The following is a 115343-nucleotide window of genomic DNA, read 5'->3' as shown; positions in this document are numbered from 1 at the left end:
AAGAGTAGCTTCTGATTATGAAGAAGTTAACATAGATATCAGCAAAGGAAACAATTCAATTTTGCTGTCGGAATCTGTAAACAAAATACTTAAAACCATTCTCTAAACATATGGGGCCTAAAGAATATATTACTACTAAAATGGAACAACTTATTAAAGAGTTCGATACTTTAAAAATAAGTTATAGCTTCCATGAGCTCACTGATACACATTCTGTAGAAGTTATCCCTAATGAGTCTTATCATAACAATAATGAGTTTAAGAATTGGGAGATAGATTTTGTCTATGATTTTATGAATCTTTTCCCGAATGATAGCATTTGTGTTCTTACAGATGATTCTATAATGCCGATTGAAAATATCGAATTTTATTACGAAGGAGAAAACTATAATTGTCATTCAAAGCACATGTCTACAATAGTGGAAAATGAACATGTCTTCGAAAGTAAATTTTACGAAACTTTTGAATCAATCTTTAATACCCATAAACCGCAAATTGAAGGTGAATTCAGTTTTAATCAGCCGCTTATAGATGTCAACAGTCTTCCATCGATATTTAATCAAAACTTTCAAATCCCAAAATTCTTTTCGTCAAATTCTTTTATCTCTGATAAAGAAAAGATTAATTCAGCTGACAATTTCGGCGAATTTAGTGAAGAAAATAACTACTCATTTGCCGCTTAACGCATGTCAGGAAAACCATCATTTCAAATTTCGGATATCCATCTCTTAGAAAGTCATTTCAAAAGAGATAAAGATATTGAATTCAATCATTCTTATAAGAATAATGTTTCTATTGAAACTGGTCACGATTTTGAACAAGTAACAAATAGGCTCAGTATTACAGTTATATTAAATTATTCGGCTGGCTTCAAGGGAAAAAAATACATCACAGCTAAAATAATTATGTTAGGAGTTTTTAGTTGTTCGCCTGATGCCCAACTATCCGTCGACCAATTCTCTAAAGCAAACGGACCAGCAATTATGTTCCCTTTCCTAAGAGAACATTTAGCTTCTATATCTTTAAAATCCGGAGTAAAACCAATAATCTTGCCTGCAATTAATTTCATTAAATTGGTAGCTGAGGATAAAATAAAGAACATTACCAAAAAGTAACTAATACTATTCTCAAATACAGTAAATAAATTCAAATACAGATTCACAGTGCCACCAATCTTATTAAATACCTAACTCAGCCTAAAATAACAACAAACTCAACCTTCCTCTACCACCCAGCTTAACTTATCCCCTTGCTCCATTACCTCGCTTTCCACTTTAGGCTGCCCCACAAAATCTACGATTACACCGTCCTTTACATGCAGGGCGTGAATAATTTTACCCGCATAATAACGCCGGTCGGCAAAGCGGGCAGTACCGTAAAAAATGAAATGCCCATGGCGAAGATCAAGGCTTTATCGCCCTGGTGGTATCTCCCAACCATTCTACACCAGAATTTTTATACGCTTCGTATCTCTTCAGCTTAATTTCCATCATTCTTATTTCTAAGCTGTTTAGTGCTTTGTTCCAAATGTTTTACGAAGTCTTGCTCTGCTTTAGAGAGTTCGTTTTTCAGGCTTTCTTTATAGCTGGTGTATTCTTCTTTGGCTTTGTTTAAAGCTTGTTGGTGGCTAACCGTACCGGCATGGGTTAAAATATCATTACCCGTCATTTTCAAAAAATCGTCAACCCGTTGTAACCAATCTTGCATGTACATGGGTTTGCGGTTTAAGGCCTGTAGTTCGGCTACCTCCAAATAAGCCGTTACCATTCTGTTAAGCACGTTGAGTTCTTGCTCGTTTAAATAATTTTTGGCTACTGCAATTTCTTGTTGGGTAGGCTGTACGCCTTTAAAGTTAGTTAAGCCTAAAAAAGGTTTTGCAGCATCAATTCTACTATAAACCACTTCTGCAGCAGTTTGTCCATGTGCCGCCCAATGCATTTTGTTTTGTATGGTTTTAAAAAAGGTTTGCGAGGTTTCGGTATTCGGGTCGTAATCTATACTCGTAGCATAAACATCCAATACTTTGCGCCAAAATACTTTTTCAGAAGAACGAATGTCTCTAATGCGCGCTAATAACTCATCAAAGTAATCGCCACCCCCTGCTTGTTTCAGCAGTTCATCGTTCATGGTAAAGCCCTTTACCAAATATTCTCGTAACCGGGCTGTTGCCCATTGCCTAAACTTGGTACCCTGCAAGCTTTTTACGCGGTAACCAACAGAAATAATTACATCAAGGTTGTAGTAGTTAAACGGTTTTTGCTGAAATTCGGAATTTCCGAATTTCTGCATAGTGGTGCTTTCTTCCAACTCTTTTTCTTCATAAACGTTTTTAATGTGTTCGTTTATGGTCGATTTTGCCTTTCCAAAAAGTAAGGCCATTTGATCTTGCGTTAGCCAAACGGTTTCATCTTCTAAACGAGTTTGTATCTTGGTTAGCCCGTCTTCAGATTGGTATAAAATTAATTCTGAATTCATATTAAGCAAGGTTTAAAATTTCACGGATTAGACCATCACTTTCATTTTCTAGTGCTAAAATATCGGCAGTTACTTCTTCAATTGCATCAGCATCCTCTTCTTCACCCCGGTAACTTTTAAGTTTTATACTGAAACAGGAATCGATTACATCTTTACCATCTTTGATGTATTTCTGCTCAATGCCCCAACTTTTACCATAAGGTGGATTCGACAAGATAAAACCGAAAATGATATCAAGATACTTTCCACGAACATAAACATCTCGTAAACAATCGTCTGCAATTGACCAGATAAAAGAAACTAATTTATTATGTGCTGCGGTATTCATTGTATGATTTTAAGGTCACAAAATAGCGTTTTTTTAACGATTAAACTTAATCCATTAACTGTTAATATGCGCTAAAATTTATGATTTAAAAAATGAATTTTTTACGGTTTCCCGTACCTCTCTTAAAAAAACAACCTATTATTTTAGTTGTAAAATAAATAATACTATATTACAACCAATTAATATACTTTATTTACTTTTAAAACTACAAACAATGTCTAAAATGAACGACACCGGCCACGCCAAAAACGTTGCCAATTTCGAAACTCTCCTGGCTTACTTAACCGGTTACGGCACCGTGTATAACCCCAGTAATGTAAACATCCAGTTAACCAGTTTAACCGAAAAAGCCACCGCAGCCAAAACCATTAGCGAGCAAGTGCACGATGCTGCCGCCAAAAACAGCAATGCTGTAGCCCTTCGCGATCTGGCTTTTCAGCCTTTAAAAAAGCTGAGTACCCGAATTGTAAATGCGATAAAAGCGAGCGATGTAGCGCAGCAGGTAATTGATAATGCCGTTACCCACAACCGCAAAATTCAGGGCCAAAGGGCATCGGTAAAGTTAACAGAAGAAGAAAAACAGAAACTGGCAGCAAGCGGCACTATTGTTAACCAGGTATCGGCCTCGCAACAAAGTTTCGATAGCCAGCTCGATACCTTCGATAAACAGATTAAACTGTTAGCTACCATCCCCAGCTATGCGCCCAACGAAGTAGAGCTGCAACAGGCCACCCTTACCACTTTGTACAACGATTTATTGCAGAAAAACCGCGATGTGGTAGCCAAAACATCCGAGTTGAGTACCCTTCGCCTTAACCGCAACAAGATTCTATACGATGCTAACACAGGTATAGTTGCACTCGCTTTAGATGCCAAAAACTACAGCAAATCGGTATTTGGTGTGAACACCCCGCAGTACAAGCAAATTTCGGGCATCCCGTTTAAAACGGTAAAAATTTAGCCTATCATGAAAAAAAATCATCCCATCCCAATGTACATCTTAAAACAGCAACTCGGTTGCTGTTTTTATTTAAAAGACATCCTGCAAACTGTTAAACTGCATTTATAATGTTCTTAACTGCAAACTAAAAACAACCTCCCTCTCCTATAAAGTTGTTAACTGCGTTGGTAAAACTATCAATTGCAAGTATAAACCTGCCAACTGCTAATATAAATTTGTTAACGGCGCTTTTAGAACTGTTAACTGCAAGCATAGAACTATCGACTGCAAGTATAATGTTGTTAACTGAAAGTTTAGAACTATTAACTGCAAGTTCAGAACTTTTAGCTGCGCTAACAATGCTGTCATCGGCAAGCATAAACCTACCAACTGCAAGTGTAATGTTGTTAACTGAAAGTTTAGAACTATTAACTGCAAGTTCAGAACTTTTAGCTGCAAACATAAACCTACCAACTGCAAGTATAATGTTGTTAACTGCGCTGATAGAACTGTTAACTGCACCATTAGAACTATCGACCGCACAGCCAAAACATACTCCTGTAGAACGGTCGTTATTGCGAGGAAGAACGAGAGCCTGCCCGACTTTTTCGGGGAAGCAATCTTTAATGTTTGCGATCCTTACCACAAAGATTGCTTCGTCGGCTTTCGCCGGAAAAAGCACGGAAATCTGCGCACCCCCTCTCATTACCCCACAACCCAAGGCAGGATCAAGTGCGAGCGCTGGGACAAGTAAGGGTAAGAGCCTCGATACTGCCGCAATTAAGATTTCCGTAGGTTTTTACAAGAAAGGATGCAAGCCTTGATTTTTGGTTACCTTTTTATCAAGAAAAAGGTAAGAGCCCCTCGGCGGCGGTGAGCCGAGGCAAGCCAGAGCGAAGGGGACTTTATAGCTAGTGAGTAAACACAAACAAGTGCGAAGCACTTACAGATCCTTCGTACCTCAGGATGACAAAAAACAATAAGGTAAGACCGAGCGAAAGCATTAAGATTCCCGCCTGCGCGAGATCCGATAGCTATCGGATGACGGGTTATGTTTATGAAAAGTTCAAAGATCTCTCCGCTACAGTCGAGATGACGATGCCCCCCGACTAAACTAAACCCGATGGAAGTGAGCATGCCGATTTTTCATCGGCAATAAAACGGACAGCGGGACTATCGGAACCGACTAGCACAAAACTGCTTTCCAAAAAAATAACCATATAAGAAATTTAAAGGTCATATAAGCTCAGCGCCTAAGATGTTTTTACATTTCTTATATGGTTAAAAATCAGTTCCTCCCCCCTGCCACAACACGACCGTCGCTCCCCCCTCCAAAGGGGGAAATAGCGAACGTTATAAACTTCGGATAGGTCTCTGACTTTGCAACTCCTTCTCTTTCGGGGAGGTTGGGGGGAGACTTTTTACTGCCAGCCGCCGCCTAACGAACGGTACAAACCAACAACTGCATTTAACTGCTCTGTTTTAATGGTAGTTAACTCCAGTTCGCTCTGCAATAAATTGCCTTGTGCGGTAATTACCTCTAAATAGTTAGCCATACCACTTTTAAACAACAAACTTGCATTTTTTGAGGCCTGTTGTAAAGTCTGCGCTCTTTTTTCAGCAATACTGTATTGTGTTTTTAACTTCTCAACTTTCGTTAACTCATCCGACACTTCGCCAACCGCATTTAATACCGACTGACGGAACTGGATCACCGATTTTTCACGATCGATTTTAGCCAGTGCTAAAGAAGTTTTTAACTGACCTCTTTGAAAAATCGGTTGCGTAATCCCTGCCCCAACCAAGCCAAACAACGATGCCGGTACATTAAACCAATTGCTTGCTTTAAAAGAGTTAATACCTCCGCTCGCGGTAATCACCAACGATGGATATAAACTGGCTTTCGCAACACCAACCTTTGCATTGGCAATAGTAAGCGCCAGTTCAGCACTTTTAATATCAGGCCTGCGGCTTAACATAGATGAAGGAAAACCTGCATTTAATTCTTGCGGAAGAACCATTTTATCCAAACGGCTTTCGCGGTTAATGGTTTTTGGCAAAGTACCGATCAATACACTTAAAGCATTTTCCTGTAAGGTTACATTCTGCTCCAAACGGGGAATCAACTGTGCCGCATTTAACTGTTGCGCCTGGGCCTGCTGAATCGCTAATGAAGTTACCTGACCAGCATCGAACTGTAAATTGATAATCCTAAGCGTACTGTCGTTCAGTTTTAAGTTCTTTTTGGCAATTTCCAACTGTGCATCAAGCATTAACAAATTGTAATACCCTTGCGCAACATTGGCCACCAAACGAGTTTGAACTGCTTTACGTGCCTCTTCTGTCTGCAAAAAACTGGCTAAAGCGCCAGCTTTTTGATTACGGATTTTGCCCCAGATGTCAGCTTCCCAAACCACACCTAGATTAGCATTGTAATCTTCGATGTGTGTTGAGCCTGTAAACTGGTTAAGGCTTAAACCATTTAAACTGTTATCGCTTGGGCGGCTAGAACTTGCCGCCACCTGCAATTTCAATTCAGGTAAATAACCCAATTTCGATTGTTTAAACAATACTTCGGCTGCATCGATATTTTTCAATGCAATCTGCATATCGTAATTTTTAACCAAAGCTGTATCAATTAAATTCTGAACAGTAAGGTCGTTGATAAAACTCTTCAATGGCATACCGCCAACACTCGAAGAATCTTTAGGCAATGAATTTCTGAATAAGCCTGGCGCAATATTGGGCAAGGCTGTATCTTTCGAAACCGAACATCCACTCCAGATTAAAGCAAGGAGCAGGATGGTAATGATATTAAACCGTTTCATAAACTACATGATTATTATTTACAGGTTCTCCATTGTGGTGAACAACCTCATTTCTTGATTTTTTTGATATTTTTTCCTGTAAAGCCTGGAAGATGACGAAGAGTACCGGAATGATAAATAAACCTAAAACTACACCCGATACCATACCACCTGCGGCACCGATACTGATGGAGTGGTTACCCTGTGCCGATGGACCTGTTGCAATACTCATCGGGAATAAACCAAACACAAAGGCAAGTGATGTCATAATGATCGGTCTGATCCTTAATCTCGCTGCTTCTATGGCCGAATCAACCAAACTAAGTCCTGCCTTTCGTCGCTGCACCGCAAACTCCACAATAAGGATGGCGTTTTTAGCCAGCAAACCGATAAGCATAATCAGCGCTACTTGTACATAAATGTTATTTTCGATACCGGTTAAACCCAATACCACAAACACACCGAATATACCTGTAGGGATAGAAAGTATTACCGCCAATGGCAGGATATAACTCTCATACTGTGCTGATAACAAGAAGTAAACAAACACCAAACAAAGCAGGAATATCACTGTAGACTGTCCGCCTGAAGAAATCTCTTCACGTGTTTGTCCCGAGAATTCGTAAGCATAACCGGTTGGCAATTGTTCTCTGGCCGTTTCTTCTATCGCTTTAATCGCATCACCAGAACTGAAGCCTGGTTTAGGGATTGCATTTACCTCGATAGAGTTAAACAGGTTATAACGCGAAGCCGTTTCCGAACCATATACACGGGTTAATTTAACCAGGGTACTGATGGGCACACTTTCACCCGCCTTGTTTTTAACAAACACACGGTCTATACTTGCAGGATCGGTTCTGTCGGCAACATCAGCCTGAACCACTACACGGTAATATTTACCAAAGCGGTTAAAATCTGATGCCTGTGCAGTACCAAAATAAGTCTGCATCGTTTGTAGGATATCTTTTTTGCTTACGCCCAACTGATCGGCTTTTTCATCGTTAACATCCAGTTGTAACTGCGGATAATCTGCTTTATAAGAAGTAAAAGCATAAGCAATAGCCGGTTTCGCCATTAACTTTCCGATAAAGTTATTCGCTACACCACTAAATTTATCCAGCCTGCCGTTTGTTTTATCCTGTAACATCACGTTCATGGCCTCCACATTACTAAAGCCCGGAACCGTAGGGAAACTGAATACAAAGAAAGTACCGGCAGATATGGCCGCCATTTTAGCCCTTACTATATTTTGTATCTCATCGATATTTTTTACCGCTCCTCTTTCGTCGTTTGGTTTTAACAATAAGAAAATCTGACCAGCTGACGGACTGTTTGATGCAGTTAAAAAGTTATAACCAGCCAACGACATCACAAATCTTGCTGATGGCATTGCCCTCAGCTCAGCTTCAGCCTGTTTTAATATTTTATTGGTATTGGCTAATGATGTTCCCGATGGACTGGCAACCGCGATAGCCACAAAACCCTGATCCTCTGTCGGGATAAAGCCTGTTTTTGTTCTACCTACCAGAAAAACAGTAACCAAAACGATTAAGGCAAGGCCGCCCATACTAATCCATTTGTTACGGATAAGCACTTTTAAGCCGCCAACATATCGGTTGGTCATATAATTGAAACCACCGTTAAAGCCTGCATAAAACTTTTCTACAAAACCTTTTTTAGGTGCGTTATGGCCACCTTCGGCATGTTTATTCTTTAAAAATAAGGCCGCAAGAGCAGGGCTTAAGGTTAAGGCGTTAACAGCTGATATAATGATGGCGATAGCCATGGTTAAGGCAAACTGTTTGTAGAAAATACCTGTAGAGCCGGTCATAAAACCAACCGGTAAAAATACCGCCGCCATTACCAGCGTAATGGATATAATTGCCCCGGTAATTTCACTCATCGCCTGGGTAGTTGCCTCCCTCGGACTAAGCGAAGGGTTTTCTTCCATTTTGGCATGCACCGCTTCCACCACCACAATCGCATCATCTACCACAATACCAATGGCCAGTACAAGTGCAAAAAGCGTTAAAAGGTTTACAGAGAAGCCGAACAACTGCATGAAAAAGAAAGTACCGATAATAGCCACCGGAACTGCTATAGCTGGAATTAAGGTAGACCTAAAATCCTGAAGGAAGATAAATACTACAATAAATACAAGTAAAAAAGCTTCTATCAAAGTGTGCTCCACCTGATTGATGGATTCATCAAGATCGGTTTTGGTACGGTAAAACTGATTGTATTTAATACCTGCCGGGAAATCTTTTGAAAGTTTCGCCAATAGTTTATCAATGGCAATCTGGATTTCATTGGCATTAGAGCCTGATAATTGGATTACACCAATGGTAATACCATCGTGTCCGTTTAAACGGTTTACACTACCATAACTGTAGGCACCCAGTTCTACACGGGCCACATCTTTTAAACGTAATATAGAACCATCAGAATTAGAACGGATCGCTATATTTTGATATTCCTCTGGTTTGGTAAGCTTACCTTTATATTTAATAATATATTCAAACGCCTCACTACTTCTTTCTCCAAACCTACCAGGCGCTGCTTCAAGGTTTTTGTCCTGAATGGCCGTGATCACTTCGTTGGGTGTAATTTTATAAGTAGCCAATTGACTTGGGTTTAACCAAATACGCATTGAATAATCTTTAATACCACCAAATACACTGGCAGAACCTACACCCGGGATACGTTTAAGTTCGGGAATGATATTGATCTGCGCATAGTTATTTACAAAAACGGCATCGTATTTTTTTGGATCTTCTGAGTAAATACCAATAGCGCCAATAAAACTATTTTGCTGTTTGGTAGTAGTTATTCCATATTGTACAACCTCTGCAGGTAACTGACTTGTGGCCTGCGAAACCCGGTTTTGCACATTAACAGCTGCCTGATCGGGGTTGGTACCTTGTTGAAAGTAAACTGTAATTGCCAAAGTACCATCGTTACTGGCGCTGGAGGTCATGTATGTCATGTTCTCTACACCATTAATGGCTTCCTCCAATGATGGAGTTACCGAACGTAAAATCGTTTCGGCATTGGCCCCAGGGTACACCGCGGTTACCAATACCGACGGAGGTGCGATATTTGGAAAGCGCTCTAAGGGCAACTTTGTTAAGCCTAGTATACCAACTATTACCAATAAGATGGAAATAACAGTCGAAAGTACAGGCCTGTCTATAAATTTCTGAAACATGACTTTTTAGATTTTAGGTCTTATTAATTTTTTGTTTTTGCAACAGCTACTTTATCTGCTGCTTTTTGAGGCTGGATAACCATGCCCTCCTGTAATTTATCAACACCGCTTAACACAATCTGGTCGCCAACTTTTACCCCGTCTTTAACCAGGTAATTTTCGCCGGCTTTACCAACAATGGTAATGGCTTGTTTTTTCACTTTACTGCTGTCGCCTACGGTAAATACAAATACTTTATCCTGCATTTCTACCGTTGAGGACTGAGGTACCAGAATGGCATCATCATGTTGCAAACCTAAACGGATTTTGCCCGTATTACCTGAACGTAGCACACCGCTGGCATTAGGGAAACTGGCTCTTAAGGTAATGGATCCTGTGTTTTTATCAAACTGGCCATCAATCATATCAATCTTGCCTTTAATTGGGTAAGCAGAGTTATCGGCCAATAAAAGCTCAACCGCTGGTAAATGTTTAATCCGGTCGGCAGGTGTTTTACCTGGGTAGTTTGCATTGAAATTATTGAAGTCGTTTTCAGCAAGGGCGAAATAAACATGTACTTCGTGGATATCTGATAACTGTGTTAAAGCAATCTGATCAGTTGGAGAAACTAAACTTCCTTGTTTTTTAGGAATACGGCCGATGTAACCGCTAACAGTAGCCTTAACATTGGTATAACCTAAGTTGATCTGTGCCGAAGCAACACCGGCTTTAGCTTGTTCGGCATTTGCCTGGGCAATTTTATAGGCCGTTTTAGCCGTTTTTAACTGAAAATCAGAAACTACTTTATTCTGAACAAGTGGTGTTAACTTATCAACTTCCAACTGTGCGTTTAAGATGGCTGCTTCTGCGGCATGTAAACTTGCTTTAGCATTGTTTAAAGCCTCGCGGTAAGGGTTTTCGTTAATTTTGAATAAGGTTTGTCCGGCGGTTACATAAGCGCCTTCGTTAACCAAAACGCTTTGTAAGTAACCACTCACCTGCGGACGGACATCGATATCAACAGCACCCTGAATAGAAGCCGGATATTCAATATACGTAGTTTCTGTGCTTGCACTAATCGCGCTTACAGGTAAAGCTGGCGGCGGTGGTGCAGCTGCAGCCTGATCAGGAGACGACTTACAACTCACCAGAATTATAGATAAAAGAGAAATTGTTAACAATAACTTAATACTATTAAACCGTTTAACAGTGTTAAGTAAAGGGTACAAGCGATGTAGAGATTTCATATGATTTAAATTTAATTGGAATTAGTGTGTATAATAATTTAACAGTGTTAAATTACGTTGTAAAAAAAATTAACTATTAATAGATAATGTAATGCCCTTGATGGCATCTTTTAAAATTTGTTGGTTTAACTCGTCTGTTGTTCTTCCGTTGGGGCGAACCAGATTGATGGAGATTAAACCGTGGATGATAGACCAATAAGTGTAATACTTCATGCAGATATCATCTTCAGAAACGGGTTGCTTCTCGAATAAAGATTCAATTACGTCGCCTAACATACTACCTACGTTTTCGGCTTCGGGCATTGAATTTTTAACGGTACAACAAACCATATCTACACCGTACATCAATTGATAAAATTCTTTATGGGTAAAGGCGAAGTTCCAATAGGAAATCCACATGGCTTCCATTTTATCTTCCGGAGATTCGTGTTTATCCCTGGCCTCACGGATATCTTTCGCTAACATTAAATATCCCCTTCTGGTGAGTTCCAGTAAGATGCCATCTTTGTTAGAAAAGTATTCGTAAATAATTGGTGCAGTATATTCGATCTGGTCGGCAATTTTACGCATACTCAATGCCTGCCAGCCCTCTGTTTGAACAATATTCAAGGCAGCATCCAGAATTTTTGTTCTGGTTTCATCTTTTAAACGTAGAATTCTTTCTTTACTTCCCATGACTTGGAATATACAGTGTAAATAATCTAACACCGTTAAGCAAATGTAGAACCAATTCCAGAATTGACAATCATTCATTTGTCATAAACATTTTATTGATTAGTTTTATAGCTGATAATCAACCGCTAAAGCATTTAAAAGGCTTTTTCAAATAAATTAATTTTCTCAAGAACTTATAAAAATGATTTTTCGCGAAGCAAAAACGACTGACATACCTGCGATACAAATTGTCAGACATACGGTAAAAGAGAACATTTTGTCAGATCCGGCGCTGGTTACTGACAAAGATTGTGAAGAATTTTTAACGCAACGTGGTAAAGGATGGGTTTGCGAAGTAGGTGGAGCAGTAGTTGGGTTCTCCATCGTAGATTTAAAGGAGCATAATATCTGGGCCCTATTCCTTCGTCCAGAATTTGAAGGCAAAGGCATAGGCAAAAAATTGCACCGGTTAATGATGGATTGGTATTTCGATCAAACGCATGAGCCAGTTTGGCTGGGTACATCGCCCAATACCCGAGCCGAAGAATTTTATACCCGCCAGGGCTGGAAAAAAGCAGGCATGGTAAATAAAGGCGAAGTGAAATTTGAAATGAGTTATGAGGATTGGGTGAAACATCGCCTAAATATTGACCACAAAGACACTAAGGGTTCTCCTGACAGATTTCAATAAAAAGGTCGTCATCTCGACTGAAGCGCAGTCCCGAACTTTCGGGAGAGAGATCTATCTAGACAGATTTAGCTTCGCTGAGCACTACGTGGTTCTCGGCTGCGTTGCACTCCGCTCGAAATGACGATCATAGAGGGCAATTTCACCAGCATTAAAAAACCATATAAGACATATAAGCTCAATACCTTATATGTTCTTACATTTCTTATATGGTGAAAACTATAATAAAGGTAAGACCCTGACTTGGAGCGAAGCGGAAAGCTACGCAGTAAAAACAAGTTCAGGTTGACGGCCTGAGAGAATGACCGTCATCTCGACTGGAACGCAGTGAAGCGGAGAGATCTATCTAGTTAGATTTCTCCGCTACGGTCGAAATGACGAACCGACTGAATGTGCCTTTGTGGTCAAAAACTAAGCTTTGAATTTCTTCATGAAATTGCTCACACTTTCTTCCAAATCCCCATCAGCAATGGCTTTAACGAAAGCAGTACCAATAATGGCACCGTTGGCATATGAACAGGCTTTATCAAATGTTTGTTTATCGCTGATCCCAAAACCGATCATTGTTGGGTTCTTCAGATTCAGGTTTTTAATCCTGCTGAAATAAGCTTCGGTAGTATTACCAACCTCGAGATTTTTACCTGTGGTAGCTGACGATGATAACAAATAGATAAATCCATTGGTTAAACCGTCAATTTTATGGATACGTTCTTCAGCAGTTTGAGGGGTGATTAAAAATACGTTGCTCAGGTTATGTTTTTCGAAGCAATCTTTATAAAACTCCTCATATTCTACCATTGGCAGATCGGGAACGATACAGCCATCTACTCCTACTTCTGCACAAGCCTCGCAGAATTTCTCTACACCAAACTGCAAAACAGGATTTACATAACCCATTAACAAAACAGGAATGGTAACAGTCTTACGCAAGTCTTTCAACTGTTCGAAAAGCAGCTTAAGTGTCATGCCCTGATCAAGCGATTGTTTGCTGCTTGCCTGAATTACCGGTCCATCGGCAACAGGATCTGAGTAAGGGAAGCCTATCTCCAGCATGTCAGCACCTGATTTTTCCAGTGCTTCGGCAATTTTAACGGTATCGCCAGTATTTGGATAACCAGCGGTATAATAAATTGATAATATATTTTTCTTCTCCTGGAAGAGTTGTTTAATTCGGTTCATGTTTTTTCTTTTTCCGTCATTGCGAGGCACGAAGCAATCTTAATGCTTTGGGTTAGCCTCCTAGCGAGTGTAGTAGGATTACTTCGTGCCTCGCAATGAAGATTCTTCTACAGATTAAAATATTTAATATAAGTATCCAGATCCTTGTCGCCACGGCCTGAAAGGCAAACCACTACGTTTTCGCCACCTTTAAATTCCATTTTTTCTAAGTAAGCCAATGCGTGTGCACTTTCAATCGCCGGGATAATCCCTTCTAATTGTGTACAAAGCAAGCCTGCATCTAAACTTTCTTCATCAGTGATGGAAACATACTGGCCACGACCGGTTTTAAACAAATGCGCATGTTGTGGGCCAATACCTGGATAATCTAATCCTGCCGACACCGAGTGCGGTTCAACAACTTGTCCATCTGGCGTTTGCATTAAAATGCTTCTACTGCCATGCAAAACACCTTCTTTACCTAAATAAGTGGTTGCAGCAGAAAATCCGCTCGATACACCTTTTCCGGCCGCTTCAACAGCAATCAGTTTAACATTTTCATCGTCCATAAAATGATAGAACATACCCATGGCATTACTTCCACCACCTACACAAGCCAAAACATAATCAGGTTGATCGCTACCTGTTTGCTCCAACAATTGTTTTTTAGTTTCCTCAGAGATAATCGATTGAAAAATCGCCACCATATCAGGGTAAGGGTGTGGACCAACCACCGAACCGATAATATAATGTGTATCTACCGGATTATTGATCCAGTCGCGCATCGCCTCATTAGTGGCATCCTTTAGGGTTTTGCTTCCAGAACTTGCCGGAACAACCTTTGCACCCAACATTTTCATGCGGGCCACGTTAGGTGCCTGGCGCTCGATATCTACCTCGCCCATGTAAATTACACACTCGAGATTACGCAAAGCACATACCGTTGCAGTAGCTACACCATGCTGACCAGCGCCTGTTTCGGCAATAATTCTTTTTTTGCCAAGCTTCTCTGCCAGTAAAATCTGACCGATGGTATTGTTGATCTTATGGGCACCGGTGTGGTTTAAATCTTCTCTTTTTAGAAAAATATTGGCACCATATCGTTCCGAAAATCTTTTAGCCAGATATAAAGGCGAAGGACGGCCAACATAATCTTTTAACAACTGATGAAATTCCTTTTGAAAATCGGCATCATCAATAATCTTTAAATAGTTTTGACGCAATTCTTCTACGTTTGGATAAAGCATTTCGGGGATGTACGCGCCACCAAAATCTCCATAATATCCTTTTTCGTTTACTTTGTATTTCATAATATTTTTATCAAATCCTGTATCCTTAATATATTAAGATTTATATTTTAGTTTTCTGGATATCATCCTTCTACTATTGACAAGCGAATCACAAAGAGACCAATCGTCATCTCGACTGGAGTGCAATCCCGAACGTTCGGGAGAGAGATCTATATTTAACAATGCAGATTTCTCGGCTGCGCTCGAAATGACGATCTATCGCTAGCTAGATCGCAGCATGATACTCTATTTATTCATTTCTTTAATAAATTCTTTAATCTTCTCCGCATCCTTTAAACCTGGCTCAATTTCAAATCTGCTATTGATATCCAGGGCATATAAGCGCTCATCATTTATTTCTTTTATGGCCGGTGCATGTTCTAAATCAATGCCGCCACTTAAAAAGTAGGGTTTGGTGTAAGTATATCGGTCTAAAACAGACCAATTGAATGTTTTACCTGATCCGCCATGTGTTTTAGTTTTGGTATCGAAAAGGAAGTAATCAACCACATTTAAATAAGCTTCCAGATCTGTAAAATCAAAACCCTCATCTATCCCAAAAGCTTTGATTACTTCTAAAGCAGTAAATTCAGATTTTAACGCTTCACAGTAGGCCGGCGATTCACTACCATGTAATTGAACAGCCTTAAGCTTTAATAAGTTTACTTTATCCTTTACTTTTTCAAGGTCTTCATTTACAAACACCCCTACGGTTTTAATCTCTGAGGGGATGTATTTGATCAATTCGGCAGAAACCTCACTAATTAGTCTGGGCGATTTTTCATAAAAAATAAAGCCCAGGTAATCTGGCTGCAGTTCAGCAACTACAGCAATATTTGCCGCCAAGCGCATTCCGCAAACTTTTAACTTTAACATGCCAATAGTTTTTTGAAACTGTTTAACGCTTTTTTGCTGGTTAAAGATTCTTCCGCTTCATAAAAGCAGTCGGCAAAAGATTGTTCAGGTTTTATGGTCTTGATGGCCAGTGCCGAATTGCACAATACTACATTGTTCTGTACATCAGTGGCTTCGCCATTTAATACATCCATAAATATTTTAGCTGATGATTCTACGGTATCGCCACCTTTAATGGCATAGGTATCAACCTTATCAAAACCCATATCCTGAAGGGTTAAAATCTGCTCGCCTTTATTCGAGAAGGTTTTCACATCGCAGGTTAACGAAACCTCGTCGTAACCTTCTAATGCATGTACAATGGTATAATTTTTATCGGTGTCCTGGTATAAATAAGCATATAAACGGGCCAGTTCCAAACTAAAAACGCCTACCATCTGGTATTTCGGCTGACCGGGGTTAACCATTGGACCCAGCATATTGAAAAATGTTTTTACGCCCAGTTCTTTACGGATCGGTGCTACAATTTTCATTGCAGGATTAAACAGTGGAGCATGTAAAAAACAGATCCCTGCGGTATCTAAATTACGCCTTAAAGTATCCTCATTATTGGTAAAAGTATAACCTAAATATTCCATTACGTTAGATGAACCACAGCCCGAAGAAACGCCATAGTTACCATGTTTGGCCACATGATGACCAGCACCTGCCACCACAAATGAGGATAAGGTAGAAATATTGAAAGTATCTTTACCATCACCTCCTGTACCACAAAGATCAATCAGTTCGTAACCGGAAAGATCTACTTTAACGCACATATCCAGCATCGCATCACGAAAACCCTGTAACTCCTGCACGGTGATATTACGCATGGCATAAGCAGTAATAAAAGCGGCAATTTGCGAAGAATTAAATGCTCCTTCCGAAATGGAGATTAAAATGTTCTTTGCCTCTTCCCTGCTAAAACTCTTGTTCTCGAATAAATGGTTTAATATTTTTTTCATGTTTTGTATACCTCTTACCGTCATTCTGAACTTGATTCAGAATCTTTCACTTAGATGCTGAACTAAATTCAGCATGACGATCCTTCAAAAAATTGCATAAAAAAAAGGATTGCTTTTTGGGCAATCCTCTTCGTTGTGTTTAAAATATTTTAAAATATATAACAATAGAATTTGCCTAACGAATTTCGTTATGCCACCACCAATTGTTATTTAAGTTTTTAATTATCATGTTTGTATAAAGCAAATATTGACATAGTTTTTTAATATTCCAAAATCTTTCTAAAAATATATGGCCTTTTTTAAAAGAAAAGTACAGTTTAATGATGATTTCGGTTTCGGATCCAATCCTGTAACCAAAAACCAGCGCATGCTCAACCCCGATGGTTCGGCAAATATCGAGCGTACTGGCTTACCATGGTTTAAATTCGACGATACTTACACCCGCTTGGTTACCATGAGCTGGCCACGTTTTTTCTTTGTCATTCTTGTAGCCTACCTTGTTGTAAATACCATATTCGCAGTTTTATATAATGTAGTGGGTATCGAAAATTTAAATGGTGCCAAAGGCGTAACCCTTCGCGATCAGTTTTTTGATGCATTTTTCTTTTCCGCTCAAACCATTTCTACCGTGGGTTATGGTCATATTTCACCACAGGGTTTCATTACCAGCATTTTGGCCGCTTTCGAAAGTATGCTGGGTTTGTTGGCTTTTGCATTGGCTACAGGTTTATTGTATGGCCGTTTTAGCCGACCTACTTCTAAGGTAAGTTTTAGTAAAAAAATGGTCATTGCACCTTACGAAAAAGGCCATGGTTTAATGTGCCGTTTAGTTAACCTCCGCCGTAACCAGCTCATCGAAGTTGAAGTACAGATGGTAATGTCGTACAATGAAACCGTTGATGGTAAACATGTACGCAGGTTTTATCCTTTGGCATTAGAACGTAGTAAAATTGGTATCCTATCTTTAAACTGGACTTTGGTACACCCTATTACAGAGGAAAGTCCGTTTTTTGAAAAATCGTTAACAGAGTTGCAACAGGCAGAAGTTGAGGTTTTTGTGATCCTTAAAGCTTTTGATGATACCTTTTCACAGACGATCCACACCAGAACCAGTTATCAGGATGAGGAAATCGAAATGGATGCTAAGTTTGATAAAATGTATTACCATAACGAAGAAGGTAAAATGGTGATGGATTATAGTAAATTGGATAAGGTTACACCGACGGCATAAGGCCTAATTTTCATTTTCGATTTTTTGAAAAGCAATGATAGTGATAATCGGTTGCGCGAACATCCCGATTGAAGGATCGGGATGTTCGCTACTACCGGGTTTAGGGCAGTCTGGTCTGTGCTAAATATGACCACCCCGCCTTTCAGGCACCCCTCCAGAGGAGGGGAATTACCCCTCATCGTCTCTATGCGATTTGCATTCCCCTCTTTCAGCGGGGGTGTCCGCAGGACGGGGTGTTTCAGCGACCTGTAAAATCCACGAGCTCCTTGTATAAATCTAAGTAAACTCAGAGTTAAGGGTCTTCGACTCCGCTACCATTGATAAGCTCCAATAGAATGGTCGTCATCTCGACTGTAGCGTAGCGAAATGGAGAGATCTTTGTACTAAGTTATTGAAATCAAATTTAAAAGATTTCTCCACTGCGGTCGAAATGACGATATTTCAAGCCCCTTCACCTGCTTTATCCATCTGTCACTCATATTGATTTTATAAAATAAATTACCCTCAGCCTGACAATTAATTAGCTTAAACAGCTAACTTAACCCCGCAACCTAAACGCTAAACCCTATCCGCTATCCCCATTTACCTTAAACCCTAAGCCTTACACCTTCTACCCTTTTATCAACGGATTCTTTTCTTTAGCAAACAGATCAAAAACCTTTTTGTCTACAAAAGCTGGGAAGAGTTTATTCATCCAAACGGCTAATTTCCCTTGCCCGGTCATGATTAAGGTACGTTTACGTTTTTCGATACCGTCGGCAATAATGCGCGCTACTTCCTCCGATGTCATCATTTTCCCTTCATCCATGCTGGTTTCGCCATGTGCAGCACCATCTTTCGACAAGGCCGTTACGCGGATGTTGGAAGCTGTAAAACCTGGGCAAGCCAAAAGCACATTTACACCTGTTTTTAAAAGTTCGGTGCGTAAAGATTCCATAAAACCATTCATTGCAAATTTAGAGGCCGAATAACCTGTTCTGCCCGGCAAACCACGGTAACCTGCAATTGATGATATACCCACTACGGTTCCTTTGGTTTTTAAAATCTCTGGCAAAGCATATTTGGTGCAATAAACCGTCCCCCAAAAGTTCACATCCATCAGGTTTTTAAGCACCGATAAATCCAGATCGTTAAACAGGGCACGCATGGATAATCCGGCATTATTTACCAGAATATCAATCTTTTGAAAAGATACCAAAGCTTGCTTGATAATCAGTTCGCAATCTGCTTCTTTACTTACATCGGCCTGAACAGCTACAGCTCTAATGTCATATCTTTTCTCCAGATCGGCGGTAATTTCGCATAGGGTTACGTATTGGCGTGCGGCTAAAACCAAATTGGCACCACGTTTAGCAAATTCTTCCGCACAAGCTTTTCCGATTCCGCTCGATGCACCAGTGATGATGATTACTTTATTTTTTAGGTTCATGTGTAGTATCAAGATTTGAGTATCAAGTATCAAGACTGGATACTGCTTTTAGTTTATTTTAAAGTAGTTTGTTGCTTCCGTAACTTTGTCTGTGTTAATAATATCTGCACCTAAGTCATATAGTAACTTCCAGCAAGCCTGATTATCAGGTGCGCCCCAAAAACGAAAGGATTTGCCTAATTTGTGTGCGTTGTTAATCAGTTCTGTCAATTTAGCTTTATCAGCTTCTGAAATTTCACCAATACCTTTCCATTTAGAATAAGTGGCAAAATTATCGCTGATCATGGTTATTTTCTTCAGGTCTTCCGGGCTATAGTTTACATTTGGTAAGCCATCAAAAAACAGGTGAGTATATTTATGAAATGTATTTGCAGCAGGTCGGTTGCCGCTAATCACAACAACGGTATTACTTCCCTGCCTGCCAAAGTATTTCTGGTATTTTTTCAGATTTTTCCGCAACAAGTGATATGTCGAATCCCAGTCACCTTTAACATCGATCATCAATTGGAAAGTATAATATTCCTTTTCAGCCGACAAGGCTTTAATCTGTTTTAAATACAATTGCGCTAATGTATTACCCGCTTTGATTTCTTTTTTACTATGCGCCACCATTAACGAATTGCCAACTACAAAAACATCGGCTTCAATAGAGAAAACGCGATTATTAACCGCATCAATAAAAGGTTTTTCGTGGGTATAATCATTATGGGAGTGGATCTTAACCTGCGCTTTGGCGAATAATCCTGATAAAACCAGGGCTAAGAAAACGAAAAGATGCTTTACCATTATTTCATCATTGCAGTTTCGTAAGGCACGCGGGTTACAATCGATCTACCCAATGTAATTTCATCAGTATATTCCAGCTCACCACCAAAAGCAATCCCTCGTGCAATGGTCGTTACCGGAACATTAAACTCCTTTAATCTTTTGTACAGGTAAAACAATGTGGTATCGCCCTCCATATTCGGACTCAATGCTAAAATTACCTCTTTAATCCCTCCTGCTGCCATTCTGGCTACTAGTCCATCAATAAACAGGTCGGAAGGACCAACGCCGTCCATCGGAGAAATTAAGCCTCCCAAAACATGGTAAACCCCAAAATATTGACCGGTATTTTCAATTGCCATTACATCGCGGGTATCTTCAACCACACAAATGGTTTCTTTATCGCGTTTTGGCGAAGTACAGATCTCACATACCACATAATCGGAAATGTTATGGCAAGTGCTGCAATGTTTAATATGCTGCTTAAGTTTTATAAAAGTATTGCCAAACTGGTTTACCTCCTCCTGCTCTTTGTTTAAAAGATGTAATACCAAACGTAAAGCTGTTTTTTGCCCTACACCAGGAAGTTTCGAGAATTCGTTTACCGCATCTTCGAGCAGCTTGGATGAAAAATTCATATTACAAAAATAGGTAAAATGGTTTGTTAGTTCAATAGTCATTGGTTCATTGGTAAAGTAAATTGGATATTGACAGGTCGAATTTTCATCCCCCTACCCCCTTTAGAAGGGGGACTTGATTTCTCTCTGGACTTCGGACCCCGGACTTCGGACTCTCTACCCGACTTCAGACTCAACAATATTGCTTGATTTGATACTTTTCTTTACATTTATCAGCTTAACACAAAACTATGTCTCCAACCATTCTCTTATGTTTTCTGATCGGTTATTTTTTACTGCTGATTATTATTTCATTCGTAACCTCAAAAAAATCATCTGATAATTCTACTTTCTTTATCGCCAACCGGAATTCTAAATGGTACCTGGTTGCCTTTGGGATGATAGGCACCGCACTTTCGGGCGTTACTTTTATATCCGTGCCAGGAGAGGTTGGCGCACCAAGCGGAAACCAGTTTCAATATTTCCAGTTCGTTCTGGGCAATGCGGTTGGTTTTATCATTATCGCCACAGTTCTGCTTCCACTTTATTACCGGATGAATTTAACATCCATTTATAGCTACATCGAAAAGAGGTTAGGTCATTACAGTTACAAAACGGCAGCATCGATATTTTTATTGAGCCGCACTTTGGGGTCAGCAACAAGACTATACCTCGTAGTGATTGTTTTACAGCGTTTTATATTCGACAATTATGGCGTTCCGTTCTGGTTAACGGTTTTAATTTCGTTGGCACTGATCTGGTCGTACACCTTTAAAGGTGGCTTAAAAACCATTATCATTACCGATACACTGCAAACTTTTTTCCTGGTGCTTTCGGTTTTTCTGACTATTTATTTTATTTGCAACAGTCTTGATTTCAATATTCCACAGGCATTCGAGACCATAAAAACCAGCAGTTACTCGAAAATATTCTTCTTGGATGATTTCCTGACCAACAAATTCTACTTCAGCAAACAGTTTATCGGCGGTATTTTCGTTACCATCGCCATGACGGGCTTAGATCAGGATCTGATGCAGAAAAACCTGAGCATGGGCACCATCAAAGAGGCACAAAAAAACATGTTTACTTTTACAGGAGTATTCGTAATCCTGAATGTTTTCTTTTTGAGTGTAGGCGCCTTGTTATACATTTTTGCAGCGAAAAACGGCATCGATATTCCACTGGATCATATTACCGGGAAACCAAGAACAGATTTATTGTTCCCTGAAATTGCTTTAAACAACCTTGGCGCTGTACCCGCAATTATATTCATGCTGGGCCTAACCGCAGCAACTTTTGCCACTACCGACTCGGCACTTACAGCTTTAACCACATCCTTTTGTGTCGACTTTTTAGGCATGGCCAAGGCCGAAAATGTAAATGCCAAAGACGCCGTAAAAAAGCGCCATACTGTACACGTAGCATTTTCTATTCTGATGTTTTTGGTGATCATCGTTATCAATGCATTGAACAGCTCATCAGTAGTAAGCTTAATTTTTACCATTGCCTCTTATACCTACGGGCCGCTTTTAGGATTATATAGTTTTGGATTATTTGTAAAAAAACGTGGTCTTCACGATAAATTAGTGCCAATAGTTTGCTTATTATCACCTTTTTTATGTTACTTGCTTTCCACGTATTCTACCACTTTATTGGGCGGTTACGTTTTTAGTGTTGAACTGATTTTAATTAACGGTTTAATCACATTTATAGGCTTGTTGTTCATCAGTAAAAAGACTGATGCGCAAACTAGATTTTAATATTAGAATAACAGTATATGACGAGTGAAGAAAAAATTAGAAGCGCTTTTGAAAACAAAGACTGGCAAGAAATTAAAGTAACAGACTCTTGGCAAATTTTTAAAATCATGGCCGAATTTGTAGACGGTTTTGAAAAACTGGCTAAAATTGGCCCATGTGTTACCATTTATGGTTCGGCCCGTACAGCTCAAACACATAGATATTATCAATTGGCAGAGCAGTGCGGTAAATTATTAACCGATCGTGGTTATGGTGTAATCACTGGCGGTGGTCCTGGTATTATGGAGGCCGGTAATAAAGGCGCCCACACCAATGGGGGTAAATCGGTAGGTTTAAACATCGAGTTGCCTTTTGAGCAGTTCCACAATAAATATATCGATCATAATAAATTGCTGGAGTTTGATTATTTCTTTGTGCGCAAAGTAATGTTCATGAAATATAGTCAGGGTTTTGTGGTTTTACCAGGTGGTTTTGGTACCATGGATGAACTTTTTGAAGCTTTAACCTTAATCCAGACCGGAAAAATTGCACGTTTCCCAATCGTATTGGTGGGTGTTGATTATTGGGGTGGATTAATTGATTGGATTAAAGGAACGATGTTGCAGAAGGAACACAATATCCACGAGGAAGATTTAAACCTTTTCAGGTTGGTAGATACCGCAGAAGAAGCTGCAGAGCATATTTTCCGTTTCTACGATAAATATGTACTCAAACCGAATTTTTAGGCTGGTTCAATGGTTCATTTGCCATTGGTCCATTAGTCAGTTCAAGATGGTTAACTGGTTAATTGTTTAAATCGGTTAATTGAAAACTGAAAATTGTAAACTAGCTAATCGGTTAACTGAAAATTGCAAACTGGAAACTGAAAAAGTGCTTACAAACAATAAGCACTTTTTTTATGTCTTCATTTATTGTAACAACTGGAGAAAACTGCTATCTAAAATAAAACGTAATTGAAATGGCGAAATTTATCAATTGGAGAAGTAATTGGTTGAGCGGGGACTTTCAACTCTTTGTAGATGGTATTCAGAAGGGAATGATCTCTTTTGGAAGCTGGAGAAGTGATGCAGAGGGCGTATTTGATGACAAAAATTATTTCTTCTCCAATGTGGGGTTTTGGCAATCGAGAACTAATGTAATCGACCGAAAAACAAATGACCTGGTTGCGGTGATTACTTACGACAGCTGGAAATCAAAAGCCGTAATCAGCTTAAAATCCGGCGAACGGTACGAATGGACATCAACCGGAATATGGAAATCGCAGTTCACAGTAAGCAATTATAACAACGAGCACATCACGTATAACGCAAGCAGCTATAGCGGTGCAATATCGTCGGATACAGACAATGAATTATTGATTGTAGCAGGTTTGTTTATTAAGCATATTTACAACAAACGGGTAGTTACACTTATTGCCTGCTTCATGCCAATCATAGTGATATCAACAATGCGCCATTAGTAGTGAAATTAAATCCTTTTGTGAGATGGAACAGGTATTAAATTGGAGAAAAGGTTTATTTGATAGCAATTATCAGGTATTTAACAACGGACTATTAAAATTTTCGCTGAATTTTAGTTCGTGGAAAAATTCGGCAATAGCCACTACCCAGGCAGGTATTTACCTGTTAAAAAGTGAAGGATTTTCTAAACCTGAAACTAAATTACTGAACAATCAGAATGAGGTTTTAGCCATAATTACTTATGACTGGCTTCGTTTTAAAGCAAAAATTTTATTTGCCTCTGGCGATACTTTTGACTGGAGCTTTCAAAACAGCTGGTTAAGCCGGTGGTCGTTAAACGACCATCAGGATAAACAGATTTTATTCAATGCTTCAAGCGGAAATGGCATGTTACATAGCAATGTAAACGACGATAAACTGATTTTATGCGGGCTTTTTATCAGGGAATACTATTCGAGGCTTCTTGTTGGCTTTATCATTGTAGTATTCTTTCTGTTTAGTTTCAAGAATATTTTTTAGGCTAATTCCGCCATTTTCAAACTTTTCATAGCAAAGCATTCTTTTGAAGCGCTAACACCCGTAATCAATGGGAAGGTTCCGGTCCTGCTGTACATTCCAATCCTTTTGGGAATTATTCCATATAAACAACTGCCAACACCCAAAAGGGATTTCCATTTCCATCAGGGCTATTGTGTGCAGGCAGTCATCAGATATAACCACAAAACGAACAATCTGGTCTTAGCGTCTCGCTAAGACATAGAAAATTAACTTAGCATTACAGAACTATTTTATGTCGTAGCGAGACGCTACGACTAGAGTTAGCATCTATTCTTCAAATAAGACCCTGAAATAAATTCAGGGTGACGTACCAAATAAGAAAGAAGTATTTTATGCCGTAGCGGGACACTACGCCTAGATTTAGCATTTTTTAATTATATAAAAGATCCGTCATCTCGACTGAAGCGCAGTCCCGAACTTTCGGGAGAGAGATCTACATCCCAGGTACTCTCGAGATAGATTTAGCTTCGCTGAGCCTTCGGGTTCTCGACTGCGTTACACTCCGCTCGAAATGACGATTGGATTATCCCAAAATCTCTTTTATTTTTTCGGTTGGCCTGGCAATTACAGCTTTATCTCCTGAGATGATAATCGGTCTTTCAATTAAAATTGGATGTGCAACCATGGCATCAATCCATTCTTCATCAGTCAAGATTTTTCCTTTATAATTTTCAGTAAAAACCTTTTCACCTTTACGGATCAATCCCAATGGTTTAATACCCAGTTTTTGAATAATAGATTGTAGTTCGGATTTGTTTGGTGGAGTTTCCAGATAATAAACCACCTCGAAATCTTTTCCGCTTTTTTCGAGTTCATCTAAAGCACAACGGCTTTTAGTACATCTGTTATTGTGATAAATCGTAATCATTTAGAAATGTTTAAAGTCCGCTTACACCACCGCTAACCACCAGTTTCATGGCATCAGCTGCTGTCATATGCAAATCAGTCACCTTATCTCTTCTTACAATGCAAAGCTGACCTGCAAAAGAATAAGAAAGTGGAAAATATACGGCTACTTCTTCGGGCAGATTGAGTTTATGCAGATCGTTCTGCGTTAAAAATCCGATCTTTTTTAGGCCTCCCTCCACTTCTACCAGCACCGGGTGGTTAAATTTCTTCTCATCACCTACAAAAGCTTCTGTTAAATCTTTTATAGAAGAATAGATAAAATTAAGTAGGGGTAACCGCTGCATAATCCGCTGAAACCAATTGTACATGGGCTCGGTTACCAAATTGGTTACAAAGATACCGGCTAGTAAAATGAGGGCTAAAACCGTCAGCAAACCTAAACCAGGGATATTCCGGCTTTCGCCTGTACTTGGATTTACGCCTAAAATATTGTTTACATTTAACCAACTATCTACAGTTGTAACTGCCCAAACCACAATAAAAATACTTACGGCAATGGGCACAACAATTAATAAACCTTTAATCAAATAGTTTAAAATAGCTTTCCCGACTTTATTCATGGTGCAAAAATAACATTTTTTTAGGTCATTCGTGTGGCACGTTCAATAGTTCATTTGTGCGGCACGTTCAATGGTTCATTAGCCATTGGTTCATTTGTGCAGGGCGCATATTCTAGCAATCGGTTATATTAGATTGGTTAAATAGTTTATCTATCATTGGTTCACTTGTTCAGGCTGTCTATAATAGACAATCCGTTATATAATGATGAATGAGCTACTAAACTAACACAGTTGCCACACTAATGACCAATGAACAACCGAATAAATGAACTTCTAGGCAGTTTGCTACACTAATGACAAATGAACCACTGAACGAATGAACTTATAGGCAATATGCTATACTAATAACCAATGAACAGCTGAACCAATGAACTTATAAGGCAATATGCTACACTAATGACTAATGAACAACTGAACCAATGAACTAAAAACTATTCATAAAAATAAACACGTTTAACCCTTTGCGAGATATTGGTCAGAATTTCATAAGGAATGGTGCCGATATCTTTGGCCAGCTGCATAATGGTGTGCTCCTTATTAAAAACAATAGCTTCATCACCAGGCTTCACATCAATGCCTGTAATATCCAACATGGTCATGTCCATACAAATTGAACCAATTGTTGGTACCAAGTGGCCATTTATAAGCATTTTACCCACTCCATTGCCAAAATACCTGGTATAGCCGTCAGCATAGCCTATTTTTACTGTCGCTATTTTTCCACCATTTGGCATTACTCCCCTCCTGCTATAGCCTACAGTTTCACCCGGAGCTAATGTCTTCACTTGGGTAACCGTAGTTTTAAGCACCATTACGGTTTGCAAACCCCGGTTATTCGGCAATGCAGCGTCGAAACCATACAGGCCTATGCCTAAACGGACCATGTCCATTTGCCCTTCTGGCCAACGCGAAATGCCCGAAGTATTGGATATATGAAGCAATGGCTTGTAACCTAAAATTTCGACCAACTGGTTGGCGATAATTTTAAACCGTGCGATCTGTTGTTGCGTAAATCCATCATGCTCTGCAGCATCGCTTGCCACCAGGTGAGAAAAAATACTTTGAACCTTTACCCTCGCCGAGTCTTTAAGCAGATTGGACAATGGATCGATTTCTGACTGATCAAAGCCCAAACGATGCATGCCACTATCTATTTTAATATGGATCGGATAATCAAAATCATAATCAGACAATACATTTAAAAAACTATTCAGGATTTCTACACTATAAATTTCGGGCTCGAGTTTGTGTTTAATGATGGCTTCGAAAGCCGATTCTTCAGGACTCATCACCATAATCGGCAGAGTGATTCCCGCTTTCCGCAAAGCGATACCTTCATCGGTATAAGCTACCGCCAGATAATCTACCTTATGGAACTGCAATAAATTGGCAATTTCAAAACTTCCGCTTCCGTACGAAAAGGCCTTAACCATAGCCATAATTTTAACACCTGGTTTGATTTTAGATCGATAAAATTGCAGGTTACCAACCATGGCATTCAAGTCGATTTCTAAAACTGTATCGTGTATTTTCTGGGTAAGGAGTTTACTGATCCGACCAAATTCGAACCGTCTGGCCCCTTTTACCAATATCGTTTCGTGGTTAAACTGTAAACCAGGAAAAGCATCGATAAAGGCATTGGTATCGTCGAAAAACTGCGTCTCAAACTTAAAAAGATCAGCATATTTAGAAATATGAATCCCAATTCCAATCAGGCGGTTTACCTTCTTCTGTAAAAGCAATTCGGAAATCTCCGTATATAAATCCAAATCCGCTCTCCCCGTTTCAAATAATTCGGAAAGAATAACGGTTTTCTTTGCGTGCTGATTCTGTTGATTTAAAAAATCCAGGGCAATGGCCAACGAAGAAATATCGGCACTGTAAGAATCGTCGATAATGGAGCATTGGTTAATCCCATTTTTCAGTTCTAAACGCATGCTCACATGACTCAGTTTTTCCAAACGTAAATCGGCCTGCTCTGGCGTATAGCCTAAAGCCAGTAAGGTTGCCCAGCAGATCATTCCATTTTCTATCGAAGCTTTATCTTTAAAAGGCAAAATGCATTCAATTTCCCTATTTTGATAAATGGCCCTGAGGTAGCAGTTGCCTTCGATGGGTTCAACCGCAATAACCTGAAGATCTGCCGCTTGTTTGCTACTCCAGCTAAACTGTTTTTTACCAGGCAGCTCTTTTACGGTTATTTCACTTACATATTCGGGCGAATAAATAAACAGTTCTGATGCTGCAAAGAGTTTCAGTTTCTCTGTTAGTTTTTCCTTTTTAGAACCGAATCCTTCGGCATGTGCTTCGCCGATATTGGTTAAAATTCCGATTTCGGGACGGATAATTTCTGCCAAGTATTGCATCTCGTTAACTGCAGAAATACCAGCTTCAAAAATACCCAGTGTATGATCGGCCTCAATCTGCCATACTGAAAGCGGCACCCCGATCTGCGAATTATAACTTTTTGGGCTTTTAACGATATTAAAATCGGCAGCCAGGAGCTGATACAACCATTCTTTAACAATTGTTTTTCCATTACTCCCCGTAATACCGATGGTTTTTAGATCAAACTGATTCCGGTGTTCGATAGCAAGCTTTTGTAGCGACGCCAAAGCATCATCCACCAGTAAAAAATTGCAGTCGGGGTACTCGTTAATGTATTTCGCTTCGGTAATTACAAAATTCCTGATTTCCTTTGCATAAGCATCTTTAATAAATTCATGCCCATCGCGGTGTGAAGACAGGGCAAAAAACAAAGAATTTTCCGGAACCAAAACCGAACGGCTATCGATCACCAGATATTGAATAATTACCTGTTCATCAACTAATTTGGCATCGGCATTTAAAATTTCGGCTATTTTGGCAATGGTGTATATTGGATTTTGCATGCTATTATATTCAGAAAAATACGGTAATCGCTATTATTTTTACGAATTTCAGTAAATAATTATGAAAAGCGGTAAACAAGAAGCAGTATTATTAGATAAAAAACAAGCGCTGGTAAAAGCCAAGCATTTTTGTGCTTACCAGGAGCGCTCGCAAAAGGAAGTACGGTATAAACTGGTAGAATGGGGTATGCGCGGCGATGAACTGGAAGAAATTATAAGCGAGTTGATTTTAAATAATTTTTTAAATGAAGAAAGGTTTGCAAAAAGTTATGCATCGGGCAAATTCAACATTAAACATTGGGGCCGTGTTAAAATTAAACAGGGTTTAAAATTAAAGGGTGTGCCCGACAAAATTCTGCAAAAGGCAATTTACAGCATCGATGATGATAATTATTTACAAACAATAGAAAAATTGGTCATTAAAAAAGTGGAGAGTTTGAACGAAAATGATCCGTTTAAAAGAAAAAATAAGCTAATGAGTTACCTTCAGGCAAAAGGTTTTGAAACCGATTTAATTTTACTTGTACTGAAAGCCAGCAATTTAAATTAAATATTAAATTTTTAACAAGAAATCTCTTGACAGAAATATAAATCTGCCTATATTTGCATCACCAAAACGAAACAACAATATCAGTTTTGTTCATGCGAAAGTAGCTCAGTTGGTAGAGCACGACCTTGCCAAGGTCGGGGTCGCGAGTTCGAATCTCGTCTTTCGCTCCAAAATGCCTTCCTACCAGAAGGCATTTATTTTAAAGTTAACCAAGCCGATGGAGATCGGTAGCGGCTAATGCTCGGGTGGTGGAACTGGTAGACACGCAGGACTTAAAATCCTGTGCTTTCAAAGGCGTGCGGGTTCGATTCCCGCCCCGAGTACACAAAAAAAAATCGAACAAAAACCTTTCAGAAATGAAAGGTTTTTTAGTTTAACAAGTAAATCTTCCCTTCTATTTATTCGTTTTATTTTTTTTGAAAAAGGTGCATGATTACACCCTCAGAAGTGCGAGGAACCCATAACGTCCGAAATTCATGGCTTTTTTATCCCTTTCGATTGGAAAAGAATTCCTATATCGCCCTAACACGTCACACATGAAAATACCCATTACTAGGTATTCCTGGATAGAATAAATCTTTATAACTTGGTAAAGATCCAAAGACATATACAAACTGAATTTTAATCAGTTTTTTTTGGAGGTACAAACCAAACGCTCAACTATGTACAACAGACTAACGCTAAAAAAACTAGGGACAAAGTCCCTAAAAGCTCCCATTTTCCTTTTTTTTACCCTTTCATTTTTTCTACCCAAGCTTTCTAAAGGCCAGGGGATCGATAGTACAGGGAAATTTGTTCCCTCAAAATCAAACGACCTATACGATCCTAAAATCATGCTGTCTCCACCCACGCCCAAGCGTGATACAGTCGCAGAAAAAGAGACAAAAAAAATATTGCTTGAAAAAGTTGAAAAAACCATATTAAGGCTTGAAGACGACTCAACTTATCTGAAATTTAGTTACGTTAAAATATGGGGGAAGGATTTTTTTGAGACTTATCTCTTTAACCTAAGGCTTCTAAGAGAATATTTAAAGTTAGGTACCCATATCAAACAAGAAGAGTCACTGTTTCTTCCACATATTGATGAAATCAAGGATATCATAAAACCTCACAACTTTACCCTGAAGGAGGGAAAGAAACAAAATGGGACAAAGGAATTTTTACTTTTCAGAAAAGATCTGTTGGCAAAATATCTTTTAGATGAGTACACCAAAGATTATAAAGACGATGAATGGGTTAGAATACAGGAAATCAATGCAGAGTACCTGAGTAATTGGAGGAAGCTTGAAAGCTGGTTTACCTTGACAGGAAAGCTCCATAAAAAGCTTGAAACCATGGAGCAAAATATATTCGATTTTGACTTAACTGATATCTCCGCAATTTCAGAGCAGATCAAGAAAGTAGACCCTAATGGCCTACCACTTACCAAATGGATCAAAACATCTCCTATCGTACAGAACTGGCTTTGGTTCAATGAAGGCGATATCAGGATAAATCCGTTACCATCCACAGTTAAAGACAAAAGATATCCAAATGAGGAGCCGAACCTATTTTTTGGACCAGTTCAAAAAAAACTGCAGGATTCACTTGAAAAGCTTAAGGCTTTTGAAAACTTTGCCGTAACCACAAAGACTTTCAACAAAATTATCCTGCCAATCAAATCAGAGGATAGACCCGATACCCTGATGATCCAATACAATATGGTTGGAGACAGCCTCAAAAGAGTGACAGCAGATACAAACAAATTTAAGGACGGTTACATCAAGGACAAGTTACAGTTGGTTATTCCGGTTTATAATATCCCAGAGAATAAAAGGGTTTTAATGGACACAGACAAAAAAGACCTCATTTATGAGAGTAGGGCTATTACGGAAATTAACGTAATGGCTGAAAAGTTAGGCTTAGTCACGTCGCTTGGACTTTCCAATTCTGCTACTATAACCAAAATTTCAAACCTACTCAATATCCAACCTTTACCTCTTGGCAGAATTAATTTTGATGAGAATAATAATAAGATGAGCCTAAATGCCGATATCGAAACCGTTCTCAAAAAAACTGACAAAGGTTTAAACACGTCCATCTGGACAGGTGTTGGTGGACAGCCCGTTACTGCTGTGCAGATAGGATCTATCCTTGTCCGGCTTACAAACAAGGACCTGAAAGAAGATAAAAAAAGGATCTTGTGGACCAGTCAGTTTGGGAAAGACAATATCGACAGCTTAAAAGATATTTCGCCGCTGTTCGAAAAACTACTTCAAGCATTCGTTGAGGATGACCGATATTTCTTTTTGGACTATAGTTCTATGAATAACATTAAACTGGACATCAACAAAATGATAAACAGGTTCAATGCCTTTAAAAACAAGATCGTGATCAGGCTACAGGAAATCAGCAATCTAAAAACGCTGAATTCAGGTAACAACGAGCTCCTGGTTGCCTACCTGCGCATTAACCAGAGATCACTGCCTCCGGAAATCCTGAAAGAGAAAACCGACACAGCAGCGATGTATTATACAAAGATTTTTGTTCCGGAAATACCAAGCACACCAAAAACACTAACCTATACAATAAACGAGGGAACGGTAGGAACCGCAAAACTAAAGGAGGTTGACAAACTCGAATTTAAACGTGTAAAAACCCAGCTATTTGATCTGAGTGTCGGCATCGGATATACTTTTTCTGATTATAATATCACCTCAAATACTGGTAGTGATCTACCGACAACTGAACTTGGAGATAAGTTTCAGTTCCAGGCCGGACTCCATTGGTACTTCGTAAACAGGCTAAATAAACTTAACGACAGGATATTTAAAAACACAGATGAGCGCTTTTCCTTATATGTTGGCCTCAGTTTAAAAAAAGCACTTGAAAATTACTATACCGGAATTTCTTATGATATAGTGCCTGGCGTTAAACTGATCGTTGGCGCACATTTTTATAAAAACAACAGATTTAAGATCATCAACAATGCAGTAGCGGAAAAGGCATCGGGCATTTCTTATGCAGGACTTTTCACCTCATTAAACCTTGAACCAATTACCATAGGCAAAGCTATAGGACTCTTTAAATAAATCCAAAATGAAAAATCTGATTATTCTTATCGCGCTGCTTTTTTGCCTCTCAGCATGCAAAAAATACAACAAGCTTAAAGACGAAGATCTCTCAAAAGATCCATCATACTTATATGGGAGGCTTTTTCTCACCGACACCGTAAAACAATCGGTTAGATCGCAGGGGCTTGCCGGAAAAACGGTTACAATATCGTACGACGACTCAGCGGATAGGTTAAATTACCTGTTAAGTACTATAACGGATAAGGAAGGCTATTTTAAGTTCAGTCCACTTGCTCCAGGAAAAAAATATAGGATCAGCTATTCTGAAACTATTGATGGGACACTATATACAGCTGATTCTTCCGCTATCGAATTGCCCAATGACAAGCTGGCTCTAAATGCCGGTATCTCAATGACCGGACAGAACGGTATCATTTTTACTGTTTCAGACTCTTTAGGAAATAGGTTAAAGGGTGCGGATGTTTGTATATTCTCAAGTCCCATCCCTTACAACAATACAACATGTGATGGAAGCAGTTATTCTTTAAAATCTGATGTTAACGGACATGCCAGCCAATTAGGGATACAGAGCGGCGCTTATTACTTTCTTTCCAAAATCACAGTAAAAGGGGCCGAATACATCCAGAAAGGCAGTTTTCAGGTATCGAATAAAGTTGAAAAACAATCGTTAAAACTAAAACTGCCTGATACTTCTCCAAGTAATCTGCTTGAAATTATTTTTGTGGACCAATTTGGAAGTGCCGTTCCAAATGGCAAAGTCTGTCTGTTTACCAGTAAAGTACTTTTTGCCAGGGATACCTGCGAAAACAGTAATTATAGTGTATTGACCAATGTTTCTAGCAAGGTCTCTATCCCGAATATGATCCCAGGAAAGTATTATGTACTTGGTGATGTTTCTCTTAAGAATGTTAAATTATTGGCGAAAGACAGTATTACAGTCAGCAACAATAAATCAACGCTTACCCTACGCCTAAAATAAAACCGCAGGTGTTACAAAAAACGAAAGAATATTGCAGCATCCCCTGTCCAAACCGAACAGGGGAACGCTAATCCTGTTCCCAGGACAAATCCCATCTATTCGGTATTTAATCCCTTTATGAAAATAACCAGTTATTAGCGCTCATTCCTATATTTTGCGCCAGCTTTACGAAACATGTCACAGTAGTTTTTATACAAAATAATGATTTGACTACCATTTAAATCATAGCTAATAACGAAGTGTGTGCTGAATTGCTTCTGGAGATGAGCTAACTACAACCACAGCCTCGGCCAGGCCCGGAGCGCTTGCCTTTAACTTTATCGTTCCAGTGCTTTTGGTACTTTTGATGACCACCAGCGCCCGCCCTTTCCATGTCCTACGTGAGTTGGAAATATAGAGATCTTCATCTTTCAGGTTCGCATTGTCTACCCCAATAATCTTCCCTGGCCCCTCAATGTCAAAATTTACCCTGTTTTCAGAATTTGGCTGCAACACACCGTTTTTATCGGTCAGTTCAACAGTTACAAATACCAAGTCTTGTCCATTTGCGCTGATTTCACTGCGATCTGCCCTGAGCTTTATCCTGGCTGTATTTGCCGAGGTTCTGAGTATGGCTTTTTCCACTTCTTTACTATCCTGAACACCAACAGCAAGCAATTCTCCAGCAGCGTAGGGAACGGTAAAAACAGCCTTAAACTCCTGGGCTATGCTGGTTTCCTGCTCTCCTATCATTTTTTTATTAAGGTATAAACGAACCCTAGGATATTTGGAATAAACCTCAACCTGAAGCTGTTTACCCTCATATCCCGGCCATGTCCAGCTTTCCCAGGTTGGCCATACCGACCATAATGTTTCTTTGATTTCTAACGGGGCCGGGGCCGGTTCACGGACGGCCATATAGAGTTTTTCGTTATCGTTATACAACATGCTCCGGTAATGGGAAATGGGTTTCCGCCATCCGGTCAGGTCAATATCGCCGCAGTAAGCGCCATGCCATGGAAAAAAACTATTCTCCCAATGCTCACCGGGTACCTCACCCGAATAATAATAACGGCCTATGCCCGATTCGCCAAGGTAGTCGAGTGCGGTCCAAACAAAGTCTCCGATGATATAGCTATTGTTATTTACAAGTTTCCAATTGGCAAAGGCATCTCTGGGATAGGATTCTGTTTGAACAATGATCCTGGAAGGTACTCTTTGATGATCTGCTATAGCCCTGTGCAACTGATAATTATAGCCAGCAACATCATGCTGCACCATTAATGGATCAAATATTTCCCAATCCTTATCCCAGGTAGTCATTGCTGAAGTTACAGGACGGGTAGAATCAATTTCATGAACAGCGTCTACCAACATTTTTGCGGTATGTACCGCCTGTGGTTCCTTCCGTTCTATGATCTCATTCCCTATACTCCACATAATAATCGAGGGATGATTTCTATCCCTTAGTACCATTGCATTTATGTCTTTTTTCCACCAATCGTCAAAATACATGGCATAGTCATATTTATTCTTGGCGGTTTTCCAACCATCAAATGCTTCATCGATAACCAGCATCCCTAAGCGGTCGCATGCATCCAAAAAGGCTTCAGAAGGGGGATTATGAGCAGTTCTTATGGCATTAAACCCTCCTGCTTTCAACAGTTCGACCCGCCGTTGCTCGGCCCGGTCAAAGGCAGCGGCGCCTAAACAGCCGTTATCATGGTGCACACAGCCGCCATTGAGTTTTAGTGTCTGTCCATTCAGCTGAAAACCATTTTCTGTTGTAAATCTTAATGAACGGATTCCAAAATCTGTCCGGTTGCCATCAATCACCTTTTTATTGGAGATAATATTAATTTGAGCCCGGTATAGGCTAGGTTTTTTTGGCGACCATAAAAGTGGTTTTTCTACCTGTATATCCTGTATTACCTCCTTTTCACTATGCGCGTCTAACCTGACTTGAGTTTGTATTGTACCTGACTTTTTCAGCCCTGGGTCAAGGAGATTGGTCTGAACCGTAACTGTTTTGGGTAGTGCGGTTTCGTTCTTAACCCTTGTTTTAATCTTTACAGTGGCTTTTTTTTCAGCAACTTCAGGCGTAGAAATCCCTACCCCCCAATTGGGAATATGAACCTGCCCCGTTACCACCAGCCACACATGACGGTAGATGCCGGAGCCGCTATACCAACGGCTGTTTTTCTGTTTTGAATTATCTACCCTAACCGCAATTACATTTTGTTTCCCAAAATTAAGGTATCGACTAAGATCGTAGGTAAATGCAGAATACCCGTAAGGATAAGTGCCTAATGATTTTCCATTGATAAAAACTTCTGAATTCATGTAAACTCCCTCAAAGTTTATGGAAATAAGCCTACCCTTCCAATCAGAGGGCACCATAAATTTCTTTCTATACCAGCCTGTTCCCGATGGGAAAAAACCTCCGTCTCCACCAGTTGGATTTTTCGAACTAATCTTCCCTTCAATGCTCCAATCATGTGGCAGATCGAGAGTTCTCCAATTCTGATCATGAAATTCAAAACTGCTTCCGCCCTTAACATCTCCCAGGTTAAATTTCCAATCATGATCAAAGAGTTGTTTACGCTGTACTGCCCGTTGCGCAACTAAAGCCAAAGGCCCAACTGCTATGAATAATATTAAAAGGATCAAAGATTTGAAAAAAGACATGGCCTATATATTTGGTGTTATCAAATATAAAAAACAAACGTTAAAATAACGATTATTATTCAATCACAGTTCGGCTATATCAGTGATGTAGGAAAAGAGTAATATTTTTCTTGGCAAAGAAAAATTTGCAAACAGATGAATTTCTTCAACAACCTGTCTATTGCTAGATTACTCGGCACCCTTAAGCGATGTGCATTTTTTGATTTGTTCATCATTTAGAAAAAAGGAAGCAAATGAACTGGTTTGGCAAACAACACCCTTTCAATCTTTCCAATGAACGAACGATAAAGAAGAAAACAACAAAAAAATGCCGCTTGAGAGCGGCATTTTTTCAATATAGATCCAAACAGGTAAAAATTTCCCGAAGGTTTGTTCTGGGAAAAAACTTACTGATAACCTGGGTTCTGTTTAAATTCGTCCTTATTGGTTACCGCATCTACCTGTGTTCTTGGGATGGGGCGTACCAGGTGAAAATTCTGTATTCCCCCGGCGGCATTTGGATTGTCAGCCTTAACCCTATCAATGAGTTTACCTGTTCGTTTGAGGTCGAACCAGCGTAGCTGTTCACCGGCAAATTCTCTTGCCCTTTCATCAAGGATCAGGTCTAAGGTTATTTGGCTACCGGTAAGCTGCATTTCGGCAACTTTACCTGCCTTAGCTGCCCTGGTACGCACAACATTTAAATAGGTTGCAGCCTGATCGGGATTTCCCAGATTGAATTCTGCTTCGGCGGCAATAAGATAAAGCTCAGCAAAGCGGATTACATAACTGTCCCGTGCACTTTGTGCCTCATTTGCGCTCGTTCTGGTGGGATCATCAAACTTATTTAACGATACATAATGTAACTGATCTTTCACCGTTCCGTTTGCATTATACACCGCATTCCGGTCATATATCTTATAAAGTTTACCCGTTGGTGCATATACCTTTTTTGTGGCAAATATGGCAGTATCTCCTATAGCCATACCAGCAGGCCTCGAAGTACCGTTTGCAAACCATGTTGTTTTAAATGAACCTTCATATCGCGCATCGTTATCTGAATAAAGATCCAGCAGGAACCTTGTAGGCATATACCTGTTAAACGGCCGTCCGTTGGCAATATCCCTGATCATACCTGGCTGGTCGTCGTATTTCATGGCGAAAAGCATATGACCATTATTGCTCCCCCTACTGTGCCCAAGCGGATTTAATATCGGATCGGAAAGGTCGTTCAGGGAAAGATTTACCGCATAGTTTACCGCATATACCACTTCCTTGTTTTTAAGGTTCGACATTTTCCACAGATCGGCATAATTAGGCAGCAAGGTAAAACCATACCCACCATTAATTACAGCAAGTGCCATGGCCTTTGCTTCGGTGTATTTTTTCTGGGTGAGGTACATCCTTGCCAAAAATGCCTGGGCCGCAGGTTTTGTAACCCTTCCATAATCGGTGGTTGTAACCGGAAGCCGTTCGACAGCAAAAAGCAGGTCATCAATAATCTGTTTGTTAAACGTTTCAACAGGCGTCTTATTTGCTGTGGTAATTACGCCCTGGGTTTCTGCAAGCGAAAAATGTACTCCACCCCAGGTCTCCACAATATGCCAATAATAAAACGCCCTTAAAAACCTGAGTTCCGCCTCCCTTATTGGACGTGCAGTAGCGGACAGACCAGCGCCGGAAATTCTGTTTACCCCTGTATTACAAAGGTTCACAGCAGCATAAAGCTGTTGCCATTCTGTGGTAATAGCGCCGTTTGTTCCCTGAAGGTTAATGTACTGGGTAAGGTCGGTTGCCACATCACCGGCACCGCTCATCCAAAGATCTGTTCCCATTTCTGAGAGGCCAAACCCTTCTTCCTTTCCATACCACCAGCGCTGGTAGGAATAGGCCGCGTTTACCAATGTTTCGAATCCTTCCGGGGTGGTAAAAACGCTTTCGGCAGTAATTCCCGAAGGGTTATATTCTTTTAACGATTTCTGGCAGGATGCAGTAAATGTGAGTACACTTAACAACAGCAGTCCTTTAAATATATATTGTTTCATCATGTTTTCCTTTAATTTTCTAAAAAGTTGCATTCAGTCCGAAGGTATATAGTTTGGTCATCGGTGCATTTTCCGATCCTCCCCTTTCAGGGTCATACTCCTTTAAAAATGCCGAGCGGGTGTAGGTGAATGGGTTTCTTGCCGTAGCATATAAACGCAGGCTTTTAACAAAACTCTTCTGGATAACTTCTTTTGGAACGGTATAACCCAGGGTGATGTTGCGCAGCCTTACATAAGACCCATCTACATAACCAAGGGATGAGGAATAAAGCGTTGAGGCCAGGGAAATATTTTTATTGGGACGCGGGTAATCATTGCTCGGGTTTTCTGGGGTCCAGTAGTTGATAACAGTTGTACTATTGGCAACGCCCTGCGGATCATACCTTCTTAAAAAATCTGGATAAATGGTCTGTCCAATTCTGGCAAAAATATAAACATTAAGGTCCCATGATTTATAACTAAAGGTATTTTCAAGCCCTCCGCTCCATTTTGGCCTGTTGGTACCAATAATCTTTCTATCATTGGTTGCATCTATTTTCCCATCGTTATTGAGATCGGCCACGCGTATATCGCCCGGCTTCTGTCCATATTTTGCAGCTTCTGTTTCCTCTCCGGTTTGCCAGATCCCGATTTTCTGATAATCGTAAAAGGCCTGTACAGGTGAGCCTACAAACCAGGAGTTTAGCACATCCGATTGTGCCCCGCCGGCAAGCTCAGTTATCTTTTCTACATTTCTGCTAAAGGTGAGGTTGGTAAACCATTTGAAATCCCTGCCCTCCAGGTTTTTCGAAGAAATGAAAATCTCAATTCCCTTGTTCCTTGTTTTGGCGATATTCTGGGTTACTGTGGTTACACCATCGGTTGGAGGCAAACTTCTGTTAAGAAGCAAGTCGTAAGTTTTAGAATCATAATAGTCGAAAGTTGCCGTAATCCTGTTTTTGAACAATCCAATCTCCAGCCCGAAATCACTTGTTTTGGTCTTTTCCCAGGTTAGATCAACATTTCCGATCCTTGGAGAATAGGTATAGGATGGAACTGATGTTTCATCGTAACCGAAAGCTATCCTTGAAAGGCTGCTCTGGGTAGAATATGCGCCAATATTATCACTTCCTGCAATACCATAGCTGTATTTAACTTTCAGATCGCTGATTACCTTACTATCCTTCAGGAATTGCTCATCACTGATTCTCCACGCAACAGCAGCCGAAGGGAAGAATGCCCATTGATTGGCCTCTGCAAGTTTAGAAGAGCCATCAGTTCGTCCGGTGGCAGTTAATAGATATTTCCCTTTATAGGCATAATTAATCCTGCCGGCATAAGAAATCAGGTTGCTCATGTTATAGGCGGTAGTAACAGCCTGGTTCTGGGTATTGCCCAATGCATAAAAAAGCTGCGATTTGAGCAATTGATTCTCTCCCGATGCAGCGATATTGTCAGACCGGTTAAAAAGCATGCTATTGATCCCTGTAAGGGTAAACGAATGGTCTTTTATCTCTTTGTTATAGGTTACAAAATTTTCAATATTGATTAAATGGCTGTTCGAAGCCGAATATGTGGCCTTTGGAACCGAACCATTCCTGTCAATCGAATACCGGTCGGCAAACGTACCTGTTCTGTCGGTATTCAGGTTTGCGCCCACATTCGACCTGATTACAAGCCCTTTTATTGGTTTTAGTTCCATATAAGCAGATAAGAGCGTACGGTTGATGATCGATTTTCCGGAATATACATCTGGCTGCTCATCTGCAAGGGGATTCACAGAAGTTCCCGCAAGCGGATAGACAATAAAATTGCCCTGAGCGTCGAAAGCATCGCCCAAAGGCGATATTTTGTTGGCCTGGTTTAAGGGATCCCTTCGGTTATCTATCTCGTAATGGGTAAACTGTGCCTGCATTCCCGTTGTGAAATATTTTCCGATGTTCTGATCGAGGTTTAACCGCGCCGAGTAACGTGCCGATCTGTCGTTTTTGAGGATTCCTTTTTCATTTAAATAATCGAGCGAAAAGTAGGCTTTGGTTTTTTCGGTTCCGGCCCTAACACCGAGCTGATAATCCTGTTGGCTACCATCGTGGAGCAATAGATCCTGATAGTTGGTAAACTGGTTATTCTGAACGGCTGCATATTCGGCCGAATTAAAGATTTTGATATCATCGGCAGGGCTGGCCCAGTTTCCTGTGGTACGATAGGCCTGGCGGCGCTGCTCAACAAATTGCTGGCCATCCATTACACCCGGATACCGTGCAACCTGCGAGATCCCGTAATAGGAATTAAGTGATACAACGGCTTGTCCGGAAATCCCTTTTTTAGTGGTTACCAGGATTACACCATTGGCACCTCTCGATCCGTATATTGCAGTAGAGGAAGCATCCTTGAGTATTTCCATCGAAGCAATATCGTTCGCATTTAGATCCTGCAAACTTCCGTACTGCACACCGTCAACAATAATAAGCGGACCGTTTCCTGCTGAAATGGAACGGGTACCCCTGATATTAATATTAACGCCCGATGAGGCTGAGCCGCTGCTTCTGGTAATATCAACACCCGGTACTTTTCCCTGAATAGACTCAAGGGGATTTGCCGAAGGCACTTTAGCAATATCATCCCCCTTAACAGATACAACAGCGCCTGTAAGATCGCGTTTTTTTACTGTTCCATATCCAATAACAACAACATCGTTCAGGGTGGTTTCGTCTGGCGACATCTTGATGCTAATTTGACGCTGTGCGCCTACAGTTACTTCGCGGTTCGCATAACCCACGTAATTAAAAACGAGCACGGCAGCGTTGTCTGGTACACTTATGGTAAATTTCCCATTCCCGTCTGAACTTGTGCCCTGGGTAGTGCCCTTAAGAAGTATACTCACCCCAATAAGGGTTTCACCGGTTTTGGCATCTGATACCTGGCCGGTAACGGTACGGTTCTGCGCTGTAGCAGTAAAAAAAAGAAGACAGCACATAGCCAACGATAGATACAATTTGATCATAATATTTGGTTAGGTTTTCAATAGCACATCAAATCCTAAAATTCGATATACATGTTAATTATTAATTAGATGCAAACAGCACAAAGACCTGAAATCCAGCGCTAAACACCACACTCAACAATCTTACGGAGTTTTAACCAGAGCCTGCAGTAAATTGGGTTATTTATTTGTGCAATCGTTTGCGGAGCTTAATAAAGCTCAAATCAGAAAGGCATGTAGGTTGAAAACGGCACCTGATAAATTTTAAAACTGCAATAATATTATACAAGCTATGCTATATAAAAAATGGCCAAGAATATAATTTTTTATGCTGCCGTTCAATGGAAATCAATCTTTTTTTGATGTATTAATGCTAAAAATCAATAGATACGGCATTACGCAATCGATAACGGGAACGATTGCATAAATATTTATACACAAAAACACTACTTAAACAGATACATCATGTAACTTAACTAATACAACAACCGAATATTAACCAAATGTGCTTAAAAAAAATTCTGTCCTGTTGTAAAAAATTCTAACCAAAAAAAACCAAAAATGAGAAACAAAAATTTATGCCATTATTTAATGGCTATTAGCATCCCTATGCTAATGTTCAGCTGCGAAAAGTCGGCTCAACTGACTGACGAAACTAATAACACATCACTTTCAACCGACCAAACCATTCCGAACCCTGCAACAACCGAAGCTATATGTTATGCCAAAGCCTGGGCATCGCAAAACGGCGGCACTACCGGCGGCGGAGAAGTCAGCGCCACGGTGGTTACAAATTATGTATCGTTAAAGTCGGCAATAGAAAATACAGCAATCAAGGTAATCCAGGTCAACGGCACAATAACAGTACCTTCTGGCGGAAGGATTTCCTTTCAGGACCAGACGGGAAAAACGCTCTTTGGGTCTACTGGTGCAAAGATCGTTTCAGCTGATCAGACCAAGGCCGGCTCCGGGATAATGTATGTAAAAAGATGCAAAAACATCATTATCCGGAACCTGATTTTTGAAGGTCCTGGCGCTTACGATGTTGACGGCTGGGATAATGTTACCTTAGATGCCTCTACCAATGTTTGGGTAGACCACTGTGAATTCAGGGACGGCGTTGACGGAAACTTTGACATTAAGGCTGCTTCCGATTTCATTACAGTTTCCTACTGTAAATTCACCTATCTGAAAGCACCAAGAGCCGGTGGCCCAGGGGGATCAGATGATCATCGCTTTTCTAACCTGATTGGCTCAGGTGATGATGTTACCTCAGACAGGGGACATTTCCGTATTACCTTTGTACGCTGCTGGTGGGCCCAGGGCTGCGTTGCCAGAATGCCAAGGGTAAGGTTTGGCAAGGTGCATCTAGTGAACAACTACTTTAATAGCACGGCAAGTAAAAATTGCATACAGGCCGGTTTCGAATCAAATCTGTTGATCGAGTCAAATGTATTTGAAAATGTTAAGATCCCGATCGATCTGATGAACAACAGCGCAACAGCGGTTCAGGTGAAAAACAATATATTTACAGCTGTCACCGGAAATACTACAGGTAATGGTGTAACGGCTTTCACTCCGCCTTACAGCCTTACTGCGCTCAATGCTTCAACAGTAAAAGCAAATGTTACAGCTTCCAATGGCGCAGGGGCTACACTTTCGGACAATACCTGTACATCTCTATAGTCCATACATCATTTAAGTAAAAACAGGGACTTGACAGTAGCATATACAAACGGTTAATTTAAGTTGATTAATATCCTAAAACAAAACCAAGGATGGATCTTTCACGCTTCCAACCTTGGTTTTATTCATCCCCTCTAATGATAACCAAGGCAGAACCGCTGGTAAAACCATTTGACGATTATTACATTTAATTAAGAATTTTAGAATAAATGCATGGTAAAAGTTGATTTGGAAATAATTTCCAGAATATAGATTAGCGGTTTAATTTATTTAATGTTCTACGTTTTGATCATTTAACCAGATATCTATTAATAACGTATCCTTTAATGCCTTCAAAAACCACATTACTCCATTCGCCTTCTCTCGAAATTTCGCTAAGATAATCGCCTTTTAAAATAACTTTTTTCTTTCTCGAAGTAATAGATGGTCCTGTTCTAAGGTTTAAAGCTGCTTTTGCCCTGTAGAGGTTGACTACGTTTAGCGCAGCTCTTTTTAAATTGACATAACCATTTTTTCGATCGCCAATATTCCATTTGGCCTGCAATTGTTGCCAGGTATAACCAAAATCGAACTGAAAATGTGGTGGATCTTTAAACCTCTTCCAATCACCTCCCCACTCCCAACCGTTGGCCTTAAAAACGGCAACTACTTCTGTCCAATCGGCAATATCATCTTCGTCGAAATCTTTAACCATATTCCACGAAGTTTCCTGACCATCTATAGTCAGGGCAAAATCGACCGCTAAACCATAATTATGTATCGATTGACCTGCCTTTGCATTAGTCACAATATTTCCCATCGGCTTACTTTTCGATTTGCCATCAGGGCTAACCACAGTCCGTCCCAATTTATATAAAGCATCCTGCTCCTCAAACGTGCGCAAAGTAGCAGTTATTCTTACTTGTGCCCTACCCGTTAACTTTAATTCGGCTTTAGAAAAAGTCTCTGTTGCTAAAGCCCTTAAATCAGGGTGTAATAATTGAATTCTGGTTTGGCTTAATTTATCCATATATTAAAGTTTATAAACCTTTTTATTTTGGCACAAGCAACGATTACAAACGCAATCAGAATAGATAATCATTAGGTAACAAACATAAACTTGAAAAGTTCTACATCGGAGAAGGCCTACATCAAGCTCCAGAACAACAAAAAACCTTATAAATCCTAATTTTAAGAAATTTACCGCGCTGATTTTTAGGCATTAAGAATTTCATCCGAAAAATTTATTTTATTTTTTTGCTTTAAAAACTTTAATTCCTATATTTGCAACCCCAAAGGAATACAACACTATGTATTAATTTGCGAAAGTAGCTCAGTTGGTAGAGCACGACCTTGCCAAGGTCGGGGTCGCGAGTTCGAATCTCGTCTTTCGCTCTAAATGCCTTCCTACCAGAAGGCATTTATTTTAAAGTTAACCTACCGAAGGATTTCGGAACAGGCTAATGCTCGGGTGGTGGAACTGGTAGACACGCAGGACTTAAAATCCTGTGCTTTCAAAGGCGTGCGGGTTCGATTCCCGCCCCGAGTACTCAAAAAATCGAACGAAAACCTTTCAGAAATGAAAGGTTTTTTTGTTTTTAGTCATTTTTCTTTTAAGTTGAATTCTTTTGTTTACAGTTTATATGCTACGTTCTGAGAAAATCGGAAATTTCATATTGGGCATACCGAAATATTGGCAAAAGGCTTATTTGGTATAATAAAGGCAAGGTAACTGCAACCAGCGATAAAAACCCATAGGCTGTTGTATGCCAAGAATATTTTCTTAGTCGGGCAAGCTGTACAGAGAGAACTTGAAATCAAGTCGAAAAAGAGCAGTAAATATATCGAAAGGCTAATTGTCGATGGTGGAACTGATGGACACGTCCCAACCTAAAGTCGGGATGCTTTCAAAGGCGTGCGGGTTCGATTCCCGCCCCGAGTACACAAAGGGAAGTCTGATCTGATGATTAGACTTCCCTTTTTATTTCCCCTCAATTCTTTAGGAATCGAGTAAATAAGTTCTGCTGCCTCGTTCAATTTAGCGGCTCGATAAGTTAATCCGTCAAAACGAAGCATTTCACGAAATATCGAATCAAACAACTCTCTTTTCAATACATCGCAAGCTTCGTAAAACGAACTAAGTTGTGAAAGCGCCCCATTGCCTGCGAAAGCATTTTATCTATACTCGAAATGTTGGAGTTTTACAGCCTCACCTCGGTTAGCTTTATTTCGAGACACTTAACCTTACCTTCACATTCTTTCTTGATTTTCTTGTAATCGTCTGATTCCAATTTATCATCAAAAGCGAGTCTCGTGCTTTTGCAAGTTTTCTATTTAAGGCGGCTATTTCCTCATTGATCTCTTTACGTCCAATATAGGTTGTGCCCTTATATTTGTAGTTAATATTCTTATACAATTGTATTTTTTATCATTAAAAAATATTAGATTCGCCATGCAGTTAATGTCTTATTTTACTGCCACTATCGATCTATTTTAAAATCATCACTTTACTAAACTAAATTAAAAGCTATGAAAAATTTATTAAAGTACTTACTACTTTTAAACATTGCATTATTCTCTGTGGCTTGTCGCTCAGATAAGGATGGTCTTTTAGATGAACCACCCATTACGGCACCCACTGAATTCTACAAAAACGCAAACCAACTGGCTGCGACCTATGATCCTTCAAACACTGTAAGCCAGACAATGAGGGATCAGGTTTACGATTTATACAAGAAACAAAAGTGGGGCGACCTGGAAACGCTATTTTTAAACAACAATTTAAACGGAAAATGGCCACCTGCAAACGGGGGGTTCAATACTGTAGATGATACACCAATCACGATGGGACAAAAATACGATAGATACAGTGGTGCGATTGGAACCTACAGCGGAACAGGGGCTCCGACCTTGGGAGGAAGTTTTACAAGTCCAGTCATCAATGGATCCGTGTATACCTTCGGGCAAAGAGCCTTGAATCAACCTGAAAATACTTATGATTTTTATTATGAAATCGAAGTTTTAAATAATTCATTAAATTTCAAAGGCCAAACAGCAGATATTATTCCTTGGTTTAATCAGGTGGGCTATGGTAAGCAGACCATGTGGAAAATCCCGATCGATCCAGCGACTGGCTACCAAAAAACCTGGAATAAATTGGCCCAAGAAGGGTATATTAAAGTAACAATTAAGAAAAACCCGAGTGGAAAATACCCAGGAGCTGTGGGCGTAGTTATTGCACAATAAAATCATTTAGATGTATTCCATTTCAAAAAAAATATTCATTGAAAAACAGGTTTCTGTTGTCAAAAACATGTTCAGTAATGCAGAGATCGGTAACGCAACAGAAGTAAAATTCAGATGTTGTAACTGTGGACATGAAAATATCGTTAAAATAACACCTTATGAATCAGGCTTTCCGATTTTTCAATTGTACAATAACGAAAAAGTTTTAGCTAAAAATGAATTGTTAAAAAACAAAATTGCCTCCGAAACCTCCATAAATTTACTTCACTTTGGAGAATTGACAGTAAATGACTTACCAACATTGTACTTTGGAACAGATTGTCCGTCTTGTCATTCAAAATATATTTGTGTTTTCAGCTATGGTGAAAAACAACCTGGACTGACTTTGCTTACCATTTCCGGCGTATGGAAATATAACGAAATTTAAGCTTGGATATCCCAAAGATTGCCATTTGTTTTTCGGCAAAGTGATTAGCAGGTTCATTTTAAAAGTTTTGGAAAATATTTGTTGAAGCTGCAGTTGCCGACTAAAGCCAATAAATAATCTGCGCAGAACTACCTTTTGATTATAAGGTATCATAATATCGTTTATTAAACTAAACTGCTCCATCTTTCCCCGCAGAAAAAAATCAAAGAGGGTGTCCAAAAAGCTAGGACACCCTTTTTTGTTTAAAAGTTATTTATCCTCATCGCTAAAATGAGGAATCCGGAAAAAGGAGATCAAAAATCTATTTCAATTATTACTGCGATAATATATAATTGGCAAATATCGCCTTATAATTGTCTTGTATCACCCCACTCTGTGCCTACCCTATAGCATATATTTGTACATCAGCTTACCTGTAAAACCTGCATCCCATATAAAATGAACCCGCTAACCGAGCTAATAGCACCAAAGAACCGTAAATATTTAGAAAGCCTGTTGCTAAAACTTCAACCAAACACTTTTGCTATTTGGGGAAAAATGACCGCACAACAAATGGTTGAACACTTGATAAACCAGGTTGAATATACCAATGGTAAAAAGAAACCTTTCTGTGAAGTTTCAGAAGAAGAAGCAAATAGCGCCAGACAAATCAATATCTACACCGCTGTAGAAATACCAAGGAATGTAGTATTCGGAACACCTCAGCAAAAGTTACTGTATCCAGATCTGGTTAGTGCCACTCAACAGTTAATGACAGAACTTCATGATTTTGACCGGTATTTCGCTGAACCTGGAAAAACCGAAATACATGGCGCATTTGGACCAATGACCTATAAAGAATGGCTGATATGGCATAGCAAACATTTTTATCACCATTTGCAGCAATTCGGATTAATAACAGCATCCACCATTTACGGCCCATGTTGAGAAAAGCACAATGAATCAACACCATTTTTATTTTACTGCATTTGGATCAAGTGTATCCGCCTTAAGTAGATCATTAATAAAATTGCTTATTAGCATTAGTACCTCATCAAAATGAGTATCAAGCACATCGTGCCCGCCATCTAAAATATGGATTTGTGCATCCGGTAAGTCTCGTTTGTAACATGAAACTTCCTTTACTGAAAAAAATATTTCATACTTCCCCCATATAACGAGCGCTGGCGGCTGGTGATTGCGAAAATACGCCTGATAAATTGGAAACATTTCTAAGTGGGTTTTGAAATCACAGTTTAACTCAAACTGCCTTTCGATGTTCCCTGGCCTTTTCAGAAACTCCCAGTCGAGCATCCACAATTCCGGGCTGACTTTAGATAATATTTCTTCTGGAAGCCCACCGAAGTATTGATTTTTTATACCTTCCTTACTTAAGAATTTAATAAGCTTGTTCTTTTTTACAGGTGTTGGATTGTACCAATAGTCGATATACTCGTCCCATTCAGGCCCCATGCCCTCACGATATGCATTGCCGCTCTGAACAATTATACCAGAAATTTTTTCCGGATGGTTTATACATAATTGAAGTCCGATTGGCGCACCATAATCATGGAGATAAATAAAGAACTTATCTAGATTTATGGCTACTGTGAGTTTGTTTATCAAGGCTGATATGTTGCCAAATGTATATTCGAAATTATCCGGCACAGGAAACTCACTGAAGCCAAAACCGGGATAATCTGGTGCAACAAGGTGATACCGGTCAGACATGGCAATCATCATATTCTTGAAAGCTATTGATGAGGTTGGGAACCCATGTAAAAGCAGTAGAGATGGATTCTTCTCGTCTCCTGCCTCGCGGTAGAAAAGATCAATTCCATCAACTTTGATGGTTCTATTGTAAATTTGCCTCGACATCGTTTTTAAGTTGGCATAAAACCTTACAGATAAATCCGCTAATTGCTTAAAAAACAATTTTTATACGGCAATTGTTCTGAGCTATTTTTAAGGACTTTGAGTAAAAGAATCCTAAAACAAAACAGGCTTTCTTTGCCATAAAGAAAGCCTTTGCCAGAAGAATATCCGCTTAACTTAGGATAATCTGGTAATTTACGTTTACTCTTTTCGGATAATTGCTTTCCTCGTTGTTTAAGGAAACAAATGCCGCATTGCCATGAACTTCATTTTTCAACGCATGCTCATAATGCGATTGAATAGCTTCTTGATAATCGTGCTGAAGGTTTTTCGTTGTTTCGGCTAAAAGATTTCTATCATTCAGGTTTTCTGGCAATAATGTAATATCGCAGTTTCCATCACTGATTTCTTTGACTAAGTATTTCATTTTTGGTTTTAAATCTTCGTTTCCTGTTTTATAAATAAGATTTCGAGAACGGTCAAAAATATGGTAAGTCTTTAGCTTGTATGTAATCTAAAAGTTAATTTTTTACTTAAAATGATGTATTAATTTTAATGCAAACTACATTACTATCGCTACATCATTTTAATTTCATTGCGATTAGCATCTTTACGAGCCTGCTCATTATTTTTTCCCATTGAATTACAGGCACGTTTAAAACTAACCGTTGTGCTTTCGTCAAAATAGATCGAAACCTTTTAGCCCCGCCTTTGTTAATCAGTCATAAGGCATTTATTTACAGCACGTTAAACACAATCGCAATAACCTGATGGAGAACGAGAAGATGAAAAAGATATTAGTGGTAGATGATAATCAGGAAATACTGGAGGTTATAGAATTAATTTTAAGACTGGAAGGCTATCAGGTAAGTGGATTAATGGATGCAAGTCATTTTAACCACCGGATTAGCGAATTTAAACCCGATTTAATTTTGCTGGATGTGATGCTAGGTGCCCTCGATGGGCGAGATCTTTGCAATCTACTCAAAGCAAACGAGTTAACCCTGCACATTCCGGTAATTATGATTTCGGCCAGTCATAATTTAAACGATACGGGCGGCATTATTTGTCATCCTAACGATTTCATTGCCAAGCCATTCGATATCAGCAACCTGGTTAATAAAATAAGTGCACAGCTTGCTGCCTAAATTACATTAAGGTTTTGCGTTAAAATAATTGCTTAAGAAAACGCTCTGAAACTTAATCGCATTGGCCCAATAATCCCAGTTGTGTACACCAGGTCTGGCAGTAAAATCGTGAGGAATGTTGTTATACAGGAGCTCATCATGCAAACGTACATTCATTTTATAGAAAAAGTCTTCAGTACCACAGTCAATGGCAATAGCAAGTGATCCTGGCTTAATGCGATAAATCATATCAATCACACTGTTCTGTTTCCAACGTTCTGGAAATTCATCCTGTGTTCCCAATCTTTTCGAGATATTCCACCCATTCGGAAAAGGTTTAATGTCTACACCACCACTCATACTGCCTACGGCACCATAAACATCCTGGTGTTTAATGGCCAGGTATAGTGCACCATGGCCGCCCATGCTCAAACCGGTAATGGCCCTACCCTTTTTTTCGGCTATGGTTTTATAATGTTCATCAATATAGCTTACCAACTCTTTAGCTACGTAGGTTTCGTATTTCCATTCAGGATCTACCGGACTATCGAAATACCAACTGGTTACATTACCATCAGGGCACACAATAATAAACTGGTATTGGTCGGCCAGATTTTTAATCCCCGGCACTTTTTTGGCCCATTCGGCATAGTTACCGCCAGCACCATGGAGCAGGTAAACCACGGGGAACGTTTTTCCTGTTTTATAGCTATCGGGTTTAATTACCACTGCTTTAATATTTTTGTTCATCGATTTGCTAAAGGTTAAAGCGGTATCTACTTCCGCAGCGCTTAAAACGTGGCTAAACAAAAACAAACAGATGGCTATTAAAAAGCTATTTTTCATGGGGAGTTTTTAATTATTATTATAATATGGTGCTAAATTTATAAAATAACTGGATATTGTTTGCTATTTCTGCGAATCGACACCAAAAAAATAATGATGTCCTGCTCATCTATTCCTTAAACAGCTAAAAAACTTTAAAACAATTTTATTACCTTTTGGTTGTTGAACGGTGAACCCATCTAAAAATGCTTAAAACCTACCCATTTTACATCAAAGCTCCTGTAATTCTTTTAGGATTAGTAATTACAGTATTTATAATGAGTGTGCTGAGAGATATTCTTGTGCCACTTGCTTTCGCTGCGCTAATTGCGATATTGCTTAACCCACTTACCAATCGTTTTGAAAGAAAAATGCCTAAAATAGTAAGCATTATGCTCGCTATGATTATCGGTATTGTTGTCGTAATTGCCATACTCTATTTTCTATCCTCGCAGGTTGCCCACTTTTTCGACGATCTGGAAAGCATTAAGCACAAATTATCGCAACTGTTAGAGGAAATCAGAACCTGGCTGCAAACTACCTTTGGTATCTCCTCGCAAAAACAGATGCAAATGGTTAACGATGCTGCAAATGGAAGTAAAGCTTTAATTGGCCAAACCTTAAGTGGCTTAATGGGTGTGCTCAGTGTCGTTTTTTTAATCCCCGTTTATACTTTTCTGATCTTGCTGTACAAAACATTGATCCTTAATTTTATTTATGAAGTGTTTTCGGAGGAGAACAAACAAAAAGTTGCCGAAATTTTAGGTGAAACGAAAGCAGCAATACAAAGTTATATTATCGGTTTATTGATCGAAACTTCAATTGTTGCAGTGATGAACTCCGCGGCTCTGCTGATCCTCGGTGTACAAAATGCCATTTTAATTGGTGTTATAGGGGCAATACTGAACCTGCTACCCTACATCGGCGGTATTATAGCGATAGCTTTACCTGTGTTAATGGCAACTTTAACCATGGATGGTTTTACCACTCAATTATTAATTATAGGTGCCTATGCACTCATCCAGTTTATTGATAACAATATCCTTGTACCGCGCATTGTTTCGAGCAAGGTACAGATCAACGCACTTATTTCTATCGTAATTGTATTAATGGGTGCTGCACTTTGGGGCATCCCCGGAATGTTCCTTTCCATTCCTTTTATTGCGGTACTGAAAATCATCTTTGATCGGATTGATGGACTTAAACCCTGGGGAAAATTGCTGGGCGATAATATCCCGACTGAACACATGGGGCAGGTGAAAAGGTTTAGAAGGAAGAAAAAACTTGCGACAAACTAAACATCGATATTCTTTTTTTGAAAACGATCGTTCAGCAGCTCTTCGGGAACAGCAGCCCCGTTATTCGCTGTAGCCCCAATGAAGAATCGGGGGCTGCCGCTACTACCGGGTTTATTAACAAAGGTTCGTGCAGGTAAGCGCCCTGGCAAAAATAATACCACCTAACGGGCTATCTAGCCCCGATCCGATAGCTATCGGATGGAGTGAACATCCCGATAATTCATCGGGATAAAACGGAAAGCGGGAGGAAACCCAGATATGTTGTACTGGCATTGCTCTCCTATTAACTTTTATATGGTTTTATTTCTGAAAATGAGCGTTTAGTAATAATCGGGAACAGCAGCCCCGTTATTCGCTGTAGCCCCAATGAAGAATCGGGGGCTGCCGCTGCTACCGGGTTTATAAACAAAGGTTCGTGCAGGTAAGCGCCCTGGCAAAAATACTACCACCTAACGGGCCACCTAACCCCGATTAGAGTGAGCACCAAGCCGCAGGCAAAGCAAAACGGAAAGGTACTGTCTTTAAATTACCCTTCGACTCCATTATCATTGACAGATTCCAATAGAAATATCGTCATCTCGACCGAAGCACCGCGGAGTGGAGAGATCTTTAAACTATGTTATTAAATCGAACTTAAAGATTTCTTCCCGAATCTTCGGGATCGAAATGACGATACTTCTAATCGACTCGCCTCTTTTAAATTCTCTTGTGATTCATATGGATTTTCGCACCATAAATTACCCCTTAGGCTGACAATCGCTTCGTTACCCCATCATGCAAGTAAATTATTGCTGGAAACACACATCAATTGTAAATTTTATTACTTTTGATTTCTTCTAATCAACATGAAACTAACCTCTTTTCTTTGCCTGACATTACTGTTTACGTCACTATTTTCCAAAAGCTTTGCTCAAAACAAGTTACAATCATCATCGTTCATTACTTTTAATGGTTACAGCCATACCGTAGCAGAAAAATTTGGAAAAAACGAAGCGGTAACCGTTGCTTTTTTAGGCGGGTCGATTACCAATATGGAAGGCTGGCGTGGATTGGTAAGTAATTATTTAGCCAAAACTTATCCACAAACAAAATTCAGGTTCATTAACGCAGGTATTCCATCATTGGGCAGTTTGCCACACGCGTTCCGTCTTCAGCGCGATGTACTCGACAGTGGAAAAATTGATCTCTTGTTTCTAGAATCGGCTGTTAACGACCATGCCAACAAAACCGCTGAACAAACACAGCGTCGTGCTTTAGAAGGCATCATCAGACATACTTTAAACAAGAACCCGAAAACGGATATCGTAATGATGGCTTTTGCAGATGAAGATAAAAATGATGATTTTAATAAAGGTAAAATCCCAACTGAAGTAAAAGTACACAGCGATTTAGCTGAATATTATCACTTGCCATTTATTAACCTCGCTTTAGAAGTTGATAAACGTATTGCCAACGGCGAATTTACCTGGGCAGCTGATGTTAAAAACCTGCATCCCTCACCGTTTGGCCAACAACTTTATTTCAATACCATTAAAACTTATCTGGAAGAAAATCAGAAAAATGCCAACAAGAAAGCTTCGGCAGGTCTTCCTAAAATCATTGATAAATTTGCTTATACCAAAGGACAATATCTTAGCATTAATAGCGCCGAAAACTTAAATACTTTTAACATCAATAAAAACTGGAAGCCAATCGACGGGCTGGAAGGAAGACCAGGTTTTGTTAATATCCCGGTGCTCGAAAGCAATACCCGGAACAGTACCTTCGATCTGATTTTTAAAGGAAACACTGTGGGGCTTGCTATTTTATCAGGCCCGGATGCGGGTGCACTCCATTACCGCATAGATGACGAAGAAGAAAAAATGATCGATCTTTACACCCAATGGAGTTCAAGCTTGCATTTGCCATGGTACCTGCTACTCGGCGATCAACTCACTAACGGAACGCATAAATTAAGTGTACGGATCAGCGACCAGCACAACTCAAAATCAACAGGTTATGCCTGTCGAATTGCTTACTTTTTAGTTAATTCAAATTAATCGTCTTTTATTGGTCTGGATTTGCCATACAGATCTAATTAACAGCAGGCTTTTGCAAGCTGCATAAATTAATATATATTTGATACTTAATCGTTTTAGTTTGATCCTAATCAAACAATATCAATATTCATTTGCTTATATAAAAACCCCTTCCATGAAAAACATTAAAATAATTATCCCTGCACTTTTAGTATTGTTTTCTGCCTGCAGTGAGGCCACCAGAAACACCACAAATAGTAAAAGCGAAAGCATGCCTCAAACTACTGCTAATAAAACCGATTCGCTTGAGGTTAAAATGAAAATAAATGGCAATGTAGCTACCGGCGACCCACTATTGCTAAGGTTTGTAGTGTACAACAATACCGATAGTATAAAAACTTTCTGTATCTGGCATACACCTTTCGAGCCTTTAATGAGCAGTTATTTAAGCATTACCAACGAAAAAGGAGAAGAAGCACAGTACAAAGGCGCAATGGCCAAAAGAGTAATGCCACCGCCTGCGTCGAGTTATTCGAAGGTAAACCCAGGTGATAGCCTGGTTGCAAATGCCGATTTACTTAAAGCCTACGACCTGAAAAAAGGATCGAGCTATAAGGCAGTTTACACAGGCGGAAATATGAGCGGCTTAGTATCCAAAGACACGGTAACCTTTATTTATACGGAACTGCACTAGCATTCAACTCGGATTAAATAATAAAATATTCGATAATTTTTAGTCATTTAGCCTTAGTTGGCCGTATAGAGATGCACAGAGGTATTTTAATTTAATTACCTGTGTGCATTCTTTTTATCAATGGCTAACCATTTCTCTAATTGTAAAGCTTAGCTAAGCAATACAATAGTGGCATATTACCCCTTAATTTGTCGCATTTACGCTTTCCGAGTTGTTAAAGTTACTATAACTTTATAAAAAATTAAACACCTTAAAACATGGAAAATAAAACATCAATCACCGTAAAAACGACAGTAAATGCACCCGTAGAAAAAGTTTGGGAATTTTGGAATAACCCGGATCACATTACTAAGTGGGCCTTTGCCTCACCAGATTGGCATACCCCTTTTTCAGAAAACGATTTAAAAGTTGGCGGTAAATTTAAAAGCACTATGGCGGCAAAAGATGGCAGCATGAGTTTTGATTTCGGCGGAACATATACCACGGTTGATCAGCATAAAAAAATCGAATATACCATGGAAGATGGCAGAACGGTAAGCATTGTTTTTGATGCACTGAGTGAACAAACCAGGGTAACCGAAACTTTCGATGCCGAATCTACCAATCCGATCGAAATGCAACGAGGTGGCTGGCAGGCCATTCTGGATAATTTTAAAAGTTATACAGAGGAATCATAATATCTTATTATAAACAGGCTGTATCATATTTGAAATTCCATCCGAACTTGTTAAGTTGAACTTCCTTAAGGATCCTACCGTGTGGACACATCTTTTGCTATATCCTTAGCATTGGCCGTCATTGCCAGCTTGACTGGCAATCCTAATGCGACAAGAAAGGTTAATGAGCAATATCTGAAGCTTTAAGATTCCCGTTTTCACGGGAATGACGCATGATGAATGGAATTGTGTTCACACGACGGGAAGAATCGGGACAAACAGTCGAAACATCCTGCGAGATATTTAAACAAGTCCATCGACAGGCTCTCCGTAGGAGTCCTTTGGACAGGATGACAATTTAACTGTTATGATACAGCCTCTTCTTATTTTTAGCAGCAGAAACTGTCCCTTTTTACTTCTTAAGTAACAATTCGATTATTATTTGATTCGCATAATTTTTGATTTGAACCGAATACTTTGATATAACGATCATCATTTACATTTGCCGTGTAAATTATACACTATGTCTCGTATATCTTTATTTTATTTTTCGTTATTATTCTTTACCAGTTTATCCATCGGCGTAAATGCACAAACACTTAGCCTTAAGCAAGCTGTTAACACTGCATTAAGCAATTATGGCACCATTAAGGCTAAAGATAATTATGCCAATGCATCAAAATCATCTATCCAACAGGCCAAAAGAGAGTATTTACCGAACTTCAGTTTAAGTGCCCAACAGGATTATGGTACCATTAACGGCCAAAATGGACCGCAATATGGTCTTGGTGGTTTGGGAACGGCCTCATCTGGTCCTGCTCTAAACAAACAAAACTGGAATGCCGCATTCGGTGGGCTCTATTTGGCCAATATAAACTGGGATTTCTTCACTTTTGGAAAAATCAGGGAGCGCATTAAAATTGCCGATGCCGCTTACCAAAGAGACAAAAATGACCTGGAACAGGAAAAATTCCAGCAGGAAATCCGTGTTTCTGCCGCCTATTTAAATCTGCTGGCTGCGCAAAGGTTAAGCAAATCGCAACAGAAAAATCTCGATCGCGCTGTTACCTTTAAAAATACGGCCATCATCAGGGCTAAAAACGGATTAATTGCTGGAGTAGATTCTTCTTTCGCAAAAGCCGAAGTTTCTAATGCCAAAATCGCTTTAACAAAAGCTAAAGATTTAGAGCAGGAACAGGCCAACCGTTTGGGCGTGTTAATGGGATTAAGCGCAACATCATACGAATTAGATACTGCTTCAATTACGCGCATTCCTGGCAACCTGCTGGAAGATACAGTGATCAAAAGCTCACATCCACTATTAAAGTTTTACCAGAACCGTGTTGATGTTAGCCAGCAACAGGTTAATTATTTCAAAAAATTATACTACCCTACGTTTAGCTTATTCGGTGTAATGCAGGGCCGTGGTTCGGGTTTTAACCCAGGTTATGCCTTAGATCAGGCTGCTTATTCTTCCAGTTATGCTGATGGTATAAACCCTACCCGTGGAAACTATTTGATTGGCATAGGAATGACCTGGAACCTGTCGACCTTACTTAAAAACCGCCCACAGGTACGTGCGCAAGAATACATTAGCCAGGGCTTAAAGGAAGAATATAATCTGGTTGATCAGCAACTTAAAGCACAGTTGGCACTTGCAGAAACTAAACTAACCAACGCTTTGGCCAATTACAGAGAAGCACCTATTCAAGTAAAAGCAGCATCTGATGCTTATCTGCAGAAAAATACACTCTACAAGAACGGACTTACCACGTTAGTAGATCTTACACAGGCGCTGTTTACCTTAAACCGGGCCGAAACCGATCGGGATATTGCCTTTACCAATGTTTGGCAGGCCTTATTGCTAAAATCGGCAGCACTCGGGAATTACGACATATTTATCAACGAATTTTAACCTGGCTACATAAATGAATTTAATCCGTTTCGCACTCCGCAAGCCCATATCCATCTTAGTTTTAGTAGCTGGATTGTTCTTTTTCGGTATTGGGGCCATCAATCAGATCAAGGTTGATATTCTTCCGCAGATGAACCTTCCGGTGATTTATATTGCGCACCCTTTTGGTGGTTACACACCCGACCAAATGGAGGCTTATTTTGGTAAACAGTACGTTAATATCCTGCTTTTTGCAAACGGCATTAAAAGCATCGAAACCAAAAACACACAGGGTTTAATGTTAATGAAGCTAACCTATTACGAGGGTACCAACATGGCCCAGGCGGCGGCAGAACTAAGTGCATTATCTACAAGGGCACAAGCTATTTTTCCGCCAGGTTCGCAACCACCGTTCGTGATCCGTTTTGATGCTTCATCGCTTCCTGTTGGACAATTGGTATTAAGCAGCCCTATCCGCACCAACAATGAATTACAGGATCTGGCCAATACTTATGTGCGCCCTAGTTTTTCAGCTATACCAGGTTTGCTTTCTCCTGCCCCTTTTGGAGGTAGTCCAAGAACGATAGAAATCAATGTAAATCCGTCACTTTTGCGCTCCCATAACCTAACGGTAGATCAAGTAGTAGAAGCCATCAGGCTAAATAACCAGACCGCACCTTCAGGAAATGTGAGGATAGGCGATAAAAACTATATCACACCAACCAATTATACCATTAAAAAGGTTAAAGATTTTGAGAACATTCCCTTATTTAAGGGCAGCGTGCAAAATTTGCAGCTCCGCGATGTAGCAACGGTTAAAGATGGCGCCGATTTAATTGCAGGTTATGCCTTAATCAACGGCAAGCGGTCGGTATATTTAAGTATCGCTAAATCTGGGGATGCCTCTACCTGGGATGTGGTTAAAAACTTAAAGAAAAACCTACCGAACATCCAAAATACCTTACCGGAAGATGTTAAACTTTCTTATGAGTTCGACCAGTCTGTTTATGTAATCAACGCTGTAAAAAGTCTGATCAGTGAGGGCGCTATCGGTGCGATATTAACAGGTTTGATGGTTTTACTTTTCCTGGGCGATAAACGTGCGGCATTGATTGTAATCCTCACCATTCCAACATCTATTATTGCTGGTGTTTTGTTCCTAAAGTTGTTCGGACAAACAATCAACATCATGACCCTGAGCGGATTGGCTTTGGCCATTGGTATTCTGGTAGATGAATCGACGGTAACGATAGAAAACATCCACCAGCATTTTGATATGGGCAAACCCAAGGCCCTGGCCATTTGGGATGCCTGTAAGGAAATCGCCTTCCCTAAATTGTTAATCCTGTTTTGTATCCTTGCCGTATTTGCACCTGCCTTTACCATGACAGGGATTCCAGGAGCATTATTCTTACCCTTGGCATTGGCAATCGGCTTTTCGATGGTGGTTTCATTCCTGTTATCGCAAACTTTCGTACCAATTATGGCCAACTGGCTAATGGTTGCACACCCAAAAAAAGGCAGTGAACATCACCCGGGCATTACTCAGGATGAGGCTGATTTTGCCGCAACTGGCATTACACTCGAATCGGAAAAAGATACCTTGAACCAAAAAAGAGTACTGGTTGAACGTGAAGATTTTAGTGGCAATGGCAAAATTGGTTTCTTTGATAGGTTCCGGAACCGTTTTATGCGTTTCCTTGATCGGATACTGCCTTACCGAAAATCTGTCGTTTTGGTTTATTTGGTGGTAATTATCGGTTTAGCTGCGCTATTATTGGCTAACATTGGTCGCGATGTTTTGCCAAGAGTTAACTCAAGTCAGTTTCAGTTGCGTTTACGTGCACCTGATGGAACACGTTTAGAACGTACCGAAGAAAAAGCAAATGTGGTTTTGGCTGAGCTAAAAAAAATGGTCGGAGAAGAGCATATGGGCATTTCTTCTGTTTATGTTGGTCAACACCCTGCCCAGTTTTCGGTGAACCCCATCTACCAGTTTATGGCAGGTCCGCATGAAGCTGTTTTCCAGGTAAGTTTAAAAGACTTTGAGGAAGATATGGATGATTTTAAAGATCAGTTCCGGGAGAAAATCAAAAAAGTTCTGCCTGATGTTAAACTTTCTTTCGAGCCGATTGAGCTAACGGATAAGGTATTGAGCCAGGGCTCTCCTACCCCTGTTGAAGTACGTATTGCAGGCAAAAACAAAAAGCTGAATGAAAAGTATGCCAATAAAATCCTCGCAGAACTGAAGGAAATCCCTTACATGCGCGATGTTCAGCTAGCACAACCCATTAAATATCCATCATTAAATATCGATATCGACAGGACCCGTGCAGCACAGATCGGGGTGGATATGGCCGATATTTCTAGATCATTAATTGCCTCAACTTCATCATCACGTTATACGGACAAAAATATCTGGTTAGATGAAAAAGCGGCTTTGCCTTATAGTGTTCAGGTTCAGGTACCACTTAACCAAATGACCAGTAAAGATGATATTGGAGAAATTCCGTTATTGAAAAATTCGGCACGACCAGTTTTAAGCGATGTGGCAAAAATTACTGCTGATACCACGGCTGGCGAAAACGATAACATTGGTGCTATGCCTTTCCTATCGGTAACGGCGAACCTTTACCATATGGATCTGGGTGCAGCATCAAAAGATGTAGAAAAAGCCATCAAAGACGTAGGCGAACTGCCAAGGGGATTAAATGTTACCGCCATCGGTTTAAGTAAAGTGTTAACTGATACTTTAGACAGCTTACAATCTGGCTTATTTGTGGCCATTGTGGTAATTTTCTTGATGCTGGCAGCCAATTTCCAGTCTTTTAAAGTTCCATTGGTTATCTTAGCCACTGTACCAGCAGTTATTTTAGGTTCACTATTGTTATTAACCATTACCGGATCAACCTTAAACCTGCAATCTTATATGGGGATTATCATGTCGGTCGGGGTATCTATCGCCAATGCGGTATTGCTCATCACCAATGCAGAGCAACTAAGAAAGCACAATGGGAATGCACTGGAATCGGCACGCGAAGCTGCAGCATTGCGTTTGCGCCCAATTATCATGACGAGTATTGCGATGATTGCGGGTATGTTGCCAATGGCCATCGGTCATGGTGAAGGTGGTGGAGCGGTTTCTCCACTAGGCAGAGCCGTTATTGGTGGCTTACTGGCTTCAACATTCGCCGTACTCGTTATATTGCCATTGGTATTTGCATGGGTTCAGGGAAAACAGACTACCAATTCGATGTCGCTTGATCCGGAAGACGAAGAAAGCATCCATTACATTAAAGGTTTACAAGAAAAAGAATAAATCATCATCATAAATGAATACGAAGATATTTTCAACAGGATTATTAAGTACAGGATTTTTAGTGTTAACGGCCATGTATGGCTGTGGGCGCTCCGAATCGAAAGTAACACCCAAGAAAGAAAAAGAAGCAGCTATAGCCACCTTCGATCTTAAAAAAGAGAAACTATCCACCAAACTGAGTTTGCCAGGCGAATTAATTGCTTTGCAACAAGTTGATTTATATGCTAAAGTAAGCAGCTTCGTAAAAACCCTAAAAGTTGATATCGGCTCAGAAGTAAGTAAAGGTCAATTGTTGATGACTTTGGAAGCACCTGAAATGACTTCCCAACTGGCTGCAACACAGTCGCGGATAAAAGCACAGGAAGCCATTTATACTGCGAGCAAAGCGAATTATAACCGTTTGTACGAAACCAGTAAAACCCCCGGAACGATCTCTACAAACGACCTGGACCAGGCTATGGCAAAAAAAAATGCTGATTTTGCACAGCTTGAAGCAGCAAAAGCCACTTACAAAGAAGTGGGTTCAGTTCAGGATTATTTAACCATCAGGGCACCTTTCAGCGGAATTATTTCAGCTAGAAATGTGAATTTAGGCGCTTACGTTGGTCCAACAGGCAAAGGTTCTGATTTACCTTTATTTACGCTACAGGATCAAAAAAACCTGCGTTTGGCTGTTTCCATTCCAGAAGTTTATACCGGATATTTAAAAGCTGGTGATGAGATTAGTTTTACCGTTAAATCTTTGCCTAGCCAGACCTTTAAGGCTAAAGTGAAACGTTTATCAGGCGCTTTAGATTTGCGCTTACGTTCTGAACGCATTGAAATGGATGTACCAAATGCCTCGAAGGTTTTATTACCGGGCATGGTTGCTGAAGTGAACATTCCGCTTCCGGCCAATGCCAGTACCTTTATCATTTCCAAGAAAGCTTTATTGGATACCAGCGAAGGATTATTCGTTTTAAAAGTAGCCGATAATAAAGCCGTGAAAGTGGGTGTAAAAAAAGGCCGTGAAACCGACGACAAGGTAGAAGTTTTCGGCGATTTAGCAGAAGGTGACAAATTAGTGGCAGAACCGACCGAGGAAATGCATGAAGGAATGACGATTAAACCATAACTTTACCTGTATTAAGCACTTAAAATATGTTATCAAAAAATCAAGAGCTTTCTACCCTTCAAAAAAAGGAAACATTAGAGGATTTTTACAATAAATTAAAAATCACAAGGCCTGAAATTCCTACGCCAAGCTTAGGAATGATCAATGATATCGGGCACTTTAATGTTTTTAACAGAACTACTGTTTGCAGCAACGTACCATCTGTTTTCAGCCGCAGAGATTTTTATAAGATTTCGCTGATCATAGGCAATGGGATTTTGCATTATCCTGATGCACAGATTGAAATTAAAGGACGGGCATTACTGTTTACCAATCCGAATATTCCATATTCATGGGAAAGTACTTCGCCAAAACCTGCTGGTTTCTTCTGTTTATTTACCGAGAATTTTATCCATAACCGTAACGAAACTCTTCGCGATTCTTTATTGTGGCGCATTAATGATAGCCCGGTAATTCATATTAACGAAGAGCAGGAAGTTATCTTAACAGATATCTTTACTAAAATGATGAAAGAAATGGATGGCGATTACATCCATAAATACGATCTGTTAAGAAACTATGTACAACTTATTGTTCACGAAGCATTAAAGGTAAAACCTCAGGATGTTATCTTTAAACAGAATAATGCATCGGCGCGCCTAACTTCATTGTTTATCGAATTATTGGAAAGGCAGTTCCCCATTGGTTCTACAGAACATATTTTGGAGTTGAAAACAGCCCACGATTTCGCCTTCCGCTTGTTGGTGCATGTAAATCACTTAAACCATGCGGTAAAAGAAGTAACGGGCAAAACCACTTCTGAGCACATTTCGAGAAGGATAGCAACCGAAGCGGTGGCTTTGCTGAAACATACCGAATGGAATATCGCACAGATTGCCTATTGTTTGGGTTTCGAATACCCGGCAAATTTTAATATATTTTTTAAACGTCAGATGCAATGCACCCCAAAGGGTTTTAGAGCAAATTGATCATAATCGTATTAAACCTAGTCGTTTAAGTATCCGAAGCGCCAATCCTGAAATGAGGAAATGGCGCTTTTTTATTGACCAATACTAAATGATCAGTCATTCCCGATAGTTTCGTCATTTCGAGGGATAATTTATTTTATAAAAATCAATATGAATGACGTTGAAATTTCAGGCGGTATATAATTCCCCTCTTTTAGAGGGGTGTCCGCAGGACGGGGTGTTTTATTTGTCCTAGCCGGACGGGCGTCTTTCTTTTTGGTGTCAAAAAGACCAGCGCAGCTAGCTTGAACACAAATAAAAAAAACGGAACAAGTGAAAAAACAAAAAACACCGGCTGAAAATTTTTCTTTTGAAGCTAGTGGGTTGGCTTGAGCAGTGCGGCCCGAAAAATTTGTTAGGCCGGATTTAAGTAGAACGGGGATAGCAGTGCTATGGCCTAGCTGGACGGGAATGCGAAAGCGATTAAAGTGCTGATTAATAATAGTTTGTAAAATAACGTCAATGGTGGCGGTGTGGAACAAAATGGGAATCTCTGGAGAGGGCCGTCACCCTGAACTCGTTTCAGGGTCTTATCAACAACGATTTTCAAAAATAGATGCTGAACAGGTTCAGCAGGACGTATCTTTGAATGAGAATCTCCTGTATTAGCAATTCCTTTTATCCTTAATAAAAAACACGTCGACTCGACTACCTGGAAGGTAATACCATTGTGCTTAAAAACGGACAACAGGTACCTATCGGTAAAAACTATAAAGGGATGATCAAACAGTTGCTCGATATTAAGGATTAAGTTTAACCGACCTTTAACCAGCCTGTAATACTCATCCTTTGTTTATGGGTAAGCAATACCTCGTGTGCCAGGTCTGAACTTTTAAAGAAAACACTTTTGCCGTTATTGGGAGAGATATGCTGTTCCTCATCAACATGATAAATACGTAGCTCTCCCCCATCTTCTATTTTCCAATCGCTGTTCAGATACATAATCATCGAATATTGCCGACTTCCGTTGTGCTGAAACTGATCGATATGTTTTTTGTAGAACGTGCCCGATTCGTAAAGTGTATAATGAAATTCGTATCCGGTGATCCCCGTATAACAGGTACGGTTTAAATAAACCACAAATTCATCCATCAGATCGAAGAAATCATTTTCGTATTGATTATTATGCTTTCTGTCTAACCAGTAAATCACATCGCTTCTAATCAACTTGTTTTGATTCACAACCGTATCGTTACCCACGCCAGCATTTAAAAGTTTTTTATTTTCAAATAACCCGATCAGGTTATCTTTAAGATTGGCCGCTAAAGAAACACTTAAAAAGTTTTCGGCAATGCCCACTTTATCTTCAATAAAACTATCGATAAGGCAATCAAATATTTTTTCCAACAGATTGTATTAATCTTAAAACGATTTGCCTAAGGAGTGTAAGGTAGTCTTATTTAATGGCTAAGATGTCATTTCTAAAATTTATATTTGAACCCCCAAAGCGCTACTTATGCAAAACATTTTCCCCGCACAATACTCTACCTTGTCAGCCGCTGCCTTAAAAGATCATTTAATTGAAGCTTATCGGTTAGATCCATCTACAACCTGCCGATTACTCATCAGAAATGTAAGCGACACTTATATCCTGGAAAATCTAAGCCAGAAATACATCTTCAAAATCTACCGCGATGCACACCGCAAACGCAATGAAATTGAAGCTGAAATAGAATTGCTCAATATTTTAAGGACAAACGGAAACGCAGTATCCTACCCTATAACCGATGTAAATGGAAAACAAATTCAACAGTTTAATGCCATAGAAGGTTTAAGAAATGGTGTACTGTTTTCTTTTGCTGAAGGAAAGGTGATTTTAGATTTGGAAAATGCGCACCTTATTCAATTGGGCCAAGACATGGCCACCTTGCACCAAAGTACTTCTTCAATAAAGCTGAATAATGCAAGACCGGTATTCAACTTTGAAACGACTTTATTTGAACCTTTGCGCGATTTAAAACCTCATTTTACAGAAATGCCTGAGGAATTTGACTACCTGACCAACATTGCTGATAAAGTGGTTAAAAAGTTCGAAGGATTTAATACTTCAAAATTCAGCTATGGCTATTGCCACTATGATTTTTTCCCTAAAAACTTCCATTTTGATGAAGCGGGAAAAATTACCTTTTTTGATTTCGATTTTGCAGGTGAAGGCTACCTGATTAACGATTTAATGTCGTTCCTTAACCATTATTTTTTCCATCAATTAAATAACCTAATTTCCAAAGAGCAGGCAGAAAAGGATTTCGACACCTTTTTAAATGCTTATCAGCGAGTTAGGCCGTTAACTGACGATGAATTAAAAGCCATTCCATATCTGGGGATCACCTTTCATATTTTCTTCCTCAAATTCTTTTATGATAATTACGATGATTGGTCGAATGCCTTCTTAACCCCTCGTTATACGAAACACCGTGTAACACTGATTAAAAAATGGGAAGAAATGTATTGTAACTTTTAGGCAATGCTACCTCAAATCTCGACATCCTTGTTTATCTTGTAGGGTAATTCAAAATCAATAAGATGGATCAGAAAATAATCAACCTGTACGATGAATATACCCATAGCCAGGTAAGCAGAAAAGATTTTATGAGAAAGCTGGCTATCCTGGCTGGTAGCACAGCATTGGCTATGACTATTCTTCCAATGCTAGAAAATAATTACGCCGCTGCAGCAGATTTTAACAGTGATGATATCGAAGTTGAAAATATTACCTACGCTGGTGTTGACGGTGAAATGAAAGCTGTACTGGCCAAACCCAAAGGTAAAAAGAACTTAGGTTGCGTACTGGTTATTCATGAAAACAGAGGTTTAAATCCACATATTATTGATGTTACCAAACGTGTTGCCGCCGAAGGTTTCCTGGCCCTTGGTGTTGATGCCCTTTCGCCGCTTGGTGGAACCCCGACAGATGAAGATAAGGGACGCGAGTTGATCGGTAAATTAGACCCTGAAAAGAACTTACAGAACTACTTAAAAGGATTGGACTATTTACGCAATAGAAAAGACGGAAACGGTAAAGTAGGCTGTGTTGGCTTTTGCTGGGGAGGTGGAATGGCCAATAAATTAGCGGTTAATGATCCTAAACTACAGGCAGCTGTCGCTTATTACGGTGCACAGGCCAATGCGGCAGACGTCCCTAAAATTAAAGCGAGTTTAATGCTGCATTATGGCGGTTTGGATGAACGCATTAATGCCGGGATTCCAGCTTACGAACAGGCATTAAAAGACAATAAAATTGATTACAAAATTTACATCTACGATGGCGTAAACCATGCCTTTAACAACAATACCTCACCTACGAGATATAATGAAGCTGCAGCAAAACTAGCCTGGAGCAGAACAATTGATCTTTTTAAACAGAAACTGGCGGTGTTAACGAGGTAAATTCGTCATAGCGAGCGGGTCCCTCAGTCGGTTCGTCATTTCGAGCAGAGCGCAGCGCAGTCGAGAAATCTTTTAAAGATGCTATCCTTCAAACTAGGTTTAAAAGATTTCTCCACTACAGTCGAAATGACGATACCCCTAGAGAGATTTCTCCATCCAATCATCCGTCATTTCGAGCGGAGCAATCACAGTCGGTTCGTCATTTCGAGCGCAGCGCAGCGAAGCCGAGAAATCTTTAAAGATGCTATCCTTCAAACTAGGTTTAAAAGATTTCTCCACTGCGGTCGAAATGACGATACCCCTAGAGAAATTTCTTCATCCAATCATCCGTCATTTCGAGCGGAGCAATCAGTCGGTTCGTCATTTCGAGCAGAGCGCAGCGCAGTCGAGAAATCTTTTAAAGATGCTATCCTTCAAACTAGGTTTAAAAGATTTCTCCACTACGGTCGAAATGACGATACCCCTAGAGAGATTTCTCCATCCAATCATCCGTCATTTCGAGCGGAGCAATCAGTCGGTTCGTCATTTCGAGCAGAGCGCAGCGCAGTCGAGAAATCTTTAAAGATGCTATAAAAACCAAACTTAAAAGATTTCTCCACTGCGGTCGAAATGACGATTTTTCTCCTTAAATTCATGATCATGGAACGCGGAGGATGCATCTACATCATGACCAATTATCAAAGAACAACTTTATATATTGGTGTAACTTCTGATCTAAGAAGCCGTATTTACGAACATCAGAATAAAACTTATCCCAACTCATTTACTGCCAAGTACAATTTGATTTATTGTGTTTTTTATGAAGCTTTTCTATCAATTGAAGAAGCTATTGATCGAGAAAAGCAATTAAAAAAATGGAACAGAGCGAAAAAAGATGCACTAATTAATAGTTTTAATGAAAATTGGGGTGATTTGACAGAAATTATAAATGAGTGGGATGAATAAGAATTATAAACCTGGCATTTCGAGTGGAGCCCCCACTCATACCGTCATTTCGAGCGGAGCAATCAGTCGGCTCGTCATTTCGAGCGGAGCGCAGCGAAGTCGAGAAATCTTTAAAGATGCTATAAAAACCAAACTTAAAAGATTTCTCCACTGCGGTCGAAATGACGAAATCACAATAAAGATTTCTCCATTACGCTACCGATGAAAAATCGGTAGCTTCAGTCGAAATGACGTTCTCTCTACTAATTCTTTCTACACTACTTTCGTCATTTCGAGCGGAGCAATCAGTCGGTTCGTCATTTCGAGCAGAGCGCAGCGAAGTCGAGAAATCTTTTAAAGATGCTATAAAAACCAAACTTAAAAGATTTCTCCACTGCGGTCGAAATGACGAAATCACAATAAAGATTTCTCCATTCCGTAACCGATGAAAAATCGGTAGCTTCAGTCGAAATGACGTTCTCTCTACTAATTCTTTCTACACTACTTTCGTCATTTCGAGCGGAGCAATCAGTCGGCTCGTCATTTCGAGCGGAGCGCAGTGAAGCCGAGAAATCTTTAAAGATGCTATAAAAACCAAACTTAAAAGATTTCTCCACTGCGGTCGAAATGACGAAATCACAATAAAGATTTCTCCATTACGCTACCGATGAAAAATCGGTGAGCTTCAGTCGAAATGACGATCGCTCTATAGAAATTCCTTTTATAGATCTTCGTCATTTCGAGCGGAGCGCAGCGTAGTCGAGAAATCTGTCTAGACAGATTTCAAGTAGTCAAACCAACCTAAAACAAATCCGTCTTCAACATGGTCTTCAAAATATTCGATTGTACATCGAAATTATTGAGGTGGTTCAAGAAATTGATGTCAGATATTTTACTGTAACTATCTTCTAACAAATTAACAACCTCGTTTGGAATTGCTGTTTTTAAAACCGCAGCGTTACTTTTTAACTTATCGTTTTTATATTGCAGTTCCTGTACAATCCGTTCCCGTTCTGAAAGATTATTAGACATATCCAAATCTTTCAAAATGGTTAAATCGCAGAACAAGAACAGGTTTCTGCTAGGAAAAAACAGGTAATAACTGTCTATATCCAAAAATTTATACGCTTCAATTACCAGTTCGCCCGATTTTAAACCAATATAAAATTCGGTCCGGAAATCGTACTTACACAATTTGCCCATCAATTTTTTCTCGATGGTTGCATAAACGTTGGTATACACCTGTTTATTTTGAAAATCAATCAGTCTAGTAAATTGATCGGTGGTGAGATCGAAGTAAAAATCGTTGGCGTATCTGGAACTAAAAACATTGATATTTTTAGAAAAGGGAAAATCGGAACTGAGCTCAGAAAGAACACTGAATAGTTTCCGCAGCGATAGGTTCACTTTTAACGATTGTTTTTGTTTATCCTGCTGAAAACTTTTCTGATCAACGAGCGCACCTGCCATGCGGTCGATCAGTTCTTCATTCAGGTCAATTTCATCGTAAATAAGCGATACGTTTTTCTCATTGCTCTTTTTAATCTTTTTGAGCAGTTCGATCACGCTATCGGTAAACTGCAGGTGGAAAAGATCTAATTTTTCGATCTCCAGTTCTTCGTTGTTGGCAAAAAGTTGATGAATAACCTGGCTTCTCAGGTAAATTTTATAAATTACCTCATCATCAAAAAACACAGAGAGCAACTGTAAACGGTTGATCTCTGCGCTTGACTTTTTGATAATATTTAAACGGTATTCATCCATATTTTAATTAACTCACCCTCGTCACGTTCTTTTTCAACTCTGTTTCCAAAGTTTTAAGTTCGCCATCCAACACTCTTCTACTCTGTGCACCCGCTTCATGGATCTGTTTAACCTCATTAAGCGTTTCAATCAACGATGAAGTGGTTTGTTTCAAGGTTTCCAAAGATACTACTGTTTTTTCATTCTCTTTGGCTACATCGATACTGTTTTGTTTCAGCATCTCTGCATTTTTCTGCAAAATGGTATTCGTGGTATCCGAAATTTTCTTCTGCATCTCTACGTTGGCCTTTTGCCTTTGTAAAGCAACAGCAATGGTCAATTGGTTTTTCCACACCGGAATGGTTGTAGATACAATCGACTGCGCTTTTTCTGCAATTGAAGTATTATTGTTCTGCACCACACGGATCTGCGCTAAAGATTGCAGCATAATGAAACGAACAATTTTCATATCTGCCAGTCTTTTATCCAAGCGACTTATGAAGTCCCTTAAATCGGCAATTTCATAATCCTGGTAATCGGCAGGTCTGCCTTCCATCTCAGCAAGTTTGATGTTCAGCTCGTTGTATTTCATCTGTCCGGCAATAATCAGTTCTTCCATTTGGTGGATGTAACCAACATTGCTATCGAACATGGTTTGCAACGAACTGTTATCTTTAATCGAATTTAACCTTCCAGCTTTAATTTTGTTGGTGATTTTATCAATATTATTCACCACTACATCATACTTCTGGAAAAGTTTTTTCACATCAACAACAAGGCTCTTTAAAAACGGGATTTTAGAAATAAAGTTCTTAAATGCACTTTGCTCCAATTCTGAAACATCGATATAATTCAGTTCGGTAAGCAGTTCGTTAATCAAACCGCCAACTTCACCACTGTTATAAGTCCGTACAGACGATAAAAACTCGTTACTGTATTTTTCCATCGAGTTTTGGGCATCGCTTCCGTAATTCAGGATAGAATTTACATCTGATGGCTCCAGCGATTTTCCAATCTCATTGTATTTAAGCGTTTCCTCTGAGGTTATTTTCTCGAGTTCCACATTGCCATCTTTATCCAGTTTAACCGGGGTAAGGGCTTGGGTAACGTTTGGGTTGGTTTCCATAGTTTGATTAATTACCAGCTTTACTGCTTATAAATAGTTTTGAGTTACGGTTTTAACGGTATCTTCGAGTTTTTTATCTTTGGTTGGTTCGCCAATGGCATTAAATTTCCATTCGCCGTTTTTCTTGTAAAAAACGCCCATTACCATCGATACGTGACCAGCAAAGTTGGCTCCGTTAGCAATATCGAATTTAGCAAAAACCTCGTTAACACGTTTAGTTGTGCCCTCATAAATGCGGATTGAAGCAAAAGGGATCGTACCAAAATCGTGACCTCTAAAACTATTCAATACAAAGGCAACATAGTTTACATTGGCATCCAGCTGAGAAAAATCAAGTGTGATGATCTCATTATCTAAGCCATCATCGCCGCCCATATCGCCGGTTAAATCATCTCCGCTATGTTTTACAGAACCATTTTTTGATTTTAGGTTACCGAAATAAACTACCTCTAAAAGTTGTTTGTTTTCGTTGTATAATGCACAGCTACCATCTAAATCTACCGCTTCTTTTGATGATCCGAAACCGAATAGGCCTTTCTTTTCAATGGCACCCCAGTTAATGCCTACACAAACATTCTGAAGTTTGCTACCATTACTTTTTTCTAGACTGATGCGCTGTCCTTTTTGAAGATTGATTGCCATAATATTATTGATATTTGTTTAAATAATCCTGTAAACCACCTTTCATACCTACGCCAACAGCTTCAAATTTCCATTTGCCTTCGCGTTTGTAAATTCTTCCAAATTCTACCGCCGTTTCAATAGAGAAATCTTCTTCTAATTCGTATTTTAAGATCACCTCATTGGTTACGGCATCAAAAATACGGATGAAAGAGTTTCTAACCTGGCCAAAATTTTGTCTTCTGTTGTCAGCATCGTGAATGGTTACCACAATACAGATCTCGTTTACTTTAGCATCAGCTTTGGTTAAATCAATTTTAATCTGCTCATCATCACCATCACCATCACCGGTTAAGTTATCGCCTGTATGTTCAACCGAACCGTCTGGAGAGACCAGATTGTTGTAGAACACAAAGTTTTCGTCAGAAATCAATTTTTTCTGATCGTTTAGTAAAAAAATTGAAGCATCTAAATCGAATGCAGAACCTGTTGAAGAGCTGTTGGTATCCCAACCTAAACCTATTGTAAATTTAGGAGCATCGATATTTTCTCTTTGCCCCTTTTGCAAATTAATAGCCATATTTAAATTAATTTATAATTGTTGTTTTTGATATAGTCTTTTATAAGAAGTAAATTTTTAGAATACGCTTCTATGGTATGGTAGTTATTCCCCAGGGATAGATCGTAAAGCTGATTGATAAAATCGGTACTTCTACGTTCTAAAAACAGATTAAAACTGCTCGAAGTAGTATTTAAAATGTATTTTACAATACGGGTATTAAACCTAAAATTGCCGCTATCGATAATTTCTTCCAGATCAAAAATAGATTTGATCTGATGGTAATTCAGAAAATTCTCTACATTGGGATGGATATTTTTATTGACCAGTTCGGCGAAATAAAGCATATGCATTTCGTTCTTTAAACCGTATTCTTTAGCCATTTTTAAGATCATCCGCTCGTGGCTTCCGGTAATTCTGATATCATCCAGAAATAAAAGTGTTTTACCAGTGAGAAAATCTTTATCGATGTGAAATGAATCGTTTCCAATCAGTAAAAGCCTTTCTTCGGCACTTAACTCGCCATAATCTTCTTTATAGGTAATGGTTCTGTGCACTTTGGTTTCCTGTACCGCCAAACCACCATTTTCCACCAGCCAACGGTTAAGCTGACAAACGAAATAGTTTTTCATGGCAAAGGTTGCCGTTGGAATAAAACTATAAGGACTAGAAATAACCACAATCTGATCGGTAATCACATTATCAGCTAAATAATAGCGGATAAAGCCATCGGCAAGGTCTTTTCCAAAAGATCGGGCCACCAGGTCATCGCCAAACTTAAAGCGACTGTAATCGTCGGCGCTAAAGCCAAAATCGACTGTATTGTCTATTTTATGGAGTGAGAAATTATACGGTATCATAGAGTAGGTTTGAGATAGATAGATGATTGGAATTGATGAGCATGCTGTTAATTCCCATTGCTTCTGCCCCACGAACATCAGCATGCGGGTTATCGCCAACATGGATTACATCTTTTAGCATTAATTCCGGATGCTTTTCCCTATCGATGGTATCTAACATCAACTGAAAAAATCCGGTATTGGGTTTAGACATCCTTACTTCATCAGAATACAGTTGAAAATCGATAAACTGATCGATACCCAAATGACTGATTACTTTTTTTAAGGTTTTCCCTTTTATAAAACCAGTATTGCTTAAAATATTGGTCGAACTTAAACCTGTTGATTTAAGCTGCTCCAATACGGTTAAAGAACTTTCGCTATACAGCAAAGGCATGTGGGTAAAAACCAGTTGTTCCATGTCGTGATCAATCTCCTGCAGATCCACATCATGAAAATTGAAATCGTAATCATTGATCATACCGATGATCATTAAATACATTTCATCAGCATCTACATTTTTCCCTGTCCGCTCATTAATAGCGTTTACCATTAAATCTACCTGGCGAAAAATAACAGCAATTTCTGCTAAATTTTTACGCTTAGTATTAAATTTCTGGTAAAAATATTGTGTCCGCTCCTGTTTATACGCTGGATTTGATTTAATCAACGTTAACCAAAGATCGAATGAGTAATGTTTGTAAAAAGCCATTGCAACCTGTTTCCTAATCTATTTATAAATTCTAATATTACAAATTTGATTGTAATATTACCAACGTTTAATTGTAAGATTTATCACAGATAAGCCTTATAATTTAAGATTTATCCAATACCTTTTCCGCATCGTCCGAAATTATGATATCGCTTTTGTGTTTTTTGGGATAGTTAAATAATAAGGATGTTAATACTGGTATAATGAAAATGGCTACCGTAAAAATAGAGACAAAAAGATCTGTTTTTTCACCTTCGATAGCGTGAGAAATAGGTGATTCGGGATAGAAATGCGTTACTAACGATGAAGTAAGTTTAAATCCTAAAACAGCAATTACGATGAATGCTATCGTTTCTAAAAAGGTAAATTTCTCCATCAGTTTAACAAATGCCTGTGCTACAAAACGCATAGCCAAAATCCCGATAAAAACACCAATATAGATTAACCAGATATGATCGGTAAAAGCCACAGCAGCAAAAACATTATCGATAGAGAAAGCCAGATCCATTACCTCCACTAAAGCAACAGTTGCCCAAAAATTCCCCATTAAGCCAACAGTAGATTTATAAATCCAGCTTTTGCTTTTGTCTACTTCCTCTTCTTCTTCTTCCTTGCCTTTATTGTTCTTTTTTCTAAAATAATCGAAAGCCAGGTACAACAGGTATAGACCGCCAAGTGGTTTCAACCACCAGATTTTAACCAGCCATGCAGCCAGGAACAAACAGATCCCTCTAAAAACATAAGCGCCAATAATGCCATATTTTAAAGCTTTTTCTCTTTGCGATTTTGGCAAATCCATGACCATAGTAGCCAAAACAGCAGCATTGTCTACCGAAAGCAAACTTTCGATCACAATTAAATTTAAAATAATTAATAGTCCGGCCTGTATATCGTCACCTAAAATTGTGTGCAAAAAATCCATTGAGCGAGTGTGTGTATGTTTTTAATTAAAGTTTTAGTTGACAGCAAAGAAACAAAATTTTATCAATCCCGATGCTTCAATCTTTTTTATTTATTGAATCGTTTTACTGATTAGATACTTAATCAATAAAACTGTTACGCAATAGGACTGAAATTTTATTAATGGGTTTACTACAAATTCCACGACCTATCGTCACCCTGAATTTATTTCAGGGTCTTTCTTGCTAAAAAGATGCTGAAACAAGTTCAGCATGACGATGAGGTGAGATCAAATAAATTTTATCATGCATCCTTTATCAATTAGTAGTTAACTGATAAATCGCGCCTTTTTCTCCAGCCAGGATAATCTGTTTACCTTTTTTGGCTTTTTGAACCGCATTAAAACTTTTATCAGAAATATGTTTCCAGTTTTGGCCACCATCAGTAGAAATATCTGTTCCTGAAGTACCTGTAGCAATTAAGGTTTTAGCATTAATATAGGTTACGCCCGATCGGAAGCCTAAAACCGGGGTAGCTGGCTTTTGCCAGGTTTTGCCTCCATCGCTCGTTAAAAGAATATTATTAATGTTTTCTTTATCTTTTACATAGTTTCCACCAACAGTTATACCAATTTTTTCATTCAAAAAATCGATCGAGAAAGGGCCCGTACTATTTTCGCCCTGCAAAATGGGGCATTTAAATACTTGCCAGTTTTGTCCATAATCTGGAGAAAAGTAAATGTTAGATACCGTTCCACCTGTTGCAATCCAGGTTTTGCCACCAGGCAATGTTTTAATGGTTGTGCCACTGGCTGCAAAACTCGCTTCACCTTTAGCCAAATTGGTTTTTAGATTTGCTGAAATATCTTGCCAGCTTTTACCTGCGTCTACAGTTTTAAGCAATTGCATTTTATCATTTATGGGATCGCCAAAAATGAGCCCTTTATTTTTATCCCAAAAACTTAGCCCGTCCAAAAATATGGCAGAATCTACATTTTTATAATTTTCTGTCCAGGTTTCGCCGCCATCAACGGTTTTCAGAATGTATGCCGGAGAAGCAATGCCCACAATAATGGCCTGTTTATCGTCGAAAGCTTCAATATCCCTGAAATCGATTTTTTCGTAACCTTTTGGTTTTAACCATTTCCAGGTTATACCACCATCAGTAGTTTTACCTACCGATCCATTACTACCACTTACCCAGGTAATCCGATCTGATACGACACTTAGACCCCGTAAACTGGTTTTGGTATTCTCGTTTAAGGGTTTAAAGGAATACGACTGCGCGGTGCAAAAAAAAGGTGCCATTAAAAGGCACCATAAAATTTTCTTCATCTATAAATTATTTTACTCGTCTAAAAGTTTCTGATCGGCCTAAAAGAGAAATACCTACATAACCGCGAACGTTTAACACATCGTTACTTTTTAAAGACATATTACAGCTGTATGTTTTGCCACTTTTTGGATCGTAAATTGTTCCATCAGTCCACTTGCCATCTTCGTAAACAAAATCCTTTAATATTTCCAGATTTAACAAAGCGCGTTTCTGTAGTTTTTCGTTAGGATTTTTAGCATCTAATTTAGGTTTACCATTTAAATTGGGTTCCTTCATCCAGGCTAACTTCCCATAATATTTATCGCCTTTTTTATAAATTTCTATTTGCCCTTCGCCTGATGGATTAAGCCATTTACCTACAATAGCATCTTTGTTCTGTGCAAATGCAGAAAACGATGCTGCAACCAAAAGCAGCATTAAAAATGGTAACTTTCTCATATTTTTTATTTCTAGTTAGTTTCTAAAGATAATAATTACACCTTATATCGGAACACTAAATAAAGAGAAAAAGTATGAGAAAGTTTGAAAATCCTAAAATTTACTTTGAAACGATCGGTAGATACTTGGCACGATACGCATAAAGCAGGAACAAATTAAATAATAACATTACTGCAGACATCGGAAGATCTTTAGGCTGAGCCAAAAATGCAGTATACAAAAAGATATTCAAGGTAACAGGAAAAATGATGATTGATGCTAGTGGTGCAGTTCTGCCAATTAATAACATTATACCACATAACAGTTCTGTTATTTTAATTAGTGGAAAAAGATAAACGGAGGCCATTATCCCTGTCATAAAGCTGGTTTGGGCCGCTGTCATTTCTGGTGCCTTCGGCATTAGATTGAGAAAATAGCTTACAGAAGCAAAAAGATACAGGGCGGCTAGTAGCACGCGTACAATAATAACTGCAATTTTCATAGTGGTTTAATTTTTGGTTTCTAAATTTAAAAATAATAAAAGTTATTTATAGTTCATTAGGCATTTGTTCATTAGTTATTGGTACATGGATGTAATAACAAGTTAATCTGTTTTGGTTGATGGTTGTGGTTAATAGCCATAGTCCATTAACCATGAGCTACTGACCATTTAAATTATCTAATTCGCTCTTTATATTACCGCACCCGCGATTTATATTATTGCACCCACGATTTATATTACCGCACCCGTGACTTATATTATTGCACCCACGATTTATATTATTGCACCCACGATTTATATTATTATACACTCAATTAATAAAACAGACCATGAACTAAGGACTCTTCTCTATTATAATCACGTGTTAAGTGTTGCCATTGTTTTGTTGTTTTTCCCCTTCGGGATTGTTTAATTATGATTTGTTTTCTACTATTTCTTGTTATGACAGATTGTAACGAACGGTCGTCATCCTGAACTTGTTTCAGGATCTCTATTTAGCATAAGATGCTGAAACGAGTTCAGCATGACGTTACAAAGGAATTCTCGTTAATTTGACATCCATCCACGGTGCCCAGTTTTTACCATCAAATTGTTCCCATGTCCCTTCAATAGTATTGGCTTTGAAATTTCCTTTAAATCTTTCAGTATCAGCAAATATTAAAATGATATCATCGTAAATTTTAAGGGTTGAGATAGAAATATTGCCCTCATTATCGAACGATTGCGACCTAAAAACATCCTCCATATCATCATAATGAGTAATTTCTAACGATCGGATCTTTTTATCACCAAACATGATATCTACCTGATGCATTAAGAAAAAATCACCATCAACCCATTCGTAGGTATCAGTTCCAGTGATTATATCACCTGATTTTGTTAAACCTTCTGTTTTCCATTTGCCGATATAGGGATTTAGTAGATTAAGCCTGTTGTTTCTCATAAATTTAATTAAAATTAATTGCTATCCAGCTCGCTATAAATTTTATTTAACTGATGTACGTGTCGTTGTGTATGATAAATTACAAAATAAACAGCCTCTAAGCGGGTTAAAAAACCATAACCGGGCAATTCATAGGAGCTACAGGTCTTCGTTAAATCCAGATCAGCTATAGAAGCTGAAATTCCATCTCTGATCTGTTTTAAACTGTTTAATAATTCAGGTTGATTATATGTCCTGTCTTCAGGATAAATCTCTTTAGGCGAATCATACTTCACATTGAAATTTAAAAAGTCGTTCCTGATCTGCGCTACCATAAAATCGGCTGGCTTATCTGTTTCGGTTACTGGGCCATTTATAACTTGTAGAAAGCCCGAATTTGATAAAATCATATGTTCAGCCAGTTGGCCGGCTGTCCAGCTTCCCTTAAATGGTACTGCATTAATTTGTGCAGTATCAAATTTTGATAAAGTGTTTTCTAACGCCCACAGCGTTTCGTTGGCTTCTTTTATTATCTTTTCCATAGCTTACATGTAATTCATTCCAGGATAGTTTAATAACCTGCGCCATAAGGCAATCTGCCCGATGCAATTGGCTTCCCGATAAGTATTGAAGCTGATCATTTCAAACAGTGTGATCTCCATTCCGGGGATACTGAGTTTCTCTTCCAGTTTATCGTCGGTAGCCTGGGATAAAGCCTGCTGTAACTTTGGAGAAATTTCTTTCCAATCTTTAATGAAATCTTCAAGCGATGGATAAGTGGCATCATCCACAATTCCTTTGTTATCGGCAAAAAGTTCGTCGGTTATGGACGGAAGATCGATACTGAATGATTTGGCCAGAAAGTAACGGCTATGCACTACACTCCCGGTAATCCAAGCAATGTGGTTTGCTTTCGTATCCAATCTTTTCTGTGCATCCTTTTGGTCTATCCCATCTAAAGCCCTTAGTAAAAAATCTGTTTGCATTTCATACAGCACTATAAAGCCATACATTCTGCTACTCGTTGGGGTGGTTTTCATATGTTTACTAATTAATTGATTAACTGAAATAAAGTTAGTTGTTAATTTAGCCGAACACCGTTGCCGTAAAAGTCAATCTTAAGGGGCATTTCAGACAATTTTTATATATTTACGATACTTAAATTTTTAACCAAATGATACAAGTAGGTGTTTTACTGCCCCAAAATTTCAGATTATTAAGCATAGCGGCTATTTTAGATGTATTTGATACTGTTAATGGATTTTATCGGAAAGATGACCTCGAAATCCCATTTAACATTAGTTTGATTACACTGGAGGATAAAAATTATAACTTTAGTGATCATCCTTGTGTACCCTTACAAAAAGCTGCACATCTTGATCTTATTTTAGTGCCTTCTTTTGCAACCAACGATATTAAAGATTCCATCGCAGCAAACCGAAACTATATTCCCTGGTTAAACAAACAACATGCGGCAGGCGCAGAAATTGCTACTTTTTGTACTGGTGCATTTTTACTTGCAGCATCAGGACTGTTGGATGGTAAAGCAGCTACCACACATGTTGATGCCTGCTCTGCCTTTTCTATGGCATTTCCCCTGGTTCATTTAAAGGCTGATAAAACGGTAACACAGGATGGAAAATTATTTACAAGTGGTGGAGCAACCTCTACTTTTCATTTATTATTGCATCTTTTACAGCTTCATTGTGGAAAAGATATGGCTGTTAAGGTGGCCAAGATTTTTGCAATCGATATGGACCGTGTAAACCAATCATACTTTAGCACCTTCCAGCCTATCCGTCATCACAATGATGATATTGTTGCTTCTGCCCAAGAAAAAATTGAAAATAATTATCAGGACGTGGCTACCATTGAAGAGATGATTAAAGATATTCCTTCCAGTAGAAGAAATATTGTGCGTCGCTTTAAACAGGTGATTGGTATTACCCCTATAGCATATCTTCAACAAACCCGTATCGAAGCGGCTAAAAAGTTATTAGAGCAAACTGCCCAGCAAATGACAGAGGTAATTTATAACTCTGGCTACAATGATCCAAAAGCATTTAGGAAAGTGTTCAGAAAATCAGTCGGGATGACGCCGACTCAATACCGCGATAAATTTCAAGCCAGGTAAGCAGATCACTGGTGAACAGCTGAATAGCAGATCGATACCACACAAAAAACTAAATAAATAGTTTTCAACATTAAAATTAATTATGTTAATAATTAATATAAAATAAATGCATCGCCCTATATAATTTAAGATAACTTAACGTTATAATTACACTAACCAAATAACTATTTATATGAGCACATTCCTTTTAATCACAGCGGTATTTTATATTATTTCTTTTGGATTTATGTTGTACTGTTATTTCTCCGCTGAGCAGATTCCCAGCGATGATGAAAAATTTTAATCAGTTCTTTTCCCGTCATCAAAATTAACGTCTCCCCTTTAAGCAATACATTGAACTTTCTCACAGAAAGACAATGAAATGTTGTGGCCAAACTTAACGCTCTAAAAACATCTATTTTATTTATTGGCAATCCACTTAATTAAGTAAGGAGCGGCTCCTGTATACCATAAAACTGCGGAGATTAAAAATATAGCTATCAATATCCATAAAATCGGCCATCCTTCAAATTTATGTTTTGAAACAGGGGTGTAAGATTCATTAAGGTTATTATGGTCATTGTCCATCCTATCGCCCTTTTTCACCGGTTTCGGATTAGAGATATTGCTCATAAAATATTCAGTTAGAAATACAAACTTAAGCTATAAACCTATAAATCAAAAATTAGTTTTAACATTCTTGTATTTTAAAATCGATAAAGGATAAAAGTCGTTAAAACTTCAGCTATTCACCTTTGGTTTAAACAAACCTAAGCAGAAAAACTTAAATAAAACGGCAAATATTGTAGAATTATGAAGTCATATTTTTAAAACAGACTTTACTGGATATCACTATTGTTTAGAAAAGGCTTGTTGATATTTTAGCGGGGTTTTCCCTGTTATTTCTCTAAAATATTTGTGGAAACTGGTGAAATTATAAAAGCCGCAGTCGTAGCAGATTTCTTTAACGGTCAGGTTATTTTCGATCAATAGTTTACAAGCCTGTCCTACCCTAATCTCGTTCAGAAACTGTGTATAAGTTTTTCTACTTTTAGTTTTAAAGAATTTACAGAAAGAATTGGGGCTGATTTTAGCAACCGCAGCAATTTCCTTTAGTTCTATTTTATTTTTGTAATTGCTGATGGTATAGTTATAAATAGATTGAATCCTATCTTTTTCGTTCTCCAAAAAATTTGGCTTAAAGCCTAGCGAAACCAAAATGTTTTTCTCTTCGCAATTGGCTATTTCTGTTAATACTTCCAGTATTTTTATAATCCGCATGGTGCCTGTTGCCTCAATAATCTGTGGCATTAAACAAGCAATTTTCTCTTTTGAGATTCCTTGCAGCTGAATTCCCTGCCGCGATTGCAGCAACACTTTTTTCATCTCCTGGTTTTCGGGAAGATCGAGAAAATCCTTGCCTAAAAAGTCTTCCTTAAAATGGATCGCATAAACTTCAACTGTTTCTCCACCCAGTTCATCAAAAAACTCGGGGTCAAAGCGCCAGTAGTGTGGCAAATTGCTTCCAAGTAAAACTACATCGCCATCCTTAAAATTTTTAATGCTATCGCCAATAAACTGCGTTCCTCTGCCTTTTTTAACGTAGATTAATTCTAATGCAGAGTGGTAATGCCAACGATTGTTTATATCGGGCATAATGTCTCTCCGAGCGCTAAAAGAATCTACCGAATTAGTAGATACATTAAGTAAATGCGGTTTCATAAAATCTTAAAAAATCAATCTAATATGCAAAATTATTTTGCATATTAGAAAATTGAGACAATATCATTTAATAATTAGATCATAAAGTTAAATTTTTATTAATGCTTAAGGGTTTAATTTGTAATACCACAACTAACCAAAAAGAACCTGCTTAAACCACTATAACTAAACAAAACATGAGCCACACTTCATCATCGAACTTTCAGGTATCCGACACACCAAAAAATGGTAAGGGATATTTATTTCCATTAATTTTGGTCACCAGCCTATTTTTCTTCTGGGGCTTTGTTCATAATCTCGATCCTGTATTAATTCCACATTTACGCAAAGCTTTTCAACTAAACGTTTTCGAATCTACCCTGGTCGATTCATCTGTTTTTATCGCTTATTTTTTATTGGCCCTACCTGCAGGCTACATTATGCGCAAGTATGGCTATAAAAGTGGCATCATTTTAGGCCTAGTTTTATTCGCCATCGGCTGTTTATTATTTATACCCGCAGCCAATACGGCACAATATATATTTTTTTTAGGGGCGCTTTTTATTATCGCCTGTGGTTTAACCTTCCTTGAAACAGCGGCAAATCCGTATGTTACCGTACTAGGGCCACCAGAAACAGCTACACAGCGTTTAAATTTCTCTCAGTCTTTTAATGGTTTAGCTGCATTTTTGGCACCAATACTTGGCGGTAAATTTATTTTTACCGAAGTAAAATATACCGATGTTCAATTGGCAAAAATGTTGCCTTTAGAAAAACAGGCTTATATGCTCGAAGAGGCATCAACAGTAAAAGCGCCTTATCTAATTTTGGGGATTCTGATTATTGTAGTCGCTGTTCTATTTATTTTCACCAAACTGCCTGATATTAAGGAAGAAGAAAATGCTAAGGAAAAAAGCAGTTTTGGACACATATTAGGCCATAGCCATTTGCGCTGGGCAATTATTGGACAGTTTTTTTATGTAGGTGCACAGGTTTGTGTATTGAGTTTATTTATTAGTTTCGTCACCTCATCAGCAAATATCAGCCAGGATCAGGCAGCATGGTATTCGGGCGCCGCAGGTTTAGCTTTTATGGTTGGCCGGTTCGCTGGAACTTTCTTCATGAGATACGTAGCGGCCCATAAACTCTTGATGCTTTATGCTTTAATTAGTGCTGTACTTACTCTTGTATCTATTTTTGCAAGCGGCATGATTACCGTTTATGCTTTAATCGGTGTCTCTTTCTTTATGTCGATCATGTTTCCAACCATATTCTCCTTGGGTATAGCAGGTTTGGGTAAAGATACAAAACTGGGCTCATCGTTAATTGTGATGTCTATTGTTGGGGGTGCCTTTTTACCGCCAATATTAGGTTTGATTTCAGATGCCACGCATAATATACAATATGGTTATTTAGTACCATTTATATGCTTTTTAGTGGTTTTCTACTTCGGATGGAAAGGATGGAAACCCAATCACATTGAAAAAGAAATTAGTTTAGATTATAAAATTGACAATGAAAAAATTAGTCATCAAGATTAACAATGCTGATAATGTTTTGGTTGCGTTACAAGATTTACCTAAAGGCACCAAAATAGTGCATGAAGGGAATACCTACGTTACTGTTGATGAAATCCCTGCCAAGCATAAATTTTTTATGCAGGATATGAAAGCAGGCGATGAGGTAATGATGTACGGCGTTTTGGTTGGAAAGGTACAGTTTGATGTAAAGGCCGGTATGCGGATGAATGTAGAGAACACCAAACATGCTGCAGAGCCATTTGCTTATCGCAATGTTAATTACAAATGGGAAGCGCCCGATGTAAGTAAATATGCCAACCGCAGTTTTAATGGTTATTACCGTAAAAACGGCGCAGTGGGTACCGCAAACTATTGGTTGTTTATCCCGACTGTATTTTGCGAAAACAGAAATCTGGATATTATTAAAGAATCGCTTTATAGTGAGTTGGGTTATGCGGTGGATGATAAATATAAATCTTACACCCACAAACTGGTTCAGGCATTTGAAAAGGGAGAAGACATTAATCATATTAGTTTTGAGCCTAAAGTAGATAAAGCCAGCCGCACCTTTAAAAATGTGGATGGAATTAAATTCCTTACCCATAACGGGGGTTGTGGCGGAACACGTCAGGATTCGGATACTTTAAGCAAATTATTGGCGGCTTATGCCCATCACCCTAATGTGGCTGGTATAACTGTTTTAAGTTTGGGTTGCCAACATTTGCAGGTAGAAGATTTTAAACGCGACCTGTTTGCACTTGATCCTGATTTTGACAAACCACTTTTAATTTTCGAGCAGCAAAAAGCACAAAGCGAAGAGCAATTGATCCAAAATTCAATCCGCAGTACTTTTGAAGGATTGATGTTCATTAATAAACAAGAACGAGCAGCAGCCCCGCTAAGCAAAATGTGTGTGGGTGTAAAATGTGGTGGTAGCGATGGTTTTAGCGGCATCTCAGCTAATCCGGCTGTTGGTTATTGTGCCGATTTATTGGTGGCCTTAGGCGCTAAGGTTTTATTGGCCGAGTTCCCCGAACTTTGTGGCGTAGAACAGGAAATGATCGATAGATCTGTTGATCGACCTACTGCCGAAAAATTTATCCGCCTAATGACTGAATATGATGATCTGGCGCATAAAGTTGGTTCTGGCTTTTACATGAATCCTTCTCCAGGCAATATTAAAGATGGTTTAATTACCGATGCGATTAAGTCGGCAGGTGCTGCACGTAAAGCCGGCTCCTCCCCTGTTGTAGATGTTTTAGATTATACCGAACCCGCTACTAAACCTGGCTTAAGCTTGGTATGTACCCCGGGGAATGATGTAGAAGCAACCACAGGTAAAGCTGCTGCAGGAGCAACCTTAATTTTATTCACCACAGGTTTAGGCACGCCAACAGGAAATCCGGTTTGCCCCACCATTAAAGTGGCTACCAACTCGATCCTGGCGAAACGCATGAGTGATATTATCGATATCGATACAGGAGCAGTGATTAATGGCGACAAAACCATTAACGAAATGGGCGAAGATATATTGGAATACTGTATTAAAGTAGCCAGTGGCGAAGAAATTCCTAAAGCTGTACAACTCAATCAGGATGATTTTATCCCCTGGAAAAGAGGTGTAAGCCTTTAACCCATGGAGGATGGACAATCGATCCGTCATTTCGACTGAAGCGCAGCGGAATGGAGAAATCTATAGAAGCAAGGCTAAATACCCCTCTATGTTCTCTGTGAAAACGCTGCGTTCTCTGTGGTTTTAACAACAAAATAAAAATATTAACCAAATATGAATTTAAATTTAGACGGCAAAATAATCCTGGTAAGTGGTGGTGCAAAAGGTATTGGCTCGGCAATTGTTAAAACTTTGGCTATTGAAAATGCTTTTCCCATCATTATTGGCCGTAATGAAAACGATAACCTGAAAATGCTTCAGGAAATAACAGATTTAGGCTTAAAAGCAGATTATTTTACTGCAGAACTCACCGCACCTGAAAGCTGTAAAACCATTGTTGATGCGATATTGGCAAAATATAGCAGAATAGATGGCTTAGTGAACAATGCAGGGGTTAATGATGGCGTTGGTCTCGAAAATGGAACTTATGAAGGTTTCATGGAATCGCTACATAAAAACGTGGTGCATTATTACCTTTTGGCCAAACATGCCCTACCTGCACTTAAACAGAGCAAGGGTTCGATTTTAAATATCGGTAGCAAAACTGCAGAAACGGGACAAGGTGGAACATCTGGTTATGCCGCATCGAACGGTGCCCGAAATGCCTTAACCCGCGAATGGGCAGTAGAATTATTGCCTTTCAGCATCCGCGTTAATGCGATTATTGTTGCCGAAGCCTGGACGCCACTATACGAGAAATGGATCAACACCTTTGAAGACCGTGATGAAAAATTGAAGAACATTACCGATAAAATTCCTTTCGAGAACAGAATGACCAGCGTGGATGAGATTGCCAACATGGCTGTATTCTTATTATCAGATAAATCGAGTCACACTACAGGCCAACTGATCCATGTGGATGGTGGTTATGTGCACCTGGATAGGGCTTTGTTGTAACAAACAGGACTTTGCTATTCTGAACCCACTGAAGAATCTGTTTTCAACAATTGTCATCACGTTGTACTTTCTCATTTTAGCTACAAAAGTACCCGATTAGGCTACAAATAACACGCTGACCTTGCCCACATTTGATCCATCATTTATTTAAATAAAAATTATGGAACATCAACAAGAAAATAAAGGTACAAATACCCCAATAGCCAATAAGGTTTGGTTTATTACAGGCGCATCGCGTGGATTTGGGCGTGTGTGGGCAACTGCCGCGCTGGAACGTGGCGATAAGGTAGCTGCAACAGCACGGACGCTCTCCAGTATTGCCGACCTTCAGGAAAAATACAAAGAAAATGTATTGATACTGGAACTGGATGTGACCAATTATGAGCAGGTAGAAAAAACCGTTCAACAGGCTCACAAGCATTTTGGAAGATTGGATATTGTGTTAAATAATGCTGGTTATTCGCTTGTTGGCACTATTGAAGAAGCCACTATTGATCAGGTTAAGGCCATGTACGATACCAACATTTTCGGAACTGTGGCTGTTATACAAGCTGCCTTGCCTATATTACGCAAACAAAATTATGGACACATTTTAGGTACTTCGAGCAACCTTGGCCATGTGGTTTTACCCGTTATCGGTTATTATAGTTCATCTAAATGGGCATTTGAGGCTATCCATGAAAGCCTGGCAGAAGAGGTAAAATCTTTTGGGATCAAAGTAACCATTATCGAACCCGGCGCCTATGCCACAGAATTTGGAAGTCAGGCTTCTCTAAAGTTCGCTGATGGTATGGAGGTATACGCCGACTTTAAAGCTCAGTTTTTTGAAGGTTTACAGCATATGGAAAGAGGCAATCCGGAGGCTACACCTGATGCGATTTTTAAAATTGTTGATACTGAAAATCCACCTTTACGTTTCTTTCTCGGCAGCCATAACCTGCCTTGGGTACGTACCGCTTATGCAGAACGGATGGCCACTTGGGAAGAATGGGAACCAATATCGAACGCTGCACAAGGATAATTAAATAGAAAACCTTACCTATAACCGATAAATAAAGCTTATCGGTTATATTTGTATCATATCAATATGAAAAAGGAAGATAACAGCCCTTATAAATTCAATTCCTTATCGGAAGCACACCGGATAATGGGGCTGCCACAACCAAAACATCCGCTTATCAGCCTGATCAATAATGAAAATCACCCGGTTGAAATGAGCGGCCAGCCAAATTCGCACATCCTTAACTTTTATAAAATCTCTTACAAGCCAAAATTAAGCGGCAGGCTAAAATACGGGCAGAGTTATTATGATTTTGATGAAGGTGGTTTGTTGTTTGCTGCTCCGAACCAGATTATCGGTCACGAGCAGGATTTAGAATCAAGTGTTTGCTCATTATATACCTTATTGATCCATCCTGATTTTTTATTGTCGTACCCTATCGCCAAAAAAATCAAAAGTTATGGTTTCTTTTCTTATTCGGCTAACGAAGCATTGCACCTATCAGAGAAAGAAAAGGCAACCATTATTGCTATTTTTAAGAGTATCGAAGAAGAATTGAACAGCAGAATTGACGATTTTAGTCAGGATGTGATTATTACACAGATCGAATTGCTGTTGAATTACAGCAACCGTTTTTACAAACGCCAGTTTATTACACGCAAGGTGCTGAACAGCGATCTTTTGCAAAAATTGGAAGAACTGTTGGAAGCTTATTTTAATGATCGAACGCCAATACTAAAGGGTTTACCAACTGTACAGTATCTTTCCGATTATTTAAACATTTCGCCAAGTTATTTAAGCGATCTGCTCCGTTCGCTAACAGGACAGAACGCACAACAGCATATCCATCAAAAACTGATCGAGAAAGCAAAGGAAAAGCTATCGGGCACCAGTTTATCGGTGAGCGAAGTAGCTTACGAACTGGGCTTTGAACATTCGCAATCTTTTAACAAACTCTTCAAGGCAAAAACCAAGATCTCACCATTGGCATTTAGAAAAATGTTTAATTAACAAAAGACAATTCTTAAGTAGCGTTTAGGTTCTCTGCACCGTATAAGCTGTAAATTAAAGCGTTATGAAAAAGGTATTATTACTCCTCCTGGCTATAGCAGGCGTTTTGTATGTATCATGCAAAAAAACCGATAAAGATAATGATGGACCTGGTGAAGTTTATGGTAAGTGGAAACTCACCGAAACGATGCAGGATCCAGGTGATGGAAGTGGCAGATATAAAAAGGTAAGCGGCCAGGCCAAATACCTTATTCTAAGCAAATCGGCAGATAAAGCCGGTAAATTTGAAGGCGATGCACTTCCGGATTTATTTTCATTCAGGATTTTGGACAGTGTAAAAATGGAGGTTTACAGCAACACCTATAAAATGCCAATGATTTATCAGTACAAGGTTTCGGCAAAATCGCTGCAGCTTAACCCTCCTTGTTTCGAAGGTTGCGGGTACAGGTTTGTAAGGGAATAATAATAATCTTGTAGCTAAAGTTCTTAAAAAGATTAATTTATTTGAACTTGAATTCAACAAGATGTTTCTTAAATGCGATCGTCATGCTGATTCGATAGCTATCAGATCAGCAGAACATCATCTTTTTTTAAACGGTTAAACTATCCCAGATGACCTGATAAACATCCGGTGCATATAGGGTTTTATCCATCGCCTTTGAAGTAACCAGAACAGGTTTAAATTTATCGGCTACATTAATGCTGCCATGCGACCCTTTCACCAGCGTAGCATCAAGCGGAATTACATCCATCACATAACGGAAGCCGGCTTTCTTTCTTAAAAGTTTATACCCTGCCCTCAATTTTGAGGTCATGAACATTTCTACAGGATCGTAACCTGGTTTTTTATGGATATCAACCACCCTTGCATAATCGGGAGCTTTAGCGTCATCCAGCCAGAAATAATAGGTAAACCAGCTATTTTCTTTTGCGGTAAGAACCAGATCGCCAGAACGTTCGTGATTAATATGGTGTTTCTCCTGTTCTGCCTTATCGAGCACCAATTCAATATCAGGTACATTTTTCAATAGGGTTTTTACCTGCTCGGTTACACTCTTATCGTTGATATAAACATGTGCTACCTGATGGTCGGCCACAACAAATGCTTTCGAAGCACCCGGATCAAGCAATTCCAGCCCTCTTTCTTCACGGATCTGGATCAAACCGTTTTCCCTGAACAAACGGTTAAGGTGGATTGGTTTATTTACAGGCGCAATACCATATTCGGAAAGTAAAATGATGCGGGCACCCCTGCTTTCATAAAAACGCACCAATTCTTCTACCACCTGATCGATTTCTTTCAGTTCTGTCCCAATTTCATCCAACTCAGGGCCAAACTTTTGCAGGCAATAGTCTAAATGGGGTAAATAAATTAAGGTAAGCGTAGGATTGTGCAGCTTTTCAGTTTCCATCGAAGCATCTGCAATCCATTTTGTTGATTTAATATTTGCACCAGGCCCCCAGAACTGAAACAAGGGGAATTGCCCCAGTTTAGCCTGTAAATGGTCACGTAATTCGGCAGGTTGCGAATAACAGTCAGGCAATTTACGGCCATCGGCAAGGTAATTCGGACGTGGTGTTACCGAAAAATCGGCTGTTGAATACATGTTGTACCACCAGAACATATTGGCACAGGTAAAATTCGGATCTTCTTTTTTAGCCTGATCCCATATTTTCTCCGCATTTACCAGTTTGTTAGACTGTTTCCAGAATTTAACTTCTGCATCCGCATGATCGTACCATCCATTGCCCACAATACCATTTTCTGATGGATATTTACCAGTAAGATAACTCGACTGCACAGCCGTTGTAACTGCAGGCAATAAAGGTTCTATAGTAGTTAAATGGTTCTCAGCAATATATTTCTGAAGAAATGGCGTATGCGCCCCAATTACGGAAGCAGATAAGGCTACGATATCGATAACAACGGTTTTATGCATGTTCTTATTTATAATAAATTTTTAACCCAAGCCAGTTCCCTGATAATTGAATCGTTTAAAGGTGCTTTTAAAGCTGTTGGCAAAACTTCCCAGGTATAGGTTTCTACTTCTAAATGAGCGGTAAAAGGGTTATTTTTTTGCAGGTTTAATACCTCAGTAATATCCGATTGTGTAGATTGGATCAAACCCATATCTTCAACAAAAATAGGTACATGAAAATGTGCCCGCCACTCTTCTACTTCAGGATTTTCTCCCGCTGCCAGTGCATCAGCAAGGTCAGGATAACGCAACAGCGAACCATCATTTTTTCGGGCAATTACCTGATGGAGGTAAGTAGGTTCATCAAAACGGCCTAATTGAGCCAATACGGCTGTTCTTTCCGAAACAGATGCAGGCAATTTAGCTTTCAATGCGGCACTGATCTGTATTTTTCCAATCTGAATGCCTTTCTCCTGCAGTTCATTGATAATGGCTGTATGGGGTTCGTAACCGATTGCGAAATGACAAACATCATAACACAAACGGATATGCATTTTGATCAGATTTTCTGCTTCATTGGCGTTTAAATCCGATCGATCCGAAAAATAATTTTTTCCAGTTGGTAAAAGTTCGCTTTCAAACCAGTTGATAAATTCGGGACCAGATTCGAGAAAACCATCGGGTTCTGGTTCGATATCGAGATGGATGATTTTATCTGTTTTTTTAAAGATTTTTGCTAAGCCTCCGGCAACTTCCAAAATATGTGCGCTTGCAGTAACTGTAGCTTTTTCTCTTTCCAAAGCATCCTTAAACCAAGGTTTGTAGCTTAATGGCGAGGTTGAAATGCCTCCATCCATATCGTCTGGTAATAACTGTGAAAGAATATCTGCTAAACGGAGTGTATATTCAACGCGATCTCTCGTCGTCCAATCGGGCGCATGTACCTGATCTTTAACCCTGGTATGATGGAAACCGCCATATGGAAATCCGTTCATGGTAAAAACATATCCACCTTCCTGCTCTAGCCACTGCTTAAATGTTTCCAGGTGATTTTCTTCCAGCAATTCGATACTGGCGAGATTGGAAAGGCGCAAACCTATACCCATTGGCGCCTCTGGCGACAATTGCGCTTTTAATACCGGAAAACTATCTTTCAACACGGCAAAATGTGCCATCCAGTTTTCGCCTGCATAAATGTTGGTACAGAAGGTTAAATGTCCGGAAGTTAATTTCATAGCTTAATGTTGAATAATAGCTGTTTGGTTGTTTAAAATTTCGGCAGCTCGTTTTAAAATGTCGGCATCAATTTCGTGAACTTCCTCTCCACTACCAAGGCCTGTAAGTAAGGTGATGGTCAGCTCTCCACCAAGATGCTCTCTAAATTCTTCCAATCCCTGCAAAATTGGGCTATTACCTTCGGTAACCTGTAACAAAGGATGCGTTAATCCGAAACCAAGTTGCTGAATCAAAGTGATTACCCTTTGTGCATCTTCAGTGCTGATCCTGCCCGATAAATTTGAATACACAGCATCTAGGGCAATCCCCATGGCAACGGCTTCACCATGCCTCACTTCAAAATTAGTCAGATATTCTAGTTTATGGGCACTCCAATGGCCAAAATCCAACGGTCGGGCCGAACCGTTTTCAAAAGGATCGGCACTGCGGATATGCTCCAGGTGGAGTTTTGCACATTTCCAGATCTGGTAATTCATAGCTGTTATATCCCGCTGCGCAAGCGCAACAGCATTTGCTTCCAGCCACTCAAAAAACTCACGGTCTTTAATCAGTGCCACTTTAATTGCTTCGGCAATACCTGAGCGCCAATCGCGATCGGACAGCGTGCTTAAAAATACTTCGTCGTTAAAAACAGCGACCGGCGGCGAAAAAGTACCCAAAAAGTTCTTTTTATTGAAATAATTAATTCCATTTTTCACACCAACCCCCGAGTCGTTCTGCGAAAGCACAGTACTTGGAATCCTGATGTGTTTGATACCACGGTGTGCAACAGTAGCTGCATAGCCCACCATATCGAGTACAGCGCCGCCACCAATAGCAGCAACAAACGAATGTCTGTCGATACCATGAATATTGATGGCTTCTAATACCTGATCAAAATATCTGGTATCGTTTTTTACCTGTTCTCCTCCTGGGATGATCAGGATATCCTGAACCAGCTGTGTTTGAGGGTATTTTGAAAAATATGTTTTAATCAGGGTGTTAAGGTCTTTGTGTGCATTTGTTACACCTTCATCTATTACAAACAAGATCTTCTTTACTGCAACAGCCGGATTTAGGTTAACTAAAAAACTGTTCAACAGTTCGTTTTCAGGCAAAAAAAGCGATGAAGTAAAGAAAACATTATAATTATATTGTACGGTAAAGGATTGATGTAAATGTTCCATATCAATTTGAGAATGTGTGTTTGATGGTTAAGTAACGGCGAATAATTTAGAAAGCCACATGGATAATGGCAATAAAGCTGCAATTATAAAAGCCAAAATCAGGGCATCGAAAGTTACGGCCCAAGCTGCATCCATCAAAATAAGTGAAATTACGCCAGCTTTTACCGCCCCGCCGATATTTTTACCGATAGGCTCCTTTATTGCTTTTAAAAGTGGCCTGAAAATCATAAAGCTAAATGGAATCAGAAACAGCAGCGACCACAGCAACCTATCGTTTACAAAAGCAAAATAAGCAATAGCGCAGATCACGATTGCATACAGAAAGGCGGCCAAATATAAGTTTTTAGCATGGCCTCCATGAACTTCGCCACGGCTGGTCCTGGTGATGGAAAAAATATAAATTACAGGAATAATAGCCAGGTAATAATGACTGCAAAGCATTGCTGGCACAATACTCAAACCCAGTAGCAAGTTAAACCCACGGCATAAGCCCATATTCAAGGGGCCGAAAAAAGAATGGTGTTTACCAAATTTATTATAAAGCAAAGCGAAAACGGCCACCAAAAGGGCCAATAATCCCGATGTTAAACTATTTAATGCAGCTAATGCAATACCGCCCAAAAGTAACAGGTTACCTAAAATAGTTGCATTTTTTAAGCTGATCAGCCCGCTGGGAATGGCCCGCTCCGGACGTTCTATTTTATCCAGATCGGCATCAAAAACATCATTAAAAACGATTCCTCCTCCATACAAACAGGCTGTTGATGCAGCCAAAAACACAATAGATAACCATGGAATGGACAATCCAGTACTTAAAATACCAGAAATGGCAATTCCTGCTAAAATATCGGCTACTGACGTAACAATATTGGCAGGGCGCATCATGCGCAGATAGACAATTATTTTTTTCAATACTTTAGCTAATGATGATAGATGATTTATCTGTTCTTGGCTGTTGCCCGCCACGCAAAATGGTATTGCCTTCGAATTTCTCGGTAAGGTCTACATTTTTTTGCGCATTAAAATCGGCTTCATCCAGCTGCCCGCTCTGTGCAAATGCGGTAATCGCATTGCGGTAAGTAACCAGCTCAATAGCCTCATCGCTTAAACCACGCATTTTCATTAAAGCAGCAGTTTTTGGTACGGCTAAAGGATCGCTGATGCCCCAATCGGCAGCAGAATTTACCATAATACGTTCCGGACCATATTGTTTTACAATTTCTACCATGCGCTCGTTACCCATTTTAGTAAACGGATAAATGGTAAAAGCAGCCCAAAAGCCTCTATCTAAAACCTCTTTTACCGTCTCTTCATTATTATGGTCAATAATTACGCTATAAGGATCAAGACCATGCTCCAAAGCAATATCCATACTGCGTTGTGTGCCTTTTTTCTTATCGCGGTGTGGTGTATGTACCTGTACTGGCAAACCTGCTTCTTTAGCAAGCTGAAGTTGTAATCTATAATATTTTTCTTCGGCTGCAGTTTGATCGTCGAAGCCGATTTCGCCTATGCCAACTACTCCTTCTTTATAGATAAACAATGGCAATATTTCCATTACCTGCTCTGCCAGGCTTTCGTTATTGGCTTCTCTTGAGTTAAGACCAATGGTGCAATAATGTTTAATGCCAAATTGAGAAGAGCGGAAGCGCTCCCACCCGATCAGGCTACTGTAATAATCTCTAAAACTATCTAATCCGGTACGTGGCTGCCCCAGCCAAAATGCGGGTTCTATCAAAGCAACAACTCCTGCATCGGCCATCGCCTGGTAATCGTCGGTTGTTCTCGAAGTCATATGAACATGTGGGTCGAAGAATTTCATTCCTTTTACCGCACTGATATCGAACGCTTCAGGCTCCCCCATCAATGCTTTATCTCTTTCAATTGAACTACTACAACACATATATTTCTATTTTGAATTTCTAATGGTTAAAATGAATCCCAGTTTAAGCCTCCTTCTGTAAGGGCCAACTTAAGTTCAGGAAAAGTGTTAATATAATCTTTTGCCGGCTGATAATCGGACTGTGCGATAGCAAGCGCAATGGCGCGTTGTTCAATTTGGTCGTAATGCTGTAAACCGATTTTAAGGGTCTCAAAAATCTCGGCATTGATAAATTTACCAACCAGGCGCCAAAGCTGTGGGTTTACCTTTCGTTTGGCAGCCCAACGTTCCTTTGCATAATCAATCAAAGTTAATGCAAGTTCTAAATTGGCACGTTTATCTAAACCGATAATGAGCTTAATATTTTTTTCAGTAAAAAAAGCTTTCAGCACCAATTGGTTCCAGGCGGCTTCATCCAGATTTTCTGAAGGATAGGGATTGTTTTCCATTATCGCTTCCAAAACGGACCCGATATTGCTCCTAATCCCTTCAGCACACCGTTTTACCCAAATTTCAGAATGAGCTAAAAACGGCAAAGCCGAATACAAAGCCACCGCCTCATTCATTTCTGCCGACAGGAATAACCGATCGATAGTTGCGTAGCGTTTATCCTGGTCTATTGAATTTAAAGTGCTCAGCAACCAAACGCGACAAAGCCTATCTATTGTCCAGTGACTAATATAACTGATTCCAGCCTCTTCTATTAAAACCTTTTGCTCTTCGTTAAGTTGAATTAGCGATTTTCCGGTTTTGCGCGGCACCATCACAAATGCCTGACTGATTTTATTGCTTTGATCAGCTGATTGTGTTATACTTTCCAACCAATTTTGGCCATCCGCACCTACATTGCTTTTTACAATAGCTGATAAAGCTTTTTGGATAGCCATCCTATCATCACCTTTCATAAAGTATCTAAATCTATTAGCTGGCAATACCCGCCGAAACAAAATAATTGATCAACAAAGCCCCCGCAATAATCAACAGACCAAAAAATTCTCTCGTTTGTTCGATATATGGTTTGGTTGCCTGCATACTTTCAACAAGGCTTGGCCGCTTATATTTCATAATCCAATCTCTTACACCATCTTTTGCAAAAAATAGGATAGCAGCATAAATTAAATAGAAAGCAGTTAAAAACAGATAAGCGAAAGGATAAAATTTACCCGCCGCTGCCAATCCGCAGCATATTGCGGCACTTAAATAGATAGACACCCAAAGAAAGGCATCGTTATCATTTAAATTTACATAGGCGAAGCCTAAAAACGAGATGCAAAAAATAATGTTAAGAATAATTAAAAGCATTTTAAATTATTTGGTTTAAAACAAACTAAATCGATTTCCCGATTTTTTTTTCATTGAAAAACAAAGTTATTTAAACTGAATGCTTTTTTTGCTTAAAAATTGTAAATTATATACTGCTATAAAAGTTTTTTTTGATTAAAAGTGGCGTTGGCATAACATCCAGAAACAGCTGATTTTGAATGATGGAAGCTAAATTTTCACACCAGGTTCTTTATCGGTCAGTAGATCCAAAGCCGTTTTTTATCATCCATTCGTGACAACCTACAAACCAGCTATCTTTATTTTCAACATCATAAATACCAAAACCATGCCCCCCTGTCTGCAGAATATGCATCTCAGCTTTAACCCTGGCTTTGAGTAGTGCATCGAAAAACTGCAGACTATTTTTCACAGGGATTACATCATCATCAGCCGCATGAACCAAAAAAGTCGGTGGCGTAATATCACTAACAGACTTATTGGTGCTATATAAACTTAACGCTTCTGCTGTAGGTTTTTTTCCGATTAAATTTTCTCTGGTGCGGGGTATATCCGGATCATAAATGATAACGGGATAAAGTAAAATCATAAAATCGGGTCTGAGTGATATATTCTCTTTATTCGCTATCACCACCCTGTTTAACTGTGTACCTGCTGTTGAAACTAAATGCCCACCTGCCGATAGCCCCATCATTCCTATCTTATTTGGATTTATATTCCATTCGCCTGCTCTTCTGCGTACCGTTTTAATAGCGGTTTGTGCATCCTGCAACGGACCAATCGTTTTGTCGTTCATAATGCTATCGCTGGGTAAACGATACTTCACAACAAAAGCAGCAACCCCCCAGCGCGCTGAATGCCTTAGCAATTTCAATGCATTTTTTAGGGGCAAGAACAAAATAACCACCACCGGGAAAAATGATTACAGCAGTTCCATTGGCTTTATTTTTATCAGGAAAATAGGCCTGCATGGTAGGGATACTTACATTTTTAATCAGGCTATTGCTGTCGGTTTCTTCAATGTAATCGGCAGGGGTTCTCTTTGCATTTGGTACCTGCCCTTGATAAAGTGGGATAGTAAAATCCTGGGCGCAACAAAATGAGGAAGATAAAATTAAAAAGAAAAAAATAAAGGCTCGTTTCAAGGGAGTTGGGTTTAATTGCTTAAAATTAAGCCCGCTTTAACAATAAACATGTGCAGAAATGCGCTATTTATGCCTGTGTTTTTCTGAACATCAAAGGCTGAAACCCATAAGCTGATTTAAAGGCCCTGCAAAAAGCACTCGCGTTTTCGAATCCACAAGCCCAGGTTATTTCATGAATGGGTTTATCTGTATTTTTAAGCAAATCAACAGCCTGTTTAAGTTTTATCTGAATCAGGTATTGATGTGGCGTAACCTTAAATACAGATTTAAACTGCCTGATGAGCTGAGGGACTGATAAACAAGCAATACTACCCAGTAATTTTAAGTCGGGCTTCTCCATAAAAGTTGAATGAAGAAAATCCTTCGCGATACACAGACGCCTGTAAATTTCGATTTTTGAGCTTGGCTTTATGGCCGAAACGCCTGCAATTTTTTCCGTATCGGATTTAAGTGTCTTGATCAGATAGCTAAGTAAAAAAAGCAGCTGTTCTTCAGCACCATCGTCATAACCATTATTTTCGAGGCCTGAAATAAGCCTTGCCAGTTGCAACTGTAATTCAGGATCAATATCATTCAACGTCTGAAAAAACTCTGGTTGTTCATTATTCTTATAAAATGGATTATCCAATAATTCCACTTCACTTTTTAAAGTATCCTGAAACACCTGCGCGGCAAAATCTTTTTGAAAAAAAACCGATAATCCCCTTACCTTATCCATGGTATCAATTTTACAGGAATAATTTTGTTCATCGTTGAGGATCAGGAACTGCCCGGGCCGAATTGCCAGCTTACGTTTATTGATACCATACCACTCCTCTCCTTTTAATATCGTTTTGAAAGAAAGACATCCCACATGATCATCACAAAAGCTATAACTGCTAACGGTATTAAAAACAACATTTTGCATTTTAAACCTTCTAAAATGAAGATCCTCATCAAAATCAGGCCTGGAATGATCTGGCAATGAAGTTAAATACATCTGCTGATAATATTTTTGCGATTAAGATTAACACAAGATAATAACTGTTGCATTAAAACGATCATTTTTTGAGCAAATTATTGTTGTAAAACATTTTCAGTTTCTTTTCAGGCGAATGCTATAATTGAGCATTTCTGCACATACTTAGAAAAACATACATGATAATTTTGAGCAGTTTAAAACAGAAATATTAAAAAATCAATCTATGAAATCAATTAGTAAAAATTTATCATTGTTGTTCTTTACATTAACATTAACCCTCGTATTTTCCTGCAAGGGCAAAGATAAAGATGTTCCGTCAAATAATTCGGATGAAGCTGCCGCAAATAGAATCGTAGGCACCTATAAAGGGACAGTGGATATCACTTCAACCGAATATTTTAATGCAATTATCCAGGTTACAAAAGAGAATGGCAACAAAGTAAAGGTTACAGCAAAATCTGGTGAGCCTTATTCCAATGTAACACCAAAAATTTTCACCATAAAAGCAATACAGGGTTCAAATGATGCCGAGGCGATCGGGGCTCCAGAAGGAACATTGGTATACGACCACGCGGCAAAAAATATCGCTATTGTTACCTTGCCAACCGCATCGGGCGACATTTCATTTAATTTCAGCGGTACAAAACAGTAAAATGATATTTAAAGCCCCTCAGCCGCTCAATTTATTGATAAAAGCATATCGATTATTGACATATTCATTAAAACAGCCAGTTTATAACAGTAATCTGGCTGTTTTATCTATACCTTTTATATATTTACATACACCTTAAGCTTAACCAATGCACCTAAATATCATTACAATAAAATCGCTTAACCAGGCTGTAATAAAAAAAATTATCCGTTTATTTCTCCTCTGTGCAATTCCACTATTTAGTTATGGCCAGGAAATTATCATTCCCAAAAAGAAACTGGTAGATAAAAAGTGGATTAAAGGTCAAACTTATCGAATGAACTGGTCAATGCTTAAAGATACAACCAGGATTATAATAGGCATTGTAAATACTAAAGTTATGGTGTTGGATAATGAGGTACAAGTAATTACAGAAGTAAAACTAAATGGACAAGCCTCCTCATGGATAGATTCTACAATTGTAAATAAATCAGATCTTTCGCCAATCTATCACTCCAGCTACAATGCACAGCGTGATATGGTGATCCACTTTGATCAAGAGATTAAGGGCTTTTATCGGGATAAAATAACCCAAAAAACTACAGCAATAAACGAAAAGTTACAATCAAACTATTTCGACAGCAATTTTTACCCCACACTCATTAATTGGCTTCCTTTAAAAACAGATTATAAAGCCGACATTAATATTTATGATTACAGTCCTAAAACGATGGGCGGGATTGTGAAGGTACACCTACTCGGTGTAAAAGAAGGGAGATATCTTACCACCAAATCAGGGGAAAGAAAGGTATGGATCGTGGAGTTAACTGATGATATTGGTGGTGGTACAGGTGCAAAAAGCATTTACCAGATCGATCAAATAACCAGACAGCTTTATAAACAGGAAATAAGCATAGGTAGTCGTAAAATGGAGATGATCTTGTTGGAAGAATAATGTGTTAACGATAAAAGCCCAGCACCATTGGCATTATCTCTAATGATCAAAAACAAGCTTTAAAATATTCGCAAGCACAGGATTATGGTCATCGGCACGCCAATTAATCAATATATCGGTTTTAAAAGGCAAGGGAATAAACCGTAAGCCAGGACTTTGATGGTGCATATAAGAATCAGGCAAAATCGCGATTCCCAATCCCTTGCGTACGAGTGCAATAATTGTAGATCCAAATTCGGAATGTAGAAATACATCAGGAACAAAATCGTAAGATTTGAAAAGTGCCTGAATAATCTCACTATAGCTACTTCCCTCATCCTTGGTAGGCAGGATAAACTTCTGCACTTTAAGGCTTTCTGTAGATAAATCCTCGAATCTTTTAAAAGAATGTGCCAACGGAACCACCAGAGCGAGGTGATCGGAATATATTTTTTTTGATTTAATACTCTGCTCGCTGGTAATATCCCTCGTAATGGCCAGATCAATTTTATAGTTCTTTAGAAAATCCAGCTGATTTTCATATAAAACCTGTACCAACTTAATTTGAAGCTGTGGAAACGCCTGCGTTATCTTAGCCAAAATATCGGGCATGATAGAAGCTGATATAGAATCAGGATGTGCAATGGTAATGGTTCCGCGCTCACCTAAATGGATCTGTTTTGCAAACTGATGGATATATTCGAGTTCACTTAACTCGACTTCCCATTTTTCTTTTAAGAATTTACCCGCTGGAGTGAGCTTCACGTTACGTTTATTACGTTCGAAAAGCTGCAGACCCAATTCATTTTCGAGCGACTGAATTTGGCGGGTGAGGGCTGACTGCGTGATATTTACCTTTTCTGCCGTTTTCCAATAATGAAGCTGTTCTGCCAGGGCCAGAAAATATTTGATTCGCTGAAGATCCATTAATGCAAAATACGCATTAATAAATGAAAAAATAGCATTTTATTACATTTAAAGAGTTGTTACATTCGTGCCATGGAGCAGATCATAATCGAAAGGGCAACACTAGCTGATATCAACAAATTACAGGAGATTGGGAGAACAACATTTTCCGAAGCTTTTGCAGCGGTAAACAGTGAGGAAAATATGAAAGAGTACCTCGAAAAAGGCTTTTCTGAAGAAAAACTGAAAGGGGAACTGAGCAATCAAGATTCTCAGTTTTATTTTGCACAGCTTGATGGAAAAGTTATTGGCTATTTAAAGATCAACACCGGGCAAGCACAAACCGAAAAACTAAATCCTGATGCACTTGAAATTGAGCGGATTTACCTTTTGAAAGCATTTTACGGTCAAAAAGTTGGCCAGCTACTGTATCAAAAAGTCATTGATATTGCGCTTGAAATGCAAGCCAGTTATGTATGGCTGGGCGTATGGGAAGAAAATTACAGGGCATTAAGATTTTACGAAAAAAATGGTTTTACACCTTTCGGCAAACATAAGTTTTGGCTTGGAGATGATGAGCAAACCGATTTGATGATGAAAAAAGTATTGCTTAACGATAATGAATTAAAAGTATCCTAATGGAAAAAAGAAACCTCTTTTTGATTTTATTGATACTGGGTACCGCGTTCTGGGGAATTTCATTTTCTGTTACCAAGCTTGCTATCGGACAGCATCAGCCTGTTCTGTTTTTGTTCTACCGTTTTTTACTCGCCACAATGGTTCTATCGGTTATTTTTTGGAAACACGTAAAGAAACTCGATTCGACAGCTATTAAAACAGGCGCGAGTTTAGCTATTCCGCTAGTACTTGGCATTTATTTGCAAACACTGGGTATTACACATACATCAGCATCGCAATGTTCATTTGTAGCCGGAATAACCGTTGTAATGATTCCGGTGATTAAACTTTTTATTTATCGAAAATCTGCAGCACTAAAAATATGGATTGCGGCATTTACAGCGCTAATTGGACTTTTTGTAATATCGGTTACCGACAAATTCAGTATCGGAACCGGCGATTTATACACCATTATCGGTGCTTTTTGCTTTGCCATATATTTAATCCAGATTGAAAAAGAATCGATGGCAGGTGATATTATCCCTACCATTGTGCCTATGTTTGCCACTTGTGCTTTATTAACATTTCTATTAACGTTTATTCAGGGAAACGCCACCTGGATTCCGCAGCAGGAAATATTTTGGATTGGAATTATTTTTTGCGCACTATTCTCAACAGCATATATGTACACCATATCGAATATTTCGCAAAAGTACATTAGCGCCGAAAGGGTATCCATCATCTATCTTTTCGAACCCATTTTCGGAGCTTTCGCGGCACACTTTATTTTGGGAGAAGAAATTACATCAAGGTTATTGATTGGAGGTGGAATGATATTTTTGGCAACGCTGATCTCCGAACTTAAGTGGAAAATGCCAAATCCATTTGCAATGCTAAAGGTATCGAAGGAGAAAAAATGTTAGGCTTAGTTTTAAACCATTGGCTTATCATTCCCGCGCATGCGAATTGTGTAGCCACAATTCCATTCATCCAGCACCATTCTGGTTAAAACGGGCACTACGATTGCTCAGCAAAGCTAATCTTAAAGCTTAATATACGCGCATTGCGTTTCTATTGCATTACGATTGCCAGTCAAGCTGGCAATGACGTACAGTAATAATGATACTGCAAAAGGTGTGTCTACACAATAGGCATGCGCACAATGTCTAAGTTCGGCATTTGGCAAAAGCTAAAATAATTTAGCCACAGATAGGAAGGATGCACACAGATATGAAAATCCGTGTTTATCTGTGTGCATCTGTGGTTAAAAACGCTTAACTTAACGTTTGAGCATGCACGGGAGCGGTACCTGATTTTAGAAATCTGTTATTGCTAGCTGATAGATATACCTCAATGAAAATATTTTTTAGTTAGCTGCAACTTTAACCGCATCATTCTGCAGCCATTAAGTAATATTTATTGCCTTTACAACCCTTCTGCAACCGGTTCCGGATTTAGAACAAACTGTTTGTTCTTTATATTAAAATTCACGTTAAGGTACCCGCCAACCCTGCCGATCTGATTGGAAATCAGAAAATTATTGTCTTTCCCTGTGGTAATGTTATCGTAAATGATGGTCATGACATTTCCTGTGGGCGTTTCAATATGTTCAAAATTAAATGTCTGAAAGATTTTATTAGTTTCCTTATTGATGATTTTTAATTCGCGCATGTGTGCTTCGGTAGATTTGCTCTTTTTAGCATAAGCACCGATAAAATAGTAATTCTTCAGAGATGGAAACTGAAGGATCTGGATATTATCGAAGGCTTCATCTGAGCGATCACTGAGCCTGTTTACAAGCCGGAGGTTTACTTTCAGTTTATTTTTACCACGGCTCCAGGTACCTGTGAGTTGCTGAGGTGAAAAATTAAGATGAAAAGTGGCAGAAACCCTGTCATTAACCCCAATTTCATAAATTTTAACCTCTTGGGTACTTTGGTTAAAAACGCCCTCAAGCCTGATAGGATGATTAAGTTTATCGTATTTATAGACCCCAATAACGTTATAGTGTTTTTTTGCAGTTTCACCAAAATAGCCTTCTTTTATCTGAAAAGATAAAGTAACCGGATACCTATCGATTAAACCTGTGTAATTGTAAGTATTGTACCAACCTGCAAAGGTTTTCACCGATGTCAAAATAAGGGTAGCCACCAATACAATAAGCTTAGTTTTCATGTTTAATTCTTTGATTTTTTTCTTTTAGCGCTGATGTGATGCCTAACAAAAGTGCTCTATTTTTACTCGATGACATAAAAAATCATTGAAGATTAAGTTTATTTTAGTTCATGTATACTTAGGTATTTAGACCTAAAACCAGATGGAGGTTCACCTGTCTTGATAAAAAACAATCTGCTGAAATAGGCGGGATCGTCATAACCCAGTGAATAGGCAATCTCCTTTGCCGTTCTGTCTGTATGTACAAGCAATCTTTTTGCCTCCAGGATAATCCTGTTTTTAATGATCTCGTTCGGCTGAGGAAGCTTAAGCCGCTTGAACCTATGCGTGAGGGTTTTGGGGGCTATCACCAGCAGATCGGCGTAATCGGCAACATTATGCTTTTCTTTAAAGTTCGCTTCGACTAATTGGGTAAACTTCCTAAAAAACTCAAGATCATTGTTCGGTCGGGCGGCCATCACCCCATCCAGGTGTTGTACCTTCCATAATCGGGTAGACTTGATCAAAAGCTGTTTAAGATAAGTCCTGATCATTTCTTCCAGCGATCCATCCTTCAGTTCAAATTCATCCTCGATCCTGGAAAACAGGTACTCAATAAATGTAGCATCCTGTTGGGGTATCACCGTCATTGGCATATTATTGATGTTATTGAACAGGAGTCCATCGCAGGCAACTTCTTCATCATGCAACTGTATACAATAGAAATCGCGGTTATAGAAGACCAGACGACCTGATTGCTCACCAAGTTTTTCAATGCTGAGTACCTGATTTGGACTGATAAAGAACAGTGTTGGACCAGTAGTGTGGTAAACGTTGAAGTCCACCTTTATTTCAAATCCTTCATTAAGATAAAGCACCTTGATATAGGATTTGTATACTTCAGAATTGATGGCCTCAATACTTTCTAAATCAACATTTATCATGCCGATGGTTTTAAGGTTTACATCAAAAATGCTTTGTTTCATGAAAGGATTAATAAAATGGATTAAAAAATAAAATTACCATTATTGGTGACGATTTCAATATTTGGTTAAAGCAAAAATTACTTGCGGGCATTTAAACCTGCAAGTAATCTTATCTTATAATTATCTTTTGGCAAACTGCTCAAGCTCTGAGTTGAATTTATCCATCTCTTCTACGAAAAGTGCGTGTCCGCTATTCTCGAATTTCACGATGTATGAGTTTTTTAAGCCTTTATGCAATTGCTCAGCCAAGGCAAAATCAATCAATTGATCTTTTGTACCCTGAAATATGGCTACGGGGATGGTTATGTTCTTAAGCACCGGACGCAAATCAAGATCACCAAGGGCGCTGATAGATTCGGTAACTACATACGGACTTGCTGATAAGTTAATATTTTCAAGCCATTTCTCTGTATTTTTTTGAAGTGTGGTACCTTTGGCCGCAAATGCTGCACCTAATCCACCTATCAGATCTTCCCTGTTGGTCATGGTTTGTTTGATCAGTGCTGCAGCACCTTCCTCAGATATTCCGTAACTGTAATCTGAACGTTGTTTCCATGATGGGGCAGCTGCCGCAAATAGTGCCAATTTGCTCACATGTGCAGATTTATACTTATTTACATAATGGATGGTAACGGCACCGCCCATAGAAAAACCACCCAATACAGCATTTTCTATTTTCAAGGTATGGAGAACAGCATAAATATCATCAGAAAAAACATCGAAATTGTACTTTCCATAAGGTTTATCAGATTTACCGAAACCACGTAATGAAATGCCGATTACCCTGAAACCTTTCCTTACCAGATACTGATATTGATATTGGTACATTTCATCGCTAAGTGGCCATCCGTGAATCAATACAATGGGTTGGCCTTCGCCAAGATCGGTTACGTGAAGTTTTACACCTGGCTCAACTTCGATATATTCCGACCTTCCGGCTGAAGCTGGGACTCTTTTGCTTTGTGAAAAAGCGAATTGGCTTGTTAATAAAGTGATGATTAGACTTGCGGTTAAGATTAGATTTTTCATTGTTATTTTTTTAAATTAATGTTTGAAATATTTGTTGTTTGTTGACAATACAAAGATGGGGAGAACGCCAGGCCCGGGGAATGGATAAACAGACAACAATCTTGTACATTTTTCCCTCAAATGAGATTTATGGCACTTATTCTAATCCATTACCAACGAATGATTGGATTTTTATCCTATTCCACATGGCATACTTAATAATACCAAAGCAAATATCCCGGGAACATTTAATTAAAGCAATTACGGAAATACCAATTGCATAGGGATAAATTTTACGCTATCTGAATCGTAATACCGTACTTGTAGGAAACTCTAGTATACCTGAATTTTGTATAAAAATATATACAATGGAAAGGGAATTTAATTTCAACAACGAACTATCTGGTAAGATTGCCCTGGTAACAGGCGGAACCAAAGGCACCGGAAAAGCAATTGCCGAAAGGCTGCTGGCAGCCGGCGCACAAGTAATCATTACTGCAAGAAACCCGCCTGAAGAGCCCAATGAAAAGCTGTATTTTATTTCGGCAGACCTGAGCAAGCCTACTGGAACAGCAAAAGTAGTAACAGCGGTATTATCAAAATTTGGCAGGCTTGATATCCTGATCAATAGCCTTGGTGGTTCAGAAACTCCGGCGGGTGGTTTTGCTAAATTAACCGATGAACACTGGGAAGAAACATTGCAAACCAATCTTTTAGCACCAGTAAGATTAGACAGGGCATTTTTGTCGCAAATGATTAGACAAAAAACAGGTGTGGTTATCCATATTGCATCTATTCAAGGCAAACTTCCATTATATGAAAGCACACTACCTTATGCGGCAGCAAAGGCCGGACTGATCAATTACAGCAAAGGACTTTCTAATGAAGTTGCTCCAAAAGGAATTCGGGTTTTAACGGTTTCTCCTGGCTGGATCATGACTGATGGCTCAAAGCGAATGATGGAACGCATATCGCAGAGCAAAGCAATTTCGATAGAACAGGCCACACAAAGTGTAATGGATGCGCTTGGAGGCATTCCATACGGCCGACCTGCCATGCCAGAAGATGTAGCAGAAATGGTTGGGTTTCTTGTTTCGCCAAGGGCAAGTTACCTTACCGGAACCGAATTTGTAATTGATGGAGGTACCATACCCACCGTTTAAAATTACAACAATACCAGCCTGGGTTGCATTTGGAATGAGTTTAAAATGCTGACCGAAATCAACCTGGGCATAATTTAGCTAATACTCACTCATAAAATCAGGCCAACTGCGGATATCCTTTCAGAATCACACGCTTCAAACTGTCCTGATACTCATCTCCCCAATTTCCAATAGCAGCGATCACCGGGATCAAGGTTTTGCCAAACTCAGTAAGCGAATACTCTACCTTTGGTGGCATCACCGGATAGATTGTTCTGATAACCAATTCATGGTCCTCAAGCTCCTTTAACTGAATATTGATTACCCTACGACTTGCATCTGGTATTTTGCGTTGCAGCTCGCTGGGGCGCAAATAACCCTCGTTAATAAACCACAACAACCGCATTTTCCATTTGCCATAAAGCACCTCTCCAACTAAATCGAGGCCACAGTTCAGATTGGGAAAAGTTTTTTTCTCATACATCTAACAAAGATACATGTAGGCCATTAATGAAACAATACGGATAAATTTTTCCCTATTCGAATCGTAATGCCCTACTTGTGCATCACGCTAGTACCACCGAAATTTGTACAACAATAAGTTAATCTAAAAATAAATATTATGAACTTACCAAAATTTATAACAGACCTAATTGAAGCGCAAAACAGCCATGATGCTGGGGCTTATTCCTCACTTTTCTCAGAAAACGCCGAAGTATTCGACGAAGGAAAGAACCATATTGGAAGAGCAGCAATTCAAAAATGGATTGAAAATTCAAACCAACAGTATCAAACTACCCTAAAGCCGATTAGTTATAAGGAAGATGAAAAGGGTTCGGTATTTACAGCTGAGATTTCGGGAATATTTCCAGGTAGCCCGGCCATTCTTAACTTTAACCTCGTTCTTCAGCAGGGTTTAATTCAATCGCTTAAGATTACCGGCTAACGCTAAACATCCAGGGCCTATAAAATCCTAGCAATGCTGCAATATTAGCTTTACATATTTTGCAGCATTGCTATTTTTTTGTTTTTAATGACAAGCTATTTTAGGACAAGACACTATTTAGTGTTTACAAAAATTAATTTATTATGGGGTCAAAGGCGGTCTTTAATTCATGCCGAATATATCAGTAATTTCAACTAAAAAAGTAATTTTAGCTTTTGTTTTAAAATGAATAAATATACTTTTCTAGAAATCACTGCTTTTATTGGGATTTTCGTAATACTATTTCTTGCCTTGTTTTTGCTTACCGTGAAAACGAAACACAAATTAGGAAACCAACTTTTTGCTTTTTTCCTTATCGCAAACGCCATAGATGCTTGTAAATATTTGATTCATCATATTCCTGAAAATCTCATCAACCTTGAAGCTTTTCGTTGGAGTATTGTCTATTTGGCTCCCGCATCGTTTTATCTCTATGTAATGTCAATTTGCTTTTCCAACTTCCGATTAAAAGCGAAACATTTACTGCACACTATTCCATTTATTGCTTACAACTTGAATTTAATTTCGGGTATATATTTTGAGACTACCGCCATGAAATTGCATTTTATAAAGGATATGAATCAAATGCCCATTACACATTTTTTTCAAATTCTTTTCGAATTGCTATTTCAATTTTATTTTGTTGCTTCATTTCTGATTATTAGAAATTCCAGAACTGTTTATCTTCAGAATTATACGAATCCAAATATTTCTCTAATTAATGCGCTTTACAAGATAACAATTGTATATTATCTCTTACATTTTTTAGTGCTTCTAAGATGGCTGGTTACTTTTACCATTGGTTTGGGAGAGGTCAGACAATGGATTGTAACCCTTGATGGGTTTACTTTTTTATTTTGTACTTGTTGGTATCTATTTATTGCATTAAACAATCCTGAATTTTTCAGAGGAGTGAATTCCCATCTGAAACCTATTACAGAAGTTGTTCCAAAACAAAAACCTAGTCTTCTGGTAGCAGAAGAAAAAAATAAGCAAATCGAATTCTTGAAAGATTTTATGGTGGAAAAAGAACCCTACTTGGATTCATCATTAACCATTCAGGATTTATCTAAGCAAGTAAAAATGCCAGTTAAAGATTTATCTACTTTGATTAACTTGTATATGGATAAACACTTTTTCGATTTCGTAAATGAATATAGAATTGAAAAAGCGATGCAAATCCTTAGAGATTCTACTCAAAAAGAACTGACTATTTTGGAAATCTTGTACCAGGTTGGTTTTAATTCCAAATCATCATTCAGCACTTCTTTTAAAAAGCACACAGGGAAAACACCTACAGATTTTAGAAAAAGTTCCTTTTAAGTATTGATTTTATTAAAAAATGAGTTCGACTTTTTTTAGTCGGTCGTACACTCAGGTATTCTGACGCATATTTGCATCAAAATATAAAATCAATTATGAAAAATTTTCTGTTTGCATTTTTTGTGCTTTTATCAATTAATACTTTTGCGCAAAAAACCATATCTAATTCAAATAAAGAAAAAGCTGAGAAAATAGACTTTATTATCGGTAAATACCACGATTACAATCTTTTTAACGGAAGTGCGCTGGTTATTCAAAATGGTAAAATTATACTGCAAAAAAATTATGGTAAAGCTGATATGGGTTGGAATATCAACGCAAGTTCTGATACTAAATTCAGAATTGGTTCTATAACGAAACAGTTTACGGCAATGCTGATTATGCAGTTAAAACAAGAAGGAAAAATCAAACTAGATGATAAAATAAGTGATTACTTGCCTTGGTTTAGTAAAACGGTAGAAAGTAAAATTACCATCCATCAATTGTTAACGCACACTTCTGGCTTGCCAAACTATACCGATTTTCCTGATTTTAAAACTAAAATGGTTTTCGAAAATTTGTCTGCGAAAGATTTTGCTATCAAATATTTTAAAGATAATCTGGGATTTGAGTCTGGAACTAAACAGAATTATTGTAATACTGGCTATTATTTGTTGGGATTAATTATTGAGGAAATCACCAAAAAACCTTATGAAGAAGTTCTCAAGGAAAAAATATTTGATGTCATTGGAATGAAAAATACAGGAATTGAAGATCCAAAAGAAATCATTTCAAATTATGCCCAAGGTTATGATTTTGATTACGACGGTTATCAAAAAACAGATTATATCAATATCAAAACGGCGGTATTTTCTGCTGGCGGAATGTACAGTACGGCAAATGATATGCGAAAATGGGATGATGCTTTGTACACGAATATTTTGTTAAATGAGGAGAACAAAAAAATATATTTTACGCCAAATTTAGGCAATTACGCTTACGGTTTGGTTGTTCAGAAACATCAGAATTTTTTAGGTTCAGGAAAAGATGTTACAACAATGGCACACAGCGGCGGAATCAATGGTTTTTCTTGCAATGTTGCCAGAATTCCGGAGGACAAAATTTATGTGATTTTGCTTGATAATACCAGAGCTGGTAAAAGAGGCGGACAATTGGAAGCTATTATTGATGATGTTTTCGGCATTTTATACAATACCAAAGTTGACTTGCCTAAGCCATTAATCATCTTCGAGGTTTATAAAAAAATGAAAGCAGAATCAGTAGAAAAAGGAATTATTTATTTAAAAGAACTGAAGAAAAATAAATTCGATGCTTATAATTTTAATGGTTTTGAAAATGAACTTAATAGATTGACGTACAAATTTATAGGCGAAGGAAAAACTGATGAAGCTTTAAAAATTATTAATTACGCAGTTTCAGAATTTCCAAATTCATCCAATATTTATGATACGCGGGGCGAGCTTTATTTCATTAAAAAAGATTATGACACTTCTAAAAGGGATTATCAGAAAACGCTTGAACTGAATCCTAATAACGATAATGCCAAAGAAATGCTTTCAAAAATCAATCAAATCCTGTCTCCAAAAAAATAATTAAAATGAAAAACCGATTTTTCTTATTATTACTAACTGTTTTATTTACAAATACGCTTTCTGCCCAGGAGTTAAATAATTTCTTTACCACACTTTTTAATACAAATCTTTTTAATGGGAGTGCTATAGTTTCAAAGTCAGGAAAAACTATTTTATCTAGCAATTATGGATTTTCCAATATCGAAAAGAGAAAAAAAATCACCAACCAATTTCAATTTCCGATTGCTTCCATCACAAAAACATTTACGTCAACAGCAATTTTGCAACTTCAACAAAAAGGAAAACTGAATATTAACGAGCCTGTTCAAAAATATCTGACCGATTTTCCTTATCCAAATATTACCATCAGACAGCTATTGAACAACACTTCTGGGTTAGCACAAGAGTATAATTTGTTTGATACGATCATCAAAGAACAACCCGAAAAAATCATATCTAATCAGGATATTATTCCGACCTTTATCCGTTTCAAAACACCACTTTCATTTCCGTCTGGAAGCAAATGGGAATACAACAATGTCAATTTTTGCCTTGCTGGATTGATTATCGAAAAAGTTTCTGGAATCAGTTATGCAAAATATTTGGAGAAAAACATCTTTAAACCTGCAAAAATGAAAAATTCATTTGTTCCGTTAGACAGAAAAATTAAAAGTCCAAATCAAGTAGAATTGTACACTTATCCGAACTTTTATTCAACAGAATTGACTAACACGAAAACTTTAAAGGACCCTTTTTTAATTTCCGACAAAAGTAATTTTTATGGACCCGGTGGGATTGTAAGTACGGCTTTAGATTTACAAAAATATCAAAAAGCATTATTCAATCATCAGATTTTGGGTAAAAAAGAATTGGAAGAAGCTTTGACGGCAACAAAACTAAATGATGGAAAAACTGTTTCTTATACTATTGATGGAAAAGAAATAAGTTATGGTTTAGGTTGGGAGATGTACACGGATGAAAGAGAAGGGAAAATTGTTTTTCACGATGGTTTTGTTACCGGATTGACGAGCATTTTGTTGCATAATATCACTAAAAATCAAAGTGTAATTTTGCTTTCTAATTCCGCCAGCTCCATTTTTCCAATTTCCAATGCTATTTTAAATTTAATTAATAGTAAACCTTACAATATTCCGGTTCAAAATCTTTCAAGAATCTATGGAAATTTAATTGAAGATGGAAATAAGGAAAAAGCCAATCAGTTGATTCAGGAATATTTGAAAAATCCGAATATTTATGAGGCTTCGGAAAGAGATTTTAACAGATTAGGTTATCAATTTCTTCGGCTTCAAAAATGTGAAAATGCTTTGCGGGTTTTCAATTCAGCGACTTTAATTTTCCCAAAGAGTTGGAATGTTTTTGATAGTTATGGTGAAGCTTTGCATCAATGTGGTAAAAAAGAAGAGGCGGTAAAAATGTATCAAAAATCGATTGACTTAAATCCTGAGAATGAAAATGGAAAACAAATGCTTTTGAAAATTGAAAAGGAAATCGGGAAGTAAAATCGAACTATTTTTTGTGCTGCTTTAGGTGTAAAAACGATTTAATTTTTCAGAAAAAAGGATATAAACTGAGGCCATAAGCAAAAAAGGTTCGGTAGAACAGAAGCTTTTAGCGTACCGATCAGCAAGAATAATTGAACATTTAAATTGCTTATTGAGCCTATAATTGAAGATTTGGAGCGAAAAGGGTTCATATAAATTGCAAGAAAAATTTTTTAGGTTTTTCATGAAGGAGACTTTGAGAAGACTATTTTAGAATAAAAAAATTGGTAAATGTAAAAATTAATGGTTTTGTTTTTTTAAAACGATACTTGAAATGATTGTCCGCCTGGTTTTTTAATAGATACCTATTTTAAAATAAAACAAGGTTGATGTAGAGCTGTTACCTGCATTATCTTTGGTAACTACCCGCCAGTAATAAGCTCCATTAACCGGGGTTGGTATGTCTGCAACGGTTGTTTCTTTTATTCCTGAGCGAAGCATGGCCGGTGAAGTTGTGGTTCCAAAATAAAGGTCGTATTTTAAGTCTGTGTCATCCACGTCAGCACCCTTCCAGGAAAGGTTTACTAATTTGGTATTCTGGACAAATACCTGCCCATAAATTGGGGCAATTGCATCTGCCGGAAACGGCGCATAGGATTGCAAACCTGGGCCTGAATTATAAAATTTCCAGATTTCACTTTGAGCGGTTTCCGCACCGGCGTTTGTTTTGGCAACAACCCACCAGGAGTAAGGAATTCCACGCCCCAGCGATATAGTGGTTTGGTTTACTGATACGTTTTTTTCATTTGTGGTGCCTTGGAGCAGGTCTTTCCAGTAAAGGGTGTAACTTTCCGCTTTTGGTACCATGTTCCACCCGAAACTTACTGTGGATTGTGTTAATGAAATAACTTGTCCGGTTGTACAAACCTCGTCTTGCCTCGGGAATACTAAAACAGGCTTATCAAAAGCTTCCTTAGGCTGATCTTCAGTCTTCTTTTTGCAACCACAACATAACATGCAGACCATAAGGGTTGTTAAGATTGAACTAGCTATTTTTTTCATTATCTTTTTACGATCTTAAATGTTTTTTCGTCCTTTTCGGTTTTAATCCTAAGTAGGTATATCCCTGGCACCATATCCCTCATATTGATTTGGCTGGTTACTGTTTGAGTAACTTTATCCTGATAGATGCATTGACCCGTGGTGTTGTAAATAAAGATTTTTTTCTCCGTGCCCGTATTTCCCAGGTTTAAGTAAAGTATATCCTGAACTGGGTTTGGATAGGCCATTAGGGTATTCGAGTTGATAATTTCACGCTCCCAGATACCCTGGCAATTTTTGTCAGAACTGATCGTGATCTTATTGGCCCCACTTTCCATTTGGAGTTCAAACTCATTTGCGCTTGTGGTAAAAAGTTTTCCATTGAGTTGGATATAATATCTGTCTGCACCGGCAAGCTGCAGGGTTAGTTTACTGGTATTTTCGGTTAACATACTAAATACAGATAGCTTTTCAGGCTCGGTCACCACCAGCGTAAAGCATTGCTTAAAGTCTTTCTCTCCTGACACCTGCAGGCAGAGTTCGTATGTGCCTGCAGCCAGCTGGTCAAAAGATACCTTATCGGTAAAGCTTTTTTCGGTTTTTATGCCCGCCAGGGTAAGCATGGCAGTATAATTCATGCTGTTTTTTGCAGTCAATGAGATGGAACCATCATTGGTTCCCCTGCAGCTGGCAGATGTTGCGCTTATGGTGAAATTATCTGCGGGTAGCGCAAAATCCACAGTTACAAATGCGGGAAGCGAGGTGTCTGTGAAACCATCTTTGGTGATTTTCACCGTGTAAGCACCAGCCTGGGAGGTCCTGTAAGTGGGTGAACTGCCTGATTGGACAATATCTATGTACCTATACCAAGTGTAGGTAAAACCTGGATATGCCGGGGTCTGTAGTAGCACGCTGTTCCCTTTGATCAGGCCGAGCGAAACATCCGGGGTTATTATGGGCCTTGGAACATAGGTAAAGCCGGGGATACTGATTTTTTGTGAACCTATTTCTGCCGTGACGTCACCCGTTGCGCCATCCCCTAATACAAGCACCACCTGACTGCTTGATTTGACAACAAATGATTTTACAGGTGTACCGCCAACGGATATCTTGGTCATTCCTATTAATCCGACTCCTTCGACAGTTATGCTGGCACCGCTTCCTGCCATGGGCGGATCAAAACTCAGCAGTTCTGGTTTAAACGGCTCCATCTTGTTTTGCAGGCCGTAAACGACCATATCCTGGTGTATACCAAACTCTGGCTCGAGTTCAGTTGAACCAACCAGAAATATCCGCCCGTCTGCCGCAATGCCCATATCGCCATTTTTATCCTGCATAACTGTGGCCCGTGAAACCCGAATGTCACCGTTGTTACCAAAGGTTCGGTCAATCGATCCATCGGGATTTAGTCTGCCAACATGCATATATCCGTAATCCAGTGCAATATCGCTGGTGTATTTCCCGGTACAATACAGAATTTTACCATCACTTTGTAAGGCTAACCTGCTTACCTGGCCGGCAACAGTTAACTTATTAACCAGTCCATCCTCGCCGAAATCCGGGTCTAATGCCCCGGTGGGCAGATATCTGACCATTTTGATCGTTGAGCTGGGGGCGTCGCAACCTGCGGCCAGGATCTTACCATCCTCCTGGAGGACTATCGCATGTCCAACAACATAATTGCCCGGCCATTGGGGTGTTACCATCCCGCCATTAAAACTTTTGTCCAGCTCGCCACTAGCGGTATACCTTACAATGGCGAAGTTATTAAATCCATAAAGGCCATAACTTCCTGCCAGTACGATCCTGTCTTGTTTATCAATCACCAGCCTGCAGGCCTTACTACGCTCCCCCCTCTGTCCATAGAATTGTGGGTCGATCAAAACACCGTCAGTGCCAAAGCTCTTGTCAAATGTACCATTGGTGTTAACCCTTCTTAACTGAAGCCTGCGGCTATCTAAAGTACCATAGCGTTCTGAAAGTCCGATGATAAGCTGACCATTTTTTTGAAAAGCCAAACCAAGGGGAAATCCTTCCCTGGAATCCTCGCTCAAGGGGATGTGCAGTTTGCCCCGACCGCCGAAAGCTATGTCGGGTTTACCATCGGGGGTAAACCTAAAAAGTGTTGGGCCAACCTTACCCCGGAAATAATCCTGTTCCGTGGTCATCACGTAGATATTTCCTGATCCGTCTTCGGCCATTTGAAGCTGGTTACCGTCGATAGATAAGTAAAAATCGTATAGCGTTTCATGGTTTTGCTCAAGGGAACCATGTACGCGACCTCCTTCACCAAAACTCTCGTCAAGCTTGCCATCTGCTTTTAATTTGGCGACAACCAGACTGATCCCTTCCCCATTTCTCACCAGGCCGGCAACATGCATCGATCCGTCGGGAGCGACGATAATTCCCTTTCCCAAACCATTTTTGGATTTACCCGTACCGGCGGCAATGGAGGAATTGATGCCTGTAGCAAAATTTGCTACCTGTTTTCCATCAATGGAAAACAGCCCGACTGCGGCCTGATACCTTCCTTCGGCATAATCAAATCCGGCCACTATTATACTCCCGTCTGGCCGCACAAAAGGTATTTCGGCCTCATGCCGTGTACCACTGAACAAAGTAGTGCTTTGCCCGGCAGCCCCGAATGTTGGAACAGGTTTGCCGTCGCTATCAAATTTGAGGACGGCGAATTGATTGACCTGCTGATCATTTCTTGCCGTTCCGGCGATATAAATTGCACCATCTTGATCAAAAACACATCTAAAGCCGTAAAACCTTGTCTTGTCCATGGGTATTTTTAACAAACCACTGGTACCCGTGTTATAAATTTTTCCACTGGCACTGAACTTAAAATAACTGCGCTGCTGATTGCTTCCATCGTCGAAGAGTATCCCGATGTTACCATCGTTGCTTTGAGCCAAGTTTACTTTCATAAAGTTTGAGGTACCAAGCCCTGAGAATAGTGTTACGCCCTTTTCCCCAAAGCTCTTATCCAGCGTCCCGTCGGGGTTTAAACAGGCCAAAAATTGCTGGTCTAAAGACCATCCATAATAACCTGTGGCCAAAATGTTCCCTTTGCTGCTTAGCGATAGTGCGCTCGTACGGAAGGAAGCATCCGATGGGTTAATTGCAGTAGTATATTTATTATCCCTGACTCCATCAGCCGAAAAACACATCAGGTTTTGACTACCTCCATGAGCGACGATTAGTTTTCCGTCGGGCAAAAGGACCATGTCTTTGAACTCGGCATCGATGTAAACAGTGCCACTTTGGCCATAAGTCTTGTCCCGCTGTCCGTCTTTTGTGTATCTGATTACATAGGAACGGCTGGTGCCGGTTTGGTAGGATTGGCCTGCTATTAAAAAACGGTTGTCAGCAAGTACAATAATTTTTACTGCCTTATCTGATCCGGACATATCTGCATAGGCTACTCCGCTTCCACCAAAATTTTTATCCACCGTACCATCTGCCAAGAACCTGGTTACATAGAAATCGTCAGTAGCATTAAAAGCCCCGCCGGCAACTAGTACTTTGCCATCAGACTGAACTGCGACTGCTCCTACGGAAAAATTGGGGTAACCAAGTTTTAGTTTAACTGTACCAGCATCACCAAAAGCAGTATCAAAAGACCCTGTTTGGGAATAGCCGTGGCAAAACAATAACATGCCCAGCAGTAGAAGGAGCGAAAATTTCATTTGAGTGGCGTTTGAAATGTGCATAAAAATAGAGATTATCCTGAAATACGCAAAGAAATTAATGAAATGACTTGCTTGCATAAATAAAGGATAGCTGGCAGGCGTTGGTCCTGGGCATTCTGGCAATGGTGGTTCTTTCCTTTATTTGGTGGGTTTTCCCAATAAACCTGGTTGTGATTCATTAAAATAGATGAATACTAACTTCCGCCGCGTCCGGACCAAAATAAAATCCTCGTTTTCAGAAGCATTAGTTTACGGTTAAGGTATATATTTCAATTTCCAGCTTCCCCTTGTTTTAGCGAAGGCCTTTTCTACATTTAAACGACGAACTCAAACAAAACATGTTTAACACTAGCGAATAACTCCTAGATGGCCCCGGTTGGAGCAGCTGGTTATCGATCTTAAAAACCTATGTGACGCTGAAATCAGCAACGGCAATAACTAAACAATGCTGAGACACTTTAAAACACCGATTTGGCAAAAAAACCGCACTTTAAAATATTCAAAGTGCGGTTGTACCGATCAGCAGGAATACTTTGAACATTTAAATCGCTTTTCTGTGATGAATAATATTCCTGATCGGGTTGTAGCTCCGCATTTCTTATATATCTGAAAGAGTTACTTGTTCGTTTGCCGCGACCGGGAATTAATTTAATAATTAAATTTTCTTTGTGGTTTGAGGTATTATTTCTAAATTGCTAATGCGAATTACTAATTAATATCATCATTCACTTAAACACAGAGCTAAAATCAATTAAATTTCTTTAACAATATTCCTGGTCGAGTGGTAGCCCCACATTTTCAATTTCTCTGTGAAGAGTTATTTGGTAGTTCGCAGCGACCAGGATACTTTATTTTACGGTTATGCGAACTACCAAAAGTAAAAACCAAAACACACAGCTCCCTGCTCAGGTTGCAGCTGAATCAGCCAACATTAATGTATTACCTGCAATTTGTGCGGTAAAGGCTACCTTACATCATATTGATGGCCATGTTTCAGAAATCATGATGACTTTGCCACGCTACACCGGATGGGCAGAATTTTTAGAGGATGGGCAAAATTCCATTCGGGAATATGTGTATCAGCTCACCAGGCATTGGATTCAAATTACCCTTCCTAGCTCAAGTCTCCTATGTTTACAAA

At 39.1% G+C, this 115343-nt stretch carries 104 protein-coding genes and 4 tRNA genes (1 of these 108 running past the window's edge); 51 read left to right on the top strand and 57 right to left on the bottom strand.

The window, feature by feature from the left end; translation table 11 throughout:
- The 3 genes in view from J7E57_RS05235 to J7E57_RS05225 are tightly spaced (at most 4 nt apart) and all read left to right on the top strand, a layout consistent with a single transcriptional unit that may run on beyond the window.
- Positions 1–106 carry the final stretch of a hypothetical protein gene (locus J7E57_RS05235; protein ID WP_215164930.1) on the top strand. The gene continues 299 nt to the left of window position 1, outside the view, so the window shows 106 of its 405 coding nt (coding positions 300–405); the start codon falls outside the window, past its left edge; the stop codon is at positions 104–106.
- A 4-nt stretch (positions 107–110) separates the two neighbouring features.
- Positions 111–683 (top strand): hypothetical protein, encoded by a 573-nt coding sequence (locus tag J7E57_RS05230; RefSeq protein WP_215125897.1) that lies wholly within the window; start codon positions 111–113, stop codon positions 681–683.
- A gap of 3 nt (positions 684–686) precedes the next feature.
- On the top strand, positions 687–1115 hold the full coding sequence (locus J7E57_RS05225) for a protein-export chaperone SecB (RefSeq protein WP_215125896.1): 429 nt from the start codon (positions 687–689) through the stop codon (positions 1113–1115).
- A 364-nt stretch (positions 1116–1479) separates the two neighbouring features.
- Here J7E57_RS05225 and J7E57_RS05220 read toward each other — a convergent pair whose 3' ends face one another.
- Positions 1480–2475 (bottom strand): virulence RhuM family protein, encoded by a 996-nt coding sequence (locus J7E57_RS05220; protein ID WP_215125895.1) that lies wholly within the window; start codon positions 2473–2475, stop codon positions 1480–1482.
- Position 2476: 1 nt separating this feature from the next.
- Entirely contained in the window at positions 2477–2803 is a 327-nt protein-coding gene (locus J7E57_RS05215; protein ID WP_215125894.1) for a type I restriction-modification system subunit M N-terminal domain-containing protein, read from the bottom strand.
- A 214-nt stretch (positions 2804–3017) separates the two neighbouring features.
- Between J7E57_RS05215 and J7E57_RS05210 the strand changes: the two genes are divergently transcribed.
- A complete protein-coding gene (locus J7E57_RS05210; RefSeq protein WP_215125893.1) occupies positions 3018–3764 on the top strand; it encodes a hypothetical protein in 747 nt (248 codons plus the stop codon).
- Between the two features lie 124 nt (positions 3765–3888).
- Here J7E57_RS05210 and J7E57_RS05205 read toward each other — a convergent pair whose 3' ends face one another.
- The 5 genes from J7E57_RS05205 to J7E57_RS05185 form a co-directional block, all read right to left on the bottom strand.
- On the bottom strand, positions 3889–4449 hold the full coding sequence (locus tag J7E57_RS05205; RefSeq protein WP_215125892.1) for a hypothetical protein: 561 nt from the start codon (positions 4447–4449) through the stop codon (positions 3889–3891).
- A gap of 715 nt (positions 4450–5164) precedes the next feature.
- Positions 5165–6571: a TolC family protein gene (locus tag J7E57_RS05200; RefSeq protein ID WP_215125891.1), complete on the bottom strand. Its 1407-nt coding sequence runs from the start codon at positions 6569–6571 to the stop codon at positions 5165–5167.
- On the bottom strand, positions 6558–9758 hold the full coding sequence (locus tag J7E57_RS05195) for an efflux RND transporter permease subunit (RefSeq protein ID WP_215125890.1): 3201 nt from the start codon (positions 9756–9758) through the stop codon (positions 6558–6560). The genes J7E57_RS05200 and J7E57_RS05195 overlap by 14 nt, the downstream gene beginning before the upstream one ends.
- Positions 9759–9781: 23 nt before the next feature.
- Positions 9782–10984: an efflux RND transporter periplasmic adaptor subunit gene (locus J7E57_RS05190; protein WP_215125889.1), complete on the bottom strand. Its 1203-nt coding sequence runs from the start codon at positions 10982–10984 to the stop codon at positions 9782–9784.
- Positions 10985–11053: 69 nt separating this feature from the next.
- Entirely contained in the window at positions 11054–11659 is a 606-nt protein-coding gene (locus tag J7E57_RS05185) for a TetR/AcrR family transcriptional regulator (RefSeq protein WP_215125888.1), read from the bottom strand.
- Positions 11660–11840: 181 nt separating this feature from the next.
- On the opposite strand from J7E57_RS05185, the gene J7E57_RS05180 reads away from it, so the two are divergent.
- Positions 11841–12329, top strand: coding sequence for a GNAT family N-acetyltransferase (locus J7E57_RS05180; protein ID WP_215125887.1), 489 nt, complete (start codon positions 11841–11843; stop codon positions 12327–12329).
- Between the two features lie 408 nt (positions 12330–12737).
- On the opposite strand, the gene trpA is transcribed toward J7E57_RS05180, so the two are convergent.
- The 4 genes from trpA to trpD all read right to left on the bottom strand — a co-directional run bounded on the left by trpA (position 12738) and on the right by trpD (position 16632).
- Complete coding sequence (gene trpA, locus J7E57_RS05175) at positions 12738–13505, bottom strand: tryptophan synthase subunit alpha (RefSeq protein ID WP_215125886.1); 768 nt, start codon at positions 13503–13505, stop codon at positions 12738–12740.
- 107 nt (positions 13506–13612) lie between these two features.
- On the bottom strand, positions 13613–14794 hold the full coding sequence (trpB, locus tag J7E57_RS05170; protein ID WP_215125885.1) for a tryptophan synthase subunit beta: 1182 nt from the start codon (positions 14792–14794) through the stop codon (positions 13613–13615).
- A gap of 225 nt (positions 14795–15019) precedes the next feature.
- A complete protein-coding gene (locus tag J7E57_RS05165) occupies positions 15020–15649 on the bottom strand; it encodes a phosphoribosylanthranilate isomerase (RefSeq protein WP_251029809.1) in 630 nt (209 codons plus the stop codon).
- Positions 15643–16632 carry an anthranilate phosphoribosyltransferase gene (trpD, locus tag J7E57_RS05160; RefSeq protein WP_215125884.1) on the bottom strand — a complete coding sequence of 330 codons (990 nt, stop codon included), beginning with the start codon at positions 16630–16632 and terminating at the stop codon, positions 15643–15645. The genes J7E57_RS05165 and trpD overlap by 7 nt, the downstream gene beginning before the upstream one ends.
- 289 nt (positions 16633–16921) lie before the next feature.
- On the opposite strand from trpD, the gene J7E57_RS05155 reads away from it, so the two are divergent.
- Positions 16922–17863, top strand: coding sequence for an ion channel (locus J7E57_RS05155; protein ID WP_215125883.1), 942 nt, complete (start codon positions 16922–16924; stop codon positions 17861–17863).
- 610 nt (positions 17864–18473) lie between these two features.
- Here the strand turns inward: J7E57_RS05155 and J7E57_RS05150 are convergent.
- From J7E57_RS05150 to recR, 3 genes are read right to left on the bottom strand one after another with little or no spacing between them, the layout of a single operon-like run.
- Positions 18474–19292, bottom strand: a complete 819-nt coding sequence (locus tag J7E57_RS05150; protein WP_215125882.1) for an SDR family oxidoreductase — start codon at positions 19290–19292, stop codon at positions 18474–18476.
- A 48-nt stretch (positions 19293–19340) separates the two neighbouring features.
- Complete coding sequence (locus J7E57_RS05145) at positions 19341–20078, bottom strand: hypothetical protein (protein ID WP_215125881.1); 738 nt, start codon at positions 20076–20078, stop codon at positions 19341–19343.
- Positions 20078–20695 (bottom strand): recombination mediator RecR, encoded by a 618-nt coding sequence (recR, locus tag J7E57_RS05140; RefSeq protein ID WP_029278016.1) that lies wholly within the window; start codon positions 20693–20695, stop codon positions 20078–20080. The genes J7E57_RS05145 and recR overlap by 1 nt, the downstream gene beginning before the upstream one ends.
- A 230-nt stretch (positions 20696–20925) precedes the next feature.
- Between recR and J7E57_RS05135 the strand changes: the two genes are divergently transcribed.
- The 4 genes from J7E57_RS05135 to J7E57_RS05120 all read left to right on the top strand — a co-directional run bounded on the left by J7E57_RS05135 (position 20926) and on the right by J7E57_RS05120 (position 24413).
- Positions 20926–22434: a sodium:solute symporter gene (locus J7E57_RS05135; protein ID WP_215125880.1), complete on the top strand. Its 1509-nt coding sequence runs from the start codon at positions 20926–20928 to the stop codon at positions 22432–22434.
- Between the two features lie 17 nt (positions 22435–22451).
- Positions 22452–23159: a TIGR00730 family Rossman fold protein gene (locus tag J7E57_RS05130; protein WP_029278019.1), complete on the top strand. Its 708-nt coding sequence runs from the start codon at positions 22452–22454 to the stop codon at positions 23157–23159.
- Between the two features lie 233 nt (positions 23160–23392).
- Positions 23393–23893 carry a hypothetical protein gene (locus J7E57_RS05125; RefSeq protein WP_215125879.1) on the top strand — a complete coding sequence of 167 codons (501 nt, stop codon included), beginning with the start codon at positions 23393–23395 and terminating at the stop codon, positions 23891–23893.
- A 25-nt stretch (positions 23894–23918) separates the two neighbouring features.
- Complete coding sequence (locus tag J7E57_RS05120) at positions 23919–24413, top strand: hypothetical protein (RefSeq protein ID WP_215125878.1); 495 nt, start codon at positions 23919–23921, stop codon at positions 24411–24413.
- 562 nt (positions 24414–24975) lie between these two features.
- Here the strand turns inward: J7E57_RS05120 and arsC are convergent.
- The 3 genes from arsC to J7E57_RS05105 all read right to left on the bottom strand — a co-directional run bounded on the left by arsC (position 24976) and on the right by J7E57_RS05105 (position 28812).
- On the bottom strand, positions 24976–25320 hold the full coding sequence (gene arsC / locus J7E57_RS05115) for an arsenate reductase (glutaredoxin) (protein WP_215125877.1): 345 nt from the start codon (positions 25318–25320) through the stop codon (positions 24976–24978).
- Between the two features lie 10 nt (positions 25321–25330).
- The gene (locus J7E57_RS05110; RefSeq protein WP_057935154.1) at positions 25331–25921 is read right to left on the bottom strand and encodes a DUF502 domain-containing protein; all 591 of its coding nucleotides are present in this window, start codon (positions 25919–25921) and stop codon (positions 25331–25333) included.
- A gap of 431 nt (positions 25922–26352) precedes the next feature.
- The gene (locus J7E57_RS05105; protein ID WP_215125876.1) at positions 26353–28812 is read right to left on the bottom strand and encodes a bifunctional UDP-N-acetylmuramoyl-tripeptide:D-alanyl-D-alanine ligase/alanine racemase; all 2460 of its coding nucleotides are present in this window, start codon (positions 28810–28812) and stop codon (positions 26353–26355) included.
- Positions 28813–28873: 61 nt separating this feature from the next.
- On the opposite strand from J7E57_RS05105, the gene J7E57_RS05100 reads away from it, so the two are divergent.
- From J7E57_RS05100 to J7E57_RS05080, 5 genes are all read left to right on the top strand, one after another.
- Entirely contained in the window at positions 28874–29362 is a 489-nt protein-coding gene (locus J7E57_RS05100; protein WP_215125875.1) for a regulatory protein RecX, read from the top strand.
- 94 nt (positions 29363–29456) lie between these two features.
- Positions 29457–29532: transfer RNA gene (locus J7E57_RS05095), tRNA-Gly, on the top strand.
- Positions 29533–29601: 69 nt separating this feature from the next.
- A tRNA-Leu gene (locus J7E57_RS05090) sits at positions 29602–29685 on the top strand.
- A gap of 339 nt (positions 29686–30024) precedes the next feature.
- Positions 30025–32433, top strand: coding sequence for a hypothetical protein (locus J7E57_RS05085; protein WP_215125874.1), 2409 nt, complete (start codon positions 30025–30027; stop codon positions 32431–32433).
- Positions 32434–32440: 7 nt separating this feature from the next.
- Positions 32441–33415: a hypothetical protein gene (locus tag J7E57_RS05080; protein ID WP_215125873.1), complete on the top strand. Its 975-nt coding sequence runs from the start codon at positions 32441–32443 to the stop codon at positions 33413–33415.
- A 228-nt stretch (positions 33416–33643) separates the two neighbouring features.
- Here J7E57_RS05080 and J7E57_RS05075 read toward each other — a convergent pair whose 3' ends face one another.
- From J7E57_RS05075 to J7E57_RS05065, 3 genes are all read right to left on the bottom strand, one after another.
- Positions 33644–36082 carry a sugar-binding domain-containing protein gene (locus J7E57_RS05075; protein WP_215125872.1) on the bottom strand — a complete coding sequence of 813 codons (2439 nt, stop codon included), beginning with the start codon at positions 36080–36082 and terminating at the stop codon, positions 33644–33646.
- A gap of 386 nt (positions 36083–36468) precedes the next feature.
- Positions 36469–38109 (bottom strand): RagB/SusD family nutrient uptake outer membrane protein, encoded by a 1641-nt coding sequence (locus tag J7E57_RS05070; RefSeq protein WP_251029808.1) that lies wholly within the window; start codon positions 38107–38109, stop codon positions 36469–36471.
- Between the two features lie 16 nt (positions 38110–38125).
- Positions 38126–41089 (bottom strand): SusC/RagA family TonB-linked outer membrane protein, encoded by a 2964-nt coding sequence (locus J7E57_RS05065; RefSeq protein WP_215125871.1) that lies wholly within the window; start codon positions 41087–41089, stop codon positions 38126–38128.
- Between the two features lie 540 nt (positions 41090–41629).
- Between J7E57_RS05065 and J7E57_RS05060 the strand changes: the two genes are divergently transcribed.
- Positions 41630–42754, top strand: coding sequence for a polysaccharide lyase family 1 protein (locus J7E57_RS05060; protein WP_215125870.1), 1125 nt, complete (start codon positions 41630–41632; stop codon positions 42752–42754).
- Between the two features lie 289 nt (positions 42755–43043).
- Here J7E57_RS05060 and J7E57_RS05055 read toward each other — a convergent pair whose 3' ends face one another.
- Positions 43044–43763 (bottom strand): M15 family metallopeptidase, encoded by a 720-nt coding sequence (locus tag J7E57_RS05055; RefSeq protein WP_215125869.1) that lies wholly within the window; start codon positions 43761–43763, stop codon positions 43044–43046.
- Positions 43764–44055: 292 nt separating this feature from the next.
- On the opposite strand from J7E57_RS05055, the gene J7E57_RS05050 reads away from it, so the two are divergent.
- The 5 genes from J7E57_RS05050 to J7E57_RS05030 all read left to right on the top strand — a co-directional run bounded on the left by J7E57_RS05050 (position 44056) and on the right by J7E57_RS05030 (position 47333).
- A tRNA-Gly gene (locus J7E57_RS05050) sits at positions 44056–44128 on the top strand.
- A gap of 70 nt (positions 44129–44198) precedes the next feature.
- Positions 44199–44282, top strand: a tRNA-Leu gene (locus J7E57_RS05045).
- Between the two features lie 980 nt (positions 44283–45262).
- Positions 45263–45979 (top strand): TNT domain-containing protein, encoded by a 717-nt coding sequence (locus J7E57_RS05040; RefSeq protein WP_215125868.1) that lies wholly within the window; start codon positions 45263–45265, stop codon positions 45977–45979.
- 10 nt (positions 45980–45989) lie between these two features.
- Entirely contained in the window at positions 45990–46406 is a 417-nt protein-coding gene (locus J7E57_RS05035; RefSeq protein ID WP_215125867.1) for a hypothetical protein, read from the top strand.
- Positions 46407–46844: 438 nt separating this feature from the next.
- Positions 46845–47333 (top strand): DUF1569 domain-containing protein, encoded by a 489-nt coding sequence (locus J7E57_RS05030; protein ID WP_215125866.1) that lies wholly within the window; start codon positions 46845–46847, stop codon positions 47331–47333.
- Between the two features lie 27 nt (positions 47334–47360).
- Here J7E57_RS05030 and J7E57_RS05025 read toward each other — a convergent pair whose 3' ends face one another.
- Positions 47361–48263: an alpha/beta fold hydrolase gene (locus J7E57_RS05025; RefSeq protein ID WP_215125865.1), complete on the bottom strand. Its 903-nt coding sequence runs from the start codon at positions 48261–48263 to the stop codon at positions 47361–47363.
- Between the two features lie 169 nt (positions 48264–48432).
- Positions 48433–48687 (bottom strand): hypothetical protein, encoded by a 255-nt coding sequence (locus tag J7E57_RS05020; protein ID WP_029279491.1) that lies wholly within the window; start codon positions 48685–48687, stop codon positions 48433–48435.
- 358 nt (positions 48688–49045) lie between these two features.
- Here J7E57_RS05020 and J7E57_RS05015 point away from each other — a divergent pair, with 358 nt between their 5' ends.
- Positions 49046–49408 carry a PleD family two-component system response regulator gene (locus J7E57_RS05015; protein WP_215125864.1) on the top strand — a complete coding sequence of 121 codons (363 nt, stop codon included), beginning with the start codon at positions 49046–49048 and terminating at the stop codon, positions 49406–49408.
- A gap of 6 nt (positions 49409–49414) precedes the next feature.
- Here the strand turns inward: J7E57_RS05015 and J7E57_RS05010 are convergent, their stop codons facing one another.
- Entirely contained in the window at positions 49415–50233 is an 819-nt protein-coding gene (locus tag J7E57_RS05010; RefSeq protein WP_215125863.1) for an alpha/beta hydrolase, read from the bottom strand.
- A gap of 185 nt (positions 50234–50418) precedes the next feature.
- Between J7E57_RS05010 and J7E57_RS05005 the strand changes: the two genes are divergently transcribed.
- The 8 genes from J7E57_RS05005 to J7E57_RS04970 all read left to right on the top strand — a co-directional run bounded on the left by J7E57_RS05005 (position 50419) and on the right by J7E57_RS04970 (position 62173).
- Entirely contained in the window at positions 50419–51510 is a 1092-nt protein-coding gene (locus J7E57_RS05005; RefSeq protein WP_131029731.1) for an AI-2E family transporter, read from the top strand.
- Positions 51511–52355: 845 nt separating this feature from the next.
- The gene (locus tag J7E57_RS05000) at positions 52356–53549 is read left to right on the top strand and encodes an SGNH/GDSL hydrolase family protein (protein ID WP_215131862.1); all 1194 of its coding nucleotides are present in this window, start codon (positions 52356–52358) and stop codon (positions 53547–53549) included.
- A gap of 154 nt (positions 53550–53703) precedes the next feature.
- Positions 53704–54222, top strand: a complete 519-nt coding sequence (locus tag J7E57_RS04995) for a protease (protein ID WP_131029734.1) — start codon at positions 53704–53706, stop codon at positions 54220–54222.
- 257 nt (positions 54223–54479) lie between these two features.
- Positions 54480–54899, top strand: a complete 420-nt coding sequence (locus tag J7E57_RS04990) for an SRPBCC family protein (protein ID WP_215131860.1) — start codon at positions 54480–54482, stop codon at positions 54897–54899.
- Between the two features lie 502 nt (positions 54900–55401).
- Positions 55402–56793: a TolC family protein gene (locus tag J7E57_RS04985; RefSeq protein WP_215131858.1), complete on the top strand. Its 1392-nt coding sequence runs from the start codon at positions 55402–55404 to the stop codon at positions 56791–56793.
- 13 nt (positions 56794–56806) lie between these two features.
- The gene (locus J7E57_RS04980) at positions 56807–60091 is read left to right on the top strand and encodes an efflux RND transporter permease subunit (protein WP_215131855.1); all 3285 of its coding nucleotides are present in this window, start codon (positions 56807–56809) and stop codon (positions 60089–60091) included.
- Between the two features lie 13 nt (positions 60092–60104).
- Positions 60105–61205 carry an efflux RND transporter periplasmic adaptor subunit gene (locus J7E57_RS04975; protein WP_215131853.1) on the top strand — a complete coding sequence of 367 codons (1101 nt, stop codon included), beginning with the start codon at positions 60105–60107 and terminating at the stop codon, positions 61203–61205.
- Positions 61206–61231: 26 nt separating this feature from the next.
- Positions 61232–62173: a helix-turn-helix domain-containing protein gene (locus J7E57_RS04970; RefSeq protein WP_215131852.1), complete on the top strand. Its 942-nt coding sequence runs from the start codon at positions 61232–61234 to the stop codon at positions 62171–62173.
- A 792-nt stretch (positions 62174–62965) separates the two neighbouring features.
- On the opposite strand, the gene J7E57_RS04965 is transcribed toward J7E57_RS04970, so the two are convergent.
- The gene (locus tag J7E57_RS04965; protein ID WP_251029807.1) at positions 62966–63559 is read right to left on the bottom strand and encodes a 2OG-Fe(II) oxygenase; all 594 of its coding nucleotides are present in this window, start codon (positions 63557–63559) and stop codon (positions 62966–62968) included.
- Positions 63560–63668: 109 nt separating this feature from the next.
- Between J7E57_RS04965 and J7E57_RS04960 the strand changes: the two genes are divergently transcribed.
- The 4 genes from J7E57_RS04960 to J7E57_RS04945 all read left to right on the top strand — a co-directional run bounded on the left by J7E57_RS04960 (position 63669) and on the right by J7E57_RS04945 (position 66544).
- Positions 63669–64673: a phosphotransferase enzyme family protein gene (locus J7E57_RS04960; RefSeq protein ID WP_215131850.1), complete on the top strand. Its 1005-nt coding sequence runs from the start codon at positions 63669–63671 to the stop codon at positions 64671–64673.
- A gap of 62 nt (positions 64674–64735) precedes the next feature.
- Positions 64736–65599, top strand: coding sequence for a dienelactone hydrolase family protein (locus J7E57_RS04955; protein ID WP_215131849.1), 864 nt, complete (start codon positions 64736–64738; stop codon positions 65597–65599).
- A gap of 241 nt (positions 65600–65840) precedes the next feature.
- Positions 65841–66161, top strand: coding sequence for a hypothetical protein (locus tag J7E57_RS04950; protein ID WP_215131847.1), 321 nt, complete (start codon positions 65841–65843; stop codon positions 66159–66161).
- Between the two features lie 77 nt (positions 66162–66238).
- Positions 66239–66544, top strand: coding sequence for a GIY-YIG nuclease family protein (locus tag J7E57_RS04945; RefSeq protein ID WP_215131845.1), 306 nt, complete (start codon positions 66239–66241; stop codon positions 66542–66544).
- Between the two features lie 780 nt (positions 66545–67324).
- Here the strand turns inward: J7E57_RS04945 and J7E57_RS04940 are convergent.
- The 13 genes from J7E57_RS04940 to J7E57_RS04880 form a co-directional block, all read right to left on the bottom strand.
- Complete coding sequence (locus J7E57_RS04940; RefSeq protein ID WP_215131844.1) at positions 67325–68287, bottom strand: hypothetical protein; 963 nt, start codon at positions 68285–68287, stop codon at positions 67325–67327.
- 7 nt (positions 68288–68294) lie between these two features.
- Positions 68295–69392 carry a toxic anion resistance protein gene (locus tag J7E57_RS04935; protein WP_215131842.1) on the bottom strand — a complete coding sequence of 366 codons (1098 nt, stop codon included), beginning with the start codon at positions 69390–69392 and terminating at the stop codon, positions 68295–68297.
- Between the two features lie 27 nt (positions 69393–69419).
- Positions 69420–70034 carry a TerD family protein gene (locus tag J7E57_RS04930; protein ID WP_116251228.1) on the bottom strand — a complete coding sequence of 205 codons (615 nt, stop codon included), beginning with the start codon at positions 70032–70034 and terminating at the stop codon, positions 69420–69422.
- Positions 70035–70038: 4 nt separating this feature from the next.
- Positions 70039–70593: a TerD family protein gene (locus J7E57_RS04925; protein WP_057932991.1), complete on the bottom strand. Its 555-nt coding sequence runs from the start codon at positions 70591–70593 to the stop codon at positions 70039–70041.
- 2 nt (positions 70594–70595) lie between these two features.
- The gene (locus tag J7E57_RS04920; protein ID WP_215131840.1) at positions 70596–71432 is read right to left on the bottom strand and encodes a phosphoribosyltransferase family protein; all 837 of its coding nucleotides are present in this window, start codon (positions 71430–71432) and stop codon (positions 70596–70598) included.
- Positions 71419–72123 carry an HAD family hydrolase gene (locus J7E57_RS04915; RefSeq protein WP_215131839.1) on the bottom strand — a complete coding sequence of 235 codons (705 nt, stop codon included), beginning with the start codon at positions 72121–72123 and terminating at the stop codon, positions 71419–71421. Before J7E57_RS04915 ends, J7E57_RS04920 begins: the two co-directional genes overlap by 14 nt.
- 103 nt (positions 72124–72226) lie before the next feature.
- Positions 72227–73045 carry a TerC family protein gene (locus J7E57_RS04910; protein ID WP_215131837.1) on the bottom strand — a complete coding sequence of 273 codons (819 nt, stop codon included), beginning with the start codon at positions 73043–73045 and terminating at the stop codon, positions 72227–72229.
- A 295-nt stretch (positions 73046–73340) separates the two neighbouring features.
- Positions 73341–74357, bottom strand: a complete 1017-nt coding sequence (locus tag J7E57_RS04905) for a WD40/YVTN/BNR-like repeat-containing protein (RefSeq protein WP_215131835.1) — start codon at positions 74355–74357, stop codon at positions 73341–73343.
- A gap of 7 nt (positions 74358–74364) precedes the next feature.
- Complete coding sequence (locus tag J7E57_RS04900; RefSeq protein WP_215131833.1) at positions 74365–74796, bottom strand: DUF2147 domain-containing protein; 432 nt, start codon at positions 74794–74796, stop codon at positions 74365–74367.
- Positions 74797–74896: 100 nt separating this feature from the next.
- Positions 74897–75277, bottom strand: a complete 381-nt coding sequence (locus J7E57_RS04895; RefSeq protein WP_215131831.1) for a DoxX family membrane protein — start codon at positions 75275–75277, stop codon at positions 74897–74899.
- Positions 75278–75806: 529 nt separating this feature from the next.
- On the bottom strand, positions 75807–76220 hold the full coding sequence (locus J7E57_RS04890) for a hypothetical protein (protein WP_215131829.1): 414 nt from the start codon (positions 76218–76220) through the stop codon (positions 75807–75809).
- 14 nt (positions 76221–76234) lie between these two features.
- Positions 76235–76741: a DinB family protein gene (locus J7E57_RS04885; RefSeq protein WP_215131827.1), complete on the bottom strand. Its 507-nt coding sequence runs from the start codon at positions 76739–76741 to the stop codon at positions 76235–76237.
- A gap of 3 nt (positions 76742–76744) precedes the next feature.
- On the bottom strand, positions 76745–77239 hold the full coding sequence (locus tag J7E57_RS04880; RefSeq protein WP_215131825.1) for a DinB family protein: 495 nt from the start codon (positions 77237–77239) through the stop codon (positions 76745–76747).
- A 134-nt stretch (positions 77240–77373) separates the two neighbouring features.
- Here J7E57_RS04880 and J7E57_RS04875 point away from each other — a divergent pair, with 134 nt between their 5' ends.
- The gene (locus tag J7E57_RS04875) at positions 77374–78333 is read left to right on the top strand and encodes a GlxA family transcriptional regulator (RefSeq protein WP_215131823.1); all 960 of its coding nucleotides are present in this window, start codon (positions 77374–77376) and stop codon (positions 78331–78333) included.
- 399 nt (positions 78334–78732) lie between these two features.
- Here J7E57_RS04875 and J7E57_RS04870 read toward each other — a convergent pair whose 3' ends face one another.
- Together J7E57_RS04870 and J7E57_RS04865 are read right to left on the bottom strand one after the other, a co-directional pair.
- The gene (locus J7E57_RS04870) at positions 78733–78945 is read right to left on the bottom strand and encodes a hypothetical protein (protein WP_215131821.1); all 213 of its coding nucleotides are present in this window, start codon (positions 78943–78945) and stop codon (positions 78733–78735) included.
- Positions 78946–79164: 219 nt separating this feature from the next.
- Positions 79165–80034, bottom strand: a complete 870-nt coding sequence (locus J7E57_RS04865; RefSeq protein ID WP_215131819.1) for an AraC family transcriptional regulator — start codon at positions 80032–80034, stop codon at positions 79165–79167.
- 176 nt (positions 80035–80210) lie between these two features.
- Here J7E57_RS04865 and fucP point away from each other — a divergent pair, with 176 nt between their 5' ends.
- From fucP to J7E57_RS04835, 6 genes are all read left to right on the top strand, one after another.
- Positions 80211–81554 (top strand): L-fucose:H+ symporter permease, encoded by a 1344-nt coding sequence (gene fucP, locus J7E57_RS04860; protein WP_215131817.1) that lies wholly within the window; start codon positions 80211–80213, stop codon positions 81552–81554.
- Complete coding sequence (locus tag J7E57_RS04855; RefSeq protein WP_215131815.1) at positions 81529–83166, top strand: UxaA family hydrolase; 1638 nt, start codon at positions 81529–81531, stop codon at positions 83164–83166. The genes fucP and J7E57_RS04855 overlap by 26 nt, the downstream gene beginning before the upstream one ends.
- Positions 83167–83319: 153 nt before the next feature.
- Entirely contained in the window at positions 83320–84102 is a 783-nt protein-coding gene (locus J7E57_RS04850; RefSeq protein WP_215131813.1) for an SDR family oxidoreductase, read from the top strand.
- A gap of 160 nt (positions 84103–84262) precedes the next feature.
- Entirely contained in the window at positions 84263–85123 is an 861-nt protein-coding gene (locus J7E57_RS04845) for an SDR family NAD(P)-dependent oxidoreductase (RefSeq protein WP_215131811.1), read from the top strand.
- A 66-nt stretch (positions 85124–85189) separates the two neighbouring features.
- The gene (locus J7E57_RS04840) at positions 85190–86113 is read left to right on the top strand and encodes a helix-turn-helix domain-containing protein (RefSeq protein ID WP_215131809.1); all 924 of its coding nucleotides are present in this window, start codon (positions 85190–85192) and stop codon (positions 86111–86113) included.
- Between the two features lie 64 nt (positions 86114–86177).
- Positions 86178–86576: a hypothetical protein gene (locus J7E57_RS04835; RefSeq protein ID WP_215131807.1), complete on the top strand. Its 399-nt coding sequence runs from the start codon at positions 86178–86180 to the stop codon at positions 86574–86576.
- 127 nt (positions 86577–86703) lie between these two features.
- Here J7E57_RS04835 and J7E57_RS04830 read toward each other — a convergent pair whose 3' ends face one another.
- The 10 genes from J7E57_RS04830 to J7E57_RS04790 all read right to left on the bottom strand — a co-directional run bounded on the left by J7E57_RS04830 (position 86704) and on the right by J7E57_RS04790 (position 95721).
- A complete protein-coding gene (locus J7E57_RS04830) occupies positions 86704–88053 on the bottom strand; it encodes an alkaline phosphatase family protein (RefSeq protein ID WP_215131805.1) in 1350 nt (449 codons plus the stop codon).
- Positions 88054–88061: 8 nt separating this feature from the next.
- Positions 88062–89267, bottom strand: coding sequence for a metabolite traffic protein EboE (eboE, locus tag J7E57_RS04825; protein ID WP_215131803.1), 1206 nt, complete (start codon positions 89265–89267; stop codon positions 88062–88064).
- 3 nt (positions 89268–89270) lie between these two features.
- Complete coding sequence (locus J7E57_RS04820; protein WP_215131801.1) at positions 89271–90434, bottom strand: 3-dehydroquinate synthase; 1164 nt, start codon at positions 90432–90434, stop codon at positions 89271–89273.
- Between the two features lie 27 nt (positions 90435–90461).
- The gene (gene eboC, locus J7E57_RS04815) at positions 90462–91346 is read right to left on the bottom strand and encodes a UbiA-like protein EboC (RefSeq protein WP_251029806.1); all 885 of its coding nucleotides are present in this window, start codon (positions 91344–91346) and stop codon (positions 90462–90464) included.
- A 4-nt stretch (positions 91347–91350) separates the two neighbouring features.
- A complete protein-coding gene (locus J7E57_RS04810) occupies positions 91351–92337 on the bottom strand; it encodes a TatD family hydrolase (RefSeq protein WP_215131799.1) in 987 nt (328 codons plus the stop codon).
- A 26-nt stretch (positions 92338–92363) separates the two neighbouring features.
- Positions 92364–93221, bottom strand: a complete 858-nt coding sequence (locus tag J7E57_RS04805) for an EboA domain-containing protein (RefSeq protein WP_215131797.1) — start codon at positions 93219–93221, stop codon at positions 92364–92366.
- Between the two features lie 16 nt (positions 93222–93237).
- Entirely contained in the window at positions 93238–93618 is a 381-nt protein-coding gene (locus tag J7E57_RS04800) for a transmembrane 220 family protein (RefSeq protein ID WP_215131795.1), read from the bottom strand.
- Between the two features lie 211 nt (positions 93619–93829).
- Positions 93830–94423: an alpha/beta hydrolase gene (locus J7E57_RS04795; protein WP_317196523.1), complete on the bottom strand. Its 594-nt coding sequence runs from the start codon at positions 94421–94423 to the stop codon at positions 93830–93832.
- Positions 94398–94742, bottom strand: a complete 345-nt coding sequence (locus J7E57_RS27080) for a hypothetical protein (RefSeq protein ID WP_251029804.1) — start codon at positions 94740–94742, stop codon at positions 94398–94400. Before J7E57_RS27080 ends, J7E57_RS04795 begins: the two co-directional genes overlap by 26 nt.
- A gap of 67 nt (positions 94743–94809) precedes the next feature.
- Positions 94810–95721 (bottom strand): helix-turn-helix domain-containing protein, encoded by a 912-nt coding sequence (locus tag J7E57_RS04790; protein ID WP_215131793.1) that lies wholly within the window; start codon positions 95719–95721, stop codon positions 94810–94812.
- Between the two features lie 205 nt (positions 95722–95926).
- On the opposite strand from J7E57_RS04790, the gene J7E57_RS04785 reads away from it, so the two are divergent.
- Positions 95927–96355, top strand: a complete 429-nt coding sequence (locus J7E57_RS04785) for a hypothetical protein (protein ID WP_215131791.1) — start codon at positions 95927–95929, stop codon at positions 96353–96355.
- 148 nt (positions 96356–96503) lie between these two features.
- The gene (locus J7E57_RS04780; RefSeq protein WP_215131789.1) at positions 96504–97289 is read left to right on the top strand and encodes a hypothetical protein; all 786 of its coding nucleotides are present in this window, start codon (positions 96504–96506) and stop codon (positions 97287–97289) included.
- A gap of 39 nt (positions 97290–97328) precedes the next feature.
- Here the strand turns inward: J7E57_RS04780 and J7E57_RS04775 are convergent, their stop codons facing one another.
- A complete protein-coding gene (locus tag J7E57_RS04775; RefSeq protein WP_215131787.1) occupies positions 97329–98195 on the bottom strand; it encodes a LysR family transcriptional regulator in 867 nt (288 codons plus the stop codon).
- Between the two features lie 72 nt (positions 98196–98267).
- Between J7E57_RS04775 and J7E57_RS04770 the strand changes: the two genes are divergently transcribed.
- Together J7E57_RS04770 and J7E57_RS04765 are read left to right on the top strand one after the other, a co-directional pair.
- Entirely contained in the window at positions 98268–98813 is a 546-nt protein-coding gene (locus J7E57_RS04770) for a GNAT family N-acetyltransferase (protein ID WP_215131785.1), read from the top strand.
- Positions 98813–99715 (top strand): DMT family transporter, encoded by a 903-nt coding sequence (locus tag J7E57_RS04765; protein ID WP_215131783.1) that lies wholly within the window; start codon positions 98813–98815, stop codon positions 99713–99715. The genes J7E57_RS04770 and J7E57_RS04765 overlap by 1 nt, the downstream gene beginning before the upstream one ends.
- A 502-nt stretch (positions 99716–100217) precedes the next feature.
- Here J7E57_RS04765 and J7E57_RS04760 read toward each other — a convergent pair.
- The 3 genes from J7E57_RS04760 to J7E57_RS04750 all read right to left on the bottom strand — a co-directional run bounded on the left by J7E57_RS04760 (position 100218) and on the right by J7E57_RS04750 (position 102961).
- Positions 100218–100967 carry a hypothetical protein gene (locus tag J7E57_RS04760; protein ID WP_215131781.1) on the bottom strand — a complete coding sequence of 250 codons (750 nt, stop codon included), beginning with the start codon at positions 100965–100967 and terminating at the stop codon, positions 100218–100220.
- Positions 100968–101065: 98 nt separating this feature from the next.
- Complete coding sequence (locus J7E57_RS04755; protein ID WP_215131779.1) at positions 101066–101932, bottom strand: helix-turn-helix domain-containing protein; 867 nt, start codon at positions 101930–101932, stop codon at positions 101066–101068.
- Between the two features lie 120 nt (positions 101933–102052).
- Positions 102053–102961 carry an alpha/beta fold hydrolase gene (locus J7E57_RS04750; RefSeq protein ID WP_215131777.1) on the bottom strand — a complete coding sequence of 303 codons (909 nt, stop codon included), beginning with the start codon at positions 102959–102961 and terminating at the stop codon, positions 102053–102055.
- 347 nt (positions 102962–103308) lie between these two features.
- Between J7E57_RS04750 and J7E57_RS04745 the strand changes: the two genes are divergently transcribed.
- Positions 103309–104103, top strand: a complete 795-nt coding sequence (locus J7E57_RS04745; RefSeq protein ID WP_215131775.1) for an SDR family oxidoreductase — start codon at positions 103309–103311, stop codon at positions 104101–104103.
- 97 nt (positions 104104–104200) lie between these two features.
- On the opposite strand, the gene J7E57_RS04740 is transcribed toward J7E57_RS04745, so the two are convergent.
- Positions 104201–104566, bottom strand: a complete 366-nt coding sequence (locus tag J7E57_RS04740) for a winged helix-turn-helix transcriptional regulator (RefSeq protein ID WP_215131773.1) — start codon at positions 104564–104566, stop codon at positions 104201–104203.
- 138 nt (positions 104567–104704) lie between these two features.
- On the opposite strand from J7E57_RS04740, the gene J7E57_RS04735 reads away from it, so the two are divergent.
- The 4 genes from J7E57_RS04735 to J7E57_RS04720 all read left to right on the top strand — a co-directional run bounded on the left by J7E57_RS04735 (position 104705) and on the right by J7E57_RS04720 (position 109481).
- Complete coding sequence (locus J7E57_RS04735) at positions 104705–105028, top strand: nuclear transport factor 2 family protein (RefSeq protein WP_215131771.1); 324 nt, start codon at positions 104705–104707, stop codon at positions 105026–105028.
- A 225-nt stretch (positions 105029–105253) separates the two neighbouring features.
- The gene (locus J7E57_RS04730) at positions 105254–106390 is read left to right on the top strand and encodes a helix-turn-helix domain-containing protein (protein ID WP_215131768.1); all 1137 of its coding nucleotides are present in this window, start codon (positions 105254–105256) and stop codon (positions 106388–106390) included.
- 95 nt (positions 106391–106485) lie between these two features.
- Entirely contained in the window at positions 106486–107982 is a 1497-nt protein-coding gene (locus tag J7E57_RS04725) for a serine hydrolase domain-containing protein (protein WP_215131766.1), read from the top strand.
- Positions 107983–107987: 5 nt separating this feature from the next.
- Positions 107988–109481 carry a serine hydrolase gene (locus tag J7E57_RS04720; protein ID WP_215131765.1) on the top strand — a complete coding sequence of 498 codons (1494 nt, stop codon included), beginning with the start codon at positions 107988–107990 and terminating at the stop codon, positions 109479–109481.
- A gap of 336 nt (positions 109482–109817) precedes the next feature.
- Here the strand turns inward: J7E57_RS04720 and J7E57_RS04715 are convergent, their stop codons facing one another.
- Positions 109818–110525 (bottom strand): hypothetical protein, encoded by a 708-nt coding sequence (locus tag J7E57_RS04715; protein WP_215131763.1) that lies wholly within the window; start codon positions 110523–110525, stop codon positions 109818–109820.
- Positions 110525–114199 carry a T9SS type A sorting domain-containing protein gene (locus tag J7E57_RS04710; RefSeq protein ID WP_215131761.1) on the bottom strand — a complete coding sequence of 1225 codons (3675 nt, stop codon included), beginning with the start codon at positions 114197–114199 and terminating at the stop codon, positions 110525–110527. Before J7E57_RS04710 ends, J7E57_RS04715 begins: the two co-directional genes overlap by 1 nt.
- 864 nt (positions 114200–115063) lie before the next feature.
- Between J7E57_RS04710 and J7E57_RS04705 the strand changes: the two genes are divergently transcribed.
- Positions 115064–115343 (top strand): hypothetical protein (locus J7E57_RS04705; RefSeq protein WP_215131759.1); only part of this gene is annotated, 280 nt, incomplete at its 3' end.

Source organism: Pedobacter sp. ISL-64, from assembly GCF_018613605.1.
Classification (GTDB): domain Bacteria; phylum Bacteroidota; class Bacteroidia; order Sphingobacteriales; family Sphingobacteriaceae; genus Pedobacter.
The sequence above is the reverse complement of the archived record's forward strand: the minus strand, read 5'-3'. Positions and strand labels throughout refer to the sequence as shown.

Coding starts and splice junctions, on each gene's coding strand:
- J7E57_RS05230 (WP_215125897.1), top strand. CDS start 111: ATGGGGCCTAAAGAATATATTACTACTAAAATGGAACAACTTATTAAA.
- J7E57_RS05225 (WP_215125896.1), top strand. CDS start 687: ATGTCAGGAAAACCATCATTTCAAATTTCGGATATCCATCTCTTAGAA.
- J7E57_RS05220 (WP_215125895.1), bottom strand. CDS start 2,475: ATGAATTCAGAATTAATTTTATACCAATCTGAAGACGGGCTAACCAAG.
- J7E57_RS05215 (WP_215125894.1), bottom strand. CDS start 2,803: ATGAATACCGCAGCACATAATAAATTAGTTTCTTTTATCTGGTCAATT.
- J7E57_RS05210 (WP_215125893.1), top strand. CDS start 3,018: ATGTCTAAAATGAACGACACCGGCCACGCCAAAAACGTTGCCAATTTC.
- J7E57_RS05205 (WP_215125892.1), bottom strand. CDS start 4,449: ATGAGAGGGGGTGCGCAGATTTCCGTGCTTTTTCCGGCGAAAGCCGAC.
- J7E57_RS05200 (WP_215125891.1), bottom strand. CDS start 6,571: ATGAAACGGTTTAATATCATTACCATCCTGCTCCTTGCTTTAATCTGG.
- J7E57_RS05195 (WP_215125890.1), bottom strand. CDS start 9,758: ATGTTTCAGAAATTTATAGACAGGCCTGTACTTTCGACTGTTATTTCC.
- J7E57_RS05190 (WP_215125889.1), bottom strand. CDS start 10,984: ATGAAATCTCTACATCGCTTGTACCCTTTACTTAACACTGTTAAACGG.
- J7E57_RS05185 (WP_215125888.1), bottom strand. CDS start 11,659: ATGGGAAGTAAAGAAAGAATTCTACGTTTAAAAGATGAAACCAGAACA.
- J7E57_RS05180 (WP_215125887.1), top strand. CDS start 11,841: ATGATTTTTCGCGAAGCAAAAACGACTGACATACCTGCGATACAAATT.
- trpA (WP_215125886.1), bottom strand. CDS start 13,505: ATGAACCGAATTAAACAACTCTTCCAGGAGAAGAAAAATATATTATCA.
- trpB (WP_215125885.1), bottom strand. CDS start 14,794: ATGAAATACAAAGTAAACGAAAAAGGATATTATGGAGATTTTGGTGGC.
- J7E57_RS05165 (WP_251029809.1), bottom strand. CDS start 15,649: ATGTTAAAGTTAAAAGTTTGCGGAATGCGCTTGGCGGCAAATATTGCT.
- trpD (WP_215125884.1), bottom strand. CDS start 16,632: ATGAAAAAAATATTAAACCATTTATTCGAGAACAAGAGTTTTAGCAGG.
- J7E57_RS05155 (WP_215125883.1), top strand. CDS start 16,922: ATGGCCTTTTTTAAAAGAAAAGTACAGTTTAATGATGATTTCGGTTTC.
- J7E57_RS05150 (WP_215125882.1), bottom strand. CDS start 19,292: ATGAACCTAAAAAATAAAGTAATCATCATCACTGGTGCATCGAGCGGA.
- J7E57_RS05145 (WP_215125881.1), bottom strand. CDS start 20,078: ATGGTAAAGCATCTTTTCGTTTTCTTAGCCCTGGTTTTATCAGGATTA.
- recR (WP_029278016.1), bottom strand. CDS start 20,695: ATGAATTTTTCATCCAAGCTGCTCGAAGATGCGGTAAACGAATTCTCG.
- J7E57_RS05135 (WP_215125880.1), top strand. CDS start 20,926: ATGTCTCCAACCATTCTCTTATGTTTTCTGATCGGTTATTTTTTACTG.
- J7E57_RS05130 (WP_029278019.1), top strand. CDS start 22,452: ATGACGAGTGAAGAAAAAATTAGAAGCGCTTTTGAAAACAAAGACTGG.
- J7E57_RS05125 (WP_215125879.1), top strand. CDS start 23,393: ATGGCGAAATTTATCAATTGGAGAAGTAATTGGTTGAGCGGGGACTTT.
- J7E57_RS05120 (WP_215125878.1), top strand. CDS start 23,919: ATGGAACAGGTATTAAATTGGAGAAAAGGTTTATTTGATAGCAATTAT.
- arsC (WP_215125877.1), bottom strand. CDS start 25,320: ATGATTACGATTTATCACAATAACAGATGTACTAAAAGCCGTTGTGCT.
- J7E57_RS05110 (WP_057935154.1), bottom strand. CDS start 25,921: ATGAATAAAGTCGGGAAAGCTATTTTAAACTATTTGATTAAAGGTTTA.
- J7E57_RS05105 (WP_215125876.1), bottom strand. CDS start 28,812: ATGCAAAATCCAATATACACCATTGCCAAAATAGCCGAAATTTTAAAT.
- J7E57_RS05100 (WP_215125875.1), top strand. CDS start 28,874: ATGAAAAGCGGTAAACAAGAAGCAGTATTATTAGATAAAAAACAAGCG.
- J7E57_RS05085 (WP_215125874.1), top strand. CDS start 30,025: ATGTACAACAGACTAACGCTAAAAAAACTAGGGACAAAGTCCCTAAAA.
- J7E57_RS05080 (WP_215125873.1), top strand. CDS start 32,441: ATGAAAAATCTGATTATTCTTATCGCGCTGCTTTTTTGCCTCTCAGCA.
- J7E57_RS05075 (WP_215125872.1), bottom strand. CDS start 36,082: ATGTCTTTTTTCAAATCTTTGATCCTTTTAATATTATTCATAGCAGTT.
- J7E57_RS05070 (WP_251029808.1), bottom strand. CDS start 38,109: ATGATGAAACAATATATATTTAAAGGACTGCTGTTGTTAAGTGTACTC.
- J7E57_RS05065 (WP_215125871.1), bottom strand. CDS start 41,089: ATGATCAAATTGTATCTATCGTTGGCTATGTGCTGTCTTCTTTTTTTT.
- J7E57_RS05060 (WP_215125870.1), top strand. CDS start 41,630: ATGAGAAACAAAAATTTATGCCATTATTTAATGGCTATTAGCATCCCT.
- J7E57_RS05055 (WP_215125869.1), bottom strand. CDS start 43,763: ATGGATAAATTAAGCCAAACCAGAATTCAATTATTACACCCTGATTTA.
- J7E57_RS05040 (WP_215125868.1), top strand. CDS start 45,263: ATGAAAAATTTATTAAAGTACTTACTACTTTTAAACATTGCATTATTC.
- J7E57_RS05035 (WP_215125867.1), top strand. CDS start 45,990: ATGTATTCCATTTCAAAAAAAATATTCATTGAAAAACAGGTTTCTGTT.
- J7E57_RS05030 (WP_215125866.1), top strand. CDS start 46,845: ATGAACCCGCTAACCGAGCTAATAGCACCAAAGAACCGTAAATATTTA.
- J7E57_RS05025 (WP_215125865.1), bottom strand. CDS start 48,263: ATGTCGAGGCAAATTTACAATAGAACCATCAAAGTTGATGGAATTGAT.
- J7E57_RS05020 (WP_029279491.1), bottom strand. CDS start 48,687: ATGAAATACTTAGTCAAAGAAATCAGTGATGGAAACTGCGATATTACA.
- J7E57_RS05015 (WP_215125864.1), top strand. CDS start 49,046: ATGAAAAAGATATTAGTGGTAGATGATAATCAGGAAATACTGGAGGTT.
- J7E57_RS05010 (WP_215125863.1), bottom strand. CDS start 50,233: ATGAAAAATAGCTTTTTAATAGCCATCTGTTTGTTTTTGTTTAGCCAC.
- J7E57_RS05005 (WP_131029731.1), top strand. CDS start 50,419: ATGCTTAAAACCTACCCATTTTACATCAAAGCTCCTGTAATTCTTTTA.
- J7E57_RS05000 (WP_215131862.1), top strand. CDS start 52,356: ATGAAACTAACCTCTTTTCTTTGCCTGACATTACTGTTTACGTCACTA.
- J7E57_RS04995 (WP_131029734.1), top strand. CDS start 53,704: ATGAAAAACATTAAAATAATTATCCCTGCACTTTTAGTATTGTTTTCT.
- J7E57_RS04990 (WP_215131860.1), top strand. CDS start 54,480: ATGGAAAATAAAACATCAATCACCGTAAAAACGACAGTAAATGCACCC.
- J7E57_RS04985 (WP_215131858.1), top strand. CDS start 55,402: ATGTCTCGTATATCTTTATTTTATTTTTCGTTATTATTCTTTACCAGT.
- J7E57_RS04980 (WP_215131855.1), top strand. CDS start 56,807: ATGAATTTAATCCGTTTCGCACTCCGCAAGCCCATATCCATCTTAGTT.
- J7E57_RS04975 (WP_215131853.1), top strand. CDS start 60,105: ATGAATACGAAGATATTTTCAACAGGATTATTAAGTACAGGATTTTTA.
- J7E57_RS04970 (WP_215131852.1), top strand. CDS start 61,232: ATGTTATCAAAAAATCAAGAGCTTTCTACCCTTCAAAAAAAGGAAACA.
- J7E57_RS04960 (WP_215131850.1), top strand. CDS start 63,669: ATGCAAAACATTTTCCCCGCACAATACTCTACCTTGTCAGCCGCTGCC.
- J7E57_RS04955 (WP_215131849.1), top strand. CDS start 64,736: ATGGATCAGAAAATAATCAACCTGTACGATGAATATACCCATAGCCAG.
- J7E57_RS04950 (WP_215131847.1), top strand. CDS start 65,841: ATGCTATCCTTCAAACTAGGTTTAAAAGATTTCTCCACTGCGGTCGAA.
- J7E57_RS04945 (WP_215131845.1), top strand. CDS start 66,239: ATGGAACGCGGAGGATGCATCTACATCATGACCAATTATCAAAGAACA.
- J7E57_RS04940 (WP_215131844.1), bottom strand. CDS start 68,287: ATGGATGAATACCGTTTAAATATTATCAAAAAGTCAAGCGCAGAGATC.
- J7E57_RS04935 (WP_215131842.1), bottom strand. CDS start 69,392: ATGGAAACCAACCCAAACGTTACCCAAGCCCTTACCCCGGTTAAACTG.
- J7E57_RS04930 (WP_116251228.1), bottom strand. CDS start 70,034: ATGGCAATCAATCTTCAAAAAGGACAGCGCATCAGTCTAGAAAAAAGT.
- J7E57_RS04925 (WP_057932991.1), bottom strand. CDS start 70,593: ATGGCTATTAATTTGCAAAAGGGGCAAAGAGAAAATATCGATGCTCCT.
- J7E57_RS04920 (WP_215131840.1), bottom strand. CDS start 71,432: ATGATACCGTATAATTTCTCACTCCATAAAATAGACAATACAGTCGAT.
- J7E57_RS04915 (WP_215131839.1), bottom strand. CDS start 72,123: ATGGCTTTTTACAAACATTACTCATTCGATCTTTGGTTAACGTTGATT.
- J7E57_RS04910 (WP_215131837.1), bottom strand. CDS start 73,045: ATGGATTTTTTGCACACAATTTTAGGTGACGATATACAGGCCGGACTA.
- J7E57_RS04905 (WP_215131835.1), bottom strand. CDS start 74,357: ATGAAGAAAATTTTATGGTGCCTTTTAATGGCACCTTTTTTTTGCACC.
- J7E57_RS04900 (WP_215131833.1), bottom strand. CDS start 74,796: ATGAGAAAGTTACCATTTTTAATGCTGCTTTTGGTTGCAGCATCGTTT.
- J7E57_RS04895 (WP_215131831.1), bottom strand. CDS start 75,277: ATGAAAATTGCAGTTATTATTGTACGCGTGCTACTAGCCGCCCTGTAT.
- J7E57_RS04890 (WP_215131829.1), bottom strand. CDS start 76,220: ATGAGAAACAACAGGCTTAATCTACTAAATCCCTATATCGGCAAATGG.
- J7E57_RS04885 (WP_215131827.1), bottom strand. CDS start 76,741: ATGGAAAAGATAATAAAAGAAGCCAACGAAACGCTGTGGGCGTTAGAA.
- J7E57_RS04880 (WP_215131825.1), bottom strand. CDS start 77,239: ATGAAAACCACCCCAACGAGTAGCAGAATGTATGGCTTTATAGTGCTG.
- J7E57_RS04875 (WP_215131823.1), top strand. CDS start 77,374: ATGATACAAGTAGGTGTTTTACTGCCCCAAAATTTCAGATTATTAAGC.
- J7E57_RS04870 (WP_215131821.1), bottom strand. CDS start 78,945: ATGAGCAATATCTCTAATCCGAAACCGGTGAAAAAGGGCGATAGGATG.
- J7E57_RS04865 (WP_215131819.1), bottom strand. CDS start 80,034: ATGAAACCGCATTTACTTAATGTATCTACTAATTCGGTAGATTCTTTT.
- fucP (WP_215131817.1), top strand. CDS start 80,211: ATGAGCCACACTTCATCATCGAACTTTCAGGTATCCGACACACCAAAA.
- J7E57_RS04855 (WP_215131815.1), top strand. CDS start 81,529: ATGAAAAAATTAGTCATCAAGATTAACAATGCTGATAATGTTTTGGTT.
- J7E57_RS04850 (WP_215131813.1), top strand. CDS start 83,320: ATGAATTTAAATTTAGACGGCAAAATAATCCTGGTAAGTGGTGGTGCA.
- J7E57_RS04845 (WP_215131811.1), top strand. CDS start 84,263: ATGGAACATCAACAAGAAAATAAAGGTACAAATACCCCAATAGCCAAT.
- J7E57_RS04840 (WP_215131809.1), top strand. CDS start 85,190: ATGAAAAAGGAAGATAACAGCCCTTATAAATTCAATTCCTTATCGGAA.
- J7E57_RS04835 (WP_215131807.1), top strand. CDS start 86,178: ATGAAAAAGGTATTATTACTCCTCCTGGCTATAGCAGGCGTTTTGTAT.
- J7E57_RS04830 (WP_215131805.1), bottom strand. CDS start 88,053: ATGCATAAAACCGTTGTTATCGATATCGTAGCCTTATCTGCTTCCGTA.
- eboE (WP_215131803.1), bottom strand. CDS start 89,267: ATGAAATTAACTTCCGGACATTTAACCTTCTGTACCAACATTTATGCA.
- J7E57_RS04820 (WP_215131801.1), bottom strand. CDS start 90,434: ATGGAACATTTACATCAATCCTTTACCGTACAATATAATTATAATGTT.
- J7E57_RS04810 (WP_215131799.1), bottom strand. CDS start 92,337: ATGTGTTGTAGTAGTTCAATTGAAAGAGATAAAGCATTGATGGGGGAG.
- J7E57_RS04805 (WP_215131797.1), bottom strand. CDS start 93,221: ATGAAAGGTGATGATAGGATGGCTATCCAAAAAGCTTTATCAGCTATT.
- J7E57_RS04800 (WP_215131795.1), bottom strand. CDS start 93,618: ATGCTTTTAATTATTCTTAACATTATTTTTTGCATCTCGTTTTTAGGC.
- J7E57_RS04790 (WP_215131793.1), bottom strand. CDS start 95,721: ATGTATTTAACTTCATTGCCAGATCATTCCAGGCCTGATTTTGATGAG.
- J7E57_RS04785 (WP_215131791.1), top strand. CDS start 95,927: ATGAAATCAATTAGTAAAAATTTATCATTGTTGTTCTTTACATTAACA.
- J7E57_RS04780 (WP_215131789.1), top strand. CDS start 96,504: ATGCACCTAAATATCATTACAATAAAATCGCTTAACCAGGCTGTAATA.
- J7E57_RS04775 (WP_215131787.1), bottom strand. CDS start 98,195: ATGGATCTTCAGCGAATCAAATATTTTCTGGCCCTGGCAGAACAGCTT.
- J7E57_RS04770 (WP_215131785.1), top strand. CDS start 98,268: ATGGAGCAGATCATAATCGAAAGGGCAACACTAGCTGATATCAACAAA.
- J7E57_RS04765 (WP_215131783.1), top strand. CDS start 98,813: ATGGAAAAAAGAAACCTCTTTTTGATTTTATTGATACTGGGTACCGCG.
- J7E57_RS04760 (WP_215131781.1), bottom strand. CDS start 100,967: ATGAAAACTAAGCTTATTGTATTGGTGGCTACCCTTATTTTGACATCG.
- J7E57_RS04755 (WP_215131779.1), bottom strand. CDS start 101,932: ATGAAACAAAGCATTTTTGATGTAAACCTTAAAACCATCGGCATGATA.
- J7E57_RS04750 (WP_215131777.1), bottom strand. CDS start 102,961: ATGAAAAATCTAATCTTAACCGCAAGTCTAATCATCACTTTATTAACA.
- J7E57_RS04745 (WP_215131775.1), top strand. CDS start 103,309: ATGGAAAGGGAATTTAATTTCAACAACGAACTATCTGGTAAGATTGCC.
- J7E57_RS04740 (WP_215131773.1), bottom strand. CDS start 104,566: ATGTATGAGAAAAAAACTTTTCCCAATCTGAACTGTGGCCTCGATTTA.
- J7E57_RS04735 (WP_215131771.1), top strand. CDS start 104,705: ATGAACTTACCAAAATTTATAACAGACCTAATTGAAGCGCAAAACAGC.
- J7E57_RS04730 (WP_215131768.1), top strand. CDS start 105,254: ATGAATAAATATACTTTTCTAGAAATCACTGCTTTTATTGGGATTTTC.
- J7E57_RS04725 (WP_215131766.1), top strand. CDS start 106,486: ATGAAAAATTTTCTGTTTGCATTTTTTGTGCTTTTATCAATTAATACT.
- J7E57_RS04720 (WP_215131765.1), top strand. CDS start 107,988: ATGAAAAACCGATTTTTCTTATTATTACTAACTGTTTTATTTACAAAT.
- J7E57_RS04715 (WP_215131763.1), bottom strand. CDS start 110,525: ATGAAAAAAATAGCTAGTTCAATCTTAACAACCCTTATGGTCTGCATG.
- J7E57_RS04710 (WP_215131761.1), bottom strand. CDS start 114,199: ATGAAATTTTCGCTCCTTCTACTGCTGGGCATGTTATTGTTTTGCCAC.